This is a genomic window from Bacillus sp. GW821-FHT11D08, from assembly GCF_058808515.1.
The window spans coordinates 171,479-286,821 of the sequence record NZ_JBXARS010000001.1 but is presented as its reverse complement, the minus strand read 5'-3'; the positions used below and the strand labels follow the sequence as shown (position 1 = coordinate 286,821).

The window sequence follows — 115,343 nt, the reverse complement described above, 5'->3', positions numbered from 1 at the left end:
TTGCCCCGATCATCACCTCGTCACCGATTGTGACAAAACCGGTCCGGTACTCATGTATTAAATATTCATGAGCCAAAATCGTCGTATTGTAGCCGATGATACTGTTTTTTCCGACAGTGATTTTTTCGGGAAACATAATATCCGGCATCACCATCAGCGCGAATGAGGTCTGTTTTCCGACATTCATTTTCAAAAAGGTTCGGTACAGCCAGTTCTTCACGCTTAGAAACGGCGTATACCTTGCGATCTGAATGATGATGAAATTTTTCATCACCTTCAGAAAGGGGACCGTCTGATAAACATGCCACAATGAATTTGCACCTGAAACCGGATGGCGGTCTGTTTTTCTCACCGATTACTTCACTCCGGTGATGTGCAATAAATCACTCATTTTTTCGAGCATATAATCGGGTTCATAGGCGGAAAGCGTCTGTGCGCCTTTAATCGTCCACGCGACGCCGGCTGTTTTCGTGCCGGCGTTTTTTCCCGCCATGACATCGTGATAATTGTCACCGATCATTATGGCTTCCGACGAACCGCACCCAAGCCGGCTGAGAGCAAGCCGCACAGGCTCGGGGTCAGGCTTCGGATGCTTTACATCATCAAGCGTGACGACAGTATCGAAAAACGCCCCGATGCCTGTCAGCTTCAATCCCATATTGACTGTATCCCTCAGCTTCGTGGTGACAATCCCGAGCTGATAGCCCGCTTTTTTCAATTCATCCAGCGTTTCATAAACCGTTTCGTACTCCGTGACGAGCTCATCGTGCTTTTCATGGTTGAATGCTCTGTACATGCTGATCATCTCATCGCACTTTTCAGCATTAATGCCTGAAAACGTTTCATACAGAGGCGGGCCGATAAACGGAAGCACATCTTCCCTTTTGAACTGCCCCGGGCAATAATGATCAAGCGTATGAAGGTAAGAAGCGATAATCAGTTCATTCGTGTCAATCAGCGTGCCGTCGAGATCGAATAAAATGGCGGTTACACGTTTATCAGTCATCTTATGTCCTTTCCGATTTCAGGCGTCAGTCCGTGTCGGCATACCGCTTATCGGCATACCCCTTCATGCGTCTGAAAATCATTAAAATAATCGCAAGTACAATCAGCACAATGGAAATGACCTGCGCGATCCGAAGCTGGCTCGTAAGCATCAGGCTGTCCGTCCGCATTCCCTCAATAAAGTATCTGCCGATCGAATACCAGATCACATACGTCAAAAACAGATTGCCCCTGCGCAGGTTCACGCGGCGGAGCAGAAGCAGAATCACGACGCCCGCAAAACTCCACAGCGATTCATACAAAAACGTCGGGTGATAATATTGTCCGTCTATGTACATCTGATTAATGATGAAATCCGGAAGATGCAGACTTTCCAAAAATGACCGGCTGACCGCTTCACCGTGAGCCTCCTGGTTGATAAAGTTCCCCCAGCGCCCGATGGCCTGGCCGAGCAGAATACTCGGCGCGGCAATATCCGCCAGCTTCCAGAATGAGATCCCTCTTACTTTTGAAAAGACGATTCCCGTTGCGATCGCGCCGATCAATCCGCCGTGAATCGCGATGCCGCCTTTCCAGGTTTTAATGATTTCCCCGGGGTGTTCCGAGTAATAGCTCCACTCGAAAAGCACATAGTATGCCCGTGCGCAAATGATTGCGATCGGGATGGCGAAAAGAACAAGATCAATAAAAATGTCCTTTTTCAGCCCCCGCTTTTCACTCTCCCTCATGGCCATCCAAAGCCCTAATAACGCACCCGCGCCGATAATGATCCCGTACCAGTGCACGGATAAAGGCCCGAGCTGCAAGGCAATCGGATTGATTGGTGTTCCTGCTTCGTTCATATTATTGCCAACTCCTATTCGTCTTGTTCGCCGTCTTCAATGACATCCGCCAGCTTATTCGTAAATTGCTCGGCAGCATTTAAGCCCATCCGCTTCAATCTGAAGTTCATCGCCGCAACTTCGATAATAACGGCGAGATTTCGCCCAGGGCGGACTGGAATGGTCAGTTTTGTAATTTCCGTATCAATGATTTTCATTTTTTCTTCTTCAAGTCCGAGACGGTCGTATTGCTTCCCTTGCTCCCAAAGCTCAAGGTCCATGACGATTGTAATTCTTTTATTGCTTCTGACGGCGCCCGCTCCGAACAGCGTCATGACATTTATAATGCCGAGACCCCTGATTTCAAGCAGATGCTCAATCAGATCAGGCGCATTCCCGACGAGCGTATCCTGATCCTCCTGCCGGATTTCGACGCAGTCATCCGCGACAAGACGATGGCCGCGTTTGACGAGCTCCAGGGCCGTTTCACTTTTACCGACGCCGCTTTTTCCCGTTATGAGCACACCGACGCCGTATATATCCACAAGCACGCCGTGAATGGCGGTTGTCGGCGCGAGACGGCTCTCAAGAAAATTCGTCAGCCGGCTTGACAGCCTTGTTGTTTTCAGAGGGGATCTGAGCACAGGCACGCCGTTTTTCTCGGATGCTTCTACAAGCTCCGGCGGGATCGGCATATCTCTGGAAAGTATGATAGCCGGCGTCACATCGGTGCACAGCGATTCCATCCGCTGTTTTTTATCCTCCTCAGGAAGCTGATCGAAAAATGACAGCTCCGTTTTTCCTAAAAGCTGCACCCGTTCTCTCGGGTAATATGTAAAATAGCCGGCGATTTCAATACCGGGCCGTGATAAATCACTCATCGTAATCGGGCGGTTAATCCCTTCTTCTCCGCTGATCAATTCTAAATGGAACTGCTCCATTACGTCTTTGGTCCGAACCTTTGCCAAGATATGTTCCTCCTGTTCTGGGATGTTCCGAGCTTTGAACAGTTATATTTTATCACTTTACCGTCTGAACCAAAACAGATTTATACAATTCCGGCATAACTGGTCTAGATAACTAGTCTGAAAAAGAGTAAAATAAAACTAACAACTAACCAGAAAGGCGTGTTTTAAAGTGGCTGAAAGCTTGTTAATCAGCGGTGCGGACATCGTAACAGAAGAAGAAATCATCCGAAACGGTTTTCTCGGTATAAAGGACGGCATCATTTCTTACGCGGGGAAAACAAGACCGCAAGAAACGTATGAGAAGGAATGGAAGGCGCCCGCGGGCTCGTATGCGCTTCCCGGAATGATTGATATTCATATTCACGGCGGATACGGCGCGGATACGATGGATGCTGATGTTGCAGCTCTTGATACAATGTCCGCCCGGCTGCCCGAAGAAGGAACAACCTCTTTTTTAGCGACAACGATCACACAGCAGCACGAAAACATTGAAAAAGCGCTCGTCAACGCCAAGGAATGGACGGACTCCTCACCGCAGGCCCAAAAAGGCGCTGAGTTGATCGGCATTCATTTAGAAGGACCGTTTGTCTCTCCGAAAAAGGCGGGAGCACAGCCGAAACAATGGATTACTCCTGCTGATGCCGGGCTCTTTCAGAAATGGGAGCGGCTCTCGGGAGGGCTGATCAAAATCGTGACGCTTGCGCCGGAAGAAGATCCTGATTTCAGCCTGATCCGTTATTTAAAAGACCAAAACATCATCCCGTCAATGGGACACACAGACGCGGGAGCCGAGCTTTTACAAAAAGCGGCGGATGCCGGGGCGGTGCATATGACGCACCTCTTCAACGCCATGAGCTCCTTTCATCACCGTGAGCCGGGGGGCATCGGTACGGCTCTCGCCTGCGGCCGCATCACGGCGGAGCTGATCACTGACGGCATTCATTCCCATCCTTTGGCCGTTAAGCTTGCCTATTTGGCGAAAGGAAGCAAAAACCTGATCATGATTACAGACTCCATGCGGGCAAAAGGGCTTAAGGACGGAGAATACGAATTCGGCGGACAAAAAGTCACCGTTCGCGGGGACACGGCGCTTCTCTCTGACGGGACGCTGGCCGGTTCCATTTTAAAAATGAATGAAGGCGCGGCGCTCATGCGCAGGTTTACAAACTGCTCATGGCTGGATATAGCAAATATGACATCGGCAAATGCGGCCCGCCGCCTCGGCATATTCGACCGCAAAGGAAGCATCGCCGAAGGAAAAGACGCCGACGTTGTTCTGACGGACGGACAGTGCGGCGTGCTGGCCACGATTTGCCGCGGAAACACCGCATATATCTCAAGGGAGGCTGATTGGACATGAACGTTATCACATGCAGACATTATGAAGAATTAAGTGAAAAAGCCGCAGCGATTATTGCTGAAACAGTGAAACAAAAGCCGGATGCCGTTCTCGGCCTTGCGACGGGAGGCACTCCTGAAGGCGTATACAAAGAACTTGTGCGGATGCACCGCTCAGAGGGCTTGTCATTCCGAAATGTCACGACGATCAACCTTGATGAATACGCCGGGCTTTCTCCCGAGGACAAAAACAGCTATCATTATTATATGAATACACATTTTTTTGCACATATCGACAGCCGAAAGGACCGCCGCTTTCTCCCTGACGGACGGGCAGACGATCTTGATGCCGAATGCGGACGCTATGACCGATTGATTCAAACACTCGGCGGAGCGGATGTACAGCTTTTAGGCATCGGACACAACGGCCATATCGGCTTTAATGAACCCGGGACGCCATTTGAATCCCGAACCCATGTCGTTGAGCTGAATGAAGAGACAAGACAGGCGAATGCGCGGTACTTTCCGTCAATTAATCAAGTCCCTGTAAAAGCCCTGACAATGGGGATCGGGACGATTTTGTCCGGCAAACGGATTTTGATCATGGCATCCGGAAAAAGCAAGGCCCAAGCGGTGAAGCAGCTTCTGGACGGGCGCATCAGCGAAGCATTCCCCGCCTCCGCCCTGCACGCGCATCCGGATGTGACGGTCTTGATTGATGAAAAGGCTGCGGGCGGCGATTGAAAGGATTTGACCTATGCAGATTGATAAACAATCTCCGATTCCGATTTACTTTCAGATTATGGAACAATTAAAAACACAAATCAAAAACGGCGAGCTGGAAGCGGATGCGCTGCTTCCGTCGGAGCGGGAATACGCCGAACAATTCGGCATCAGCCGAATGACGGTGCGCCAGGCGCTTTCCAATCTGGTGAATGAAGGATTTTTATACAGGCAGAAAGGCCGGGGAACGTTCGTCAGCAAACTGAAGATGGAACAGCCGCTTCAAGGGCTGACAAGCTTTACGGAAGATATGAGAAGCCGGGGCATGAAGCCGGGGAGCAGACTTGCCGAATACCAGCTGATTCAGGCGACGGAAGAATTATCTTCTATCCTGGGATGCGGCTATCCGGCAACGCTTCATAAAATCATCCGCGTCCGGCTGGCAAATGATATCCCGATGGCGATTGAGGCATCGTACATCCCGTTTGACAAGGCGGGAAAACTGGACGCCTCCCATTTTCAATCATCCATGTATGAGCATATTGAAGCGTACAATCAGATGCCGATCTCACGGGCAAAACAAGAGCTTGAACCGGGAGCCGCTTCCGAGGAAGAAGCTGAGCTGCTCGGTATCCAGCCCGGCGCCCCCGTCCTCTATATCAAGCGGACCACTTATCTGCAGGACGGCACTGCCTTTGAGCACGTCAAATCCGCCTACAGAGGCGACCGCTACACATTCGTGCATTATATGGACAGGGTGAAATGAAACATCTCCAACCGTTACGGGTTGGAGATGTTTTTTTGATCTGCCATTTTCAAATCAAGCCGGTGAATGTTCTCTATGACTCTGTCAAAACGGAGAGGCTGGGGTTCTGATATCTATTTTTATAAAGAAAAGAGTAATAAAATGCTACCCTCTGTTTTGGACAATATACGGAACCTGCTTTGAAATCAGCAGCAGCGGTTCTTTGTTTTTATGAGCCAGTGAAAACATGATTGCGCCTTCAATCATCGAGTTGATTGTCACCCCGAGCTTCTCCGCTTCCTCTTGTTCAAACCCATGCTCAAGAAATTTTGCCGCAAACACATCCGTCCACTTCTTGAACACCTCAACACATGTGCATCTTAACGTTTCATTGATCAGAGCGGTCTCACCCGCCAGCAATCCAACCGGCACGCCCTCAATATTCTGCGGATCATTAAACTGTTCAGCCGTTACATGAATAAAGTGCTGAATCGCTTCTATAGGGTCCGCGAATTGAGACATACTATTCTGTATTTGCTTTTCAACGCATCTTCCCGTATATTTGATCGCCGCAATGGCGAGTTCTGCTTTTCCGTTTGGAAAGTGATGATACACAGACCCTCTGGGTGCTCCGCTCTCTTTTATAATTTGATTCAAACCAGTCGCATGATATCCCTGAATCTGAAAAAGATATGCAGAGGTTTGAATAATTCTTTCTTTTGTCCCGGTTTTACTGTTCATTATGTTTCCTCCTGCATATTACGAAAACCAATCGATTTTAGTATAGAAAAGGGACATAAAAAAGTCAAAAGCACTTATCACAGCAGGGCGCCGCCATTTACGCACAGAAAAAATCCTGCTGACCGTCAGATTTTCTTCTGAGCGATCAGCAGGCTGTATGTTTTCGTTATGGGTTTGAGGCATGCCTGAAATCAAACTGATCCGGAGCCGGGCGATACGGCGTATTTCCCGTTCTGAACATCCACAACGGTGATATTGTTTTGCCGTTGTACGGGTCCTTAACGACGGTGTACCAGTAATAAACGGAATCAGGCTGCAGGCCGTCCCAGACCCAATTTGCGGTTTTTCCGCTTTTTACGTGTTTTTTATGACCGAGCAGTTCGTTCGTATAGATGTTGCATTCAAAATAATCGGTCGCTACCCTTTTCCTCTTCGGCTGTAAATCCATTTCTGCTGAGAATTCGTCTTTATCAGCGAACAGATCGGTGTCATAGTAATTGATGTCATCCGTGTACGGCGAGTAGGAGAACATGTGAACCTGATTGGCGGCCTGATCGAATTGCATCATGCGCATAAAGCCCTGCCCCCCTTCCGGACCGTCCTGGTAGTCGGTCAGAATTTGGTGGACGAGGCGGTCCGGTTTTCCGTCCCCGTCATCGTCAAGCGCATCGGTTTTTTTCATGGCGTTATGGTAATGGCCGCTTAATACCATCGCCACATTGCGATTCGGCTTGACGACTTTTCGATAGATCGTTTCCCCGATCGGGCTTCGATTTCCGCTCACAAGCAAGTACTCATGAAAGCATAAGATGGCGGTTCGGTCCGGATACCTCTTTAGCACTTGATTGATCCAGTCAATCTCTTGTTCCGCAATGCCCCAGCCCATATAAATCATAATAAAATCGTTCCCGCTTGCCGACAGCAGGTCATAATGCCCGCGGTTATTTTTATATGATCCGCCGTAATGCATGTTCTGTTCAAACCGGCGGCTCCCGAAGAAATCCCCGAAGGTTCGGTATGTGCCGTCTTTATGGCCGACGTCGTGATTGCCGGCAAGCACTCCGTACGGAATCCCCGCCTTGTCAAGCGTCCGCATGGAGTGATCGGCGTTTTTCCACTGTTTCATCACCATTGAATCATCGACGATATCGCCGGTATGAAAGACATATTTAATATTGTGCTTTTCCTTATTTTCTTTGATCCACTCTGTCATTTTGTCAAAAATGTGCGGGTGTCCTTGTGCGTAATACTGTGTATCCGACATCCAGACAAACGTGTAATTGCCTTTCGCCGGTATTTGATCCTGCACGATGACATTCATTTTTGAGTTCTTCACCACATCCGCTGCGGAAACGGCGGCTTTTAGTGTAAACGGCTTTTTATCTTTGGCAAGGACGCTGTCCGCCTCCTGCCAGCGGCTTGTCCGGTAATTCCAAATATACATGGTTACCTTTCGGCCGGGCAGAGAGCTTCCTTTCCAGACCGCCTCAGCCAGATCCGTTTCGTCGATAGACGGGTCAACGGAGACTTCGAACCGGTGATAAGGAAAACGCTCCATACTTTCCGCCGATACGGTTTTTCCGTCATTTGCCGAAATGCGGTTCATTTCCGGCAGGGTAAACGGCATTTCATTTTCTTTTATGCCCCTCGGCGGTTCCGTTAATGAGGCGTGTTTATACACTTTCACGCTGCCCGGATTCCGCGCGGTATAACGGAAGCCGCGATAAAATGATACATTCATGTCATCCTTCGTCGGGTCTTTTACCCGGACGGACAGCTTTGCTTTGTGGGCGCCGATTTTTTGATCCGCAAGCTCCGGCTGGTTCGGCTCCTCCCGTTTGATATGGAAGGTGCGGACGGACGTTGTTTCATTTCCGGCAAGGTCTGCCGCAATGATGGTAAGGGTATGTTTTCCGGGCTTGAGATCGGCTGATGACGTGTGATGCGGGAGCGTAATGCTTTCTCCGTCCAAAAACGCTTTGACCTCTTCCACTTTGCTCCATTTGTCACGGATGTCCGCATTCAGCTCAACATTACCTTTCAGCGCCGCGCCTTCTTTGATACTCGGGACAATCTTCGGCCCCGTATTGTCCACCCGCACAGATTGGCTCAGCTGCTCCTCACCGTCGCTAACAAAAATATGGTGATAGCCTTCAGAAAGCTTCGCCGTGTTCCACGGCAGCAGCCGTGACGTAAACAAATGATCCGGCAGGCTGAATGAGAAGGTCTTCTGCTGATTCGCCCGCCTGCCGTCACCGATAAACAGCTGCTCAGCCGGATCCGTCTTCCCGTCTTTGATCACCGTTCCGTCCGAAAGCACCAGACGGGCATGTTTCACGACAAAATCATCCCGATTCTCTCCCGTGTCATACGGAGAAACCTTTGAGCCCGAACGGATGGATACTTTCTGTGTTTTGCCCCCTTTTTGCAGCAGACGTTCCGGAAGGAGAACCGAGTGCGTTCTGTAACGGTGAGACGGATCGTCAAAAATGTGCAGCACCTCTTTTTCCATTATGACGGTGTTTTGAAAATAAAGATTCGTTTTCCGGGCATCGAAGGCGAAATAGACCTCTTTTTCCAGCGCCGGCCGGGTCTCCTGCCGCTTGCCGTCAATCCACAACTTGATCTTATCGGCGCTGACGTCGGAAGTCGCTTTGAGCAGATAGGTGCCGGATATCGTATCTTCGGGTTCAACATTCATTCTGAGTCCGTGTGATTTGCTCGTCTGTTCAATGTCAATCATCTTGACGGGCGTTTTTGCTTCATTTTCTCCATCACTGGCTGCGATATAATACTCAAGCTGATCCTGGCCGAGCAGCTCCGGGGAATAAAGAATGTGATGGTATAAGCTGTCGTTGCGGTCTTTTTCGGCCAGAATTCGTTTGAATGGTTTTTTCTCATTGGTCCGGTAATAAAACGCGGCTGTTTTGACAAGGTTTTTGTCTTTTATGTCAGCCTTTAATTCAATGCTTTCAGCGGGCCGGACGGGCTTTCTGTCTGTAAGGTCTTCGATGACCGGTTTTTCCTTGTCGGGTTTTATCACCCTTTTCTGCTGCGGGATCTGCGCCTGAAAAACAGAGCCCGGTGACGGCTTATGCTCGCTCGTGGAGATCCTCAGCAATTCTCCCGTTCCGTTCAGCGGATATTTGTACAGCAAAGAAGTCAGCCGGCGGAAAGCGTGTTTCCGGTAATGCGCTGAGGCGATACCCTTGCCGGTATTTGCCGACAGCACCACCGTACGCGGGCGGCCGTTGGACATTCCGTCCGTCCCTTCGATGACGGCGAGATGTTCTCCCTCCTTCAGGCGTGTCCTGTAATAGCGATTGAAATCATCTATCGTCAGTTCTGATGCGGCGCGTCTCAGCCAAAACACGTAAGTCCCGCCTGACGGAATGACGGTATCTTCTTTCGGCCTCCATATCATATCTGATTCCGGCCCTTCCTTCGGATAGCGGTAGCGGATGTGATAGTCTTTAAAATGAATGGGTCTGTCCGTCGTGTTATACACCTCGATAAATTCATAGGCATCAGCGCCGTCTTCATTTTTCGTATCAACCGCAAGCTCCGTAATCATCAGCTCGGGAATATGATTCAAATCGGCTTGATAGCCGTCCAGCTTCAGCCGCTTTTTCTCCGATTCCGCCCGCTGTCTGCCGTTGGTGAAAACGAGGTAATATTCCAATTCTCCATTCCAGATATCCCGCTTTGAAACCTGGGCCGTAAACAGCCGGATTGCGCCTGGCGCGGGCTCCATCGGCACCATTTTAAACCCAAGCTCATTGCTTTGTTTATAAAAAAGAAACGCCGAAAACGCTTGATAGTCAGCATTCCGTACATGAGCCTGTATGAACAGGTTTCTTTTCATTTCCGCCTTTACTTCGATTTGGGGAGGATTCTCCAGAAGCGGTATGTAATGAGGCGGCTGTCCGAATTCCTGCTGATTCACGGGGATTGCCGATTCTTTGCGCGCCGCATCCGCAGAAGGACTCACACAAAGCAAACCAATCAGAAAAAAGAGCGTCATCACAAGTTTCATCTCATTACCTCCCTATACATTATGTTGCGTCAGGAGGCTGCCGCTTATGTAAATCACACATAAAAAAGCTGCCCTCTCGGGACAGCTCGTTTTTTACCTTTTTCTAAGCGGCTCCAATATGCCTTTTTGGATCAGCAAGTGGAAAACGGACAGCACGACAGACGCCCAAATGGCGGTGCCGAACCCATCAATCTGAAAGCTGTCTCCCATCAAGGCTGCGGTCATCATTAACGTAATGGCGTTGATGACAAACAGAAAGAGGCCGAGGGTCACAACCGTGACGGGCAATGTCAATATGACGATGATCGGCTTGATCAGCACATTTAACACAGAAAGAATCACACTGGCGATGACAGCCGCTCCGATACTGCTGATATGGACGGAATCAAAATATCCCGCGATAACGATTAATAATAAAGCATTTACTAAAATGCTGACTGCCCATTTGATCATTTATTTCAAATCTCCTTCTAAAGGTACAACAAAACACCAGATAATATATACAATCGGCACGATTCCGCTCGTGACAAGCGCTAATACAACGGTGATAATGCGCAAAAGCGACGCATCCATATTGACGTACTCCGCCAAACCGCCGACGACGCCGGCGATTTTACGGTTTTTTTCTGAACGGTAAAGTCTTTTCATCCAATCACCTCTGAGTATGCTTGAGCTTAATGGCTCCTGTTAACGATTCTGAGAAAATCGAGAGATGCTGATCATGGCCTTGATTTGATGCCAGCATCAGTTCTTTTTGAATGGTATCATTCTTTTCCTTTAAAATTTCGGCATCAATCAGCTCATGGCTGAGAGAGCCGAGATTGCTTTTCAGCTCCGCTTTCACCGCCGAATCATCAGGCAGAGCGATATCCACGTTTCCGGTCGTCGTTTTCGTGTAGATGGAGCGGCAGTGCGGCGCTGTCACGGTAAGCATGATATTGCCGTTAAAGCTTTGAACGTCAATGGATTCACTCGATCCGCGCAAATCAATCAAGCCGTTGATCGTTTCCGCTTCAATCGCGCCGCATTGATGTCCGGCCAGCTTGATTTGTCCGTTAGCCGTTTCCGCCGACGCTTTATCAGCCGTCAAATGAGAGAATGACAGAACGCCGTTTGTCGTTTTCGCCGAGAATTCTTTTACATGTAAATGTTCCCCTCTGATCGGTCCGTTAAACAGCTTCACTCTTATCTTATCGTACTCTTTCTGGGGAACATAAAGCGTGACATTGGTTTTCATCGTTTTCTTTTCCGTGCGGACAAAAAACTTATTGCCCTTCACTTCACACTCAATGTGCTGAAGAAATGCGGTGCGCGCCGCCTCCTGACTGTCCGCCCGGTACACTTTCGCCTGGCACTCCGCTCTGATATCTTCATCCGCCCACGGCACGATATTGACGCTGCCGTTTGCGATCTGCATATCAATGGCCGAGAATTCACTGTCTTTAAATTGAAAAATATGCTGCACTTCATGTGCGTGGCCGAAATTCAGATCAAGATCCGCTTCCTTCACTTTTTTGACGGCAGAATCAATCCAGTCGAACAGCTTCGCCCCGAGCGACGGCTTTTGGCTTCCTTTTGCCCCGCTTTCGAAATCTTCCGCAGGTTCCTGGACCTCCGCAGATAATGCGGTGATCTGCTCTTCTTTTTCTTTATATTCATGATCCAGTTTTTCAATGAGCGTCAGTGCTTCCTGCGCCGTCAGCATGCCGTCTTCCACAAGCTTTAAAATCCGTTCTTTCTCCTGTTTCATACAAAACGCCTCCCCCGACTTTTCTTACACCTGGCGTAACACCTTAATTCCCTGCACGATATTCCAAATGACCATTCCGATGAGGATCAGAAAATAAACAGCTGCTCCTGTTATCATAACAAAAACGGGCACCATACTCTCCCCCTGAGCCGTAATCAACCCGCCGACAACACCCGCGGTCACAATCAGCAATCCCGCAAACGGAATGATATGGGAAATCAGAGCTCGCATGGCATGCCGCTTCGTCTCTTTTTCATCGACGACAAAATAAGCCACAATCGGAAGAATGAGCGGCGCGAGAAACACGCTGAAATAACAGATTGATGCGATAATCGCTTGATTTCGGTTCAATAAAAACACTCCCTGTGCCGTGATGTAAAAACCCTTCCTTATACATACGTATGACGAATGGGCGGGTTTCATTTTCATGCTAAGGACATGCTTCGTTATACGTAATTTTTGATTTCAGAGATTTCACTATAGAATCTTTTCCCCGAACCGATTACAATATGTAACAAAGCCTGACCGTATGCAAGGAGGACATACAAATGGAGAAAGATCCCGAAAACGCCCAAGTAACGGAAGAGAGTCTGCGAAATTTAATTCGCGAACAGAAAAGAATGAACAGCGAAATGCTGGCTGAATTGGAACAGATCAAAGCAGCCCCTCTTCCCATTTCCCATGATATCCAATATATAAAAGTGCTGCTGGACAGCAGCAGCACCCATATTCTGCAGGACTTAATGCATTTAAGCAAACAGCTTCCCCAACAGAAAAAAGCCTGTAACACAACAGCCCAAAACCGGTGAGTTTTGGGCTGTTTTTATTGATCTATTATGTGGCTGCCGTTTCTTTTTCAGCCAGCAATGTTTTCATCCGTTTTTTATCACGTTCCATTACCGGTTTCAGATAGCGGCCCGTATATGATTCTTTCACTTCGACAACTTCTTCAGGCGTCCCGGAGGCTACGATCGTGCCGCCGCCCGCTCCGCCTTCAGGTCCCAGATCGACGATGTAGTCCGCCGTTTTAATGATATCGAGATTGTGTTCAATGACTAAAACGGTATCACCGTTATCGACGAGTCTTTGAAGCACAACCAAAAGCCTTGCGATATCATCAACGTGGAGGCCTGTCGTCGGTTCGTCCAAAATATACAGCGTCCGGCCGGTGGAACGCTTATGCAGTTCGGAAGCGAGCTTGACGCGCTGCGCTTCTCCGCCTGACAGCGTCGTCGCCGGCTGGCCGAGCGTCACATACCCGAGTCCGACATCGGCAAGCGTTTGAAGCTTGCGTTTGATTTTCGGGATATTTTCAAAGAAAGACAGAGCATCTTCCACCGTCATATCCAGAACGTCAGAAATGCTTTTTCCTTTGTATGTGACCTCCAGCGTCTCCCGGTTGTAACGTTTGCCGTGGCACACTTCACACGGGACGTACACGTCAGGAAGGAAATGCATCTCAATTTTGATGATGCCGTCGCCGCGGCAGGCCTCACAGCGCCCGCCTTTTACATTAAAACTGAACCGGCCTTTTTTATAGCCGCGCACCTTTGCTTCATTTGTCTGCGCGAATACATCGCGGATATCATCAAACACGCCCGTATAAGTTGCCGGATTTGATCTCGGTGTCCGGCCGATCGGCGCCTGGTCGATGTCGATCACCTTATCAAGGTGGTCGAGGCCTTTGATTTCTTTATGGCTTCCCGGTTTCGCTTTGGCTTTATGAAGCTTTTGCGCAAGCGCCTTATGCAGAATTTCATTCACAAGCGTGCTTTTTCCGGAACCGGACACACCTGTCACCGCCGTAAAAGTGCCGAGCGGGAATTTGGCGTTCGCTTTTTTCAGGTTGTTTTCTGAAGCGCCTTTGATTTCAATGAACCGGCCGTCAGGCTTTCTTCTCTCCGGAGGCATCGGGATGAATTGAGCCCCTGACAAATAGCGTCCGGTCAGAGAGTCCGCATCATTCATCACTTCTTCAGGCGTCCCCGCCGATATGACGCGGCCGCCGTGAATGCCGGCGCCCGGACCGATATCTATCAAATAATCGGCAGCCATCATCGTATCCTCATCATGCTCAACGACAATCAGTGTGTTGCCGAGATCCCTCATGTTTTTCAGCGCGCTGATCAGACGGTCATTGTCACGCTGGTGAAGGCCGATGGACGGCTCATCAAGAATATACAGGACGCCTGACAAACGGGAGCCGATCTGCGTCGCAAGCCTGATGCGCTGGGCTTCTCCGCCTGACAGCGTGCCCGCCGCCCGGCTCAGCGTCAGGTAATCAAGACCGACTTTATCTAAGAAGCTGAGCCGCTCCACAATCTCTCTTAAAATTAAATCGGCAATCTGCATATCTTTCTCAGACAGCGTCAGGTTTTTGAAAAATTCAAGCGCGTCGCCGACAGAAAGTTCGGTAATGGTTCCGATATGACGCCCGTTGACCAAAACGGCAAGCGCTTCTTTCTTCAGCCGGTAGCCTTTGCACGTCGGGCACGATTTCTGTGACATGTACTGCTCCATCTGTTCACGGATATAATCGGAGCTTGTCTCTTTATACCGTCTCTCAATATTGCGCAGCACACCTTCAAATTCAATTTCATTTTCGCGCACTTGTCCGAAATCATTCTCGTATTTAAAGTAGATCCGTTCATTGCCGCTGCCGTACAGCACTTTATCAAGCTGATGCTTCGGCAGGTCTTTGACCGGAGTCTCCATATCAATGCCGTAATGGCGGCAGACCGCCTGAAGCAGCTGCGGATAATATTGTGAACTGATCGGCGTCCACGGCGCGATGGCGTGTTCCTTTAATGACAGCTCGGGATTGGGGATGACGAGCTCAGGGTCCACTTCCAGCTTCAAGCCGAGACCGTCGCAAGTCGGACAGGCGCCGAACGGACTGTTAAATGAAAACAGCCGGGGTTCAAGCTCCCCGATAGAAAAACCGCACAGCGGACAGGCGTGATGCTCGCTGAACATCAGCTCCTCCTGACCGATGACATCTATCATGACACGGCCTTCCCCTAAACGGAGCGCGGTTTCCAGCGAGTCGGAAAGCCGGGCGGCAACGCCTTCCTTGACAACGATCCGGTCAATGACTACTTCAATGGAATGCTTTTTGTTTTTTTCAAGTTCAATATCGTCGGAAAGCTCGGCCATTTCTCCGTCAATCCGCACCCTTACGTAACCTTGCTTTCTGATTTGGTCAAGCACTTTGACATGGGCGCCTTTTCTGCCTGAGATGATCGGCGCAAGCACTTGAAGCTTCGTCCGCTCCGGATATTCAAGAATCCGGTCAACCATCTGTTCAATCGTTTGCGACGTAATTTCAATGCCGTGCTCCGGGCAGTGCGGTTTCCCGACTCTCGCGTACAGCAGCCGGAGATAATCATAAATCTCCGTTACCGTTCCGACGGTTGACCGCGGATTGCGGCTTGTCGTTTTCTGGTCAATGCTGATCGCCGGGGAAAGCCCTTCGATCGCATCAACGTCCGGCTTATCCATCTGCCCTAAAAATTGGCGCGCATAGGCAGAAAGCGATTCAACATACCGCCTCTGTCCTTCCGCGTAAATGGTGTCAAAGGCAAGGGATGATTTTCCCGATCCGGACAGCCCCGTCACGACGACGAGCTGATCCCGCGGAATCGTTACATCAATGTTTTTTAAATTGTGCGCCCTTGCGCCTTTCACCTCGATCCGGTCAATTGCCATGTGTTCATCATCCTTCCGCTTTAAGCTCTAACAGTAAATCACGAAGCTCTGCCGCCCGCTCGAAATCAAGCGCTCTGGCCGCTTCTTTCATTTCGTGCTCCATTTGCTCAACGACTTTCTGGCGTTCTTTCTTCGTCATCTTCGCCAGTTTAGGCGCGGCTTTTGTTTTATATTCTTCTTTATCCTCAGCGGCCTGCGTCGCGCGGATCACATCGCGGATTTCCTTATTGATCGTTTGCGGCGTAATGCCGTGAATTTCGTTAAAGCGCTCCTGCTGTTCCCGGCGGCGCTTCGTTTCATTAATCGCGATTTCCATCGAATTCGTGATTTTATCGGCATACATGATGACGCGGCCTTCCGCGTTTCGTGCCGCCCGTCCGATCGTCTGAATCAGCGAACGTTCAGAACGGAGGAAGCCTTCTTTATCCGCATCGAGAATGGCGACAAGTGACACTTCCGGAATATCAAGCCCTTCCCTCAGCAGGTTGATGCCGATTAACACATCATGTTTTCCGAGGCGGAGGTCACGGATGATTTCAATCCGTTCAAGCGTCTTAATCTCGGAATGCAGATAATTGACCTTGATGCCGATTTCCTTGAGATAATCGGTCAGATCCTCTGACATTTTTTTCGTTAAAGTCGTCACGAGAACGCGTTCATTCCGTTCTATCCTCGCCTGAATCTCGCCGATCAGATCATCAATCTGTCCTTCGATCGGCCGGACGTCAATGAGGGGATCGAGGAGTCCCGTCGGTCTGATGATCTGCTCGATCATTTCCGGCGTATGCTCAATTTCATACGGTCCCGGAGTCGCCGACACGTACACGATATTGTGCATGTGTTTCTCAAATTCCTCGAATCGGAGCGGACGGTTGTCAAGCGCTGACGGCAGGCGGAACCCGTGATCGACAAGCACCTGTTTTCTCGCCTGGTCACCGTTGAACATGCCGCGCACCTGCGGAATCGTCACATGTGATTCATCAACGACAATCATAAAATCGTCCGGAAAATAATCAAGCAGCGTATATGGCGTAGAGCCCGGCGGACGGAGTGTCAAATGTCTTGAATAGTTCTCGATCCCTGAGCAAAAACCCATTTCCCGCATCATTTCAAGATCGTATCTCGTCCGCTGCTCAAGCCGCTGCGCTTCAAGGAGCTTGCCGTTTTCGTGCATCACTTTCAAGCGCTCCTCAAGCTCCTGTTCAATATTCAGAATCGCTTTTTCCATCTTTTCCGCCCGGGTGACGAAGTGGGAAGCCGGGAAAATCGCCACATGGTCACGGTCGCCGAGAATTTCTCCGGTCAAAGCGTCGACCTCTCTGATCCGCTCAATTTCATCTCCGAAAAATTCCACTCTGATACAATGTTCGTCACGGGAAGCCGGGAAGATTTCCACAACGTCTCCGCGCACGCGGAACGTCCCGCGCTGAAAGTCGATATCATTGCGGGCATACTGGATATCCACAAGCTTTCTCAGCAGCTCGTTCCGCTCAATCTCCATTTCCGGTCTGAGCGACACGACCATTTCCCGGTATTCTTCAGGCGAACCGAGACCGTATATGCATGACACACTCGCAATAATAATGACATCTCTCCGTTCAAACAGAGAGGATGTCGCGGAGTGTCTCAGTTTATCAATTTCATCATTAATGCTTGCGTCTTTCTCTATAAAAGTATCCGTTTGAGGCACGTACGCCTCCGGCTGATAGTAATCGTAATAGCTGACAAAATATTCGACAGCGTTGTTCGGGAAAAACTCCTTAAACTCGCTGTACAGCTGTCCGGCAAGGGTTTTGTTATGGGCAATGACCAGTGTCGGTTTATTCACTTCTTTAATCAGATTGGACACGGTAAAGGTTTTGCCCGTCCCTGTCGCACCCAGGAGAGTCTGGTGTTTTCTGCCTTCCTGTATGCCTTTGACAAGCTTCTCAATCGCTTGCGGCTGATCTCCCTGGGGCTGATATTTCGAGACTAACTCAAAACGATCTTTCACAAAAAAGCCTCCGTTTCTTTACGAAATCTTCCTATTGATATAGTAACACAATGACGGGCAAAATCACTAAAAATACGAACTAAAGTTCGATGGTTTATTTTTACCAAGTCAATTTTTGTATAAAAAACCTGCTTTTATGGCGTAAAAGCAGGCATTCTATTTCATATTCACCATGTCAGGCATTGTCTTTCTTTTTGTCTGCTTCTTTTTTGGCCATGTACAGCCCTCCGGCCACCAGCGATACGACATCCAATCCAACGATAAAATACGTTTCGGTGTAACCCTTTAAATAGGATGCGAAAAGCAGTGCGGCTGTGAGAGCGATCGCCACATAGTGGTTAAACGTGACGCGCGTAAAAAGGACGACCAGCATAAAAGGGAAACATAATGCAAAAACGGCTTTTGTAATCACAAAAACCCTCCTCGGGAATTCTTCATCTCATCTGATTATAGTAAAAAATGAAGAATCGGACAATCGTTCCCCTGCTATCACAATACCCTTTTTCAGCAGTCTTCAATCATCTGTCAAAAAAAATGTGAATATAAATCCATTGAACCATTAACCAGATGAACCGAATTACCTTTCTTCAGCCGAAAGGATGAGAAGGTTTAGGTCTTTGTATCTTTGACAGTTTCTTCCTCCCTCTTTACAATGTAATGATAGTGTTTACTATCATTTTTCTTGGATGAAGAAAAAAAGGGGGTCATACCGCATGTATTCAGTGCGATTTCAAAAAGCGGAAGAATCGAGCCGCTCTGCAGGAGCAAAAGGAATGAACCTGATTAAACTGACGAAAAACGGGCTGCCCGTTCCCGGCGGTTTCATCATTCAGACGAATGCCCTGACACGTTTTATGGAAGACAACGGGCTTCAAGCAGATCAGGAACAGATGGAGCGCGCCATTATGAACGGCACGTTTTCAAAAGAGCTTCGGGAGGAACTGACCGCGTCGTTTTATGAATTGAGAGAATCATACGCCTCTGTCGCCGTACGTTCCTCCTCCGCGTCCGAAGATCTTGAAGGGGCTTCTTTCGCGGGCCAGTACGAAACCTATTTAAATATCAAAACAGAAGAAGAGTTTCTCGGAAAAGTGAAAGAATGCTGGGCTTCCTTCTTCTCGGCGCGGGTCAGCGGTTATAAAGAGAAAATGAACAATGACACCGCAGAACCGTTAATGGGCGTTGTCGTGCAAGGGCTTATCAATTCCGAGGTTTCAGGGGTCATTTTCAGCCGCAACCCCGTCACACATGATGACGGAGAGCTGATGATCAGCGCGAGCTACGGTCTCGGAGAAGCAATCGTCTCCGGCAGCGTGACGCCCGACACATTTATCGTCAATAAAGACACATTTCAGATTGAAAAAGAAATCGGCTTAAAAGAAATGTATATCGTTTCTAAAGACGAAGGCGTGACGGAAAAAGAGACGACCGCTGACATGAGAAACCGCTTCTGCCTTGATGACGAGAGCATCAAAGAGCTTGCCATGCTGACGATAAAGACGGAAGAACTGTACGGTTATCCCGTGGATCTCGAATTCGGATTTGCCGAAAATAAGCTGTATCTGCTTCAGGCCAGGCCGATTACAACGATCGTGCAGGATCAGAAAGCGGCAGACGAAGAACGGGAATTTATCATGACGCCCCAGGATCAGAAAGATTTTTGGCTCAATATGGAGGCCAATATAGAAGGCCCCGTCAGCCCGTTATTCGCCTCACTCATTGTGCCGGCTTTGGAATACGGCCTCAAAGAGAGCACGAAGGCATTCCCTGTAATGGGCATCGAAATCGAGCGTGTCAAACTTCATCAGGGCCGTGTTTTTTCCAGACAGCATAAGACGGACGACAAGCTGCCCGCAGAACAGTTAGAAGCGCTTTTCCCCGTCTTGGCTGACCGCATGTACGATATTATTCAGGAAACCTTTCTGCCTTTTTATCAAAAGCTGGACGAACTGGCGCATACAGACCATACGCCGGAGACTGCCCTTAATGCGTTCCGAAACCTGCAAGACTTCTATTTAAAAGGATACGCAGAACATTTCAATATTGTCTTTCCGCAGGTTGCGTTAAACATGATACTGGAATCCATGTACGGACAGGTTGAGAAAGAAAACACCTCCCTTCTGTACGAAATGCTGGCTGGCGTCATGAATAAGTCATTGGAGACCGACAGACAGCTGTGGCTGCTTTCCGGACAAGTAAAAGACAGCCCTGAGCTGCGGCGCGTCTTTACGGTTTCTCATGCCGATGAGCTGCATCAGACGCTTCTGCAATCAAATGAGGGAAAACGCTTTCTCGAACAAGTCGGTGAATTTTTACAGGAATACGGCTGGAGATCCGTGAAAAGTCATGATCTCATTGAAGAAACTTGGGCGGAAAACCCTTATTTCGCTTTGGCCAACATTCAGAACTATGTCCGGAACGGATACGATTTTGACAGTGAGTTTCATAAAACGATAGAAAAACGAAAACAGCTCTACGCCGACTTTATGGATAGAATTGAAGATGACGGCTTCCGGGAGACGTTTGACCGCTATTATCAGTGGACATTGTCTTCATCCGTCATCAAAGATGATCACCATTTTTATATTGATGCGATGCTGGACGCCAAAGCGCGCCTTTGCCTTCTGAAAATCGGCGGGCTGCTTCAAAAACAAGGCGTAATCGATGATCGGGAGGATATGTGGTACTTATACAGCGATGAAGTCGAGAAAGCGTTGGTGTCGCCGGTTCCGATGCAGGAAAAAGCCGCTGAACGAAAACAGCTCTTCCAGCAATATCAATTGCTTGAAGCCCCCGCTTATCTCGGGACTCCGACTTCGGAACAGCTGAAAATGGCTGAACAGATTACCGGCTCCATCACAGAAGATGAAAAAAACACTGAACATCAAATTTACGGACTTGCGGCGTCAAGCGGAATCGCAAGCGGCCCTGTGAAAGTCATTCGTGACGCAAGTGAATTTTCCCGTTTTTCAACAGGAGACGTGCTTGTCTGCAAAATGACGACACCGCTGTGGACCAGTCTGTTCCAGGATGCAAAGGCCGTCATTACGGACACGGGCGGCATCCTGTCACATGCGGCGATCATCGCGAGGGAATACGGGCTCCCGGCCGTTCTCGGCACACGTGCCGCGACTGACAGGCTCAACGACGGAGATATCGTCACGGTGGACGGGACAAACGGCAAGATTACGATTGTCAAACGCGCTTCATGCTAGGTTTCCCTCTTTATTGACGGGCAGGGCGGGTGTATACTTGTCCTGCCAGTATTTACGCGAGGTGAAACATGTTGAGAACGACGAACAAGAGAATTATTGACGCCGCGATGAATCTGATCATCCAAAAAGGATACCGCGCAGCGACAACAAAAGAAATCGCAGAAAAAGCAAAAGTAAGCGAAGCAACGATTTTCCGTAATTTTAAAAACAAACAAGGATTAATGAAAGCCATGATTGAACAGCAGACGCCGGTTCCGGAAAGCATGATCACCAAGGCGGAAGGCGATTTGTATGAGGATCTTCTTCATTTCGCCGCGACCCTTCTTCAGCAATTGGAACAAAAAAAAGAAGTGTTCCGCATCTGCCTGCGCGAACCGGAACTATTCGAAGACGTCCTGCAGGATATTGTCGTATATCCGCAATCCGTGAAAAAGCATTTAATCGTTTACTTTAAGGAGCTGACAAAGAAAAATATGATAAGCCCCGGCAGCGAAGAAGCTAATGCAGACGTCTTTATGACGATGATTTTCGGTTATTTTATACACCGGCTGCAGCTGGGAAAAAGAGTCATTACTCTCTCTGAGGAAACGATGCTGAAACACAGCACTGAGATTTTCATGAAAGGCATTACCGGCCGGTCATTTTCCGGCTCCAAGGAGGATGAAGGATGGGTTCAAAGAAAGAATGGGCGCTGATCGTTTCGCTTTTGCTGGGAGCCATACTCGTTCCCATCAATTCTACGATGATCGCAGTCGCCCTTTCATCCATTTCCCGCTCATTCAGCGAATCAATTGCCAGCATCACATGGGTAGTGACCGTGTATTTAATCGTGATGGCCGTGACACAGCCCATTGCCGGCAAACTCGGTGATATGTACGGAAACAAAAAAATGTATTTATGGGGCGTCGGCCTTTTTCTCATCGCATCATTGGGGTGCGCCCTCTCGCCAAGTCTTTTCTTATTGATTTTCTTCCGGGCGCTTCAGGCTGCCGGCGGCGCTTTGCTTACGCCAAACAGCATCGCCATCATCCGCCATGTCGTGTCTGAAAAACGGCTTCCGAAAGTATTCGGCTTTTTCGGCCTCGGTGCCGGGCTTGGTGCGGCTCTCGGTCCGTTTATCGGCTCTCTTTTAATTGAGAGCTTCAGCTGGCATTCGATCTTTTGGGTCAACATTCCGTTTCTTGCAATCGCACTTGTGACGGCATTAGTGATGTTTCCTAAATATAAAGAAGAAACGTCTGACGCTCCGCTTGATATCATCGGGTCCGTTTTGCTTGCCGGAAGCATAGTATCTATTATTCTTCTGACGAAAAATGAAAGCTCTTTGGGCTATTGGGTGTACGCACTGCTCATTCTCGTATTTGTTCCGCTATTTTTCAGGCGGGAGCTGCGCACGAAACATCCGATTATTGATTTTGACCTGTTTAAAAACACGACCTTTACGAGCGCCAATCTGTCGGTTCTGTTAAGCAATTTAATGATGTACGCCGTGTTATTGATTATGCCGCTCTTTATGACCGGCCACTTCAGCATGAATACATCGCACAGCGGCATGGCGCTGTCAGTCTTTTCTGTTTTCATGTCCGCCAGCAACTGGGGCGGAGCTCAGCTGCATCAGAAATGGGGCGCGCGAAGAATGATTTTTCTGTCCTTCGGGCTGATGGCCGTAGCCAATCTCTTATTTCTGCTTTTGGTTTATTCCCATTCCGTTCCGTTTCTTATGGCATCGCTTATTGTCGGAGGCATCGCGTCAGGTGCGGGGCTGACGAGCATGCAGGTATCTTCTCTTGCGACGGTAGAACCGGGCATGTCCGGCATCGCATCCGGGATTTTCTCCACCTTCCGTTATTTCGGAAGCATTATTTCTTCAGCGCTGATCGGTTTAATCTCCGGGTTTCATATTCTGTTTATCATATTGATCGGAGTTTCTGTGATCGGCTTGTTCGTATCGCTTGGTATCAAGTCCGGGGAAACCGTTCAGACGAAAAAAAGCCATTCGGCATAAACGAAAAAGGTTCCGTAAGCATCTGCTTTCCGGAACCTTTTCCAGTTTTCCTTCTTCATTTTCTCTTTCAAAGTGTCATCGCAATGCCGTTTGCTTTATGAGAATCTTTTTATTTACAAGAGAAAAGGGGAATGTAAATGGCTGAGAGTTCCGATCAAGTTCGGCGCTGACATCGTAATCCGGCCGTAAAAAAAGCCCGGCCGCTGTGTTGTTAGCGGCACCAGGCTTTTTATATGTGATTTTTCATAATTAATAAAACTGAAAGCTTATTATTTCCAATGTTTTTTCTTAATTTTTTTCATAATTCTCCTTACTAAAACCTACCTAAAACAATTATTGAATATTACTTTTATAATTAAGCAAAATTAAGTAACAATCATTGAAGGATTCTCAGACTGATAAAATTTATTTTAAATATAATATTTCAAAACACATTGATCCTCCTTCTAAAGTTGAGTCGCGTCACTTTAGTAGAATCATACCGTGGCTTCCCTTGTCAAAAGGCACAGTTCTTTTTTACACCACTACTTGAGACTTTAACGTTTCTCTCATTTGAATTAATTCAAAATAGAATTAATGGGGGAGATTACCCCCGTATTTCCAGGCGATCCAGGTGGGTGGCCTGGTAAATATTTTGAGTCTCTGTATCTTTAACAATAGTATTTACAATATCATTAGGATACCGATTCAAAAAAAAATGTTCTCCTTTAAACTTATGAAATTTCACGTTTCCTTCAACAACTTCACTCCATTTATGCATTTCATTGATATGAGTCGAAAAATCGCTATCCGCATAAAAAACGCTTACTCCACAACTTATTTTTTCTGCTTTGGGCTGAAACTTATAATTGTCCAAAATTATAAAATCTGCTCGCAAAATCGGAAGAAACATATCCATAATCTCTTTTGTATAAAACTCCTCTGGTATTCCCCCATATTGTTCCACCTTTGTCAAGAAAGTTTCATTAGTCATATTTTCAATGTCTTCTCTCTTTTCAAAAATATGTGGAGCATCTCGCCCAGAAAAAAACAGATGCCTTGGTTCCTTAGTTCCCATTTGCTTAAGTTTATAATATATCTCATAAGTCAATAAGGCTCCCATGCTGTGTCCAAATATAACATATTCATCGTCATATTCTAATTGTTCACTTATTCTTTTGGCGATATCTTCACTTGCTTCACCAACAGACTGGTAACAAGGCTCTGTGAATCGAGTTCCTCTTCCAGCCAATTCACATATACACAATTCATATCTATCCGGCAGTAGTTTTTTCCATTCATAATATGCATTTACCGACGCTCCAGCATATGGAATAGGAAATACTTTTATTTTATTTATTTCACTCACTCCTATGTTCAACTTGAGCCCACTATCATTACTATATAAACCTATAAGTATTCAAGATACATTTAATTGTACTTCTCTATCTCTCGCTGCTCTGCCAGCAACAAATTCACCATATCACTATAGCTATTCAAACCGTCTGTCTGATTATTTGCCTTCAGATATACATCATTTACATTTCTTGAAATACTTGAAATAACACCCTCATACTTATCCCGGTACTGCTCATTTTGTTCTATATCATGCTGCACCGCCTTGGACAGACTGGACATTATATCAGACGCCTGATCTGGATCCACTTTCTTTAGCTCAGATATAGAATAATCAAATGCTAGAAAAAAACCACTGTAAAGTATCATTGGATCATCCTGCTGCTTACATGCCAGATATGCTATAAAATTTGCCTCATCCTCATGCATGAAACCACTCTGATGTGCCAATTCATGTGCCATAGTAGCAGGCACCAAGAAAACGGGCACATTAACATTGATATTGGATTCATAAGTAAAAGGGACAAAGATACCATTTATCCCTGCATGCGACATTAGCTTTGACATCACAACTGGTTTTGGTGTTGAGTATAAAGAATGCTCCAAAATAGGATATTCCTTTGATAACATTTGCATCGAGAACACTGCGTGTTGTGCATAATAATCAAAAACCTCTGGTACTTGAGCCAAAAGATCAGTGTCCGCTAACTTTTCCCTTGCCAATTCCATTTCAACGGCAAGCGACTTACTCAATTTGACCAGTTCCTCCTTGCTGTAGTTCTCTTCTTTATATTCGGTATAAGACAAAAAAGAATATCTGTAATAGTTTATTCCACCCAAAATAGTATAACAAAAATATATCACGCTACAGATCGTAACTATTCCTAGAGCACCACGATAAACTACCATCCTACGTGCACCTTTACTCATGATGACCTTGCGCACATAATAAACGATATAAAATAGAAATAGTAACACAACCAACACGACGAGCCATTCACTAACAGAAAACTTGACCCAAGAAGGTACAAGTCCTACTGTTTTTGAAAATAACGGATATACAGACCTACTGTATTTCTCCGCCCAATCCTGATGGTTCTGCGCGTATTTTGTCAGTATATAAGCTATAACTCCAAGTGAGATCAACGGCAATCTCTTAAGTAAAAGCTTTTTTATAATGTACTCCCCCTATCCAACATAACCATTATAATCAGTTATTCTTAATATATATCCTGCTAAAGATTCATCTTCTAAAGGTTTTGGAGTTAGCAATAACCTTTCCAATAAGCCATACCTCTCCTTCATTTATTTTTTTATTATTTCAAAATAAAACAGCTAAGAAAATATAATTTTCTTAGCTGTTTTATTTTGAAATCTAGTTTAGGAGTTCTTGAAACTATTCCGAATAATTATGAAAAATCACATTATAATGCTGTCATTTCTTCGTGCTCGTGTTCATCCTGCACGAATAAAATACCTAATTCATGATGTTCGCCTTCATAGGACGCGCGCTGATCAAACCGGATCTCACCGTTCAGGCCGATGATCTCCATTTTTACAAATGTGCGGTTTTTTTGAAGTGCTTCATAAAAATCCGACACATGCTTCACGGGGATGCCGTTTACTTTCGTAATAATCTCACCGATCTTCAGCTCAAGATCGTCCGCGGGTGTATTCGGAATGATGCCGAGCACCATTAAGCCCTGATCCCGCTTAGAGAAATAAAACGGAGCCGCGTTATCGTTCAGCCGCTGTCTCAATGATAAAAACAGGCGTCCGAGCACCGCAATACAAGCGGCAGCTCCGGCAAGCGGAGTCCACCAAAGGGCAGCTGCCCCGAATGCGGTCACGATACCCCCGAGAATCATGACACGTTTCGCCGTTATCCTTATGCTGACTTCCGGAAGTGACCCCTGCACACGCTGTCCGAAGCCGGCGATATAAGGAATCCAGATCAAATGGAAAGAGCCGCCCGGCACGGTAAAGACAGGCCACCAAGAAAGGTGTGACTCAAGCCCGCTGCCCGGCACCAATAAGAAAAGCGGAAGCAGCCATGCGCGATTCGCCAATTGTCGGCCGATGGGCAGGCCTCTGCTGCTGACGACAAGCGCCGGAGATGTTTTCAGATGCGCTGAACGGCAGGCAGCCGCTCCCTCCGTGATAATCAAAAGGCCCATAAACACGGCCGCCGATGCCCAATTCACGCCGAATGCCTGCGGAAACCGATCCGCAAACGGCACTGTGTGGGTATACTGAAGGAGAAACGCAATGAACATGCCGGCGCTGACAATATAAGCTGATGACAGCCAATTCATACGGAACGTCAGCGAAGCCAAAGCCGTCACGGCCGCGATTATGCCGAGAAAACCGAATGGAATCGAAATTCCCAGTCCAAAAAATAATATGGAGAGAAGAATACCCGGTATAAGTCCTTTTATGTATGTAAAGATAAGCTCGTCATACATATCCGCGATTTTTGTATGAAACGTATGGCGTTCACGTTTGATCCGCAAATATCCGCATGCGAGACTTATGATGATAAAAAACCAGAACATCGGGTGCAAAAAAAACAGACCGATACTTTTCAGAAGTTCAATTCCCCATTGAACAGACACTGCTTTCACCGCCTCAAGCCAAACATTTTAATTCTATTCTACCAAATAATCATTGGCTTGAATATCTCAAACGTTTATCTCTCTTCCGTCATCCACAGCGTTACATTTGAGAGAGAGAAATCTTTCAGATAGTGGTCAACCTCTACCTCGATCACGCCGCTGATCAGAAGCATGGACCGCTTAATATCCGTCAGATTGATTCCTAAACGTTTATGGTTTTTCATTAAGTAAGTGAAATAATGCTTCGCACACTCTTCATTGATTTCGTGAACGCATTCAACATTTGTGTAATTGACCAGGTATCTGCTGAACAGCATAAGAAGACTTAGTGCTTTGGTTGATGAAAATGTGACGTCTTTTGTTCTGTCTTTTAGTTGTTCCACTAATTCATAATATTTTTTTTCACGCACAATACTTGCCCTCTTCAATTGTGAACCCCCATTTTTTTATCCAGATAAGCACGGGTGATTACAGCTGCCGTGCTGAAGCGCCGCAAACACTTCTGCTTTCGATACTGAAATGCAGCTGCCAAACTAAAACTGTTCTCTATTAGAACCTTCTTTTATTGTAAGAACTAAAACTGACTGAGGCAACTTTCAAAAGTTTCATTTTGAATACATATTAACTCGGCATAAAGTCTCTCTTCTCTATAAATATCGGGTAATGTTTGTCCTTTATAAATGTTTAAATGTGAAAATTTTTTTAATATCTTGTCAAAACCGACATAATTATATGCCTTTTAGTTCATTTTTAAGGCATGACAAAAGAAACAGGAGACGAAAAAAACGCCTCCTTTTCATTTATTTTACAAATAATGATTTTAACGCCATTTGCAGCTGTAAATCATTTTTTTCGTCAGATTTCTTTTCATTCATCAGCTGATTCATTTTTTCCACTGTCTTTTTATCAATGACCGCTGTTTTATCAAGCTTGTACCGGTCTTGAAACGCCAGAACGGCTTTTTTCATTGTTTTGCTGAAATAGCCGTCCGCTCTGCCCGGGTCGAAGCCTAGGCCTTTCAGCAGGATTTGGGCGTGTTTGACATCCGCGCTGTTCATATCAGGCTGAAGCGGCTGTTTCAGCTGAAGCGGTCCCGCCGCAAAATAATCCGGCTGGCTCACGGCGATTGTCGGAGCAATGCCTTTTTTGTGAATCCAATTGCCTTTCGGTGTCAGCCATTTGTAAAGCGTCAATTTAATGTTGCTCCCGTCTCCCATAGGCACGGCCTGCTGAACCGTTCCTTTACCGAAAGAAGTGTCGCCGACAACGTCATAATGTCCCGCTTCTTTTAACGCGCCCGCAAGAATTTCTGAAGCGGAGGCGCTTCCTTTATCCGTGATGACATTGACGGGATACGGCTTCTTATGTTTTAAGGTTGAGAAATATTGTTTTTTATCGCCGTTACGCTCCGCAATTTGGATATACGGCATGTCTTTTGTGATGAAATGCTTTAAAATTTGTTCGACGCTTTGAAGGTAGCCGCCGGGATTCCCTCTTACATCAAGGACGAGACCGTCAATCCCTTGTTTTTCAAGCTTTTTCAGCGCCGCGGCGAAGTCCTGGGCGGTATGCTCGGAAAATGTCGATATTCCGATGTAGCCGACATGATGACCGCCTGATTCTTTGCGGGAAGCAAATACGGTTTCAAGCGGGATTTCCGCTCTTTTAATCCGGAATGACAGCTGTTTATCAGTACCCGGACGCTGTATTTTAATAGAAACCTTCGATCCTTTTTTTCCTCTGATTTTCAGCACGGCTTCGTTTAAACCTTTCCCGCTCATTGACTCGCCGTTTATGCTGATGATTTCATCATTCGGCTTGAGTCCCGCTTTTTCCGCCGGAGATTGCTTAAACGGTGATACGATAATGATTTTATTGTCTTTCATACCGACTTCAGCGCCGATCCCTTCGAAAGAAGAATCAAGAGAATCGGAAAACTGCTTAGCTGTCTGCTTGTCCATATAAACGGAATAAGGGTCGTTTAATGTAGACAGCATCCCCTGAATCGCTCCTTCAAGAAGCTTTTCGTTATCTACATTTTCCACGTATTCGTTCGAGATCAGCTCATATGCTTTTTCGATTTTTTCCATTGCCCGGCTTCTTTCTGCGTCTGATGAATTCGGCTGTGCCGCCCCGGCAATATGGGCTCCGCCGCACATAATGCTGACGGCCGCTATCACTGCGATCATTTTCTGCTTCATCGTTTACCTCCTCTTAGTCCTTTTACGAAAACCTGGAGATAGTATGTGTAAATTGCAAAGAATTCATGTAACGGCAACAAAAAAATGAAAACGCGAGATTGTTTCATATATATGGGTAACGTATAATATTTTGTATGCAATTCATTAAATATACAGGAGAATGCGATATGAAAATAAAATTATCGATTTTATCCGCGGCGGTTCTGGCCGCAGGAATTACCGCCTTTGTCTGGCCAAAAACAGAGGCCAATGAAAAAACGCAGACGGACGCCTTGTATGTTTCTCCGGCAGGCAGCGACCAAAATGAAGGAACGAAAGAAAAGCCGTTCCGCACATTAAAACATGCGGCTGAAAAGGCAGAGGCCGGGACAACCGTATTGATTCGGGAAGGGACGTACGATGAAACGTTTGAAGTAAAGCACAGCGGCACGGCCGAAAAGCCGATTACATTTCGGAACTATCAGAATGAGCATGTCTCAATCAGCGGCAAATCTGCGCCAAAAAGCGATTCTGAAACTCCGTTAATTCAAATCCGCAATAAACAGTACATTACCATTCACGGCGTTACGCTTGAGAATCTCTCCGTATCATCAGAAGATGCAACGGCCATGGGAATCTTCGTCACCGGATCAAGCAGTTATATCAACATTGACGGCAACCATATCCGAAACATTAAAACCACGGCTGATGAGGGAAATGCACACGGCATTGCGTTTTACGGCACAGGCGCCATGAAGGATGTCAGCATCACAAATAATACGGTTGAAAAACTGACGCTCGGCGCAAGCGAAGCGGTCGTGCTGAACGGGAATGTTGACGGATTTAAGATTGCCGGCAATACCATTCGGGACAATAACAATATCGGGATTGACGTGATCGGATACGAAGGAACGTCCAAGCAAAACGACTATGCGCGAAACGGCGTCATTGAAAACAATACGGTGAGCCATAACTCTTCTTACGGAAATCCCGCTTACGGAGATGAATATTCAGCGGGCGGTATTTACGTTGACGGCGCAGAACATGTGGACATTAAGAAGAACACCGTTTACAACAATGACCTCGGCATTGAAGCCACTTCCGAACATAGAGGGAAATACGCACGAGATATCCGGATTACGGATAACAAGGTGTACGGCAATGCTTACACCGGTATTTCAATCGGAGGCTATGACACGAAACGCGGCGGCACCATCAATTCGGTGATCGCTCATAACATTATGTATCGAAATGACACGAAGGACCTTGACGGCGGCCAGCTGCTGCTGCAGTACGGCACAAAAGGGAACACGATCGAAAAAAACATCATGACGGCAAGCGGTTCACGGATTTTTATCGCAAATGATTATACAAAAAACGAAGGCAATACCGTTAATCATAACGTCTATCACAAAGAAGCCGGAAAAGACGGCATTTGGAATTGGAAGAACAGAGAATATGATTCATTCACAGCGTACCAAAAAGGAACGGCAAACGATTCGGATTCCATTTATGCGGACCCGCTGTACCGTGACGAATCGTCTTATGACTTTACATTAAAGCCCGGATCACCGGCCCTTCCCGTCATTCAGTAACGAAACCATTAAAAAAAGCCAGTCTATATCAGACTGGCTTTTGTATTTATACACGAAGGAATTTCCGGATGGAAGTCAGACTTCCCCATACTCCGATAACCGCGCCGATCAGAATGAGCACAAGTGATACTTGGAACACAAACGGACTGTACGGCAGAAGTGAAACAAATGATCCCTGAACTTTCGGGGCCACCCAAGCGACCATCGACTGGTACGTACTCAGCACGAGAGCGATCGGTATGATAGAACCGAATACCCCCAGCAGCAGCCCTTCCAGGAAGAACGGCCAGCGGATAAACCAGTTTGTCGCGCCGACAAGCTTCATGATTTCAATCTCTTTTCTTCTGGCGAAAATCGTGATTTTAATCGTATTTGAAATTAAGAACATCGCCGTGAACAGAAGGCCGATGATTAACGCAATCCCGATGTTGCGTGACACCCCGACGATCTTAAACAGACGGCTGACTTCTTCTTTCCCGTATGTCACTTTATACACATGATCCAGCTTCTCAATTTTTTTCGCGACTTTCGGCGTATCATGCGGATCTGTCGTTTTGACGATAAACGCGTTGTTCAGCGGGTTTTCCTGATCTTGCATTTTCATGGCCTTTCCGCTGTCGCCGAAGCTTTTGACCAATTGATCAAGCTCTTTATCTTTAGATGAAAACTCTACGCTTTGGATTCCCGAGATGTCTTTAATCTCATTCTGCAGCGTATCCTGCGTTTTCTTATTGGACGTCAGATCGATTAATACTTTAATTTCCACTTCTTTTTCAGCATTTTTAGCCATGTTGTTTAAATTCAGCATAATGACTAAAAACACGCCGACCAAAATCAATGTAACGGTAACGGCACTGATGGATGCAAATGTCATCCATGTGTTTCTTCCGAGAGATTTAAAACTCTCACGCAAATGGCGCCCGAGAATTTTAATCATAAGAACCATACTCCCCTCTTGACTCATCACGCACAATAATTCCGTCTTCGATCGCGATGACCCGTTTCTTCATGGTGTTTACTATTTCTTTATTGTGTGTCGCCATCACGACGGTCGTTCCGCGGTTATTAATCTCTTCCAGCGTCTTCATGACTTCCCATGATGTTACCGGATCAAGGTTGCCCGTCGGTTCGTCAGCTATCACGACGTCAGGATTGTTGACGATGGATCTTGCGATGGAAACACGCTGCTGTTCTCCTCCGGAAAGCTGGTCGGGAAACTGCCGCGCTTTATGCTTCAGCTGCACAAGATCGAGCACTTCGAGCACGCGTTTTTTAATAACGGACTGCTGCTCTCCGATCACCTCAAGCGCGAACGCGACGTTTTCAAATACCGTCAGTTTCGGAAGAAGTTTAAAATCTTGGAAAACAACACCTATTTTACGCCGCACGAAAGGAATCTCTTTTTCTTTTACAGACGCGAGATCTTTATGATTAATCAATATTTGTCCTTTTGTCGGCTTTTCTTCTCTGTAAATCATTTTAATAAAAGTAGATTTACCGGCTCCGCTCGGTCCCACGACATATACAAATTCTCCGGGATGAATCATGACTGACAGCCCGTTAATCGCTTTTACACCGTTCGGATAGGATTTATATACTTCTTTCATCTCTATCATGAAATCACCTAATCTTTTAATTATGTCTTGCAGCCATAGAGTTCGTAAAAATACTGCGGTTTATGGCCGGTTTACCAGGAAACAGATGAAAAATCTGAAAGTTCCTTTTCCTCAGTACACTTCATTATACGTCAAATTTAGACATATTACTATTACAGTTTCTTTTCATTCCCAGACCGTGAAAAAACCTTGCCCCTATAACAGGCAAGGTTTTTCTGTTATTTTTTCTGTGACAGCCATTTTGCGATCTCAGCGGCTTCCTTATCATTTACAAGATGGCTCGGCATATTGCCGCGTCCGTTTTTAATGATGCTTTCAATTTTAGCTTCATCATACTTCCCGCCGACTTCCTGTAAATTCGGACCTCCGCCGCCTTCTAAGTCTTTTCCGTGGCAGCCGATACAGCTTTGCTGATAAAGCTCTTCTCCTGCTGACGCAGATGCTTTTGACCCGCCTGAACTGTCAGAGCTTTCTTTTTTCGATTCATTGGAACCGCCGCATGCCGCCAGCAGGACGGACATGGTCAGAACCAGCGCCAGCAGCGCCCATTTTGATTTCATATGTAAGATGCACCCCTTCGCTATTATAACCCCGTTTACGCGCGTTTGAAACCCTCGCCGAGCACCTCGCTTGCGTCTGCGACAATGACAAAGGCTGACTCATCAATCTGTTTGACGATTTGTTTCAGTTTTGTGAATTCGGTCTGGCCAACGACACACATTAAGATCGGACGGTCATGTTCCGTATACCCGCCGACTGCGGAAATCTTCGTCACACCCCTGTCGATTTCTTTAAACACAGCCGATCTGACGGCTTCTTCATGCTGCGTAATGATTAAAGCCATTTTGGAGCGGTTGAACCCGACCTGCACGACATCAATCGTTTTGCTTGAAATAAATACCCCGAGCATCGCATACAGTCCCTGCTCCACTCCGAAAACGAGCATCGCGCTCAGCACAATTAATCCGTCCATGATGGCGAGGCACGTTCCCAGCGACAGCCCCGTGTATTTGTGAATGATCTGGCCCGCCAGAGCCGTTCCCCCCGTGGAGCCTTTGCCGAGATACACGATGCCGATTCCCGTTCCGATCCCGACGCCTCCGAAAATCGCCGCCAGCAGTTCATGGGTCGTCGCGGCAGGCAGATCTCTTGTTAAATAGACGGCGAGCGGCAGAACGATGGAACCGACCAGTGTCTTCATTCCGAACTTCCCGCCGAGAATGATCACTCCGGCGATAAACAAAGGGATGTTAATAATCCACTGCACGTAAGCCGGTTCAAAACCAAACGTTTCTAAAATGGTGCTGATCCCGCTTACTCCCCCCGCTGCTATACGGTTCGGCAGCAAAAATACGTTAAACACGATCCCCGTAATCGCCGCGCCGATCATGATGTATATATAATCTTTGATCAGACGGAGCGGCTTATTGTGATTCACATCCATGCAAAATCCTCCGTTCTCCGATTTTCTCTCGATAGCATTTTAAGTCTTCCCGGCTTAGAAGTAAATAACAGCCAAATACCGTATTAATTTGCTAAAGCGCTGTTGTGAAAAATGGAAAAAGAGAACGGATAAAAAAACACACCTTGCCAAAGGCAGGTGTGTTCCCGGATTACGACAGTTTAGAACGTAAATAGGCGTCAATGAAAATATCGATATCTCCGTCCATAACCGCCTGCACGTTCCCCATTTCCGTATTGGTGCGGTGATCTTTCACCATGGAGTACGGATGGAAGACGTACGAGCGGATTTGGCTGCCCCAGCCGATTTCTTTCTGTTCGCCGCGGATTTCGTCAAGCTCCGCCTGCTGTTCTTCAATTCTGCGCTGATACAGCTTCGCTTTGAGCATTTTCATCGCCCGGTCGCGGTTTTTGATTTGTGAACGTTCCGTCTGGCACGTGACGACTACATTTGTCGGCAGGTGGGTGATCCGAACGGCTGAATCAGTCGTATTGACGTGCTGTCCGCCGGCACCGCTCGCCCGGTACGTATCAACTTTAATATCTTCGGTACGAATATCAATGTCGATTTCTTCATTGAATTCAGGCATGACTTCACATGACACGAATGACGTGTGGCGGCGGCCTGATGAATCAAATGGAGAAATCCGCACGAGGCGGTGTACGCCTTTTTCCGCTTTTAAATAGCCGTATGCATTGTGGCCTTTAATGAGCAGTGTGACAGACTTAATACCTGCTTCATCTCCCGGGAGATAATCAAGCGTTTCAACTTTGAAACCGCGTCTTTCCGCCCAGCGGGTATACATTCTGAGCAGCATGGAACCCCAATCCTGAGATTCCGTACCGCCGGCCCCCGGATGAAGTTCTAAAATCGCGTTGTTTTTGTCATATGGTTCACTGAGCAGCAGCTGAAGCTCAAATTCATTCAATTCCTTCGTTAATGACTTCAGCTCTTTTTCAAGCTCTTGCTGAAGGTCCTGGTCAGGTTCTTCTTTTAAAAGATCATGTGTCATTTGCAGCTCTTCGTGAGACTCGCTCAGCTGATGATAGGAGTTCACGTATTCTTTCAGACCGTTCGCTTCATTGATGACGGTTTGGGCCTTCTGCTGGTCATTCCAGAATTCCGGTTCCGCCATCTTTTCATCTAATTCTGCAATGCGGGCTTCCTTTGATTCGAGGTCAAAGAGACCCCCTGAAGTCCGCTAAACGAGAAGCCATATTTTCGAGCTCTGCCCTGATTTCTGATAATTCCATTCCATTCACCTCATTAAAAGATCCGGGGCGCCATAAGACGCAGACCCGGTCATGTTCGCTTCATACAGTCGAGACTATTCTGTCCGGCCGCAGCAATTTTTATATTTTTTTCCGCTTCCGCAATGGCAAGGCGCGTTACGTCCGATATCCACAACTTTGCGGACCGGCGCTTTTTTCGCTTGTTTGGCCTCATCGCCGTCCTGAGGCTGATGAGCCGTCGTTTGGCCCTGAACAACTTCTTCGCGTTCCAGATTGCTTTCAATCTCGGCCTTCATGACGAATTTCGCAACCTCGTCCTCAATGGACTCAATCATGTGCTCAAACATAGCGAAACCTTCCATTTGGTATTCACGCAGCGGATTTGTCTGCGCATAGGCGCGAAGGTGAATCCCTTGACGCAGCTGATCCATCGCATCAATATGATCCATCCATTTTGAATCGACGGCACGCAATACGATGACTTTTTCGAATTCACGCATCTGCTCTGTGCCGAAATTCTCTTCTTTTTCATTATATTTTGTCATGATGCGATCCATGATCATCTCATGCATTTCATCCGGTTCTTTTCCGAAGATATCACTCTTTTCAAGCGCGCCTTCATCAAGATACGTTGTATTCACAAGCTCCACGAGGCCGTCAAGATTCCATTCTTCCGGAAGCTCCTCTTTCGGCGTATAAGCGGCAATTGCACGCTCCAGTGAAGACTTGATCATGCCTTCCACAATGTCACGCAGGTTTTCAGAGTCAATGACTTCAAAACGCTGCTTGTAAATGACTTCGCGCTGCTGACGGAGCACGTCGTCATATTGAAGAAGCTGTTTACGTGAATCGAAGTTGTTTCCTTCGACACGTTTTTGAGATGATTCCACGGCGCGTGACACCATTTTGCTCTGAATCGGCGTGGAGTCATCCATACCGAACCGGTCAAGCATCGCCATCGTCCGTTCAGCTCCGAAACGGCGCATCAATTCATCTTCCATTGAAAGATAAAATTGTGTGATGCCCGGGTCTCCCTGACGTCCTGAACGTCCGCGGAGCTGATTGTCAATCCGACGGGATTCGTGGCGTTCCGTACCGACGACTGCAAGGCCGCCAAGCTCTTTTACGCCTTCGCCGAGTTTAATGTCGGTTCCGCGTCCCGCCATGTTGGTCGCAATCGTGACAGCGCCTTTTTGTCCCGCTTCCTCAATAATCTGAGCTTCGCGCTCATGGTTTTTGGCATTCAGCACCTGATGCGGAATCCCTTTGTTTTTCAGAAGTTTAGAAATCAATTCAGACGTTTCAACGGCAACCGTACCGACAAGAACCGGCTGTCCGGTCATGTAGCGCTGGGCGACATCCTCCGCCACCGCCTTGAATTTCCCTTCCATTGAGCGGTAGATCAAGTCCGGACGGTCGTCACGGATGACCGGCTGGTTGGTCGGGATGGATACAACCTGCATGTTATAAATATTGCGGAATTCTTCCTCTTCCGTTTTTGCGGTACCGGTCATACCGGCCAGCTTTTCGTACATACGGAAATAGTTTTGGAACGTAATCGTCGCCAATGTCATGCTTTCATTTTGAATCTCCAGGCCTTCTTTCGCCTCAATTGCCTGGTGAAGACCTTCGCTGTAGCGGCGTCCTTTCATCAGACGGCCGGTGAAGGAATCAACGATGACGACCTGGCCGTCCTCAACAACATAATCCACGTCTTTCTGCATCGCCGCATGGGCTTTTAAAGCCTGGTTGATATGGTGGTTCAAGGCCACGTTTTTGACATCAAACAGGTTGTCGATGCCGAACGTTTTTTCAGCCTTCGTCATTCCTTCTTCCGTCAGCTGAACGCCCTTCGTTTTGACGTCATACGTATAATCCTGATCTTTCTTGAGTGTGCGGACAAACGCATTTGCCTGCACGTACAGTTTTGTGGACTTCTGAGCTTGTCCGGAAATAATCAATGGCGTTCTCGCTTCATCGACTAAAATTGAATCGACTTCATCAATAACGGCAAAATGAAGCGGGCGCTGCACCATTTGTTCTTTATAGAGCACCATGTTGTCACGCAAATAATCAAAGCCGAGTTCATTGTTCGTTGAATACGTGATATCGGCTGCGTAAGCTTCGCGTTTTTCGTCTTTTGACATCGAATTCAGGTTCAGGCCGACTGTAAGCCCGAGAAACGCAAAAATCTCTCCCATTTGCTGGGCATCACGGCTCGCCAGATATTCGTTGACCGTTACGACGTGAACGCCTTTTCCCGTCAACGCATTTAAATACACGGGAAGCGTGGACGTCAGCGTTTTCCCTTCCCCTGTTTTCATTTCGGAAATGTTCCCCTCATGAAGGGCGATGCCCCCCATCAGCTGCACTTTAAACGGGAACATGCCGGTTACGCGGCGGGAAGCTTCACGAACGACGGCAAACGCTTCGACAAGAAGGTCATCCGTCGTTTCTCCTTTTTCAAGCCGCTCTTTAAATTCTGCCGTTTTATGTTTAAGCGCCTCGTCAGAGAGATTTTCATAATCTCCTCTTACGGCATCAATGTCATTTGCTATTTTTTCGTATTTGTTCAGCGCACGTTTGGTCGGATCAAACATTTTATTTAAAATCCCAAGCATCTATAACGCTCCTCTATGTTCACATGCAGATTTTGCATGGAATAAATGATAATTTTCTGTCCATGTATACCTCTCATTATCATAACATACCTTTTGCTATTTCCAAAGAATTTGCAGATAAAGATAGAGAAAAACCTTCCGCGCGTTCACGGAAGGCTGGATGGGTTTATTCAGTCGGTTCAATTAATCCGTATTTGCCGTCATTTCTGCGGTAAACGACGTTTGTGAGATTCGTCTCCGCGTTGGTGAATACGAAGAAATTATGTCCGAGCATATTCATTTGGAGAATCGCTTCTTCATTATCCATCGGTTTTAAATTAAAACGCTTTTGACGGACAATTTCCGGGCTGTCATCTTCAATTTCGTCCTGAACCGCTACGCCCGTATCAGCAGCGCTGCCGTTCTCGAAATAATGTTTCGGAAGACCCTGCTCGCGGAATTTTCGGTTGACTTTTGTTTTGTGCTTTCGGATTTGACGTTCCAGCTTGTTTGTTGCGAGATCAATTGCATTGTACATATCCTCGTTATGCACTTCAGAACGAAGCGCCAGATCAGTCATCGGAATGGTGACTTCAACTTTAGATTCCTTATCATTATAGAATTTTAAGTTGACGTTCACATCGGCATTGACGCTCTGCTCGAAATATCGCTCCAGCTTGCCGATTTTTCTCTCCACATGATCCTTTAACGCAGGTGTAACCTCAATGTTTTCTCCTCTGATATTGTAGTTCATCAAAGAACGCCTCCCTTTATCTAAGGATATGTAACTATTTCTCTTTTACCCCTTCTGATCCCTGCTGAAACGTTAAAATAATGTGTAAATTCGGTGAACGATGACGAATGGTGTCGGTTTTATCCGGCAGCTTCCGCCAGGATTATAAGTATATGCGGAGGACGCAGGCAAAAGACCTGCCGCTTGCAGCAGGTCTAGTGAAGAACATACGGTTTGATGCAGTCGTGCGTCTGCTCCATCCATAGCTTATAATGCGGCAGAAAGATGGTTTTTAAAAACTCCTGAAAAGGGGCGGACGGGAAATCATAATCATTTAACATGCTGAAATCCTGAAAGATCTCGTCAAATGAGCGGATCGCCGTCTCCACGCATCGGCACTCAATGATAGACAGCAGAAGCGCATGAGAGGAATCGAGATGAAAAAAAGCCTGAATCAAATCGTTGTAAATCCGCTCGCCCTCCGTCTTAAAAAAATCATCCTGCGTGTCCAACAGGTAGCAAAGCCCCTCATCAATCGTAAAAAGAAGCTGGTAGTAGGCTGACACCAAATGGTAATCGTTCAAACTTCTCAAAACACTCACCTATTTGCGTTTGTCGTAAAAACGGCCGTCACTTGTCGTTTGATGATACGGATTGAAATACGTATTATGGTAGATTCGTTTTTTCTTAAGCGTTTTTATTTCATTTCGGATACCATCCTGAATCCGTTTCACTTCGCCGGTAATCAGACGGTCCATCGCGGCCACCTGCTGAAGCAGCGTTTTTTCTTCTTCGGAAAAAGGCGGCTTTATGCCCGCAAGCATCTCCTCCCTTTTCTCCGTAAATGCCGTAACGCTGCTGATAAGACCGTCGCTTTCCGGGGCGTCCTTCAGTGCGGCGTACATGTTCTTCGTTTCGTTATACAAAGAAAAGACATTGCTGTTCATCAGGCAAGGCCGCCCGCGCCGTGGCTGTTTTTCCGTTCACTCTGCATGGCCTGCTTCCACGTGTCGCGAAATTCAGTAACGAGTTTTTCCGCTTCATCTAAAAATTCTCCGTTATTCTGCACGTTCGCGTCGATCAGCCGGCGGCGGATGTAATCATAAATGGATGACATCTGTTCAGAAATCTCAATCTCCCGGTTTAACGTGATGCTGAGCTCTTGAATGATGTTTTGCGCCTTTACGATATTTTCATTTTTGGCTTCAAGGTTGTTTTGCTTCATCGCCTGCCTGGCCAGCTTAATGAATCGCAGGCAGCCGTTATAAAGCATAAGGGTCAGCTCTTCCGGAGCGGCTGTAAAGACGGATGTCTGCTGATAAGCAGCAAAAGGATTATTTATTGCCATTTTTATAAAACCTCCAAGGTTATGATGTTGAAGATCCTAACATTGACGTGAGATATGAAGATTGGCTGTTCAATTTCTCCAATGCCGTATCCAGTGCGCTGAACTTTTTATAATATCTCGTCTCGATGTCATCCAGCTTCGTTTTCATATTGGAAATATTTGTTTCTATTTCATCCAGGCTTTTTCCGATGGCAAAGCTGGTTGATACCGAGCTTTCCGTACCCGCCTGTTTTGAAATTTGAATCTGCATTTTGTTTAATGTGTCTTTTAATCTCCGGGCAATCCCCTGTTCCTCCGGGTTTTTGGTTTTCGCTGTATCAGGGCTGTCTGCATTAAACAGTTTAGCCACGAGAGCAGGATTCTCGGTAATTTTCTGTTTCAGTTTCGCTTCGTCTTTAATGACAAGCTTTCCTTGATCCGTATAACTATCAGACGTCTCAATTCCGAAATCTGCAAGCTGATATTTTTTCCCGTCAATCGTAACCGTTGAGTACAGATCAAGCCGCATCTCCGCCAAACCGTTCTGCAGCGTGCTGTCGCTCCGTAATAAACCGCTTTTGGCCTTTGCTTCCCACTGCTCAATCTGCTTATCGGTCATCGCTTCTCTTTGTTCATCGGTTAGCGGCTTATAATCACGGTATTTTGATTCCGACGCCTTCTCGTTTACACTTTTAATTAACGTATTGTATTTATCAACGAAATCTTTAATGTTGTCAAAAATGCCGTCCGTATCAGTCGTGCTGTTAATCGTAACCGTTTTATTGCTGTCCGTCACGCTGTTCAGCGTGTATTTGATGCCGTTGATCGTAAAGTTATTGGACGTTTTTGTCATTTCAAGCCCGTTGAACGTAAACTTCGCGTTTTTCCCTTCGGCATTGGCCGTCAGTTCATTTGTTGCATCATCAACGGCAAAACCGAGCTGATCTTTCAGAAAGCTTTTGGTTGCGTCATCACCTGCTGAAAGGGTAAATCCTTCCCCCGTTTTATTGGAAGTGAACGCAATCGTATCCACATAATCCGTGCCGTTGGAAATTTTCTCTTTTAAAGCCGTCACCCCAAGGCCTGAGCTGTTCAGTTTAGAAATGACATCGTCAATCGTATCGGTTGCGGCGATCGTGACGTTTACCTCAGTCGGCTTCGTTTCACCCGGATTTGTGACATTGAATTTCAATGTTTGGCTCTGACCTGAAGTGAAATTGATGGCCCCTGATGATTTATAAGTCGTCGGTGTGGCCAGCTGTTGTACAGACATGCTCGTTGAAATATTCTGTTCAGCACTGACAGCCACCGCGCTGACACTAGAATCCGAACTTGTTACTGTTTTTTTATTCCAGTTTGTGGACATCAGCATATTATTAAATGTCGTAGAATACATGTCGGCAATCTGGGTATTCACTTCCCGATAAGCATCGCGCTTCCATTCAAGCGTCTGCTTTTGCTGGTTTAATTTATTAAGCGGCTGCTTTTCGGCATCCATTAGTTTTTTCACCAGAGAATCTACATCAAGACCGGAATTAAGGCCTGTGATTCTTGTGACCATATGTACCCTCTCCTTTTCAGCGTTTAGTCGTAGACGGCTCTATGACAACAGTGAGTTTCCGACTGTTTATCATATCACAGCTCCATAAATGTATGATCTTATTCTTATATCGGTCATATTAAAAGGTTTTCAATAATTTAACTGCAAAATATAATGTTTCATTTTGTCAATAGGGTTCTTTGGCATGATGGAGGGGGAAATAGCTGAAGAAATAAAAAAAGACCCTGGAGAACCAGGATCTTTCCGTCATTAACCTTTAAGCAATTGAAGAACTTGCTGAGGCTGTTGGTTAGCTTGCGCAAGCATTGCTTGAGAAGCCTGAGTAAGGATGTTGTTTTTCGTGTACTCCATCATCTCAGAAGCCATGTCTACGTCACGGATACGTGATTCAGCAGAAGTCAGGTTCTCAGAAGAAGTACCAAGGTTGTTAATTGTGTGCTCTAAACGGTTTTGAACCGCACCAAGTTTAGCGCGCTCGCTAGATACTGTGTCGATAGCTGTTTTGATTGTTGTAAGAGCTGAAGACGCAGCTTTAGCTGAAGATGAGATGTCGATACCTTTTGTTACTTTTGTATCTTTAGCTAATGCACTGTCAGCTTGATAAACTAATTTATCAGCATCATCATAGTAGCCATTCGGCCCTTTAGAACCGTCAGTGACAAGGGTTGCTTCTTTTCCATCTGCAGTTACAAGCTTAGAACCGTCATCATTTGCTGTGTAAGTCGTACCAACTTTCAGGCTTTCAGAGTCCATTTTATTGATAGACAGGCTCATTGTTTGGCCTTCGTTAGCTCCGATTTGGAACGTAAGGTTTTGCGCAGTTCCGTCAAGAAGTTTCTTCGTGTTGAACTCAGTGTCAGTAGAGATTCTTGTTACTTCAGACGCTAATTGGTCCATCTCTTTTTGAAGCTCAGAACGGTCAGAATCAGTGTTTGTATCGTTCGCCGCTTGTGTAGCAAGCTCGCTCATACGCTGAAGAATGCTGTGAGTTTCGTTCAATGCACCCTCAGATGTTTGGATAAGAGAGATTCCGTCTTGAGCGTTTTTAGACGCCATGTCTAAACCGCGGATTTGAGAACGCATTTTTTCAGAGATCGCAAGACCCGCAGCGTCATCACCAGCGCGGTTGATGCGAAGACCTGAAGATAATTTTTCCATGTTTTTAGAAGCAGCGTTTGAACCTGCATTCAGCTGACGGCTTGTGTTAAGAGCCGCGATATTGTGGTTGATTCTCATTTTGTATTTCCTCCCTGAATTGTTTTTCGCACGTCCTTGTGCATTTGCGCAGCGTCATTCTGAAGAAAATTTTTCCTCTCATTGGCTACACTATATATATCGGATGGCCGTTTCTATTGTTTATATTGAAAATAAAAAAATCCTCACTTTTTTTGTGAGGATAGGTTAAGTAATAAATCAGTATTAAAAGATACAGCTCTGTTGTTCTCTTCCAGGATCGACAAGTAGATTTCTTTCCTGTGAATATCTACGTGCTGAGGCGCTTCAATTCCCAGCTTCACTTGTTCTCCTTCGATGGCGATCACCTTTATTTCAATATCCGGCCCGATCTGAATGGACTCATTCACTTTTCTTGAGAGAACTAGCATGATCCTCCTCCTATCAGATGTTTTGTTTCATAGGAAGCATCATGTAAAATGATTTGTTTCGCCTTCATTTCCTTTTTATTGACGATAATCGGCGCTTTTAAATTGGCGGTCGTGTTTTCAAAAGGCTCTTCCAGCGTTAAAATCGCCATCACTTCGACTTCCTCTATATCTTCAATATGCAAAAGTTCAAGCGTCGCATGGTCAATGTCAAATTCGTACCCTTTAAAGAAAATAAACGGACTGGCGACAATAAAGGCGATGTGCTCCTGTTTGACAGACTGCAGCGCCAAAAACGGTGAATCTTCCGACAAAGGAAGAACAACAAATTGAGTCTCGTCATTAAATCCCGGCAGGCCGTTTTCAAATGAGATAATCTGCCCTTCGTCTATTCTGATTTCTCCGTGATATTTTGTTTTAATTATCATGCTTCACAATCCTTTACCACTTTCATCTTTTATTCTGCGTTGCCATCGTCAACCGAAATCGTCACCTTAGGGTCTTGCATCATATCAATCTGAACTTTCCCCGGCGTATAATTCCATACAGGTTTATTGACGGCTGCTTCAATTGAAGGTTTGCGGGCTTCAATATCAATCGTAAGCTTTGAAGGAATGCAGTCAATGTCGACGAGAAACTGCGCAGGCAGAAAGTCGCTGAATTCGCCGAATGGATCGGGCGGTCTGACATCTGCTGCCTGCCGGGCCATCACATTGCCCGTTTTCTTTTCGATAGCCGCCATTTCCTTCCCTTCCCTGACTGTTTTTGCGATAAACTCGCTGCAGGCTTCCGCACCTTTCTGGGCGGCTTCAGCGTTCAGCTTTTCAAATGATTTGAGATTCAAGTTCTCCCACGCCCTCGTCTGGTCAATCGTCAGTTTGGCCGGCGTGCTTTCAATGTTCAGCTCTGCCGGCGGCTGCTCGATTTCCAAGTCAGCGGGCGGCTGTTCCATCTCGATTTCTTCCTTTTGAAAGGTTATACCGATTTTAGCAGGCACACTGTCAATAATCAATCTCGGCATCTGCACAGAGATCCCTCCTGTTTATAGTATTTTAGTAAAAAAAGCGATCTCCCTGTTGTGAGTCGCTTTTTTTATATATTGAAGACGATCAGTTATATTATTTCAGGAAGTCAATCAGTGACGGCTGAATGATGTTCGCATTCACTGACAGCGCTGCTCTATGAACCGTCTGTTGAGATAAATAATCAACAATTACATCTTCCATTTCTACATCTTCATTATCGGACAATACTTTTTCAGCGGTTGCCGCTTGTGATTCCAATCTTGTCTGAATGAGTTCCAACCGGTTTGTGCGTGCGCCGATATTGGATTTTTCAGCATTCATTTTATCAGTAAAACCGTCAATATCTGACAGAATTTGATCTGAATCTGCTTCGGACAGCGTGCCTTTGCTTAAAGAAGCTTCTAAGGAGTTAAGAAATTCAAAAACATTATCTCCATTTTGTGCGACGCCTCCGAAAGCTGAGTTCGGATCAGAATTCACTTTCAACACTGCTCCGTTCGAGATGTTGATGTTAACATCCGAAGCACCTGTATAATTCTCATAGTTGTACGTATATGTGCCGTCGGCATTTTCAGTGATCGGCGGGACGTCTGAATTTGTTCCGTTAAACAGATAACGTCCGTTTACCTGAGTATTCGCGACAGAAACGAGCTGCTTTTTCAGCTGGCCGATTTCTGTACCGATTGCTTTCAATTCTGTTTCACCATTCGAATCACTTTTCGCCTGAACCATCAAGTCCCGGATTTTTCCCATAATATCCGTTTCCGAGTTTACGCTTGATTCCGAGTTTTCCAGCCATGTAAAGCCTTGCGAAACATTCCGCTGATACTGGTTTACCTGCGCAAGCTGAGTACGGTACTGCATTCCCTTCATTGCAACGACCGGATCATCAGAAGCTTTCGTGATTTTTTTCCCCGTAGACACTTGCTGCTGAAGCCGATCGAGCTTGTCATAACTTGAGCCGATAAATCGAAGAGAATTTTTTGCGATCATCCCTTGAGTTACTCTCATTTACTTATCTCCTATCTTCCTCCGGTGCCCATACCGTTAATAATTTTATCGAATATTTCATCCTGCATCGTTATGATCCGCGCAGCCGCATTATAAGCGTGCTGAAACTGAATCATATTTGTCATTTCTTCATCTAAAGACACTGCACTGACAGATTGTCTCCGTTCATCGGCTGAAAGGGTGTTGCTTTCAGAGTTGTTCATAAGATTGGCCGCTTTTTGTGAATTAACGCCCAGCTTTCCGATAAGGGATTCATAAAAGTCATTAATTGTAGTGGTTTCACCGTTAATAGTCAGCTTGCTGTTCTGTACGGCTGCAAGATTTGTCGCGTTTGTGCCGTCACTTTTTTCTCCGTTTAACGACGCTGCGATATTATCAGTAGACGCAAGGATTTTGTCACTGACTTTTATTTTCGCTGCCGCACCTTTTGCCGGCACCGCTTCACCACCGCTGAAATCAAAAAATGCTGCACCCTGTTCGCCTGTATAGGTCTTCCCTTTTTCATGAACTGCATTAAACGCGTCAGCAAAGGACAGCGCCATATTGTCAAGAGCCGTCAGCATTTCAGGATAAAGACCTTTTTCTTCTCCATTTGACATATAGCCGTATGATTCAATAAGACCTAAGAGTGAGCCTTTTCCGGTAAATGCATCCGCATTGACCGTATTGCTGCCGACTGACACACTCGACACGAGGCCGCTGTCCTTATCGTAGTTGATTTTCATTTCTGAAACTGTTTTTGTGTTACCGTCGAGCAGCGTACCGAGAGAATTGTTGTTTCCGTTCAGCAATTCGACGTTAACCGTGCCCTCAGCAGTCGCCAAGGCATGTCCGCCCGACTTATTATATGAAACTTTAATGTTTGCCATAGAAGATAATTGATCAATCAATCTGTCTCTTTGGTCATACAAATCATTAGGGAGCATACCGCTCGGCTCAACTGCCGCTATTTGATTGTTAAGGTCATTCAGCTGATTGAGAACGGAATTGACCTGATCCGCTGTGTTATCCAGGTTCTTTTTAATATCACCCTGAATGTTAGTCAAAGAGGTAGATATATAGTTAAAACTTTCGGCAAGAGATTTCCCCTGCTCCTGCAAAACTGAGCGCGCTCCCGTATTTTCCGGATTCGTCGCCAGATCCTGAAGGGCATTCCAAAACGAACTGAGCGATCCGTTTAATCCGTTATCGTCAAGCTCTTTCATGACGCCTTCCATTTGCGACAATGAATTGGAACGGGCTGTATAGTACCCTAATTTTGTATTTTCAGTTCTGTACTGATAGTCTAAAAAACTGTCTCTGACGCGCTCAACTGAACCGGCTTTTACTCCTGTTCCGATTTGGCCGGCCGTCAGATCACTGTTTTTTGATACTGCGGGATAAGGGCTCGTCGATTGTAATGTGACGCGTTGCCTCGTGTATCCTTCTGTATTTGCATTTGCAACGTTATTTGAAACTGTGCTCAATGCAGTCTGCTGCGCACTCAATGCACGCCTTGCTGTTTCCAGCCCCATAAAAGTCGATGGCATTGAAAATCCTCCGTTCTAAGCTTTTGAATCGAATAATGTCAAACGGCTGACAGGCTTGCGCGCCGCTTGCGGCTCTTTATAATTCATATTCTCTTTTTCACCCGGCATGATCATATCGAATGCCCCGGAGATGAATTGTAAAGCCTGAATCGTGAGCTGTTTGTTCATCTCATTCACTTCTTTCAGACGGTCAAGAAGCGCAGACAAAGAGTGAAATAACCCTTCAAGCTCCTGTTTTTCACTGCCTGAAGTTCTGGAGATGCATGCAGCAATTGTATTGTCCTCACCGCGGCTGAGAAACTGAGAAGTTAACCTGATTCGTTCTTCCTCAGTCTGCCCGATTGCCTGAATATACTTTTGCTCTTTGGTCAATATGTTGGAGAGCTCTTTTGTTTTACCTGCTTTCAGCGCTTCCGTTTTCTCCTCAGACAGCGTGAGCAGATGTTCATGCAGTGCGCAAAGTCGCTTCAGTTGATCAATAATTGGCTTTGCTGACATTGGCTTTCTCCTTTTTATTGCTTTTTATAGAAATTTACTATATTTTCAGCGATGCTGTTTGAATCTATTTTATATGTTCCGCTCTCTATATCCGCTTTAAGCTGAGCGATTTTTTCCTGTCGTGTTTTAGTGACCGCATCTGACGCATTTTGAAGCTCTTTTGCATGAGAAGAAATTTCCACTTTGTCCTTCGGCTTTGCAGCCTCTTTTTGTACGGCTTGCTTTTCGTAATTTTTTTGGTATGGATTAACGGATTGTGTTCCGTACTGATTGATTTTCATAGGATTCCTCTCGCTTTCTGTTCGCAGTCTAATTCTTTTATCGACTGCGTTATCAGTTAGTTTAGGGAATCAGGTGTTTTTGGTATTATAGGCATAGTATGTGTCTTTTGTACTGTTTTTATCTTCGAATTCAGCGGCTGTTTTTTGGTTCATATGGTCTAATTGCGACTCAATATCTGTCTGACAGGACTTGCAAAATTTCCCCGTCCTGATTGGATTTCCGCACCTTTCGCAAGGATATGCCAAATTCGGAAGCTGGCTGATCTGAATCCTTTTTTGTTTGATAAACTTGAGGATCAGCTCTTCATCCACACCTGTTTCCTCAGTGATCTGCTGCATCGTCGACTGTCTGTTGATCTGCTTTCTCAAAAATTTATAGACGGTTTCAAATGCTTTTTCTTCTTCTTTAATACATGCCTGGCACACGGTCTGCAGGTTCGTTTTAAAAAATAAAGCATTGCATTTTGGACAATTCGCCAATTCACCCATCGTATTAACTCCTATTCCTTCTTTAATCTGCCTTATATTTCTATCAATTATATCGGCAGAAAAAAAGAATGATTTAGCTCCTGATTAAAGTAAAAGAGGAGACCGATGACGCTTTGCCCGCTGTCAGCAGGACTTCGGCGGCTTGGTGAAGTGTGGCGCCCGTCGTATAAATATCATCTATTAAAATGACGTTCATACCTTCGGCGGAGTTTTCGGCTGCTGAAAACTTTTTTTCTGCAGACAGCCTATCTGTTTTGCTCTTTTTGGATTGTTTTTCGTTGTTCAGTCGGATGAGGGGGGAAATGACAGGCATTCCGAGCAGAGAGGCCAGCAGCTCGGATTGATTGAATCCGCGTTCCGCCAGCCGTTCGCCGCTCAGCGGAATAGGGATGAGAGTATGTGTATTTGATGGATATGCCGCTTTAAAGCCGGCAGCAAAGTCACGTTCAAATGCTTGAATGATTTTTGCATCACCCCTGAATTTAAAACGGGCCAATGAGTCCTTCATCGCATCATTATATAAATATACCGAACGGTTTTGCCGCAGCAAAAAGCGCTTTTCCGTTTTTGATTCCCGGGCCGCACAATCAGCGCATTTTTCATTTGACTCCTGAGGCCTCCCGCATATACTGCATACGGGGCCTTCAATTTTTTCGAATTGGCTGCTGCATATGCTGCATACCTCTTGCTCGGGCGCCAGAGAAAATAGAGATCTCCAAGTCAATGAACTTGAAATTGGTGAGTCACACAATAAACAATTCAGAGATATTACGCTCCTTCCCGAGTTTCACAGAACTCGCTTGGATTAACCGAAACAATCGCCGCTGATTCAGCCAGAATGACAAGCAGCGCCGTATTTTTCTGTTTATCAACTATCTCTGCTTTTGCATAAGCAACTTTCTTTTTATCTGTAACATATGCCGGTTCAGCCCGGTTAAGTGAAAGTGCCAGTACATCATTTTTGCATACCCGGCATGTGCATTTCATATGAAGCTGAGACATATGGCGGTCGAGAAGTTCCTTTAATACGATTTCTTTTGAATTGACAAGCATGCTGACAGCTCCTCATAGGAAAGTATGAGTATACTGTATCATGTTTTCTGAAATTAACTAGTCCAACAATTTACTTTTTTGTGCCAATTTGTTCATATGTTCTATATGTTTTTTTGCTTTTTTCATTCCGTTTGTCATTCCGAAATGAAACATGACGACATCACCGCTGAAATGTTTATAATGCCTTCCCGTTCTGCCTGCGATCTGTACGAGCGCGCTCTCAGTAAAGATAGGTGCTTCTGCGCCGAGGACACATGTCTGAACTTTGGGCACGGTAACCCCTCTTTCTAAAATCGTAGTCGTTACCAGCAGGTCAAGCCGGCCGTTTCTGAACCGTTTCACTTTATCCTTTCTGAATGTGTCTTCCGCATGTACGCCTTCTGCCCGTATGTTTAATTTCTGAAAATAATCCGTTGTCTTTTTCAATACATGTACAGACGGAACGAATAAGAAAACCGGCAGCTGTGATTGAAGTTTTTGGCGGACCCAATCCGTTACAGAGCGCGGCAGTTTTCCTTTCTGAAGCTTCTTCTTCCAATTGCCGCACCACAAAAAACGCGGCTCCGGGAGGGGTTTCCGATGATATCTGGCCGGTATGCGGACGCTTTTCAGCAAACCGGCTTCAGCCTTCTTTTTTAATGTGTCTGAAGGAGTTGCCGTTACATAAACAAGGGCGCTGTTTTTCTTCCTCGCTTTATCAACAGCGAATCTTAATGTCTCATCGGCTGAAAAAGGAAACGCATCTACTTCATCTATTATCATGACATCAAAAATGTCTCGGTAGCGCATCAGCTGGTGAGCGGTTGAAATCATTAACGGAGTCAGACGGCCTTTGTCCTCGCTGCCGCCGTACCAAGCAGAAACTTCGACTTTCTCAAATGCTTTTTTCAGTCTCGGCAGCAGTTCAAGTACGACATCTGTACGCGGAGTCGCGACACAGACGCGCAAACCGTGATTCAGCGCAAACTCGATACCCGGAAACAGCATCTCTGTTTTCCCCGATCCGCAAACCGCCCATACTAACAGCTCTTGTCTCTCTTTTATCGCATCTGTAAGCGCGGCGGCCGCCCGCTTCTGTCCGTCTGTCAGTGTTCCTTCCCAAGAAAGCTTTACAGGCTCCCAGCTGTTTTCAGGGGTTTGATTCCAAGAATATAATGATGTCAGTTCATCAGCCCTTCCCATCATGACACAGGCACGGCAATAGGTAATCTGCCTTTTGGCAGAGGGCGCCCAAAATGCCGCAAAGCAGGCTTGATCAGACTGACCGCATCGTTGGCAGACGTAACGATTTTTCCGGCGGATGATTGACGGCTCGGCCGTTATATATTCTTTTTCTGTAAAACGCTTAATGCGCTGGTCTGAAAACGGTATCTCAGATCTCAATAAATGCCGGCCGTAAAAGAAATCCCGCACCTCTGAAAATTCTGAAGCACCTTCGGACATCTCCCTGCCTCCTTTCTGCTCAAAGTATGCCTTGTCGGGAACCCACTTGTCGAATTGCGAAAATTAAAAAATAAAAAAATCTCCGCCCTTGAAAACGGAGATTTTCACTTAGTTTTTAAAGCACCAGCCGATTCCGATGGCGCCTTCGCCCAAATGGGTTCCGATCACGGCACCGAAATAGCTGTTATAGAATTCGACATGAGGATATTTACCGCTTAACTCCTGTATAATAGCCGCCGCTTCTTCTTCCCTGTTTGCATGGATGACAGCGGCCCGCATCGGGATTCCTTTACTTGCATCCTCCCCAAACAGCTCAAAAATTCTCGAAATCGCTTTTTTGCGTGTCCGAATCTTCTCAAAAGGAACAATTACCTTATTGTCAAAATGAAGAATAGGCTTTACCTTTAACAGACCGCCGATAAAAGCCTGAGCACTGCTTAGACGCCCGCCCCGCTGGAGGTGTGATAAATCGTCCACCATAAAATACGCACGGACTGTTTTTTTCATTTCTTCCAGCTCTTTTATAATCTCTTCCGGTGAGTCAACACCGTCTTTAATGAGCTGTGCTGCCTTTAACGCATAAAACCCTTGTGCCAAACAGCTGATCTCTGAATCAAAGGGATAAACTTTAATATGATCAACCATAGTGTTTGCCGAGGCGGCGCTGTTATATGTTCCGCTGATTCCGCTGGACAAATGTATGCTTATGACTGCATCATATGTTTTGCCCAGTTCTTCGTACAATGCGATTAATTCACCGAAAGAAGGCTGAGACGTAGTCGGCAGCTCATCATGATTTTTTACTTCTTTATAAAAACTTCTCCAGTCGAGTTCTGTTTCTTCGCGGAATGTTTTTTCACCGAAAACCACTTGGAGAGGGATCATATGAATATGATGTTCTTCTCTCATCTCTTTCGGAATATATGCTGTACTGTCTGTTACAACTGCAATCTTCATCACTTTACCTGCCTTATTAAGTACTTAATAAGTATTTTAATAGATATGCAGCTGTAAAAAAAGACTTGCCATAACAGGCAAGTCTTCTCACACATGGCTAACGCATCTCTACCCAGCCGTTTTTAATGGCCACGACAACGGCTTGTGTCCGGTCATTAACGTTCATTTTCTGCAAAATATTACTCACGTGGTTTTTCACTGTTTTCTCACTGATAAACAATGATTCACCGATTCCGCGGTTGCTTTTTCCGTCTGCAAGCATTTGCAGCACTTCACATTCCCGTCTCGTTAATATATGTAATGGTCTCCGGATTTCCGGGTAAACCTCATGCTGAGGATGAGCAGAAACTCCACTTGTCGCAAGACGGCGGAATTCGTTGACAAGATTGTGGGTTACTTTCGGGTGAAGGTAAGAACCGCCCTCGGCTACCACTTTCACTGCTTCGATTAAAGTATCTGCGTCCATCTCTTTCAGGAGATAGCCTCTTGCACCTGTTTTTAAAGCATGAGTCACATAGTTTTCATCATCATGGATGGAGAGGATAATCACCTTAGATTCAGGGTACAGCTCAACAAGCTGTTTAGTAGCCTCTACTCCATTTACATTCGGCATATTGATGTCCATTATGACAACATCGGGATGATAATGCTCGACGATTCGAGCCGCCTCATCTCCATCGTCACCTTCTGCTACCACTTCAAAGGTAGGTTCAAAATCCAATATTCTTTTTACACCCTCACGGAATAGTTGATGGTCGTCGATAATAACAATATTTACTTTAGTCACACGCTACGCCTCCTTATCCTATTGTTCTATATACGCCGCTGTTCGGTCAATATGTCTTTTGGCTCTATTTAACAAATTATAGGCCGAGAGATAACGGAACCTTAATCATGATAAATGTCCCAAGACCTATTTTAGAGTCTATCGTTATCGTTCCTTCAAGCAGATCTACTCTTTCTTTCATTCCCAGCAAGCCGAATGATTTGTTTTTCTTTTGTTTAGCATCCTTAATATCAAAGCCTTTTCCGTTGTCCTTAATGATGAGAACGACAAAATCAGCGGTTACTTCCACTTTTACTGTAATTTCCTCTGATTCTGAATGCTTGAGTGCATTTGTGACGGCTTCCTGAGCGAGACGGAAAAGCGCCACTTCAAATTGCGGGGCAAGCCTTTGGTTCTCTGTGTCTCCGATACACTGAAAATGTATTTTCACCTTTCCGTTGTATTCTTCAGTTGTATAAAGATATTTTCTCAGTGTCGGAATCAGCCCGAGATCGTCCAATGCCATCGGTCTTAAATCATATATAATCCTTCTGACTTCGTAAAGGGCATTCCGCACATTCTGCCGCAGATTTCTGATTTCCTGAAATCCGTCCTCCGTGCCGCGGTCGCGGAAGATCCGTTCAATTAATTCCGATCTCATCATGACATTTGCCAGCATTTGCGCGGGACCGTCATGAATTTCTCTGGAAACTCTTTTTCTTTCTTCCTCTTGGGCTTCAATGATTCTTAAACCGAAATCTTGTTTAGCCTGCGCATCGGCAAGAAGAAGCCCTACTTGGCGAAGGTCTTGATTCAGGTAATTCAGAACGACGGTTATTTGGCTGACCAAAGATTCTGACCGTTCAATGATTTCCTGAAGCCCCAAAAGCCGGCGTTCTAAATCATCTCTGCGCTCCCGCAGCTGCTTTTCACGCTGTTGGATCATCGTCAGTTCCACTTGAAGTTTGTGCGCCTTTTCATAGGCGTTGCGAATTTCTTCTTCGCTGAACTTATGGAAATTTCTGCTTACTTCAGACAAGCGGTTTCGTGCGTGCCGCGTATGAACTTCAAGTTTGTCGCCCAGCTCAATGACTTCGTAGACCTGCTGTTTGATCTGTTTGAGTTCTTCAACCAGCTGCTCATATTGCTGGCGCGACTGCTCTCCGATTTGAAAAACCTCGTCCTTGCTCCCGTCCACGGTTTTCAGCATTTTCATAAGTATAGAATCCAAAACTTTGGAGTCCATCTTCGATTTATTCATCTGTCTCCCTCCGTAACGGTGTTGTTATGTATTTTTATTATAAATGTAATTGAACTGCAATTTATGTCGAATTATAATGAAAGAATGCGTATATTCTAGAAAAAAACATTTTTATATAGTATCTTACTCTTTCATGATACCAAAATATGCGCAAAAATTCTAAAGTCTGTTCGAATTTGTAGAAACAAGTCTTTTAATGCTTGTCAGGAGGGTCCAGCAATCATGCTGCACAGCTATTTAACAGTTAAAGAAACGGGTGAACATGAGATTGTGATTGAAAAATCGCGTTTTATCTGTCACCTGAGCCGTGCTGCTTCTGAAGAGGAAGCGCAGGAATTTATACAAAAGATAAAAAAACAGCACTGGAATGCGACTCATAACTGCTCAGCTTATCTGATCGGCGAAACCGACCATATACAAAAGGCGAATGATGACGGAGAACCAAGCGGCACAGCCGGCGTCCCCATGCTGGAAGTGCTGAAAAAACGCGGTCTGAAAGATACCTGCGCGGTGGTTACCCGGTATTTCGGCGGAATAAAGCTCGGTGCAGGCGGATTGATTCGTGCATATGGGAAGTCAGTGTCTGAAGGCTTAAATCATATAGGAGTTACGGAGCGGAAGCTGATGCGGATTATGCATACATCAGCGGATTATACGTGGCTCGGCAAGATAGAGAACGAACTGAGAGAATCAGTTTTTTTACTGAAAGATATCCATTATGCGGATCATGTCGAATTTGAAACGTACGTTGAAGAAAAAGACAAAGACGAGTTTATAAAATGGATGACAGAGCTGACGAACGGCAAGAGTAAGAATACAGAGGGAGAACTGACGTATTTAGAAACAGACGTCAGCCCTAAAGGAGACTAATGTAATGGCTGAACGTGTAAGAGTGCGTGTTCGAAAGAAAAAGAAAAGCAAACGAAAGATCATATTCAAACGGATTTTGCTGCTGCTTACCCTCGTTTTGTTAGTCGCTGCCGGGTTTGGCGGATACAAAGTATACAAAACGATCAATGCGGCAGATAATGCATATGATGCCCTTTCCCGCGGAGACAAATCAAAACTTCGGGATAAAGTCATCGATATGAAGAAAAAACCGTTCTCCATTTTGTTTATGGGGATCGAAAATTATGCCACAAGCGGAAAAGGCGGACGATCAGACTCTCTTATTGTCGTTACCCTTGATCCGAGAAATAAAACAATGAAAATGCTGAGTATTCCGCGTGATACGCGGGTGACGCTTGCCGGCGATACAACCGGTAAAAAATCAAAAATCAATGCGGCTTTTGCTAAAGGCGGGGCGGATGAAACCGTCTCAACCGTCGAAGACTTATTAGGCATACCGATTGATAAGTATGTCACTGTCGATTTTAACGGCTTTAAGGATGTTATTGATGAAGTCGGCGGAGTCAATGTAAAAGTGCCTTTTGACTTCGACGAGATGAGTGACGTCAGTAAAAAGAAACGGATCTACTTCAAGAAAGGAAACATGCATTTGAACGGTGAGCAGGCTCTGGCTTACGCACGCATGAGAAAGCAGGATAAACGCGGAGACTTCGGCCGTAATGACCGCCAAAAGCAAATCCTAAATGCACTGATCGACCAAATGTCTAAGGCTGGAAATATTGCTAAAATCGATAAAATCGCTGAAACAGCAAGCAAAAATGTACAAACGAATATCCGAATCACTGAAGGACTCGCCCTTCAGCAGATTTATAACGGCTTTACCAGCAAAAAGATTGATACACTGACCATAACAGGATCAGATTTATATTTAGGCGGCGGCGGAACCGCGTCTACGGGCGGAACGTATTATTTCCAGCCCGATCCGACCAATCTCGAAAAAGTACGGCAGGAATTGCAGAAACACCTGGACTACCCGTCCGGAAGCAGCACGGCGTCCGATCCTGCTTCTGACAGCACCGGAACGGACAGTACGACTGATTCGACTTCCGACAGCACAGGAACAGGCGGTACGGCTGATTCAACTTCCGGCAGCACAGGAACAAGCGGCACAACCGATTCAACCAACGGTACTGCTGGTGCAAACGGTACGGACAGCACACAGTCCGGCGGCACAACAGGCTATTAAGAGTAAACCCGATCCTTTGAGCAGGATCGGGTTTTTTTATATAATAAGAGAATAGCAGAATAGCAGAATCCACAAAAAAGCAGACCATTCGCATGATCTGCTCTTTTTAATTTTTCTTTACCAATCTCTTGTAAAACTTGGTAAATGGTTTAAATTGTTCATTTACTAACCCTGTGACCTCTGCTATGATTTGCATAAATACAATCAATACAAAAATAATAAACAGCGAAAGCCATATGGTCGCGCTTTTCAGCAGGATGGCACTGACGCTGAAAATAAAGCCGATTAAATAAATGATAATGACAGCCGTGCGGTGTGACAGCCCGAAGGCCATCAGCCGGTGGTGTATATGTGACTTATCAGGCGCTGAGATCGGCTGTTTGTTTAAAATCCGCCTGATGACGGCGAATGTCGTATCAAAAATCGGCACGCCCAAAATGATGATCGGAATGATGATACTGAATAATGTAACACTTTTATAAAGACCTAATAATGAGAGTACTGAGATGACGTATCCGAGAAAGAGCGATCCGGTATCTCCCATAAATATCTTTGCCGGATGAAAATTATAAAATAAAAATCCGAGTGTGCTTCCTATCACGACAAGTGAAAGTGACAGAATAAGGATTTTCCCTCCGGATAACGCCATAACGGCGATAGTGGAGAGTCCGATGACCGACAGGCCGGCAGCGAGTCCGTCCAAACCGTCAATCAGGTTCATCGCGTTCGTAATACCGACGATCCATAACACAGTCAGCGGGTAAGCGACCCATCCCAATTCTAAACGTTCCGTTAAAAACGGTACGGAGAAAAAGTCCATTTTCAGTCCCGTGCTCACAATCATAATGGCCACGGCCAGCTGGACGAAAAACTTTACCTTTGCGCTTAATTGGTATTTATCATCAAGGATTCCTAAAATAACAATAATAAACGCACCCACTGTAATGGCGGTCATTTTCGTTTCATTATATATGCCGGCCGCGAGAACACCCGCCGCTACGCCGATAAAGATGGCCAGGCCGCCCATACGGGGCATTATTTTATCATGTACTTTTCGGTTGCTGGGCTGGTCAACTGCACCTATTTTGATCGCAATTTTTTTTACGATAGGAGTTAGGATTAAAACCGTTAGCAGAGAGACAAAAAACGCAACAACTATGCGAAACATGCGTTCGTCAAGCATAAAGAAGTCTCCTTTGGAATTATATGAAGTCTTTTCTGATATTGAACCGTTCCTTCCATTATAATTCTTACTAGTTATTATAACAAGCATCATCAAAAAGAAACACGCAAATCAAAAAATGCGCTTTCCCTTTTAATGGGATTGCGCATTTTTCAATATACCCGTGCATTCGAGCATTCGGCCGAATAAAACATTCCAATCCCGTCTCCGGGCCAATTCACGGCGCAAAGCCTCATATGATCCGCTGCGGTCCGCTGCCAGAAGCGCGTCGCAGGCCGCGATGAAATCTGCGGGGTCACTGCCTTCAACGTATTCATAGACGAAAGGCCTTTTGATTTTTGACGTAGAAGAAAGGTTGCAGCCGACAACCGGTTTGCCGGCGGCTAAAAATTCAAAAAGCTTAAGCGGAAATACCGCGTCATTATAAGGTGAATTTTTATACGGCATGATGCCGATGTCGACAAGCTGCATATAGGACGGCACTTCATTCGGCGCGGCAGGTCCCGTCCAGATGACATTCGGACGCTCCAGAAGCGACTTGAAATCCGGATCGTCCTGAGCCGTGTTCGGGCCTACCAATAAAATCGTCCAGTCAGGCCTCACATCTGCCGTTTCCGCCATAAGCGCAAAATCGAGCTTCGGTTTGATTCCGCCGATAAAACCGAGAACCGTTCCGTTCCGTCCCCGTAAAATGTCTTCATCCGGCTGTTTATTTTCCCGTGAAAACAGGTCATATTCCACTCCGTTTTCAATGGTGAACACTTTCTGGTGCGGATTCTCCAGCTTTTTTCCGACCTCCCGGTGCAGACAGTCAGATGTACACGTAATGGAATCGGCACGCTGAATGATTCTCATTTCCGCCTGTTTAATGATGTTTCTTCTAACATTTGACAGCACCCCGGATCGGCCGCTGATCGGAGCGGCCCATAGATCACTGCAATCATAAATCACTTCATCCCAAGGAAACAGATCTGCCAGAAGCGGAAAACCGGGGAAGGTGTACCATAAGCAGCAGCGGGCCCCTTCTCCTTCTTCCTTCAGCATGTTCACCAATGGTGAAAGCTTATGCCTGTAGCACATGTCTGTATACCTGCCGAAGCGGAAAGCTTTTTGCCGCATGAGATCCTTTACAGTGAACTGCCGGATTCCCTCGGCGATCCCGGCCATCTGACCATCATTGGCTCGCGGAGACGGGCATACCCAAATGACGCTTTTCGTTTCTTTTTGCCGGGCGAGAAATTCAGCCAGCCGGTGCCGTCTGTATCTCAGCCGGTCATGCCCCCATTCCGCCGCTCCGACGATTACGTGAATAATCGGTTCCACCTTCATCACCCAGCTCCTCTGACGCCTACAGTCTTTTCAAGACCGCGTTTTTTGCATATTGCATAAAACACCACGAAGCCTTGATAAAATGCAGGCGCTCAATTTCTCTATAAACAAACCACGTTTTTTTTGCGGCTTTCCACTTGTTACTTGAAATCGAATTCTGCACAAGCCTGTATTCTGAAAGGCACTCATTCAGGCCGTAAGCCGTAAATCCCCTTTTCAGCAGGGAAAGCCATGTCGCTAAATCCTGCCGCGTTCTGATATCAGGCATTTGAATCTGCCCCGTCTGCTCTCTGTCAATCATGACCGTTAAACATCCGATAATCGTGTTTTTTAAAGCTTCATCATATGACAGGCTTTCAGGGGCTTGAATCGTTTTGTCCGTCGGCGTTCCGTCCTGCTCCATGACGCTGTAGCCCGTAAATGAAAAAGCGCAGGACCGCTCTGCCATAAACGCAAGCTGTTTTTGAAGCTTTTCCTTTTTCCATCTGTCATCGCTGTCCAGAAATGCGACATAACGGCCCTTGGCATGTTTAAGGGCTGTATTTCTGGCAGCCGCGGCTCCCCCGTTTTTATCTAAATAAACGACGCGGATCCGCTCATCCTTTTGTTCATATTGCCGTAAAATATCTCTCGTTCCGTCCGTTGAACAATCATCCGCGATAATCATTTCCCAATGCGGGTGGCTTTGATGTAAAACGGACTGAATCGTGTCTTCGATATATTCACTTGCATTATAAGACGGTGTAATGACAGATACGAAAGGTTTCCAGTTTGTCATGGTCACATCTCCATCGCAGATTTTTACAAGGACTCTCTAAAAAACTCAGGAATGACAATGAACATAAATGCAACTGCAATGCCGATTAAAACGCCCAGAACCGCTTTCTTTTTCGGCGGCATGCCTTGTCCCGCCGTTTCATTCATCGGCTCTGAATTGATGATGCCGGCCGCTTTCAGGTTCAGCTGCGTATTTTTCAATTCGTATAAAAATCGTTCCTTATCCACTTTGGCGTCCGCGCTGACGGTTTCTCCTTCAAGCGCAGCAATACTCTGCCGCACTACTTTTGCCCGTTTTTCAAACAGGTCCTGATCATTCTTCAGAAAAGTTTTTATGACGGCTTGAAACACCGATTCGGTCTCCTGTTTGTTTTGGCCGCTGTAGCTGACCGTGATCAATGAATCTGATTGTGTTTCGACAGTCAGTTTACTTTTCACGGCCGCTCTTTCTTCGTCTGTTTTATCAGGCAAAGCCTGCTTTAAAAAGGCATCGCTCGTCAAAAGGAGCGGGATTTCTTTTGTATTGTTATAAAGCGGATGATCATAATTTCCCGCGGCGATCGCGGCTTCTGATGTAAAACTGCTGCCCCCGCTGATTTTTGACGGCAATACATATCCCGCTGCCCCTAACACAACGGGCAGCGCAATGATCCAAATGATATTCTTTTTGATACGCCGGGTTATTCTTGTCAACATATCCTTCATCTCGCATCTCCCTGTTTTTCATAGTACGCCGTGACGGCAGGCTCCTTTTGTAAACGCCTCAATATATTGACCGCCGCGATCACGAGCGAGAGAAATACCCAGTGGAAAAATAAATTTGATACGGAGCTTGGGCTGATGCTGCTTACCAAAAAACCGGCCATCGCCGTGATAAGTCCTTCTGTGATCAGTCTTGACTGATTTTCCGATTTTCTTTCATGACATTTATAAAGTGTCCAAAAAAGGAACAAATAGACTGTCAGGTAACCGAGCATCGTAAGAACGCCGAAGTTCGCCATAATCTCGACGAGCCAGTTGTGCACCTCAACTACGCCGCCCGTATCATAAACGGGCTCCGCTTTTAAATAGTAAGAGACGTTTCCGGCACCCACTCCGAACCCCCAGGAATCAATCACATAGTGAAAGGCGTTTTTTAAAAGATTCGCCCTCGCAAGGTTGGAAGGAAGCGGTTGCTGTCCCGGCATCGCCTGCGGAGCTGAAAACAGATTCAAGACGGCATTGGTGATACGGCCCGCAAATAAAACCGCAAACAGCGCCGCACCCGCTCCCGCTGCGTACAGCGCGAGTTTTTTCAACAGGGAAGGCAGCAGGATGAAGACGTATACAGCCGCCCCCGCGCATATGCCCAGCAGACTCGCGCGCGAACCGGTCAAAATGATTAAATACAAAGCGCAGATCGCAAAGAGCAGGCTGACGGCCTTCACATAGCCGTTTTTCATATTTTTCACCGCCGCCGCATACAGAAAGAAACTGATGCACAAAAACGTTGCGAAATCATTTTGATTAAAGAAAACGGACGTCGGATAATGCTGTTTGTACTGCGGGCCGTTATAAAGCGTGGAGCTCGGCAGATGGTGGTGTGTAAAATGGTTGTAAAAGCCGATCGCCATCACAAAAATGGTCATCACAAGCCATATGCCGTAAAAAACCATCAGCTGATCAAAGCGCTGAATGAACATGACAATAAGATAAATCAAAAACATGCCCATTCCCATTAAAGCTAAATATTTAATCCCGTACGTCACGGATTTTGCCCACAATAACGATAGGAGACCGTATGTAAACCATAAGGCGAAAAACATCAGAACCCCTTTTACATTCACCCGATTCCATCTGTCAATATGATGGCGGTTTGTCAGGATGCCGGCGACGTGAAGGGCGCCCGCTCCGATTAATAACAGCCGGTATATAAATAAGCTGAAAAATCCGAGATGGATCGCAAAGAAGGCCTGGTTTAAAAATGTACACGCGATCAGTATATAAATGAGCCCCATAAACATCTGACCGTTTGTTGTAAAGGCGGATAGCAAAGCAAGTCCGGCAAAGCCGATCATGGCGGCAAACAGCAGCACGGTGATTTTTCCGAAGCCGGCATCCGCCCTGACCGCCTCCAGCATGATGAATCCTCCTGTAATGAGAGCGGCAAGCAGCACAAGAACATGTGCCGCTGAACGTTTGATACTCACATGGCAAACCCCTTTCCAAAACCGGCAGCCGAGCCGGGCTGCCGAGAGCCTGAAGACAATCTTTTTCTATCTTGCCAGTTCTTTTATTTGCCGATCGGCATGAACCGCCGGACGTCCGACGGAATGATAAGTGAATCCTGAAACCCTCATATACTCCAACGGAAACATATTTCTGCCGTCAATGATGACCGGCTGTTTGAGCAGCTGCTTCACTCTCTGAAGATCCATCTCCTTGACTTCCGGCCAATCTGTTGTAATCAGGCATGCGTCCGCGTTTTTGATGGCACTGTACAGCTCTGTGTGATATTCAATGCCGCCGTCTCCTAATATCGCTGACGCTTCGGGAATCGCGATCGGATCATACGCTTTCACGTGAGCGCCCTGCTCTTTAAGACTTGTGATGATATCAAGAGCCGGGGCGGAGCGGACGTCATTTGTGTGCGGTTTAAAGGCCAGCCCCAGTACGGCCGCGGTTTTCCCTTTTAAGGGACCGATGGCGCGGTTCAATTTTTCCGTAATACGGACCCGCTGCTTCTGATTGGTTTCAATGACGGCTTCCATCATTTGAAACGGATAGCCGGCGGCGTTTGCGATATGCAATAAAGCCGTTGTATCCTTCGGAAAGCAGGATCCGCCGAATCCGATGCCCGCCTGGAGAAATTTATTCCCGATCCGACTGTCAAGACCGACGCCTTCTGACACGTGGGAAATGTCCGCCCCGACACGTTCGCAAATATTGGCGATATCGTTAATAAAAGATATTTTGGCGGCTAAAAAAGCATTTGCGGCATACTTAATCATTTCCGCGCTTTCAAGATTGGTCTTTACGATCTTCGTACGGAACGGCTTATGAAGCTCTTCAATGACCGAAGCGGCATGTTCGCTTGTGGCGCCGATGACCGCCCGCTCCATCTGCATCGTATCCCGCACCGCCGAACCTTCGCGGAGGAATTCAGGATTTGACGCGACATCAAACGGATATTTTCCCTTTGACGCTTCGCTGACGATTTGGTAAACGAGCTTTCCCGTCCCGACCGGAACAGTGCTTTTGGTGACAATGATTTTGTATCCGTTCAGCTGTTCTCCGATTGTTTGCGCCGCTGCCTTAATGTAGGTCAGATCGGCTTCACCCGTCTTTGACATCGGCGTACCGACGGCGATATAGATGATATCAGCGGCTTTCACAGCCGGCTCAATGCCGGCCGTAAAGGATAAGCGCCCGGCACTGACATTTTTTTCGGCTAATTCCTCAAGCCCCGGTTCATATATCGGGATGACTCCGTTTTGCAAGCTTCTGATTTTCGCTTCATTGATGTCACAGCAAGTCACATGATGGCCGATTTCCGCAAAACAAGTTCCAGATACAAGACCTACATACCCTGTTCCTAATACAGCGATTTTTTTCACAGCTTCATCCCTCTTTCGAAAGGTTCTCCTCTTGCCCGGCCCGGTTCATTACGGATCGGTATTTCTCTTTCAGCGCTTTCGCGTTTTGGCTTGCGTCAAAATACGTGCGGACGGTTTGATAAAGTTCCTCGGCTGTTTGCGGCGTCCAAGCCTCTCCTTCGTCATATTGCAGAATCGATTCTGCCAGCGTCTCAGGTGAACCCGGCTTGATCAGCAACCCCCGGTGTTTCCCGAATAAAGAAGCCAATCCTCCGACATCGGTGCAGATCACCGGCACCTTCAGAGCGAGCGCCTCAATGACCACAGTCGGCATGCCTTCGCTGTAGGACGGCAGCGCCATTACATCCGAAGCCAGCAGATAGTCCTGTACCTTGTCGTTCGGCACTTGCCCCGTGACGATATGAGCGGCTTCACGCAATGAAGATGCGGCGGGACCGTCACCGACAAAGACGGCTTCATATCTTTCATCCAATGACTGAGCGGCTTTTGATAAGTCGAAAACACCTTTCTCTTTGACAAGCCTGCCGATGAACACGATCAGTTTTTTATCCGGAGGAAGGCCGAGCCGTTTTCTGACGGCTTCTTTCGTCTCGTTCCTTTTTCGGAAGGCGTCAAGCGTGATGCCGATCGGAAGCACGGTGCACTCCGCTTCGATAAGCTTTTTCATTTGTTCCCGCAGACTGCCGCTCACAGCGTAAATATCGGCTGCTTCCCGCACCGCAAATGTAAATGCGCGATGAGCGCTTTTGCTGTAATGCGGATAGACATTGACATCACTGCCATGCAAGGTCAGCACATACGGAATGCCTAAAGCCTTTGACACAATGGCGGCCGCTCCGCCTGACGGCATGGCGAAATGCGCGTGAATCAGATCGGGCTTCAGGCCATGATTTTTAATTTCGGAAAGAATGGATTCCGCCATTCTTTTATGCGGCTGCGCCCATTTCAGCTGCCCGGGAACCGCCTGATAAAACGGCCGGTGGACGGACACGCCTTTCCGCCATTCATGCGCCGGCCTGATATCCTTTTGCCGATACGTCTTTTTCAGCACCCGGAATGGCGCGGCGAGTTTCGGCCGCGGACAAATGACGGTCATCTCCGCGCCAAGCCTTCTCAGTTCTTGGGCCTGCGTCTCATGAAAAACGCCTTCTCCCGGCTTCTCACTGCTCGGATAGACACTTGTCATCCACAATACCTTCATAGCAAACGTCCTTTTCTTAATTTACTTTTCATATGCGGATAAGCTTTTCCTAACAGGAATAAATAACACAACGCGCCGCAGGCTACGGAGATCGCCAGCCGCAGCTTGACATCAAGGCTGATCCGCTCCGTTCCGAAGCTGGCTGTAAAGGCGATGACACCCATTGCCGCCGTAAGCAGAAACGGTTTGGCCACGGCTTTGAAGTAAGCCGACAGCCGCAGCTTAATGACATATGCCAACAGCCAGCGCCCGATCAGGAAATTCAGGATGCTGATGAAAGCGTACGTCCAGGCTACCGTCAAGAGATTTCCGGACAGCACGGCGGCGTACAAAGATGCGCCATACAGCAGCATCACCCCGGCGTCCCAATAAAACGCCAGATCGGCCCGCCCTTTTGCGAGCAGCACAGATCCGTTCGGATTCATCAGAACCCTTAATATCCCGACGATGGCGAGAACGTTTAAAACCGGGACAGCCGCCAGCCATTTTTCTCCGAATACCGAAGCCACGAATGCATCCGACACTGAAACCAAACCGAGCAAAAGCGGAAAGGATATCAGCGCGAGTATTTTGGTCATATTGAGAAATCCTTCTCTGATAACGCTGTTTTCATGCTTGTTTTTCGCAAAGACGGGAAACGCAACTCTCGTAATGATCGGATTAATTTTTAATACCGGAAGCGTGACAATCTGGTAGGCCAGATTGTAAATGCCGAGCGCCTCAGCGCCGATAAAACTGCCGATCAGAATCATATCAATATTCGCTCCGAGCCGGTTCACAAGCCGGGAAGACAGCTGAAAGGCCCCGAAAGAAAAGAAACCTTTCATTCCTTTCAGATCAAAAACCAACGCCGGTCTCCATGTTTTTCTGCAGGCCATCCAGTACAGAATCCCTTTCGACGATTGCAGCAGCACCTGAGAAATCACATAGGCGAGAATCGGGTCCGTATAAAAAACCGCGGCCGCCAAATACACGAAGGACAGCACATTTGAAAAGATTTCAATCTTGCTTAACGTGTTAAATGCCAGCGCTTTTTGCAGCATATACTGGTATTGCTGACCGATCGGCGCGATTAAAAACATAACGGCCAGCACGCGGATTAAATAGACAAGCTCCTCCCGCCGATAAAAATCGGCGATGAGCGGACTGCTGAAAAACAGCAGCGCAAACAGCGCAAGCCCCGTTATGATATTCAGCCAGTACAAGGAAGACATCTGTTTATCAGTCACATGATCTTTTTGAATGAGCGCGGCGCCAAAACCCATATCAAGCGCAATTTGGGCAAACACCACTACCGTTGTGATCATGCCGACAAGGCCGAATTCAGCCAGTGACATGACCCGCCCGAGCAGGGCGAATTGGATGATTTGAATGACCGTAATACACGCTGTCGAAATACTTGTCCATTTGGCGCCGCTCAAGATTTGATTTGTAATACTAGGCATCGTTTTCCCTACTTTTTTGTCTGCTGACCAGAATTTTTATCGCGCCCCGTCACCGGTCCAGATCACTTTGCACGTTTTGAGCATAATCTTCAGTTCCAATGAAAAGGTCAGGTTGCGGATATAATATAAGTCAAACATCAGTTTTTCCCTCGGTGTCATGTCATATCCCCCGTTGACCTGCGCCCAGCCGCTTAATCCCGGCTTAACGGCCAGCCGCTCCGTAAACCCCGGAATCTCAGCCTGAAACTGTTCCGTAAACACGGGCCGCTCGGGACGCGGGCCGATCAGGCTCATTTCTCCCCGAAGCACATTTACCAGCTGCGGCAGCTCATCAATACGGGTCCTTCTGATAAAAGCGCCGACCTTTGTCACGCGGGGATCCTTTTTCAGCGCCCAGACCGCCCCCGATTTTTCAGCATCTATTTTCATAGAGCGGAGCTTATACAAATAAAATGGCTTCCCGTCTTTGCCTACCCGCTCCTGCTTATAAAAAGCCGGGCCGGGCGACTCCAAACGAATCAGTATGGAGAACAGGCCCATCACCGGGAGCGCCGCCAAGAGCCCCGCAAGCGCAAACACAATGTCCATGAATCGCTTAAAAGCCAAATAACGGGCCGTTCTTTCCGTAACGGCAGCGGAAGTCCCCTGCCGCACTGCATAGTTATTATTTACATTCATGCTTTTCTCTGCTCCCACTGACACACACCTCACGATTTGTTGGGATGTTTGATGACCTATGCCGTGAGTTTAGCAGATGGATGTTAATTGGAAGTAAAGGAAGCGTTAATGTTTATTAGAATGTTTCGATTATTGTTTTTTTATTGTAAATCTATTCATATCCATATTTGAGACAAAGCATAATGAAAAATAAAAAAACAGACCGGTATGAACCGGTCTGTTTCCATGAAAAAATTATCGGAAATAGGAGGAAACGCCTTGGGTGATCCCCGCCGCGAGTCTGTCCTTTTTCGTTGATTGTTTTAAAATATTGGCATCAATCGGGCTTGTGACAAAACCGGTTTCTAACAAGACACTCGGCATTTTAGAATACTTAATGACGTAAAATCCGGCAGTTTTCACACTGCGGTCACGCGTGCCGAGAGCAGAAACCATTCTCGGCTGAATATTTTGGGCAAGCCTCAGACTGTTTGCGGATTGGTACGTTTTATCATAATACGTCTCCGTACCGTTTGCACTGCTGTTATCATTTGCGTTCGCATGGACGCTGATGAAAATATCGGCGTTCGCCTTCGCCCCTTTGTTCACTCTCTCCTCAAGCGAGTCAAAGGTGTCGCCCTTCCTCGACATTACAGTAAGCGCGCCCGCGCCGTATAATTGATTGTTAAGACGCGTAGCGATATCAAGATTTACATTTTTCTCAAGCAAGCCGTTTCCGGTTGCACCTGAATCCTGATAGCCATGCCCCGGATCAATAAAGACCGTTTTGCCGACAACCGGATTTTTAAGCTGTGACGCGGCATTGTTGCTTAAAGATGAAGCACTTCCTATGACAGTGAAGCTGGTGATGTTTTTACTTCCGATATACGTCCGGACGTCTTTTGACAGACTGTCTCCATTCGTCAGCAGGTGAACTCTTCCCTGTTTGGCGCTCAGCACGCCTCCGACGATGGTATCCGCCTCTTTAAAGCCATTGGTAACAAACGTATAGCCTGTGCTTAAGCCTGTCTTTTTTGCAAGATTCACAGACAGGTTATAGCGGTTTTTGCCGCTGATTCTTGAAGGGTTCGGCAGTTTATTGTAAAGTGAGCTGCTGATGCTGCTTGTCCCGCCGATGACAATCGTGTTTTTAATCCCCAAGCTTTTGATCGCATTGGACGTAGAACCATTTAATGTCGAATCATTAGTGAATAAAACCGGATATTTTTTAGCGGACGCATAAGAAATCGCAGCCATTCCATCTGCATCAACAAACCCGTTGACCACAAGGGCTGTAGAAGATCTTGTCATTTCACCCGCCACTTTTGCGGCTGTGGCATATCTCGTGCTCCCTGATAATCGTTTGACACTGATGCCTAATTTAGCAATTTGATTTTCAGTATTTTTCGAAACGGCAGGTGTGCCGCCTACGATAATCACATTTTTCGTTTTTAAATCAATTAATCCCTTTTTTGTGCCGGCAGACAGCTGATCTTTATTTGTAAACAGCAGCGGCGCATTTTTTTGATATGAAAGCGGCGCAGCGGCAATTGCATCGGCATATGAAGTTCCGCCGGTGATAATGACCGTTTTCGCTTCACCCCATGATTGTTTTGCCGCCAGTACAGCCGTATCATACCGGGTGCTTCCGCCGATCCTTTTAACCGTGTTGTCAGCCAAAGCGGAAGGGACAAATAGAATGACCCCGAGAATAAAGACGGGGAGACATTTTATGATGAATTTCAATCCGATCTCCTCCACAGAAGTTTAGTAGTTTGTAAGTGCTGTATTAGGATAATAGAACGCAAGAATAGAAGTATACGGCTCTCCGGCCTCCGCTCTTTCTTTTGCTCCGTATTGACTCATTCCTACGCCGTGACCGTATCCCTTTCCTGATATCGTGATTTGCGAAGAATTACCGGACGCACTGGCGTATGTGCTTTTAAAAGATGAAGCTCCGATCATCGTCCTGAGTTCAGACGCTTTCACCTCAACAGATGCAGTCTTGTTCATGACATAGCCCTTCGACTTGTCATTCACATGGTACGTGACCTTCACCGCGGCGTCTTCCGCGCGCTGGCCTTTTGTTTTTCCGGTGAGCGAGAGATCAGAGATGCTTGCAATTTTTATGGAACTTGCATTGGTTTCTTTATTTTTCATCAGCCAATTTTTTATTCCGTTGAGCTGCGCAGCATTTGCTTCGTTTGTTTTAGACCACCAGGATGCGGGATTTTTCATATCCAGACCCGCTGGCAGCTGCTGCTTCTGCAATGTTAAAGACCAGCTGATTTCCGGATCTTTTGTATCCTTTTTGGCTACTAAATACGGCACTTTCGATCCCCACACTTCATCGCCGGATTCCATGTAACCGCCATTGCTTGATGAGTAAGTGGCATCTATCAATCTGCCGGAATAAGTGAGCACTTTCCCTTTTGTTCCGTTAACGGCTGCGGTGGCGTTTGGATACCAGCTGTATCCCCCGTAAACCTGAAAGGCCGTTGTATCCGCGACTGTTTGTCCCATCTTGCCGATAGAGTAGGTGCGGGCAGCAACAGCCTGGGCTTTCAGCGCTTCTGTCGGCCAGCTTCCCGGCATTTCATTCGGCAGGACACCTTTCAGATAATCCTCAAAAGGAATGTTTTCATTAACAGGTCTTACATATTTGCCGGATTCCGCAGTGAAACTCATATTCCCCAGATATGGCTTCCCGTCAATGCTGATTGTGTTTGCTGTTGAATATTTTTCAGGAACCGCCTTGAAAGACGTTTTTCCGCTGTTAATGCCTGCAACGCCTAATTTGCCGCCGGACGTTTCAATACGGTACGTCTTTCCGTTTACGAGATAAAACTCTTTTGCGTAAGCAGCCTTAACTGAATCGGCAATTGAATTTGCGCTGCCTATTAATGTATAAGAATAGGTGCCTTTCGTTTTAAAAAGGCTGGCCTCGTCGGCGGGTGTTTCGCTTTTTTTGATGTATACAAGCGGCATGTGATTTGCGGCGGCAATATTTGATCCGACAACGATGTCCGCTAATTTAGTCCCGTTGGCAGCCACCGTTTTGCTTGCATCCATGCCGAGCGAAGTGACTGCGTTTGCTGATATTTGATATCTGTTTGATCCGGTAATTCTTTTGGTGACCGAGGCCTTCTTTTTAATTTGATTCTCCACATCTTTGCTGACGCTTGAAGTGCCTCCCATGATGATCACTTTTTTAGGCAGATTGTAGCTCGGAAGGGAGTCTTTTTTCGTCAGGAGAATCGGATAGCCGTTTTGCGCAGCATAAGGCGCGATTGCCAGCGCATCCGTATATACATCCCCCGTTACTACGACCGCCTGGTCATAGCTGCCCATTTCGGCCGCAATATTTTTGGACAGATCATATCTGTTTTTTCCGCTGATCCGTTTCGTACGGCCGTATTTCTTCAATGTCTTTTCCGCGGCTGACGAAATACTGTTCGTCCCGCCGATGATTAAAATATTATCCGGACTGAATTTCTTGATTTGCGCTTCTGTGCTGCTGCTCAGTTTTTTCGCTTCAGTCAGCAGAACAGGCGCTTTCAGTTTATTCGCTAAAGGAATGACGGAAAGCGTGTCCGCAAAATAAGCATCCGTATTAACGACGACTACGTTGGATGGGTTTTTCCAATACTTGGATGTCGCAGCGTTAGCCGTATCATATTTGGACGCGCCTCCCAATCTGGCAACGGAGGAGACATCGCTTCCCGTCAGTTTATAAGTTCCTGAAGGTTCGATATTCAGAGTCGATTTATTACCAATATAATTCGTCAGTTTTACTGAGATATCAGAACTGGACGCAAAAGTGCTTTCCGGTAATAAAGCCAGGCTGAATATCACAGAAAAACAGACAGCCCATATTGTTTTCTTCAATTTTTATCCCGCCTTTTGCTGATCATGGTGTATTATTTTGCTTTCTCGATTTCCTTGATCTCTTTTTGGCCTTTATCATTTGTGAAATACGTAATGCTGACTTTGTCATTTTCGCTGAATTTATTCAGAACATCAGAGAAGTCATCAGAAAATTCAAAGCTGACGGGCTGATCATCCACTTTTACTTCAATTGTGTGCGTATCCGCCATACCGACATAATATGCCGTTTCTTTTTGAGCCTGGTTCTCCGAAGAACCGCTTCCCTTCTTTGATTGATCCGCCGTTCCGCACGCTGCCAATACAACAGAAAAAAGCAGTATTAAGAACGAAGCTGCAATAGTTTTTTTCATTTTTTTCACCTCATCTTTATGTATCGTCTTATACTAACTTTTTTTTAAGGTAATTTTAAGGTCTTTTTGTAACCTTTTTTTAAGAATTTCGTCTATTACATGGTTATAAGTAAAAATATGACTGGGTTTATAAAGATTAGTAAATTGTATCAGGAAAGTTAATAGAAAAGGTGATGACAAATGAGAGCTGAACGAAAAAGAAAGAAGAAAAAAGTTCTTCTGACAATCGTAACAATCATCGGGCTGTTAGTTTTATCATCAGGAGGCTACGTCTACTACTTGTGGCACAAAGCGGCTTCAACGGTGGCAAGCATTCAGGAAGACTTGAAAAAATCGGACAAACGTGACACGGATATAGATCTCGGAAAGAAGGATCCGATTTCTGTTTTAATCATGGGCGTCGATGAGCGGAAAAATGACAAAGGGCGAGCGGATACGATGATTTATATGACCGTCAATCCTAAAACGAATACAACAGAAATGGTCAGCATTCCGCGTGATACGTATACGAAAATCTCCGGCAAAGGTACGATGGATAAAATCAACCACTCCTATGCTTTCGGCGGAACGCAGATGGCCGCGGATACCGTCGAAGACCTGCTTGACGTGCCGGTAGATTATTTTGTGAAAGTAAACATGGAGAGCTTCAAAGATACCGTGGATACACTCGGCGGGATTACGGTGAACAGCACGTTTGCCTTCAACTACGACGGGCACTCTTTCGGAACGGGGAACATCAGCCTGAACGGCGAAGAAGCACTTGCCTACACGCGTATGAGAAAAGAAGATCCCCGGGGGGATTTCGGCAGGCAGCAGCGCCAGCGCCAAGTGATAGAAGGGATTATTTCTAAAGGGGCAAACATCTCGTCTGTCACGAAATTCGGAGATATGTTTAAGGTCATTGAAAACAATATGAAAACAAACATGTCATTCGATGATATGTGGACGGTTATGACTGACTATAAAAACGCCCGCAGCAAAGTCACTCAGCATGAACTGAAGGGAACGGGAACGAGAATCAACAATATCTATTATTACAAATTAGATGAAGCAAGCCTCGCTTCAGTCAAAAAAGAATTAAAAGAAAGCCTGAAATAATAAAAAACTCTGCATATGATGCAGAGTTTTTTTATTCTGTAAAAGGCTGCGGACGGGTTTTTCTATAGCCGTACCGATAAAGCAGTTCTTCCACAATCCGTTTTGAAGCCGATCCGTCACCATAAGGGTTTGACGCCTTTGACATCCGTTCATATTCAGCCTGATCGGTTAAGAGCTGTTTTGTCAGCTGATACACCGTTTCTTCATCTGTACCCGCCAGCTTTAATGTCCCGGCTTTCACTCCTTCGGGGCGCTCGGTTGTGTCCCTAAGCACCAAGACCGGCTTTCCGAGAGAAGGCGCTTCCTCCTGAACCCCGCCTGAGTCGGTCAAAATGAAGTTTGCTTTCGCAGCGAAGTTATGGAAATCCACGACCTCCAGAGGTTCTATTAAGTGCACCCTGTCCGAATCAGCAAAATGGGCTTCTGCAGCCTCACGAACTGCGGGATTCAAATGAACGGGATAAACGACTTGTACGTCCTCAAACTCTTCAACGACTCTTCTGACGGCCTTAAACATCTGTTCCATCGGCCTGCCTAAATTTTCACGTCTGTGCGCTGTTAAAAGAATCATCCTGCTTCCTTCCAGCTTGTCAAAAATCGGATGAAAATAATCTTCCCGCACTGTCGTTTGAAGCGCGTCTATCGCTGTATTTCCCGTGACAAATATAGAATCCGGCTTTTTATTTTCAGAAAGCAGATTCTGCTCGGCCTGGCTTGTCGGCGCAAAATTCACATCAGCCATCACGCCCGTCATCTGCCGATTGATTTCCTCGGGGAAAGGAGAGTATTTATTATGCGTACGCAGACCGGCTTCCACATGGCCTACGGCGATTTGATGATAAAAGGCGGCAAGGCTTCCGGCGAACGTTGTCGTCGTATCTCCGTGGACCAAAACGATATCTGGTTTTACTTCTTGGAACAGCTTGTCCAGTTTCAGCAAAGCATGAGATGTAATTTCTGAAAGCGTTTGACGCTCTTTCATAATATTCAAATCAAAATCAGGCGTAATGCTGAATGCTTCAAGCACTTGATCCAGCATCTGTCTGTGCTGTGCGGTTACAGTCACCAGCGAATCAATTTCCTGATATTTTTCAAGCTCTAATACGAGCGGAGCCATTTTAATTGCTTCAGGTCTTGTACCGAATACGGTCATTACTTTTAGTTTTTTCAACGGTTTGTCTGCACCTCGTTTTATATGTCGGATATCCCTTCATGTTAACATATTTATGCCGTTTCTTAGATATTGTAAAGCTTAATGGCAAACAAAGCAAAAACCGTTACAAGACTCTTTGAAAGCGGATTAAAAGGTGTGAATTTTAATCAATTGTGGTAAAGTGGAAAAAGACTAGGTTATAGTTCTGAAAAAAAGATTTTGCAGAAACAAGGATGGTGTTATTCAGTGAAGAAAGTACGCAAAGCCATTATTCCGGCAGCAGGTTTAGGCACTCGTTTTTTGCCGGCCACAAAAGCAATGCCTAAAGAAATGCTTCCAATCGTTGATAAGCCGACAATTCAGTATATTATCGAAGAAGCTGTCGAATCCGGCATCGAAGATATTATTATCGTAACCGGAAAAGGAAAAAGAGCAATAGAAGACCATTTCGACAATGCCCCTGAACTGGAACGAAATTTAGAAGAAAAAGGGAAAATCGAACTGCTTCAAAAAGTGAAAAAATCGTCAAATATTGCGGATATCCACTATATTCGCCAAAAAGAGCCAAAAGGACTCGGTCATGCCGTTTGGTGCGCACGCAACTTCATCGGCGATGAACCTTTCGCCGTTCTTCTCGGCGATGATATTGTCCAGGCTGAAAAACCGGGACTTCGTCAGCTGATGGATGAATACGAAAAAACATTGTCTTCAATCATCGGTGTTCAGCAAGTTCCTGAAAACGACACACACCGCTACGGAATTATCGATCCGTTAACAAATGAAGGCCGCCGTTACCAGGTCAAAAATTTTGTAGAGAAGCCTGAACCGGGCACAGCTCCTTCCAACTTGGCTATTTTAGGAAGATACGTTTTCACTCCTGAAATTTTCATGTACCTGGAACAGCAGGAAGTCGGTGCAGGAGGAGAAATTCAATTAACGGACGCCATCCAAAAGCTCAATGACATTCAGCGTGTCTTCGCTTATGATTTCGAAGGAAAACGTTACGATGTCGGTGAAAAACTCGGATTTATCGAGACGACGCTTGAATTTGCCTTACAGGATCAGGATATCCGCCATAAATTAATTCCGTTCATGAAGGATCTTCTTGAAAAAGAAGAAGCTGACGAATAGAAAAAGCTGCCGAATCCGGCAGCTTTTTTTATGTGATCTTTACTTTTTAGACGTTACGGTCAGTGTTTTATCAGCATTGTTCACAGAAAAAGTATATTCCTGGTTTTTAAGCATGAGCAAATTCTGATTGATTTTGCTGCCGCCTTTTTCACTTAAAGCTGAGATGTCTGCGGGACGCGATAAATGAAAAACCACTTCGGAGACTGTATCCTTGTCAATCACTACATCCGTTTTTGCATCGGATGTTTTTAATACGTTCCGTCCGTCAGCCGTTTGTCCGGCAGCTGGATTTTTCAATTTACTCTGTACATCGTCCCGGCTTTTATTGAGATATGAGAGAAACTCTTCTGCTGTTTGGCTTGATAAACTGCCGCTGAAATCATTAAGCTGAACATCCGTCTTTTTTAAAGCGTTCACTTTATACAGATCAGTCTTTTTCATAAAGTACTCTTTATCGTTTAATTTCACTTTGGCCGCCTGGTTATTTTCGGCTTCTACCTGCACCTTCGTGCCGAAATTTACACTTGCGGAGGCTTTTCCTTTTATATCTTTTTCAGTATAAAGGTCCGCCTTTTCAGCTTTTACCAAAGCAGGTTTATTCACAGACTCATAAAGGCCGGCATCGCTCTGTTTGACGTCACCGAAAGATGTAATCGCACGCAGAGGCTTGTCTGAAAACATCGAAGCGCCTGCGCCGACAGCCAGCAATGCAAGCAGCGTAATCTGTATCGTATTGGCAATGAATTTGGGCTTCGCTTTCTTTTGCTGCGCCTGACTGATTTTCTGTTCCTCGGCTGCCCGCGTTCTGCCTTCAATCTGCTCGTTTTGATATTTCTTCTTTTCTTTCTTTGAAAGCTTGTTGAACCAATCCACAAAAGCTTTATATTCTTTCACAACGGCTTTCGTTTCGTCGAACATGCGCATTTCGCCGTAATGCATCCAAGCCACCCGATCACACATTTTCTCAATCTGTCCGATGGAATGACTGACGAAAAAGATCGTTTTGCCGCGTTCTTTAAACTCCGTAATGCGGTCCACACATTTCTGATAGAAAGTCTGGTCCCCTACTGAGAGCGCCTCATCAATAATAAGGATGTCAGGGTCCATATGCGCCGATATGGCAAAACCGAGACGGGATTTCATACCGCTTGAATAGCTTTTAACAGGCTGATCTATAAAGTCGCCGATATCCGCGAATTCAACGATTTTTTCATAAAGCTCGTCTATCTGCCGATTGTTGAGACCCATCATCAAGCATTTTAAACGAATGTTGTCTTTACCGCTTAATTGATTGTTTAATCCGGCAGAAATCGCGATTAAAGACGGCTGCCCGTTCATGTCAATCTCCCCGCTTGTCGGCGGAATGATCTTTGCAAGCAAATTGGACATCGTTGATTTTCCAGACCCGTTGATCCCTACGAATCCGATCGTTTCCCCTTCATAGACGTCAAAAGAAACATTTCGGACAGCGAAAAAACCTTTTTGATTTCTGTTTGGGAAAAACAGTCCTTTAATTTTGTCAGACTGTTTTTTATATAGAAAATACTGTTTTGAAACATTTCTGAACGAAACTTTTAGTTTCATCGTATAATCTCCTTACTATATTAAAGAAAGTCAACAAACTTATCTCTGAATTTCATATGAAGAAGTGAACCGACTGTTAATAACAGCAGTGTGACGAACCAGAAATACAGCGTGTATTTCACATCGTGGAAAAACCACTGCCCTTCCATAAAGCTGTCTCTAAAGCCCTCGATAATATAGAAAAGAGGGTTTAACTTCAAGATGGTCAAAACTTCAGGTCTGTTTCCAAATTTCTCCGCAATGTCCCAGAAAATCGGCAGAAGAAAAAAGAGCAGCCTTGTGACGGCCTGAAGCAAAAACTGATAGTCCCTGATTAAAACGCTGATGGTTGAATTAAACAGGCCGAAAGCAAACATAAAACTGATCATGCAAAACAAGTAATAAATATATTGCAGCCAGTGAAGCGTCGGAAACAGTCCGTTGCTCAGCAGCACAATAATATAAATCGCCATCATCACAAAGTAACTGAATAAATTCGATGCTATCACTACAGAAGGCAGTGAACTGATCGGAAAGTTCATTTTCGACACTAAATTTATCCGTTTAAAAACGCTGTTAGATGCATCCAGTATCGTCGGACTGATAAAGAACCAAGGAATTAAGCCGGCCAGCATCCAGACGATGAACGGTACGCTGTCTCCATTTCCAAGCACCATATCATGTCCGCCGCGAATCCCGAGACCAAATACGAACCAGTAAGCCAGCATTTGAATCATAGGGTTGAGAAACTGCCACAATATACCCAAATAGTTCACTTGATACTTTGATTTCGTTTCGTACACTGCAAGCCGCATAATCAGCGGAAATGAGTTGAATTGCTCTTTCAGAATTTTTACCAATGCATTCATTCTAATCTTCCTTAGTCGTAAGTTTTAGGTAATAGCTTTGACTTACAAAAGCACCGCTCATAATTGTAACAGATTACGATGTATTTTTCACTTCATAACAAGCCTGAGTCCCATGAGCGCAACATGCCGTCACTTAAGCAAAAAAGCATAATTAACGTGGTTAAATTATGCTTTTTTGCACTTATTTACTTGTCCCCGAAAATCACTTTTACGGCTTTTTCAGACGATTCCCCGGTTTCTAAATAACAGAACTTCTCGTAAAAAGGCCCGAATGAATCCGGAAGCCTATAATCATCTGATTCCGTTTCATTGACCCATTTGATAACGTCACCTGTTTCTTTGACAAGCGGGCCGGGCGCTTCTTTTTCAAAGTCAAAGTAAAACCCTCTCAGTTTATCCCGGTACGTTTCGATATCAGGCACATAAAACAGCATCGGTCTTTTCAGATTTGCATAGTCAAAAAAGACAGAGGAATAGTCCGTTATGAGTAAATCAGAGACCATATACAGCTCACGGATATCTTCGTAGCTGGAGAAATCATACGCAAATCCTTCATACGGTCCGAGATCAAAGTTTTCCGCCACGAGATAATGCATTCTTAAAATAATGACATAACGATCGCCGATCGCTTCTCTCAATTGATGAAGGTCTAAATCAAGGTCAAACTTGTATTTTCCCTTCTTATAAAATTGGTCATCCCGCCATGTCGGTGCGTAGATAATCACTTTTTTATCTTGCGGAAGATTCATTTTTTCTTTCAGCGCTTTGATGACAGAAGGGCTGTTATCCGTTTGAAGGAAGTCATTCCGCGGATATCCCGATTCAATCATGGTTTTATTAAACTGAAACGCCCGGGCGAATATTTCGGTTGAATATGCGTTCGGTGAAATCAGGTAATCCCACTTTGAAGCCTCTGTCGTAAAGTTGCGCTTGTATTTTTCAGTGTTTGTTCCCGGCATATGCACTTCATCCATATCTACGGCAAGGCGCTTTAAAGGCGTGCCATGCCATGTCTGGACATATGTCGTATGCTCAGGTTTCGGAATCCACAGCGGCATACGGCTGTTGACAACCCAGTACTCGGCTCTTGCCATGGCAAACAGCCATTTGAACGTAAAGCGTTCGATATAAGGAATTCCTTTATCTTTAAATGTCTGTGAGTAAGCGGGGTTTACACTCCAGCAGAGACGGTATTCCGGCATCTCTTTGCTCATGTATTCATAAATCGCCCGCGGGTTGCAGCTGTACTGTTTTCCGGCAAAGCTTTCAAACATGACAAATTTCTGTTTGACAGGCAGTTTCCCCGCAACCCTGAATCCCGCTTTATAAGTGTTTTGTATTCTTTTCTCAATGAACTTTTTCAGCTTATTCTTTCTCTTGCGTACAAAGGAAACGCCCCGTTTCAGCTTTCCTTTCACAAAATACTCCACGCGGGTGCTGAAGCTGTAATCGTTCATTCTCAGGTGGAGATTTTTCGTTTTCTTTTTCGTGAAAACGTGAAATCTGGCAGGCCCTTTCTCCGTTTTCAGGATCGTGAATTGGTTAGGGTTTACTTGTTCAGATTTCAGAACCTTTAACGGTTTGCTGTTGGTGATAATCTCTTCACCCGTCCCGGCATCTTCAAAAATGAATTGAATATGGAATTGAAAGGTTAGCTGCTGATTCAATTCTTTATAAACAGCATTCAAATCAATTTTTGTATCAAAGCCTATCGTGTCAAGCATCGTTGTGTCCTGAACATATTCATCAAGGTCGTGTCTCGGCACGTCGTGAAGCGGATACTTCAGAATGAGAGGCTCCTCTTCTTTTCCTTTTTTCATTTTAAGAATCAGGTTTTTTTCTTTTATCTTTAAGGTTTCTGCCGCATTCAGCCGGAATGCAAAACCTTTCAGATGTAAGCTGCCGTCAGATTCGAGCTCCATTTCATCAATCCGCGTGACAAACTTTTTCTGCAGCAGCTTTAAGGAGAAATTCCCTTTCTTCGTCGTGTAAGGGAAAAAGAACATATGATGAGCCTCATCTTTATAAGAAGACAGTTCAATAGGTTCAAGGCTGGATTTTAACCGTTTTTTACTGATATCACTGTCATCATTGATAAAGGAGACATAGAAATCCAGACATCCTTTGCCGTCCGTATGGTCAGAAAGCAGATCCGTGCTCATGACAGCATGGTACTCCCCGCCTTCTCCGGCCAACCGTTTCAGAGGGACGGAAAGTTCCGCTTTTGTCTTACGATTTATAATCTGAAGAGAAGGCTCTTCCCCTGCAGTGACATTTTCACAGGATATCGTAATGCTGAATGTCTCTTCCTTTATGTTAAGATGTTTTAACTTGTATCTGACAGGATTTTCTATACCCATAAAATAAGTCTACTCCTCTGTTTCAATTAAACATATCCAATCACAATCATCATTTTGTTACTTTCAGTGAAAGGTTCTCCTTCACCGTCCGGTAGAATTGATATTGCAGTCCGTTCGCTTCTGCCGTCACCTTTTCACCGTCGTCTCTGTTTAACATGACACGTTCATAATCGTTATAAATGACATACATAATATAACCGCCAAGTCCGACTTTTTCAATGTCACGTAACGGGATTTCAAGGACGTACCGCCCGTCTCCCAGTGACTGAACCGGAAACTGGTGGAATACTTTCATGTTATCTCTGTGCTGAAACTGAATATATTGGGCATTATTTCTGTCCTGTCCGAACAAGCGGAACGTAACGGTGAATTTATGATCGGCGAACACCGCGCTTTCCGTTTCTCCGTGCATGCGAAGTTCGACCAGTTTATTTTCTTCATCCGTCAGCGGGCTTTCTAAATAAGCCAGTCCGCCTTGCGTCACGATGTTTTTATCGGGCTCTTTTTTGGACCAGCGGAACAGCTTTTCGACCTCATCATACCGTTTTTGAGTCAGCAGACGGTAGGCTGTTTTATGAATCGGATGAAAAAATGTCTCGGAAATATCGTATTTCGTCTTCTTTAACACATTCAGAATTTCATTGAATTTATTGTAGTAGGCTTCTTTGTTTTCGCTTTTCAGGAAGTGCATCCGATCGAAAAGACGCGTAATGGAATCGAATTCGATCAGGCGGTTCATTGCCATCTTCTCTTTTTCAGTATCTAATTTTTTGTTCAGAATATACTTCATTACGGCTATGTTCGTGTCGGTTTTTTCCATTATATTAGTCTGCTTTGTCAGCGACTCATTATTGTCCATTCTGTTCAGATAATAGACCGGCTCGGTTGACGTTGAAATATCTCCGCACGCCAAAAGAACATCCATAAAAAATTGCTTATCTTCAGCAAATTTCATTTCCGGATATCTGATATCATTATCTTTTAGAAATTGTAAGTTCATCATTCTTGCCCGCGGGCCGAGATGATAGAAAATATGCCGGATTGAAAAAGGCGATACCTTCGCTCTGTTCAGAGAAGACTCATGTTTCCCGATCGTTTTTTGACCGTTCACCTGCATTTCGATCGTTTTTCCGACCGCATAATTTACCTGATCTCTTTCAAGCATGTCGAATAAGATTTTAACTCCGTTCGGCGCAAACCAATCATCCGCATCCAAAAATGTAATGTACTTTGCATTTGCCAGCTCAATCCCCAAGTTTCTCGGATAAGCCGGGGTTCCCGTGTTGTCTTTCAAAAAGACGACTGTAATATTTTCATACAACTCGGCGTACTCAGTCAGGATGTTTCTGGAATCATCAGTAGAGCAATCATCGACAAGAATTAAAGAAATATGCTGAAAGCCGATGTTTTGAAGGATCACTGAATCAACTGTTTTCCTTACATATTCTTCTGCATTATAAACAGGAACGACTACCGCTACCTTCTTCTCTTCCGCCAATGCTTCTTTGTTTAAAATGGTATATTCGCGTTCTTCTACGGACGGCTTGGACTCTTTTTTATTCAACTTAAAAAAGTTACTAAGATTCATCTTTAAATTCTCCTCTTATTGTCTAGCTTTTTTTCAAAAGCGCATAACAAATATAGCGAAAATAACCTTATATTACAAGAAGTACTCCCTATCCGGAGGGAGTACTTCTTTATCATCTGTATATCCGAATGTTTCAATTACACCCCGGCAATTTCTTTTTTAATCTGTGTGGTGGAAATGCCTTCGGTTCTAGGGAGGTAGATGACTTCGCATTGATCTTTAAGGAAATCGAATTTGCCTTCCCAATCGTCTCCCATTACGAACACGTCGATGTTGTGATCCGCTACGTCACGTACTTTTTGATCCCAGCTGTTTTCCGGAATGACTTCGTCGACATAACGGATCGTTTCCAGAATCAGCTTTCTGTGTTCATAGCTGTGGTAGGCCTTTTTTTGTTTTTGCAGGTTGAACTCGTCTGTTGAGATGGCAACAACAAGGTAATCTCCAAGCTGCTTTGCGCGCTCAAGCAGTTTAATATGACCCCAATGCAGTAAATCAAACGTTCCGTAAGTAATGACCTTCTTCATGAAACAAAAGCTCCTTTCTATCATCATACGTATAACAAGCAACTGCTCTGAAATGCTGCGCAGCTGTATCCTTAATCACTAAAGTGCCAATTTCGTACTCATGGAACCTCATTATATCACATAGCCCTGAAAAGGTTAAGCCAATGTAAAATGAAGTTACATTCCACTTATTAACAAATGTTATTACAATAGGAGTTTAGCAGGGTTTTTGCGCGTATGATTAAAGAAATTGTTATCTTATTTATATTTTTGTAAAACTATTGTTAAGTTTATCTGAAGGTATTATGTTAAAATAAAGCTTAGCCTAATTCACGAAAAAGTGAAAGAAAATCCCGTACAAAAAGGAGGACGGCAGATGCAGACTGAAATGGTGCACAACCTTTCTTACGTTAATGGAAATTTACAGGAGTTTATTTCATATTTAGACACTTATTATATCGCACAAAAGCAAGGAGCCGTCATTGCGACGGTCAATCCTGAGATCGGATACGCTGCGGCGAAAGACAAAGGTTATCATCAAGTCATTTCTTCCGCGGATTTCGTCCTGCCGGATGGTATCGGCGTCGTGTTAATGTCACGTTTGACGCAGCACCCGCTGAAATCAAGAATTGCGGGATTCGATGTGTTTCTTGCGCTGCTCGGCCTCGCAAACCGGCAGTCTAAAAAAATATTTTTATACGGAGCTAAACAAGACGTGCTTGACGCCGTTTTGAACCGGATCAGCAAAGAGTATCCGAATATTGAGGTTGTCGGAGCCAGCAACGGTTATGAAGCGGATAAACGCTTCGTCGCCAAACAGATTTCCCGGGCGAAACCCGATCTCGTGTTTGTCGCCTTAGGATATCCCCATCAGGAACAATTTATTTATGAATACAAACATCTTTTCCCTCAAGCTGTATCGATCGGTTTGGGCGGAAGCTTTGATGTGTTCAGCGGAACGGTGAAACGCGCCCCTGAATGGATGATCAAAACGAATCTGGAATGGCTGTACAGACTGGTGACGAATCCGTGGAGATGGAAAAGGATGCTGAACATTCCGAAGTATGCTTTTACCGTTTTGAGAAATAATAAATCAAATAAAAGCCTGTATTCCAAGCAGGAAGAAGATCAAACGAAACAGCTTTAAACAAATAAAACAGCAAAAGAGATTGGTAATCTATGAACTTGCGATCTTTATTCGCCGCTTTTTATTCTATATATCTGTCTGTTCTCGGCGTTTTGTTCAAGCCTGTAAAGCCCAAGAACCATCTGACCCTGCTGGTATCTTTTGAAGAGAATGCGCAGGCTCTCATCCGTTCTTACAAAGCGCACGCTGAATCGCTTTCTTATGAAATGACGGTTTTGTATACGAGACATGCCGTCAGTCTGAAAAAAGAGCTGGAAGGTATCGGCTCTTTTTATCTGAACGAAAAACATCCGCTGCATCTTTTGAAGGCTGTTTTGATCCTTTTTAAGAGCAAAGCGGTGATAACGGATAACTATTTCCTCATGACAAGCGTCTTAAACCGCCGGCCGCAAACGACATGCATTCAGGTGTGGCATGCGAACGGCTCTTTGAAAAAGTTCGGCCTTGAGGATGTGACGAATCAAAACCGTCCGGCATCAGATATCAGCCGGTTTAAAAAAGTGTACCGCTCGTTTGACTTTGTCACCGTCGGTTCAGACGCGATGGCTGACGTTTTTAAAAAGTCGTTCGGCATACGGGACGGCCAGCTGTTAAAAACGGGTGTCCCCCTGACTGACGTCTATTATGAAGAACACAAGCCCGAACTGAAGCACAAATGGCCGAAAAAAATCATCCTGTACGCACCGACATTCAGGGATTATGATATGCAATCCTTTCGGCTGCCATTCACCGAAGAACAGCTCACAAACGCGTTAAACGGAGAGTATATGCTGCTTGTAAAGCTTCACCCTGCCGTTTTGCATCAGATTTCGGCTTCGTTTGAAAGCGAACTGATCAAGAACGTGTCTGACATGCGTCTTCATGATCTCTTGAAAGCGGCTGATATTTTAATTACGGATTACTCTTCCGTGCCTTTTGAATTCGCGCTCTTAAATAAACCGATTTTCTTTTTCACATATGATCTGGAGGAATATGATCGAAAACGCGGTTTAATCGACAATTATACTTCCGTCATTCCCGGAAAGGCTTGTCATGACAGCGAAGCCCTTCTGGAGGAAATGACGAAAAAGCCATTTCGTGCAGAAGAAATGAAGCGGTTCTCAGACAAATGGAATATGTATTCAGATGGGAATTCGAGTGAAGCGTTATTGAAATTTGCGGAAACAAAAATGAAGAATTGTGCTGAAGCACCTGCCTGAATCCGACGGCGGGTGTTTTTTGCATGAAGAAAGGGCTGAAGCATACACTTCAGCCCTTTTTTTATACTTTCATATACACGGGAACATCATAGTAAAGCGTATAGTCATCCAGCAGTGAGTATAAGCTGTACATGCGGTTTACCTGCTTATACGCCCAGCCGATGTCTGTCGCATATTGATGGGCCGCGGCTGGAGACCATCTCATTTTATACAGCGTATCCTGCTCGTATGAAGGATTGTGAATATAAGACGCACCGATAAATTGGGCTCCGCCGATAATCGCGGCTTCCGGTGTAAACCAGCCTTGATTATACGCGTATTGTGCGCCGTAGTAATTCGGGTTGCTGTCATAAGCCCCGATGCCGTACATGTTGTAAACCTTTTTACCATTATACATAATGCCGTTCGCAAGCTCTGACGTGCCATTGCCCGTTTCAAGCAAAGCATGCGAAATCAAATACACTTCATTGATGCTGTATTTGCCGGCGGCTGTAATAAAGGCCTGGCCTTTCCCTGTCAGTATTCCTTTATTGACCAGCACTTTTTGATTCAGTTCCGATGCGTTCAGTCCGGCTGTCTGAGAGAGCTTCAGAAATTGAAAGTAATACTTGCTGTCTTGTGCGAAGTGAGCCGGATTGACATACTGCCCGACTTCGTCACTGCTGGCGTTTCTCCAGCCCATGCTGAGTTTGGCCCAGCCGTTTGTCTGGCCTGTGATGCTGACTTTATCGCCTTTTTTCAACTGCCCGATAATATTGCCGGAGCTGACTTCCGGGGTTGACCGGACGTTCAGGACGTCGGCTGTGACCGTTCCGGAGGCCGTATTGATGTACGTAAGTGATGCATAAGCCGCGGCATCAGTCTGCGGGCTGACTGTCATTTGTTTTTTGACCATATCTGCCAGCGAGATGTTGTAATTGGTATTCATGATTTGCGGTCCGTTTTTTATTTTCAAAATAGCCATCGTCCATCCGTACAGCTTTTTCAGCTTTTGGGAGGCGGCGTCCGCTGACTGCGCTCCCGTGAATTGATCGCGAATGCGGAGTTCATAAACCGGATGGCTTTCACTCGTATAGCCGGCCTGTAATTGTTTGGCGCTGAAAAAGCTCATGCTTTTATTTAAAACGGTTTTACTGCTGAATGTATCGGTTTTGATGACGTACTGTGCAGAGCCGGTTTTCCCCGTCTCCTTCACAGTGCCGGCCGCTTTGTTTTGCTTGAAAAAAGCAGTCACGCGGTCAATGTCTTCCCTTTTAAGCAGCGGTGCCGTTTCAATTCTGAATTGTGTATACGCTGCTTCACCTGTTTTCTGTGCGGAGGCGGATACTTTTTTCCCTTTGAAAAAGTCCAGCGAACGATTGATCTTTGCCGTATCAAGCAGTGATTCGGTTGTGACTTGGTACGTTGTGTCCGTCTGCTTGGATATCGTTTTTGAAATGGCAGTCAGTTTATATCCCGCCAGCAGATTCAATCCTTTTTTTATCCTCGACTGGTCTGCCGTCTGCTGAGAAAGCAGCTGATATTCGTTTTCTGCTGTTTTTCCCGCCGCGGTTCTTGCCGTCTTTACACGCTGCTGGCGGAAAAACGCCTCCGTTTGATCTGCCTTTGCAGCGGTAAGCTGCCCTGCCGTGATCCGATAAACGGACACTGATGCTGTCTTTTTGACAGGCGATGCGTCGCAATGCCATTTTTTCTTTTTAAAGAAAGCTTGAACACTTTGCAGCTGCTTAGCCGTCAGTCCGCTCATCGCGACCGTGTAATTATTTTTCTTGCCGGCTTTTTGATAGCTTCCGCTCACACCCGTATTCTTCTTGATTTGGGTGATAGCATTTTGTACGGCGCTTACTCCGTTAAAATATCCTGACTGCACGTTGTACACGGTTGCTGTTTTGCTATGGGCATACTTTTGAACATTCCCTTTGACGCCCGTTTTCTGCTGCAGCTGTTTCGCTAAACCTGCCGCATCATTTGCATTTGAAATGTCAGAGGCTGTCACGGTGATATTCGGACTGGCCTTTGCCGTGACTTTCAGCGACGCCTGCAATCCTGTTTCCTTTTGAAAATCAGTTTGGATTTGAGCGGCTTTTTGATCGCCGGAGATTGTTCCTGATTGGATCTGAAACCGGGCTGTTTCCCGTTTGATCTGACGGTATGACGCTTTCACGCCCGTCTGCTTCGTCAACGCTTGCGAGAGCGCTTTTGCGTCCGCTTCGGCCGCCATCTCAGCAGTCACGACCTGCATGTACGGCTGTTTTGTCCCCGCCGGCTTGACGGCGCCGGTCACGCCCGTTTTTTTCGTCAGTTCGGCAAGAAGATTTTTCGTCTGCCGCTCGTCTGATAGAACGCCTGATGTGACGGTCACGTACGGCTGTTTGCTTCCGCTTGCGCTGTAAGTGCCGGACACGCCCGTCTGCTTCGTAAAATCTTTCAGCACGGTTTTCGCATCCGTTTCATCTTGTAATCCTGAAGCTGAGATTTGATAAGTGAGCGGCGTATTTCCGGCTTTCTTTGCGTCAGCCTGCCACCCCGTATCCTTTTTCAATTTCGCTGCCGCTTGAAGCGCCTCGTTCTCAGAAGCAAATTGCTGCTTCGTTTCCAGCTCGTAAACGGAGTAGTCGCTGTATGCGGCCTCAGCGGGCTGTGCAATGGTGCAAAAGACAAGGAAAACGGCGGACAATAACATAGGTGCAACGAATCTCTTTTTCATTCCTTCTCCTCTTTCTGATTCAATTGGTTTCTATCAAACTAGTTTATTTATCGGCCGGCCTTCTTCATTTTTACAGAGAGAAATCACCCAATTTTCCAAATAAAAAAAACTTAATCCCAGAGCTGGGATTAAGTTTGGTTTTATATATGAGAAACGATGAGCGTGCAATCTCCGTTTATCGTAAAGTCAGGCATCTGATCCGGCAGTATGAAATGCGCGCCTTTTTCAAGCTTGGCGGACTTGCCTTCACAGATGATGGAGCCGCTTCCTTCTGTGACGCTGCACAGCATAAACGGAGCGTCCTGGGTCATTTCCGCCGTCCCGCTGATATCCCATTTGTATACAGAAAAATATTCTCCCTGCACAAAGGTTTTGATGGTGACGCCTTTTCTCGTTTCAGTTGATTCATCTAAAAATCCGTCCACATGAGGAACGGTGGCGGCGTTGACGGCATCGCGGATATGCAGCTCACGCGCCTGGCCGTTTTGATCTGTACGCCCGTAATCATATATCCGGTAGGCGGCCTCTGAATTCTGCTGTGTTTCAAGCACGAGCGCCCCCGCGCAAATGGCATGGATGGTTCCGCTCGGCACATAATAAAAATCGCCGGGTTTGATTTTCACACGGCGCAGCAGGCCTTCCCAGTCACCGCTGTTAATCATGGTGACAAGTTCCGCTTTCGAACGGGCCGTGTGACCGTATATGATTTCCGCATTTTCTTTACAGTCAATAATGTACCAGCACTCAGACTTCCCCGTTTCACCCTGTCCATGCTCCTCGGCGTCATAATCGTCAGGATGGACTTTAACGGACTGATGATGTTTGACGTCCAGTATTTTCGTCAGCAGCGGAAACCGGTCCCCTTCCGTTCCGCCGAATAATTCTCTATGCTGATCCCACAGTTCCATCAAGGTTTTCCCTTGATACGGACCGCTTTTGACCGTGCTCATTCCGTGCGGATGGGCTGATATCGCCCAGCATTCGCCGGTTGTTTCTGAAGGTATGTCATATCCGAATCGTTCGCGTAATAACGTGCCGCCCCATAGTTTTTCTTTACATACAGGCTGTAAAAAAATCGGCTCTTGCGTCATGTTCGTTCCCCTCCCCTTAAAAAGCGGCTCATATCCCATTCCCCCTGTGTCTTTTTTAAAACACGGAGGGAGCCGCGGTTAAAAACAATATGTATAAAATGGCTGACCTGCTCATTATACCATTCGGATGGGGCGGAATGCTCAGTCATTTCCTATTCCAGAATAAAATGCCTTGTTTGTCGCAAATTAAAATAACTGATGGAAAAAGGGGGGGAACATTGTGACGATACATGCGGAGCTCGGCAAAAACCTTGAAGTGCTGAAAAAACGGTTCGGCCAAAGCGATGACATGATGTTTTATTCGTTTACGTACGGAAACGGCAAATGTGACGCCTGTCTTATCTATATAGACGGACTGACCGACAATCAATTGCTTGCGGAATATATTATTTCACCCGTGCAGGCGGCCGCCCGGCATCAAGAGGAACCGGCTGAAACACCGCCGTCATCCATCTCTTTCGGCTATCGTCATACCCGGCTTTCTTCACTTAAGGACGCGGAGGCAGACATTTTCTCCGGCAAATCGGTTTTGCTGGCGGAGGGGTGGGAGGAAGCTCTTTCGTTTGAGACGGAAACATTTAAAATGCGTGATATTGAAGAACCGTCTTCAGAAGTGCTTGAACGGGGGCCGAGGATAGGTTTTGTCGAAAAGCTTCGGACGAACACGGCGCTTTTGCGCGAGCAGTCCGGTGATCCCAACCTCCAGATCAAAGAGATCACACTCGGCGAACGGACAAAAAAGCGGATCGCCGTTGCCTACATTCGGGATATTGCCCCTGATGATGTTGTAAAAGAAGTGATGAAAAGACTGGAGTCCATCACCATTGACGACATTCCCGAATCAGGAGCGATCGAGCAGCTTATTGAAGATAACACGTATTCTATTTTCCCGACCGTCTTGACGACCGAACGGCCCGACCGGGTTATGGGCGCTCTTTTGGAAGGAAGGGTTTCCATTCTTGTAGATGGAACGCCTTTTACCCTTTTGGTGCCGGCTACCGTTGATGAATTTATCCACTCCCCTGACGATTATAATCAGCGGTGGGTTCCGGTTACCTTTCTCAGGCTGCTTCGGTATACATGCATTTTAATCACGATTTATTTACCCGGCCTTTACATATCGCTCGTTACGTTTCACACGGGGCTCTTACCGACGAGAATGGCGGTTACGATTGCCGGAAGCAGATTGAATGTCCCGTTCCCTCCTTTTGTTGAAGCGTTCATCATGATTTTTACGATCGAGATGATCAGAGAAGCCGGACTCAGGCTGCCGAAGCCGATCGGACAGACGATCGGCCTGATCGGGGGCGTGGTGATCGGACAGGCCGCCGTTCAGGCGAATATTGTCAGCGCGATGATGGTCATTGTCGTATCCGTTACGGCGTTGGCTTCTTTTACGGCGCCCTCCTATGCGTTCAATTTTCCGCTGAGGCTCATCCGTATTTTTTCAATGATTCTGTCGGCGATATTAGGTTTATACGGACTGATCATGTGCTATCTGCTTGTCATCGGCCATCTGATGCGCCTGAAAAGCTTCGGTCAGGACTATCTTATTCCGATCATGGCGCAGCCTGGCCAAGACTTAAAAGATACGATCGTCAGACTGCCGACGCCTCTTTTGAAAAAACGGCCGACCAGAAAAGAGACGAAAGATAAAATCAAGCAAAGGTGATCCCCATGAAAAAACCGGAAGACAAGCTGTCGTTTATGCAGACACTTCTCATGGTAAGCGGAACAATGATCGGAGCGGGCGTGTTAACACTGCCGCGCTCCGCCGCAACAGCGGACAGTCCGAGCGGATGGATCATTATTCTTGTGCAGAGTGTCGTGTTTATCGGCATCGTCCTGCTCTTTATGCCGTTTTTGCAGAAAAACAGCGGGGAAACCATTTATGAGCTGAATCAAAGCATCATGGGCCGCGCTATCGGTTCTCTTCTGAATTTATTCATCAGCTGTTATTTTGTCGTCACCGTCTGTTTTCAAGCCCGTTTTCTCGGTGAAGTCATCAATTACTTTTTACTGAAAAATACGCCGATGGGTGTCGTCATATTCATCTTTCTGGCGGTCGGCATTTACCATGTGACCGGCGGGGTCTATCCCATTTCAAAGCTTTATGCCTATCTGTTTCCGATTGCGATCGTCATTCTGATTACGCTGCTCATATTCAGTTTGAGACTTTTTAAGCTGGATTTCGTCCGCCCGGTCATGGAAGGAGGCTACAAAAGCTTTTTTGAGCTGTTTCCGCGGACCCTTCTGTATTTTTCGGGACTTGAGGTGATTCTTTATCTGGTGCCGTTTATGAAAAACCCGAAGCAGGCGAAAAAGGCGGCTGTCTTCGGCATCGCAGGCGCGAGCATTTTTTACAGCTTTACGCTGCTTGTCGTCATCGGCTGTATGTCGGTCGCTGAAGCCAAAACGGTGACGTATCCGACCATTTCCCTGATTCATGCCTTGGAAATCCGGGGCATTTTCATAGAGCGGTTTGATATCTTTCTTTTAATTACGTGGACATGCCAGCAGTTCACCTGTATGCTCGGTTCTTTTAAAGGAGCGCATCTCGGATTAAACACCATTTTCAAACTGAAAAATAAAAACAATGCCTGGCTGCTGGGAGGCTTATTGGCAGTGACATTCGGCCTTTCAATGTACCCCGATGATATCAACAGTGTGTTTGCATTCGCGAATATTCTCGGATATGCGTTTTTTGCCGTCATTATGATTCCTTTTCTCATCTGGTTTGTCAGCTGGATGAAAAAAATAGCCGGGAGGAAAAAGACGTCATGACACTTTTCATAAAATGGGCGGCGGCGCTTTTCATACTGATGACGCTTTCAGGATGCTGGGACGCGAAGGAAGTCGAAAAGCTGTCTTTCGCCCGGGGGCTGGCGATAGACGAGACGAGTGACCGCCGATATAAATTAACCTATCAAAACCTGCTGCCCCAAAGCGAAAACAGCCAGGCTTCCGGCCGGCCCGTGTTTGTCAATGTGACGACGCGGGGGGATACCATTCTTGAAGCCGTCAGTGAAGTCGCTTTAAAAGATCCGCCTGTTTACAGCGATCACTTAAAAGTGCTGATATTCAGCGACAAATTGCTGGCCGACCAAAATATACTGCAGATGATGAATCATTTTATCCGCGATGATGAATTACGGCGGAGCAGCTATCTCTTCGCGGCAAGAGGAAAAGCGTCCGATATTCTGACGGAGCCGACGCCGAATCAGCAGCAGCCCATGGCCGCGGAAAAGCTGATCGACCTTACGAACAACGGCGGCTACAACGGGAAGATTTTAAAACCGCTCCGAATCGGGAGAGCTTCGATTTACTGCCATAATAAACTCAGTTTTCTCATTCAGGCCGTCAGCAATCAAAAAGGAAAAACGGTGTATGACGGAGCGGCCATTATCAAAAACGCAAAACAAAACAGATTGGCGGGCTTTCTGTCATCATACGAAATACAGAGCCTGAATTGGCTGATGGGGACGATACGGGGCGGCGTGCTGCCCGCTTTGGATAAAGGGGGGCACCCGATTACCTTCGAGATCAAAAAATCAACATCCGCCATCACTCCCAGGCTGAAAAACGGGAAGCTGTCATTTCATGTAGCGGTAAAAACAAAAGGACTTTTGTCAGAGGACCAATATGCCGGAGAAGATTCATTCGATCAGCACTATTTAAACGGGCTGGAAAAGATTTTCGAAAAAAAACTGAAAAGCGATGTGAAAGAAGTCATCGATAAGCTGCAGAATCAATATGAAACGGACCCTGTATTCTTTTCTGACAGAGTCCGCATTCAATATCCCGACTATTGGAAGAAAGTAAAGCATCATTGGGATGAGACCTTCTCCGAAGCGGCCTTTGACTATGATGTTTCCATTCAGATTACCAACTTCGGAACGATGGGACGGTAGCCTTCAGCCTGTTTTTTCGACACGGAGGAGAATCTGATAAATCCGGCTTTGTTCGGGCAGCTGTATCACCGGAAATTGCATCGATTGCGCCATTCGTGTGATTTCCTGTAAAAACAGCTGCACCCGCTCATCCACGTGAACATACGTATAGGACTGCTTTTTCACAGCAAATGTCTCTTCCGGAAAGAGCGTGCGCACCGTCTGCGGCGTAAAAAACCGTAAGTGGGTGCGGTCGAGAATGCCGGCGTCTCTGTATGTCCAGTCACCGAGCAGAAGCGGAAACAGCGCTTCGGCGTGGGAAATATTCGGAATGCTGCAAACGATTGATCCGGCAGGCGACAAATAGGATGAGTACGTTTCAATGACGCGCCACGGGTCTTTTAAGTGCTCAAGGATGTCGGCGAAAATGATGCAATCAAAAAAACCCTCCGGATAAGGCAGCTTCACTTCTTCGACATCTTCCTGCAGAACCGCTTCATAGTGTCCTTTTGCCGCTTGCGCCGCCAGCGGGTGCAGTTCTATTCCGTACAGTTCGCAAGGCTGTCTGTTTTGAAGTTCCAGCCCCGTAGCCCCCGCGCCGCAGCCGACATCAAGTATCCGTTTCGCCTCCCGGGGAACGAGCTCCGCAATTTCCGGTCTCGGATGAGTAAAGTACGTAAAATCAGTGCCCCATTTTTCCGTAAAACGCTGGCGGTTCTCCGAATATAACTGATTGATATTGATATCCTGATTAGCCGTAAACGTCGCGTGCCCGTGGTGATGCACAAAGGCATCGAGGGCGATGTGCAGGCTGTAGCCTTTTTGCAGGGCGCGCAGACATAGGTCATCATCTTCAAAAGAACCGTATCCGAATTGTTCATCGAACGGGCCGATGTCTTCAATGACGCTTCTTTTCACCAGAAGACAGAAACCGACAAGGCGCAGCACCCGCTTTGTATGATGCTTTTCCCGTGCGCAATATGCCTCCGCGAATGGCTCCAGCTCATCAAGCGATTGATACGCGTCGTGGATCATTTGCGCGCCGCTGACATAGTTGCTGACGGGCCCGACCATACCGGTTTTTTCAGATTGATACAGCACCCTCAGCATGGAGGTGAGCCAATTTTTCGTGACCATCGTATCGTTGTTCAGAAACAGCAGATTTTCTCCCCCTGCCGCTTCGATTCCCTGGTTGCACCCCTTGGCGAACCCGAGGTTTTTTTCATTTAGGATGACTTTGACGTCAGGCAGATTTGATATGTATTCTCTCGTTCCGTCTGAGGAACCGTTGTCAACTATAATCAGTTCAATCTTATCTTTGTCGGTGTATCGTTCAATGCTGGCCAGACATTTTTTCGTCAGCTCAAGTTCATTATATGTAAGGATAATAATACTCGTTTTCACCGGCATCCCCGCCTTTATCGTGACTTTATACAACGTATGACATATCCCCGTCATTTATGTGACCGGGCGCCCGCACGGCATCCGTTTTTAGGGGCCGGTGAATAACCGCCCCCTAAAACTGAATATTACGGATGAACTGTCCGCCGATTTGATTCTGATCCCGAGCCTCCGTTACGGCTTTTCAGATCCTGCTCAATTTCTTCAAGGCTTTTCCCCTTCGTCTCGGTCACTTTAAACCGGACGAACAGGAATGCCAGTATCCCGATCGCGGCATAAATGAGAAATAAATAGCTGATGCCGACTGCTTCCATTAACATCGGATAGGTTAATGAGACAATCAATGTTCCGGCATGCAGCATTAAAGTGGAGACACCCGTCCCGATACCCCGGACATGCAGCGGGAATAATTCAGGAAGCATGACCCACACAGCAGGCCCCCAGCTGACCGCAAATACAATGATAAACAGGCCTAAACAAATCACCGTTGTCCATGATGCGGCTGCTGAATGTTCAAAGAAAAGATTGACCGCGGCCAATACGAGCAGACTGATGACCATGCCCGCATTTCCGGCCAGCAGCAGCGGCTTCCGGCCAATTTTATCAATGACTTTAATAGCCGCAAGCGTCATGATGACATTGACGGCGCCGATTCCGACCGTTCCCAATATAGACGCGGAATTGCCGAACCCCACACTGGTAAATGTTTTAGGGGCGTAATAAATAATTGTATTTGTCCCGATGAATTGCTGCAAAAAGGCAAGTCCGAGGCCGGCAATCAGCGCGGGTCTCACCCACGGCTCAAACAATTCTTTCAAGCCGCCTTCGTTTTCCTTTTCCGCTTCTTTCATCTGATCAATCTCATCATCAATATTCTTCGTTCCCCGCAATGATGAAAGGATTTCTCTTGCTTTCTTTTCTTTGCCGATCGTAAACAGCCAGCGCGGGCTTTCCGGCATAAATAAGATTCCGATCAGCAGAATGACTGACGGCACAACCGCAAGTCCAAGCATCCAGCGCCAAGCGCCTGCATCGGCAAATATATAGTTCACGATATAAGAAACGAGGATTCCGACCGTAATCATCAGCTGATTCAGCGAAGAAAGCGCCCCTCGTTTATGCTTCGGAGCCAGCTCCGATAAATAGAGCGGAACGATCGTTGTAGATGTTCCGACAGCCAGTCCGAGAATGATCCGGAAAAGAACCATCACCTCTGTATTCGGGGCAAAAGCGACTCCTAAACCGCCTATACAAAACAGCAGCGCCGCTCCCATGATGGCCTTCCGCCTGCCGAACCGGTCGGTCAGTTTGCCGGCGAATCCCGATCCGAGAATCGCCCCCGCCAATAACGAACTGACGACGAGGCCTTCTGTAAAGGCGTTCAGTCCCAGTTCTTTTTTCATAAATAAAATAGCTCCGGAAATGACTCCGGTATCATATCCGTATAACGCGCCGCCGAGTGCGCCGAAAAAATAGAGCCATTTATTCGAGTGTATGCTTTTCATGTTATAGACTCCCTTCATCCAACGCTGTATCCGCGCGGAATTGTTCTACTGCTTCTTTTGCCTGTTTCCGTCCGTTTCAAACCTTCCGCACCGTTAATATCCATTATTTTACTAATTATTTTTTACAAAGCGACGAAACATTTCCCGCTTCCTGCCGTCCAATATAATGTGAACCTGATGCAAAAATAACAGTAGATGTTGTCGAAATAGAGAGAAAGATTTGGAATTTTCTCATTTGCAGAGTTGCTCCAAGTCAACAATTATGGTACGCTTCACAAAGAATAGAAACGAGAGGTAATGATATGGAAGAACGATCTCAACGCAGAAAAAAGAAAAGACGCCTCAGAAAATGGGTGAAATTTGTACTGGTATTCGCCGCTTTCTTATTGGTGATCGCCGGTTCCGTCGGCACCTACGCATTTGTGAAATTGAATAATGCGACCAAAGAAGCGCACGTCAGCCTTGACCGCGGCGACCAGTCCGTAAAACGGATCAAAGAATTTGACCCGAAGAAGGATTCTTTCACCGTATTGCTTTTAGGAATAGACGCCCGTGACAATAAGGGCGAATCAGTAGATGACGCAAGAAGTGACGCCAACGTGCTCGTCACCTTCAACCGGAAAAAGAAAACAGCGACGATGCTCAGCATTCCGCGGGATTCCTATGTCAACATCCCGGGACACGGCTATGATAAATTCGCGCACGCACATGCTTACGGCGGTTATAATTTAACTTATAAAACAGTAGAAAACATGCTTGATATTCCGGTAGATTATGTGGTTGAGAGCAACTTCGACGCGTTCCGCGATGTCGTCAATGAGTTGAACGGCGTTACGGTAAATGTGAAAAGCCAGAAAATTGCCGATCGTATTAAAGTCGATACAAAAGGAAAAGTCGTGCTGAAGCCGGGCGTCCAGACGCTTGACGGTGAGCAGGCACTGGCTTATGTAAGAACACGCAAAGCGGACACCGATCTGATGCGCGGACAAAGACAGATGGAAGTGCTGAGCGCCATTATTAAAAAATCTAAATCGTTAAGCTCGATCCCATCTTATGACGATATCGTCGACAGCTTAGGGAAAAACTTAAAAATGAACTTATCTCTTAATGACGCCATCGGTCTGTTTCCGTTTATCACATCGCTGAAATCGGTGGATTCTTTGCAGCTGACAGGTTCAGACAGCTATATTTACACTCCTCAGTACGGCAAAAATATTTATTACTTCAAGCTGAATGAGGAAAACCTTCAAGAAGTAAAAACAAAATTAAAAAATGATTTAGACGCGTAAGACGTCACGGCGGGGTTTTAGAAACCCCGCCGTTTTTCTGTTGAAAAAAAGGACATGAAGGTATAGCCTTTTAACTGAAGGCTTTCTGCTGATTTCGCACAAAGCTGAACATACTACATGAAGCAGCTTTATTTTTAAGGAGGGCATCCATACATATGAAATTGATAGCCATTGACTTAGACGGCACATTACTGAACTCGGACAGTGTGATTTCTCCGGAAAACAGAGCGGCTTTACAAAGAGCGGATGAAGCGGGCATTCTCGTGGCCATCTGCACGGGCAGAGCCACGTTTGATGTAAAAGCGCTCTTGAAGGATTTAGATATTCCGATCATTGCGGCAAACGGCGGGACAGTCCATGACAAAGGATACCGCTCCGTCAGCCGGCTCTTAATGGATCAGCAGGCCGGGAAGGATATCGCCGCTTATTTAACGGACAAAGACATTTACTTTGAGGTCTATACAGATGATCATCTGCTGTCCCCATTTGACGGCGAGTCCAAACTGCAGGCAGAACTGGATATTCTGAAAAGCGCCAATCCCAAGGAAGATATTCAGACATTATGGGAGGGCGCAAAGACGCAGTTCAAACAATTCGGCATTAAACCCGTACAGGATATACAGGCGATTTTTAACGGAGACGAACATGTTTACAAGCTTCTTTGTTTCTCTTTTGATATGGAAAAACTGAGAAACGCCAAAGAAGAAATTACACATCATCCGAAATTATCCCAGACATCTTCCGGAAAACACATTATCGAAATCCTCCCTGCCGGTTCCGGAAAGGGACGTGCTCTGACGGAGCTTGCCTCACTGTACGGAATTGAAAAACAGGATATTTACGCCATCGGCGACAGCCCGAATGATTTCTCCATGTTTGAAGCGGCGGGAAACCGCATCGCCATGGGCAATGCGATTGATGAACTGAAGGAAAAAAGCACGTATATTACAAAAAGCAACGATGAAAACGGCGTCGCATATTTCATCAACCGGCTTCTCGACAACGATCAATAAAAGGAAAAAGCCAGGTCTTTCACGGCCTGGCTTTTCACGTTTTCCAAAAAAGAAATTCCCAAAAATGAAAATAAATTGTAAGATAAAGAAAAAAGGAGTTTCATGATGTCGAATGCAATCGCTATTATAGGATGTTTAGCTTTTCTCTGCGCAGTCGGATACGGAATATTCCACCTCATATGCAAAGCTGCCAAAAAAGAAAAACGTTTTTCAAAAAAGCTGTTTTGGCCCCTTCTCATCGGCGGATTTATCCTGCTTCTGACCGGCGCCTCCCTCGCAGAGCCGGACGCCTCGGCCGTGAAGGCAGAGGAGAAATACAGCACCCTTGATACCGCTTATCAAAAATTGACGAAGGAACACCAGGCGCTTGAGAAAAAATATGAAAGCATCAGTGCCGCGGCCGAAAAGGAGAAATCCGAAGCCGAAGCCGGCAATGAAGAAAAACTCAGCAAACTCAGCCAAGAGATAAGTGAGCTGAAAAAAACAAACAAATCACTCAAACAAGACAATGAGAAATTAAAAAATTCACAAAAGAAGCTCGAAAAGACCGCGGAAACGCTTCAGTCAGAAAATAAAACTTTAAAGCGGCAGAAAGCAGAAACAAAAACATCCGAAAACGCGGAAACGGCGCAAAACAACGCCCCTTCCTCCGGCGGACATGCCGAAACGAAAGCAGCCGACACCTCACAGGGATGCGACATTAAAGGCAGCCGGAACGGCATTTATCACACGCCGGGAAGTACATACTACGACCGGACGACAGATCCCGCGGAAATGTTCTGTTCCGTAGAGGATGCGGTAGCAGCCGGATACAGAGCGCCGAAACGGTAAAAGAAAAAGACGTCAGAGACACTCTCTGACGTCTATTTTTACGGAAGCCGGATGCCGCCCGCATATTTGTCCTTCCAATAAGCGCTTGTGTTCATATTTGTTATGGTAACGCCTGCGGACACGGTGACATGAATCACTTGTCCGCTCCCGATATAAATGGCCGGATTCAGGCTTTCCGCTTTAAAGAAGACCAGATCGCCGGGCTTCAGATCTTGTTTATCGACCGGAACGCCCGCCTGCATCTGCTTGTCCGCATAACGCGGCAGGCTGATTCCTTTCGCTTTTTGATAGATGTATTGAACAAATCCCGCCGTATCAAAGCCGGTTTCCGGTGAAACGCCGCCTTTCAGATAAGAAATTCCGATATGATCGGCCGCTGTGGACACAACGGGATTTTCTTTAGAAATGGCTAAATTGCTGAATCGGCGCACACCTGTAAAATGTTTTTTCCAGTAATCTTCCGACAAGTAAGAAATGGTGACTTTTTCGGAGCGGCTTGCTTGGATGAACCTTCCCTCTCCCGCATAAATGCCCGCATGGGAAATTCCTTTTTTATACGTGTCGCTGAAATAAATCACGTCCCCGGGCTTTATGCCGCTCAGTTTAATTTTCTCACCGACCAGCCACTGCTGTTCCGCTGATCTAGGCAGGTAAATGTGAAGCTTGTTTTCAAAAACATATTGGACCAGCCCCGAACAGTCGAATCCCTCCTCAGGCGTGCTTCCGCCGAATACATACGGAATGTCGAGGTAACGGGCTGCCTCCTGAACGATCGGGTCATCAGCCAGTTCCGGATCTTTTGTAATCCGCTTTGCGCCAAGATATAAATTCATCCAATAACTGCTTTTTTGAAACCGTGTGACGGTTACGCCTTCTGACGGAGAACTGTGTATCATCTCTCCGTTTCCGATATAAAGACCGTCATGGACGGGTGCGTTTTGTGTTGAATCTGACTTTTTGAAAAACACAAGATCTCCCGGTAAAAGGTCATTTTCTTTGACGGCGGTTCCAACCTTCCATTGATCACTGACCGTTCTCGGCAGATGGATGTTCTGTCTGCTGAAAAGATAATGAATCAATCCGGACGGATCAAAACCGTCCTCAGGCTCTTCGCCTCCGTAAACATATTTATTTCCGACAAGTTTTTGCGCGTCTGAAACCATCAGGACAGAAACTTGAGAATCCGCTTCAGCAATTTCCGTTCTCGTTACTGCGGGTGCCACAAGACAAATCATAAGGCCGGCAAGGATGTACTTCCTCCAGCTTGTGAGCATGTTTTCTATTCACTCTCCTCATTTTTAGTAGTTTTTACATCGGTAACTTTTAACAAATGTTTAGGAGAGCACACAAAAAAAGAATGCCCGATATGGGCATTCTTTACTGGAATCGGAACAAACAATATGCCGGCAAGCGGAATCATGCGCTTATTTTGCGCCCGCTGTGTCCTCTTGCTGAATCTTTTGCATTTCCGTGTCAATTTTTTGTTTTTCCTGATCTGTGAGCTGATCATTGTATTTAAACGCTGACATAAACATAAATACCATAATGATCGCGGCAAACGGCCATCCCGCTTTAATGATTTTCATTTGTTTTTCACTCCGCTTTCTTTTTTAAGATATCGCTGTGATCCACATCAAACGTTAATTTTCCATCCTTGACGCTCCAATCGAAATTCGATTCTTTCGTCAGTTCACGTACGATCGTTTTATGATTGATGCTGCCTTTTTTAACCGGTGCAGGTGTTGCTTCATGAATATTCATCGGCGTGACTTCAAAGCGTCCCGTGCCGTTTTTCTGCAGATGATATTGAACAAGCGCCGTGTCTCTCGTTCTTGTCCACCCCTGGTCGAATACGAAGTTGCCCAGGCTGTAGAAAATAACAGTGCCGTGGTACATTTCGATCGGTTCTAGCACGTGCGGATGGTGTCCGACGATAATATCCGCTCCGGCATCTGACATTGCTCTTGCCAATTGGCGCTGTCTGTCATTCGGATCATTATCGTATTCCTGTCCCCAGTGTGTTTGAACAATGACAAGATCGGCTTTCTTTTTGGCTTTAGAAATCATCGGAATAAACAGCTCTGGATCGGCCGGAAGCACACCCGGCGCATTTCGTTTAGCTGCAAAGCCTTTTCCGGAAACATCAGTGAAACCCAGTGTTGCGATTTTGATTCCGTTTACATCTTGATAAGAAATGTTCTGCTCGGCTTCCTTCAGCGTGAGGCCCGCGCCGACAAGTTCAAGATTTTGCTTTGAAAACTCTTCAACCGTATCCCGCATTCCTTGAGGGCCGTAATCCATCGCATGGTTGTTGGCTGCCGTGAGAACGGTGAAATTCATGTCCTTCAATACTTTTACGGCATCTTTGTTTGACTGAAGGTGGATATTTTTTTCTGCTTCTTTGTAGTTCTTTTTATATGTAACCGGGTTTTCAAAGTTCCCCGACACATAGTCGGATGCTTCGAAGAATGGCTTTGCGTAACGGAAGACACTCTCCGTGCCTTTATGCTTTGTCACTTTCTCGACATTCCGGCCCATCATAATATCTCCGACGAATGAGGCTGATACAAGGTCATCGGCATTTCTTTTCACACTCGGCGTTTCCGCCTTCCCTGTCAGGATGCAGACGAACATCAGGCAAAAGACGATCGGCAGCGCGATAAAAACGTGAAGATTGGTCTTCTTTTTCTGCTGTTTGGTCAGCTTCAGCAGTTTTTCTTGAAAGCTTAATTGTTTTTTCATCGTTTGACACACCTTACATTAGATTAAGTAGTAAGCAAACATAATGGCAAAAGTTGCGCCGCTTAAGAACAGCGTGCTGGCAAATGTAATCGTTAATCCCTGTTTCTGAATGGTATTGGCGATCAGACCCGGTACGATGATACCGATTCCTCGGAATTCTGATATCTCAAACGGTACGATCGGGTAAAGGAAATCAAGGGCGATTTTTAAGCAGATTCCCGTTATCAGCATAGCTGCGAATTTTCTGCGTCCGTACAAAATCATAAATCTGGATAAACCGTATTTGACGATCACGTATGTAAGAAGACTCACTAACAATACGAGTAAAATAAAGACCGGCTGGTTAAAAACGAGCCCTAAATAACCCGGCACGACTAAACCGGCAGGTACGATACCTGTTTTTTCCGCGAAAATTAAACTGATTAACACGCCTAAAATAAGTGAGATGTATAAATCTGATCCGAACATTTATCCTTTTCCTCCTAGCTAACGAGCTGTTTCACCTTATACTCTTGAATTTTTTCAATTAATGGTTCCGCTGAACCGTGGATATTGCCCACGCCATATATGACACGGTTTTGCATTCTTGTTTTCAGCACGTCCATGATTTCGTCTGTTGATTTATATTCCAGATCGTGCAATGTATCGGCAGGAATCTTGCCTTCTTCATAAGCTCTGACGATCGGTTCTGTCGTCTCGCCGATGAGTATGAGTTCCTTCGTTTTAATGTACGGAAGCACGTCGTTTGCGAACTGAATCGTTCTGTCCACACGGTCGGCGCGGCAGTTCATGATAACGATCGGTTCATCTGTCGGGTAGCCGATTTCCTTTACACGTTTCCATATATTTAAAGTAGAAGATGCATCATTTGCGGCAAAGCCGTTTACGAAATGACCGGGCTCCTTCGTGCTGAGCAGCGGCAGGATTCTCATGGCGCCAGGATCAGGCGGCGCATTCAGCATTCCTTTAAACGCCGTTTCTTCATCTATCCCAAGAGCCTGGGCAACGCCGAGCGCAAGGGAAGCGTTATCAGGAAAGACCATATATTCAAATTTTCGAAGGTATTCATCTGTAATTTTAGAGTTATCCGCAATAATGACCTCGGTATTCCGCTCTGCGGCTTTTTCTTTAAAGAAGTCTGTGTATTCACTGTCTGTAATGACAAGGTGACCGTTATACGGTATCGTCGCGGTAAATGCTTCAGCGATTTCATCAAGCGTCGGCCCCATGACGTCCATATGGTCTTCAAGCACATTCACGATGACGCCGATGTTGGCTTGAAGGAGTTCTTCCTGAAAGATAATCTGATAATCCGGGTTTACCGCCATACATTCACTGACAATGGCATTGGCGCCCCGTTCTACGGTTTCCTTCATTACTTCTTTTTGCTCGCCGATATTCGGACCCTGCGGTTTCCGTTTGATCGGTTTCTCCTCAGGTGTATCCCAATAGATCATCCTTGCATCTGTTCCCGTCGTTTTTCCGACTGTTTTGTAGCCCGCCTCCATCAGTATTCCGGTCGTCAGCCTCGTTACGGTTGACTTTCCGCGGATACCATTAATATTGACGCGTACTGGCAGAGCATCGATATTCTTCTGATGCCGCCTTTTTTCAATGATTCCGATGATTAGTACGGCAGCACAGGCTATAATGAGTAACCACATTGATTTTTGACATCTCCTTCTGTATTGATAAATTCATTCATCAGTATATAGCTTCACTATGAATTCTCAATCGGCATTATGTAACATAATCTTCCCGCTTTCACTGAGCCAAACTTCTCTATTAGTGACGCTATTCTTCCTATTATCGAATTGCTTTTTTTGGGAATAGGCAGGACTTCAACCTTACTTCAATTTTTCAAAAGAAAAATGAATGCGTTTACATTTTCACACAGAAATTCATTTGGACCAATGGAACTATTCGCGTTCCGGAAGAAAAAGATGTAATGATAATCCATCTTTTCCAGCCCGTTTGTATCAGCGTTTTTCGCACTGCGCATACGTTTCGGGACTCTCTGTCCGCTGTGTGCAGACTGCCTGTTTTGTTAAGGATAAGGTCTTAAAGTCATTCATTTTTCCCCCGTATCCTGCTTTCAGTCCCATTCCAAAATAACTAGCGGAATGACTGGTACATGACAGAAAAAGACGGGTCCGGAGTGTTTACAAGAAATACACATTTTATATGCGGAAAGCCTTTCTCCTTTTAAACCATTTACAGGACGTTTATCACTCTTTTGAAATAATTTTAATAAATCTTTATATTCGTTCAAGAAATATTCATCCATAATTGTGAAGTTCTTGGTAAAACATCGAGGAACTCCTCTATTTTATAAAATGCATAAAAAAGGAATACCCGCTGAAAACTACAGATAACCGGGGAAGGAGGCGGTCTGATGTCTGCGGATAAACAAAACAAACGGATTCCCGGCGATTTTGAATCGGCTGTACGGGAAATGCAGGAGCTGATGTGTGTTTGCGGTGATTTTAAAATACGAAGGATCAAACTGCAGGACCGTCATACCGCTTTCTTTTATATTGAACAAATGATAGAAGAACAGAAGCTGAATGAGTTTCTGTTAAGCGACACCCTGCAGAACGGCCCGCTTGAGGAAACGATGAATGCCGTCAGCAGTGCGGAAACGGATGAAACCAGAAAACTCATTGACGGGATTTTGGCCGGCCAGGTTGTTTTTCTCAGCGATGCATCAAGGAAAGCGAAGCTGTTTTCTGTCGGGCAGAATCCGCTGCGTTCCATTATGGAACCCGAATCTGAAAGTATCGTCCGCGGCGCCCATGACGGGTTTGTGGAAAGTTTGGAAACGAACATTCATCAGCTGCGGTTTCACATACAGGACCGCCATCTCTCCGTTCATTATATGGATATCGGGGAAAGAGCCAAATCAAAGGTTGCGGTTATCTTTGTTGAGAATATCGCCAATCCGGAGATTGTCGAGGAAGTGAAGCGGCGCCTGTCATACTTGCGTATAGACAGCGTGCTTGCGCCCGGGATTATCGAGGAATCAATAGAAGATAATTCGTTTTCCATTTTTCCGCAGATCATTCATACGGAACGGCCGGATAAAGCAAAAGCATGCGTGATGGAAGGCTGTGTACTGATCATGATGGACGGGAGTCCGTCGGCTTTGATTGCGCCGATCACATTCTTTTCCTTTTTTCAATCTCCGGACGACTACAGCACGAGATGGATTTCCGCCAGTTTTTTAAGAGTGCTGAGATTTTTCGCCTTTATGATCGCGATTACGCTGCCCGCTTTTTATATCGCGCTGATTGCGTTTCATTTTGAAGTCATTCCCAACGATCTGATTATCACCATGAAAAATTCGATTGTTGATATTCCCTTTCCCCCGCTGATAGAAGCCATGATTATGGAAATTACGATTGAACTGATCCGCGAAGCCGGTATCAGGCTGCCGAGACCGATCAGTCAGACGATCGGCATTGTCGGCGGTCTCGTGATCGGTGACGCAGTCGTTCAGGCGGGACTCATTTCTAATATGATGATTATCGTCGTAGCCGTTACGGCTGTTTCTTCTTTTGTGCTTCCTTCATATGAAATGAGCACGTCCATCCGAACGCTCAGATTTCCGCTTATGTTTCTGGCATCCTCGTTCGGTTTTATCGGCATCGCACTCGGCTTCGGGCTTATTCTGATGAACCTGTGCAAGCTTGAATCACTCGGCGTTCCTTATTTATCATCGTTGACGCCGTTTCATTTCAGTGACTTGAAGGATGCATTTATCCGGCTGCCGGCTTGGTTTATTAAAAGAAGGCCTTTTTATTTGAGACCGCAAGACTCAAAGCAGATGAAACATGTTCGGGGGTGGAGAAAAGATGAAGCCTAAAAAAATCAGCCGGCTTCAAGGCGTGTTTTTCATTAATCAGACGCAGATCAGCATCGGCATTTTGGCGCTGCCCCATTTACTGATGATGAAATCGGGAAGCAGCGGATGGATTTCCATTCTGCTTACCGGATTGCTCGTCCAGCTTACATTCAGCCTGTATATGATATTATTTCACCGGTTTCCGAAGCTGAACCTGTACGAAATGCTGGAGGAGGTGTTCGGAACACTTGCCGGTAAAGGGGTGCAGGTGCTGTATATTTTATATTTCGCGTTTCTCTGCACGCTCATTCTTTCTGTATTTACACGGATATTGGATATCTGGGTGCTCCCTCAGACTCCGAATTGGGTGATCAGCTTAATGCTGATCCTCGGTTCTGTCTATATCGCCCAGGCTCCGCTGAATGCGATCGCCAGGTTCAGCTTTATTTTAACGCCGTTTTTGCTGCTGATCTCTCTGCCGCTTTTATACACGCTGGGAAAAGCCGATATCACATACATTATGCCGATTTTTCACGGAACCGCAAAAGACATGCTTACCGGGGTGCAGCAAACACTTGTCAGCATTACCGGCTTTCAGGCGGCGCTCGTGATCGGGCCCCTAATCAACTGCACCGTCAGCCAGCGCTACAAAATACTGACGATTTCAAACATCTTGATTATCCTTTATTACCTGTATATCACCCTTACTTGCTTTGTCACAATCAGCCCCGAAGAAATAAAAATGATCCCGGAGCCTGTGCTGTACCTGTTAAAAACCGTTTCATTCAGAATTATCGAACGGACGGATCTGCTCTTTTTGACGTTTTGGTTCGTGACCGTCTTTTCAACGCTGGCCAACGTGTTTTACTTGGCAAGCACCGGCATTGCCAAGCTGTTCAATCAAAAAGATCACAGCCGGTTTGTTTATCCGCTGGCCCTGCTCGTCTTCCTTCTGTCTATTTGGGCCACAAGCACAGATAAAACGATACAGCAGCTGGATCAGTTTTTCCGCATTTCCGATATTGTGTTTGTGTATTTGTTTCCGCTGTTTATGGTATTGATTGTCCTTGTACGCAAAAAGGGTGTCCGCCATGCGCATTAAAAAAGCGGTTCTTATCAGTCTCATGTGCGCAAGTCTGACACTTGCGGGCTGCTGGGATCAAAATTTGCTGAAAGATATTTCTCTCGTGCTGACCGCAAGCCTTGATGTTGATCAAGACGGTAAAAATAAAATCGCCATCACCTATCGGAAGGTTCAGTCCTCCCAGGCGGAACAGGAAACGGGCGGCTCATTCATTACGACGGTGCTCAGCGCTTCCGGGCACACCATCCGTGAAGCGCGGTTTCAATTGGATAAGCTTGTCGATCAGCGCATTGACACGTCCAAGCAAAGAGTCTTGTTAATCGGTGAGAAAATGGCGGAAAAACCGCTTTTTCCTTATCTCGATGTCTTTTACAGAGATCCGAAAAGCCCGCTTCTCGCTCATCCGGCGGTTGTAAAAGACGGCGAGGCGATTGAAGTGCTGAAGCTGATCGTCCGGCAGAAATTGATCGTCAGCAAGTATTTAACGAATTTATTAACAAGCGCTAATGCGGAATCAAATATCAGCATGGAAAATTTGCAATCCATCCGTTCAAGCATGCTGACGGCTGATAAGGATTTCGCCCTTCCTTATTTATCGATTAACGGACAGACGATAAAGGTAGAGGGTTCTGCCCTGTTCAGCGGCCAGCGGAAAGTGACTGAGGTGCTCGGTCAGGATTCGACCCTCCTGACCCTTTTAAGCGGGCAATTTAATAAATCGGCTAATATTAATCTGAAGCTGTGGGACAAATACAAAATGGATATTGAAAATTATCTTTCTCTCGGCATCACGGATGCCACGCGAAAGATTGTATTTATAGATACAGATCCGCAGCATATAAAAGTGAAAATCCGTTTAAAACTGAATGCACGCGTCTTGGAATATCCAAAGGACAAGCTGAATTCTTATACGGCAATCGACCAAATGAACAAACAAGCCTCAGCAAATTTGAACAGCCAGGCCAGATCGGTGATCAGCCATATTCAGGAGCACAACTCGGATATCCTCGGCATCGGCCGGAAATATCAAACCCATTATTATGAGCGGGGCAAGCGGCTCAATTGGCGTGAGGTCTATCCTTCCATCGAGATCGTCCCTGATATCAAAGTGAATATCTCACAAATCGGCATCGTGAACTAAAAGAGACCCCGGTCTCTTTTTTTGTTGCCAACCGAAATGATTCGTGTTACTCTTTTTATGTAAACGGTTACATAGTTGAAGGAGGAGTGTTTGTTGGCAACGATTAAAGATGTCGCAGGCGCTGCCGGCGTCTCTGTTGCCACGGTTTCACGTGTCCTCAATGACAACGGCTACGTGCATGAAGATACACGAACGAAGGTCATGCTTGCCATGGAGAAGCTGAATTATTATCCGAATGAAGTTGCCCGCTCTCTTTATAAAAGAGAATCCAGACTGGTCGGGCTCTTGCTTCCGGATATTACGAATCCCTTTTTCCCTCAGCTTGCCCGCGGCGCTGAAGACGAGTTGCAGCGGGAAGGATACCGGCTGATCATCGGCAACAGCGATGAAGAATTGGAAAAAGAACTCGACTACCTGCAAACATTTAAACAAAATCAAGTTGCCGGTATTTTGGCGGCCACCCATTACCCCGACCTTCCCGAATACAGCGGCAGCCTTTACCCGGTCGTATTTCTGGACCGGACAAAAGAAGGCGCCCCATCCGTATTCAGTGACGGGCGGGCAGGCGGAAAACGGGCGGCTGAGGAAATGCTTCGCGGCAAAAGCACAAGCATCACGCTTGTCAAAGGCCCAGCCCACCTTCCGACCGCTCAGGAACGTTTTAACGGCGCACTTAACGTGCTGCAAAAAGCGGGCGTTCAGTTCAATGTCATCTCCGCCGCTTCATTTTCCATCAAGGATGCTGCCGTTTTAGCAGAAGAATTGTTTGCAGTATACCCGGAAACCGACGGAGTCATTGCCAGCAACGATATTGCGGCGGCTGCCGTCCTCCATGAGGCGCTGCGGCTCGGCAAAAAAGTTCCGGAGGAGATTCAGATTATCGGATACGACGATATTCCGCAAAGCAGGCTTTTGTTTCCGCCGCTTTCAACCATCCGCCAGCCTGCATATGAGATGGGAAAACAAGCGGCAAACCTGCTGCTGCAATTGATAAAGAAAGAGCCGCCGAAAGAGACGGCCATTCAACTGCCCGTGACTTACATACGAAGACAAACGACGAGAAAGGATGATCACCATGAGTGAAATTTGTGTTATCGGAAGCTGTTCTATGGATCTGGTCGTCACATCCGAACGGCGTCCGAAAGCCGGAGAAACCGTACTGGGCACAGACTTTCAAACCGTGCCCGGAGGAAAAGGCGCAAATCAGGCCGTAGCCGCTTCCCGCCTGGGCGCAAACGTATATATGGTAGGAAAAGCAGGCAATGACAGCTACGGAAAAGCGATTATTGAAAACCTGAAGGCAAACGGTGTCAATACGGACTATATGGAAACGGTTACACATAAAAAAAGCGGAACGGCTCATATTGTGCTCGCAGAAGGAGACAACAGCATCGTCGTCGTAAAAGGCGCAAACGATGACATCTCCCCCGATTATGCCAAAAGTGCGCTGGCAAAACTTCCCGGCATTGATATCGTGCTGATCCAGCAGGAGATTCCTGAAGAAACCGTTGAAGAAGTGTGCAGCTACTGCCGCGCGCAGCAAATTCCGGTTATCCTGAATCCCGCGCCGGCCCGGCCGCTGAAACAATCGACGATTGAGGATGCCGCATATCTTACGCCGAACGAACATGAAGCATCCATTTTATTTCCTGACCGGACGAAAGAAGAAGCACTCGCCGGCTATCCCGGCAAACTGTTCATTACCGAAGGAAAACAAGGCGTGCGCTACTCAGACGGCACCGCGGAACGGCTTGTTCCCGCCTTCCCTGCAGAAGCGGTCGACACGACGGGAGCCGGCGATACCTTTAATGCGGCACTTGCCGTCGCACTCGCGGAAGGACGGGACATTGAGCAAGCGCTCCTGTTTGCCAACCGCGCCGCCTCCCTGTCCGTGCAGCACTTCGGCGCCCAAGGCGGCATGCCGGCCAGAAAAGAAGTTGAGGAGCTGCTGTCATGAAAAAACACGGAATGTTAAACAGCCACATTGCCAAAGTATTAGCTGATCTCGGGCATACAGACCTCATCGCAATCGCCGATGCGGGTCTCCCCGTCCCTGACGGCGTCCCTAAAATTGATTTGTCCTTAACGGCGGGCGTTCCCGCCTTTCGGGACGTGACCAGCCTGGTAGCCGGGGAGATGGCAGTCGAAAAGGTGATCGCCGCTTCCGAGATCAAAGACGCAAATCCTGAGAATGCAAGTTTCATAGAAAGCCATTTCTCAGCGCAGACGATCGAGTACATGTCCCATGAGGAATTCAAACGGCTCACACAGAAAGCAAAAGCCGTCATCCGAACGGGTGAAATGACACCATACGCCAACTGCATCCTGCAGGCGGGTGTGATTTTCTAGAAAGAAGGGATCCACATGCACATCGGCATGACAGACATTCATAAAGCATTCGGCAAAAACCAAGTGCTCTCCGGCGTCTCATTTGAGCTTCTGCCGGGAGAAATCCACGCTTTAATGGGAGAAAACGGAGCGGGCAAATCGACGTTAATGAATCTGCTCACCGGGCTCTACCGGCTCGACAAGGGAAACATTACGATAAACGGAACAAATATGAGCTTCTCCAATCCAAAGGAAGCCGAAAAGCACGGAATTGCCTTTATCCATCAGGAACTGAATATATGGCCGGACATGACGGTGCTTGAAAACCTTTTTATCGGCAAAGAGCTGACGACGGCGTTCGGCGTTTTGGAAACGAAGAAAATGAAAGCGCTAGCAAAATCACAGCTTGAAAAACTGGGAGTCTCTCTTCCTCTTGACCGGGAAGCCGGACAATGTTCCGTCGGACAGCAGCAGATGATTGAGATTGCCAAAGCGCTGATGACAAACGCCGAAGTCATTATTATGGACGAACCGACCGCGGCGCTGACCGAACGGGAAATCAGCAAACTATTTGACGTGATGACGGCGTTAAAGCGGGACGGCGTATCCATCGTCTATATTTCGCACCGAATGGAAGAGATATTTTCGATTTGCGACCGGATCACCATTATGCGGGACGGCCTCACTGTCGATACGGCGCATATTAAAGACACTAATTTTGATGAAGTGGTCAAAAAAATGGTCGGGCGGGAGCTGACCGATCGGTATCCGACTCGCACGCCGTCACTCGGCGATAAGGTGCTCGAAGTGAAAAACGCCTCAAAAAAAGGAAGCTTTTCACAGATCAGTTTCCATGTGAGCGCCGGAGAAATCCTCGGCGTTTCCGGCTTAATGGGTGCCGGACGGACAGAAATCATGAGGGCGCTGTTCGGAATTGACAGGCTCGATTCCGGAGAGATCTGGATTTCCGGCCGAAAAACCGGCATTCGGGGTCCGTACGATGCCATCCGTAAGGGACTCGGCCTGATTACGGAGAACCGCAAAGATGAAGGGCTGCTGCTGGATACGTCCATTCGTGAAAATATCTCATTGCCGAACCTGACCAGCTTCTCTCCGAAAGGCATCATTGACCGAAAACGCGAGGCGGAGTTCGTTGAGCTGCTCATCAAGCGTCTGACCATTAAGACCGCATCTCCGGAAACCGCCGCCCGGCATTTATCAGGAGGAAATCAGCAAAAAGTCGTCATCGCCAAATGGATCGGAATCGGCCCGAAAGTTCTCATCCTTGATGAACCGACAAGAGGCGTCGACGTAGGCGCGAAAAGGGAAATCTATTCATTAATGAATGAACTGACCGATCGCGGAGTCGCCATCATCATGGTGTCTTCCGAGCTGCCGGAAGTTCTCGGCATGAGTGACAGAATCATCGTCGTCCACGAAGGGCGCATCAGCGGAGAAATCAATGCGGCCGGCGCAACACAAGAACACATCATGACACTTGCCACGGGAGGGCAGCAGTATGAAAACTGAACCAATGACATCAACTGAACAAAAGCGATTTTCCATTCACACCTTCACACAAAAACTCGGTCCGTTTCTCGGCTTACTGATTCTTGTGCTGATCGTTTCCGTTTTAAACCCGAGTTTTCTTGAACCCCTCAATATTCTCAACCTTCTTCGGCAGGTTGCGATTAACGCTCTGATTGCATTCGGAATGACGTTTGTCATTTTAACGGGAGGCATTGATCTCTCTGTCGGAGCCATCCTCGCCTTATCGAGCGCATTGGTCGCAGGTATGATGGTCTCAGGCATCGATCCGATCTTAGCCGTCATCATCGGCTGCGTAATCGGCGCCGTACTCGGCATGATAAACGGATTATTAATCACAAAAGGAAAAATGGCGCCGTTCATCGCCACTTTGGCGACAATGACCGTCTTTCGCGGACTGACCCTCGTCTATACGGACGGAAATCCGATTACGGGACTCGGTTCAAGTTACGCATTTCAATTATTCGGGCGCGGTTATTTTCTCGGCATTCCCGTACCTGCCATTACGATGCTGATTGCATTTGCAACCCTGTGGGTTCTTCTGCACAAAACACCGTTCGGCCGCCGGACATACGCCATCGGCGGCAATGAGAAAGCGGCGCTGATATCGGGAATCAAAGTGCCCCGCATCAAGATCATGATCTATTCTCTGACAGGTTTATTATCGGCGCTGGCGGGAGCGATTCTGACATCACGCTTAAATTCCGCACAGCCGACGGCCGGGGAATCATACGAGCTGGACGCCATCGCAGCGGTCGTTCTCGGCGGAACGAGCCTGTCCGGCGGTCGAGGGCGCATCATCGGTACACTGATCGGGGTTTTGATTATCGGTACGCTGAACAACGGCTTGAACCTTCTCGGCGTATCATCTTTTTATCAGCTCGTCGTCAAAGGAATCGTCATTTTAATCGCGGTGCTGCTGGACCGCAAAAAATCGGCATAGTAGGAGGACCATTATGAAGAAAGCCATCATCACGATCGCGGCATTATCACTGTTTTTGCTGTCCGCCTGTTCACTTGAACCGCCACAATGGGCAAAACCGTCAAACACAAAACATAAAAAAGAATTCACTATCGGGCTCTCCGTCTCCACATTGAACAATCCGTTCTTCGTTTCATTAAAAGAAGGCGTTGTAAAGGAAGCCAAAAAACGGGGCATGCAGGTCATTATTGTCGATGCTCAAAATGATTCATCTAAACAGTCAAATGACGTAGAAGATTTGATCCAGCAGGGAGTCGATGCGCTGCTGATCAACCCGACCGATTCATCAGCGATTTCAACAGCCGTCGAATCGGCAAATTCCCTCGGCATTCCCGTCATTGCGCTTGATCGTTCAGCCGAACACGGCAAAGTCGAAACGCTTGTCGCCTCTGACAATGTCAAAGGAGGAGAAATGGCGGCTGACTACCTCGCCGATCAGCTCGGAAAAGGCGCCAAAGTGGCGGAATTGCAAGGGGTGCCGGGCGCATCCGCGACACGGGAACGCGGAACGGGCTTTCATCATATTGCCGACAAAAAGCTGGATGTCGTAACAAAGCAAGCGGCGGATTTTGACCGTACAAAAGGATTGACCGTCATGGAAAACCTGCTGCAGGGACATCCGGATATTAAAGCCGTGTTCGCCCATAATGATGAAATGGCACTCGGCGCGCTCGAAGCGATTAACAGCTCAGGCAAACACATTCTGGTCGTCGGTTTCGACGGAAATAAAGATGCGATTTCTTCCATTAAAAACGGAAAGCTGACAGCCACGGTCGCCCAGCAGCCGGAGCTGATCGGAAAACTGGCGGCCGAAGCGGCGGAGCAGGTGCTCAAAGGAGAAAAAGTCAAAAAAACCATTTCCGCTCCATTGAAACTTCAAACACAAAAATAACCGGCCGATGTTTAGACTTCCGGTAAAACGTGAAAGGATGAAGTAAAAGGAGAGATACAGATGAAGAAAACAGCCAAAGCGGCATCCATTCTGACCCTTGCAGCGGGAATAACAGCGGCTTCAGCTGCCGGAATAACGCCTCTTCCCGAGACACACGCGCAAGAAGCGGTCAAAATTGACGATCTGTACAGCTACCCGCTTGACTCTTATCTCGTTTCCGCGGAAGCATTGAACGTCAGAACAAAAGCATCAGCAGCCAGTCCGAGAGCTGATACCCTTCATTTAGGCGACAGCTTAAAGATCGTTTCATTCCAGAACGCTGACTGGGCAAAAGTACATTATAAAAACGGAAAAACAGGATTTGTATCTACTCATTATATTGTTAAAGAAGCAACAACCGTAAAAACAACGGCAAAAACAAAAGTATATACAGACAAACAAGCGGTCAAAGCTTCCCTTGCTAAAAACACGAGCGTTTCTTTCCTCGGATGGAAAAAGACAGCCGGCGGCGGCATTGACTTCGGCTGGGCGCTTGTCGATTACGGGGGCGCAACGGGATATATCAGCACAAAAGATCTGCAAAAACTGACATAATATCAAAACGGATTTCGCAAATTCAGCGCGAAATCCGTTTTTTCTTTCTTGAGCAGTCAGAAACGTCTAAGGTTCGAAATATTTCTCAGGAAATATTGTCGGATGAAGATGAATGCATACGACTCTAAAATGGCTTCTTTATGTAATCCGCCAGGCGTTTGGCATTGTCACGGATAGCCGCAGCATCGGCGCTGCTAACCCCGTACATCGCGAAAGCCGGCAAATAGGTCATACCCGTAAAATTAGCCATTGCCTGAAACGGCCTTAAGAGCTCGCTCAGTGAAAAATGGTTAGACCCGCCTGCCTGATATGCATCCTCTCCGGCACCTACGGAAACAGCCAGCAGCAATTCTTTGCCGTGCAGCGCCTTTCCTTTGGAGCCGTAAGCCCAGCCATACGCCAGCACATGATCCATCCATGTTTTTAAAAGCGGAGGCGCACTGTACCAGTACAGCGGGAATTGAAATACGATCCGGTCATACTGTTCACACAGCTGCCGTTCCTTTTCCGCATCTATTTTCCCGTCCGGATATTCTTTATAAAGCTCACGGACCGTGATTTCATCATGATTTTTTAATTCTTCTGTCCACGCCTTATTGACCGCTGAGTTGTTCATGTCAGGATGAACCGCTAATACCAATACTTTCACAGCTACCACACCTTTCCCTTTTGACTGTATTTTACCTAATCTTTGCCGGTTCAGCCAAATAAAAAGAAAGCCCCCGAGAAAAATGGGGCTTTCTTTTTTAATTTATTCCGGGCTTCCTTCGGTTGTTTCGATATCCTTCGCAAAATTCGGATTATCTAAATTTGCGTTGAAAAAGTCCGCCGTATTCGGAAGCTTGAGGTTCATATTCATTTTTTGAGAAATGGTCACTTTACAATCTTTAATGACATAGTCAAATACGTGTCCGCCGGAATTGCGTCCTTCATCAATGAAGTGCAGGTGATATCCGGAAACAGCGATGCCGTTTGCGTACCCCGGCGTCCAGAAGCCGGCGATTGTACCCTGAATGTCGTCAAAGTTGAACACAGGCTGTGTTTTCACCGCTTCGATCATCGGAACGTACGGTTTCTCCTGGCGTTCTACCGTTCTTGTCTGCACCTTTTTAAATACGCCGTCTAAACGGATCGCATAAAATAAGTTTTTACTAGGCAGAAGGCTGGCGATTTCCTGCTCGAATTCTTCACGGGTCATTTCGCCGTCGATCGTATGCGTCATATCAGGCGTGAAAAATGTGAATGAGCAGAATGGTGACAGGTCTCCGCCTTTAACAGGCGTAGCCGTTCCGTCGCCGCGCAGACGGTAAAATTCTCCGTCAAATCCGATTAATTCGCCGTCCAATTTGTTGAACGTGCCGATTCCGAAATCACCGAACTTCGGAATGTCAGCCATATCAAAATCTCCGTCATATACTCCGTCCAGCAGAGATGTCATTGTTGATACTTGATAGATCTGATCCTCAGGTGAGCCTTTTTCTCCGCGGCTCATCATATGGATGTCGCTTGCGTTTTTCATATTCCCTTCACTCCTTTTAAATTGGGCTGTTTTAGAAAACAGGTCATGGTGCGCAGAGTGCTAGAGAGCTTTTGCTTTCATTTTTTCTTTGAATTGCTTCGGAAGCATGTCGCTTGATAAATGGACATTGTCACTGTAATCGACAGGAATGTCAATGATGACAGGACCTTCTGTGTTCAAGCCTTTTTGCAGCACGTCTGCCAGCTGTTCCGGTGACTCAACGCGCAAGCCGGTGGCGCCGAAGCTTTCTGCATATTTTACGATGTCAATGTTTCCGAAATCTACGCATGATGTACGGTTATATTTTTTCATTTGCTGGAATGCGACCATATCATATGTGCTGTCATTCCATACAAGGTGAACGATCGGCGCTTTTAAGCGGACTGCCGTTTCCAATTCCATTGCAGAGAACAGGAATCCTCCGTCTCCTGAAACGGATACGACTTTTTCACCCGGATTCACCAATGTGGCAGCAATCGCCCAAGGAAGCGCTACGCCCAATGTCTGCATGCCGTTGCTGATCAACAGTTTCAGCGGCTCATAAGCGCGGAAGTAGCGGGACATCCAGATCGCGTGAGAACCGATATCGCAAGTGACGGTTACGTCGTCATCAATTGCATTGCGCAGTTCTTGGACGATTTGCAGAGGATGCACTCTGTCGGATTTATGGTCGCTTGGCGCCTTCTCGCTGTCTGTGAGCATCTGTTTTAATTCGCTCAGCACTTCTTGTTCACGGCTGCCCATATCAAATGTCACAGCGTCGTGTTCAATTTGTTTAACCGTAGCGGCGATATCGCCTAATAATTCTAATTCCGGCTGATAGGCATGATCGATATCAGCCTGGATTTCGTCAAGATGGATAATAGCACGGTCACCGTTTACGTTCCAGAACTTCGGATCGTATTCAATCGGATCATAACCGATCGTTAATACGACATCCGCCTGTTCAAGCAGAAGATCGCCCGGCTGGTTGCGGAACAGTCCGATCCGGCCGAAATATTGGTCTTCCAGCTCTCTGGACAATGTGCCGGCCCCTTGGTACGTTTCTACGAAAGGCAGTTTTGTTTTGGCAAGCAGTTTGCGGATTTGTTTTACCGCCTCCGGTCTTCCGCCTTTCATGCCGACTAACAGAACGGGAAGTTTCGCCGTCTGGATTTTCGCGATAGCCGCGCTGACCGCTTCTTCCGGTGCAGGGCCTTGTTTCGGCGCCGGCACGCTGCGTACGTTTTTCACATTTGTGATTTCATTCACAACATCCTGCGGAAAGCTCACGAAAGCCGCGCCTGCCTGACCTGCTGACGCTGCCCTGAAGGCGTTTGTTACCGCTTCTGGTATATTCCCTGTTTCCTGTACTTCTACACTGTATTTTGTAATCGGCTGAAATAGCGCCGCATTGTCCAATGATTGGTGTGTCCGTTTTAACCGGTCTGCGCGAATTACGTTACCCGCCAGCGCCACTACCGGATCACCTTCTGTATTAGCCGTTAACAAGCCGGTCGCCAAGTTGGATGCCCCCGGGCCTGAAGTAACGAGACAAACGCCTGGTTTTCCAGTCAGTCTTCCGACAGCCGCAGCCATAAATGCAGCGTTCTGTTCGTGACGGCATAAAACCAGTTCAGGTCCTTTATCTTTTAACGCATCAAATACTGCATCAATTTTTGCACCCGGAATGCCAAAAACATGTGTGACACCTTGCTCCACTAAGCAATCAACAACAAGCTCCGCCCCCCGATTTTTTCCAGAGGTTTTTAGTTCATTTGTTGCTTTTGCCAACACCCTCACTCCTTATTATGCATATTAAATATAAAATTTTAAGTAATTTGTGATATTATTCACTATACACTCTTTGGAAATTGACCTCCAATATCAATTCGCCGTATGATTAATATGTTTCACGAATAATTAACAAAGAGAAAGGAATGGATAAGGATGGAGCTTCGCCATCTTCAATACTTTATTGCCGTTGCCGAAGAACTTCATTTCGGCAAAGCTGCGCTTCGGTTAAATATGACACAGCCGCCTCTCAGCCAGCAGATCAAACAGCTTGAGAAGGAAGTCGGCGTGACCTTATTAAAGCGCACGAAACGGGTTGTAGAGCTTTCAGCTGCCGGAGAAAGTTTTTTAAAACACAGCAGAAACGCGATCGAAGAAATAGACAAAGCGATTGAAATGGCGCAGAGAACGGCGCGGGGAGAGCTCGGCCGCCTTGTCGTCGGTTTTGTCGGCTCGGCCACATATGAATTTCTGCCGCCGATCATTCGGGAATTCCGCGAAAAATTCCCCTCCGTCAAGCTTGATCTGCGTGAAATTTCTTCTTTCAGACAGCAGGAAGAACTTCTGAAGGGGAACATTGATATCGGCATCCTTCATCCGCCTTTACAGCATTCCGCGTTACATATGGAAAAGGTGCAGAGCAGTCCGTGCATTCTGGCCTTGCCGAAGCAGCACCCGCTTACCGCTAAACAGACAATCGACATTCAGGATTTAAAAAATGAACCGATTATCACACTGTCGAAAGAAACATGGCCGACTTTATACCTAGAGTTTGTAAACTACTGCGAGCAGGCGGGCTTCAAACCGAAAATCGTT

At 46.3% G+C, this 115,343-nt stretch carries 105 protein-coding genes (2 of these 105 running past the window's edge); 31 read left to right on the top strand and 74 right to left on the bottom strand.

Translation table 11 applies throughout. The features are described 5' to 3' along the window. The 4 genes in view from AC1RRX_RS01455 to hprK are tightly spaced (at most 25 nt apart) and all read right to left on the bottom strand, a layout consistent with a single transcriptional unit that may run on beyond the window. Positions 1-352 carry the 5' portion of an acyltransferase gene (locus tag AC1RRX_RS01455; RefSeq protein ID WP_012118549.1) on the bottom strand. 164 nt of this gene lie to the left of the window's left edge, so the window shows 352 of its 516 coding nt (coding positions 1-352); the start codon lies at positions 350-352; the stop codon falls past the left edge of the window. A 3-nt stretch (positions 353-355) separates the two neighbouring features. Then, complete coding sequence (ppaX, locus tag AC1RRX_RS01450) at positions 356-1,006, bottom strand: pyrophosphatase PpaX (protein WP_144463877.1); 651 nt, start codon at positions 1,004-1,006, stop codon at positions 356-358. Positions 1,007-1,031: 25 nt separating this feature from the next. Next, a complete protein-coding gene (gene lgt, locus AC1RRX_RS01445) occupies positions 1,032-1,847 on the bottom strand; it encodes a prolipoprotein diacylglyceryl transferase (protein WP_007407440.1) in 816 nt (271 codons plus the stop codon). Positions 1,848-1,861: 14 nt separating this feature from the next. After that, positions 1,862-2,794, bottom strand: coding sequence for an HPr(Ser) kinase/phosphatase (gene hprK / locus AC1RRX_RS01440; RefSeq protein WP_013353746.1), 933 nt, complete (start codon positions 2,792-2,794; stop codon positions 1,862-1,864). Between the two features lie 169 nt (positions 2,795-2,963). Here hprK and nagA point away from each other — a divergent pair, with 169 nt between their 5' ends. From nagA to AC1RRX_RS01425, 3 genes are read left to right on the top strand one after another with little or no spacing between them, the layout of a single operon-like run. After that, on the top strand, positions 2,964-4,154 hold the full coding sequence (gene nagA, locus AC1RRX_RS01435) for an N-acetylglucosamine-6-phosphate deacetylase (RefSeq protein ID WP_144463876.1): 1,191 nt from the start codon (positions 2,964-2,966) through the stop codon (positions 4,152-4,154). Continuing rightward, positions 4,151-4,876, top strand: a complete 726-nt coding sequence (gene nagB / locus AC1RRX_RS01430; RefSeq protein WP_144463875.1) for a glucosamine-6-phosphate deaminase — start codon at positions 4,151-4,153, stop codon at positions 4,874-4,876. Before nagA ends, nagB begins: the two co-directional genes overlap by 4 nt. A 13-nt stretch (positions 4,877-4,889) precedes the next feature. After that, positions 4,890-5,621 (top strand): GntR family transcriptional regulator, encoded by a 732-nt coding sequence (locus AC1RRX_RS01425; RefSeq protein ID WP_007407443.1) that lies wholly within the window; start codon positions 4,890-4,892, stop codon positions 5,619-5,621. A 144-nt stretch (positions 5,622-5,765) separates the two neighbouring features. On the opposite strand, the gene AC1RRX_RS01420 is transcribed toward AC1RRX_RS01425, so the two are convergent. From AC1RRX_RS01420 to AC1RRX_RS01395, 6 genes are all read right to left on the bottom strand, one after another. After that, positions 5,766-6,341 carry a TetR/AcrR family transcriptional regulator gene (locus AC1RRX_RS01420; protein ID WP_007614041.1) on the bottom strand — a complete coding sequence of 192 codons (576 nt, stop codon included), beginning with the start codon at positions 6,339-6,341 and terminating at the stop codon, positions 5,766-5,768. A gap of 166 nt (positions 6,342-6,507) precedes the next feature. Beyond that, positions 6,508-10,377 (bottom strand): metallophosphoesterase, encoded by a 3,870-nt coding sequence (locus tag AC1RRX_RS01415; RefSeq protein ID WP_144463874.1) that lies wholly within the window; start codon positions 10,375-10,377, stop codon positions 6,508-6,510. Positions 10,378-10,470: 93 nt separating this feature from the next. Beyond that, positions 10,471-10,830, bottom strand: a complete 360-nt coding sequence (locus AC1RRX_RS01410; protein WP_007407446.1) for a phage holin family protein — start codon at positions 10,828-10,830, stop codon at positions 10,471-10,473. Next, a complete protein-coding gene (locus AC1RRX_RS01405; protein WP_007407447.1) occupies positions 10,831-11,025 on the bottom strand; it encodes a PspC domain-containing protein in 195 nt (64 codons plus the stop codon). 4 nt (positions 11,026-11,029) lie between these two features. Then, positions 11,030-12,127: a DUF4097 family beta strand repeat-containing protein gene (locus tag AC1RRX_RS01400; RefSeq protein WP_007614045.1), complete on the bottom strand. Its 1,098-nt coding sequence runs from the start codon at positions 12,125-12,127 to the stop codon at positions 11,030-11,032. Between the two features lie 24 nt (positions 12,128-12,151). Beyond that, on the bottom strand, positions 12,152-12,478 hold the full coding sequence (locus AC1RRX_RS01395; RefSeq protein ID WP_003151444.1) for a hypothetical protein: 327 nt from the start codon (positions 12,476-12,478) through the stop codon (positions 12,152-12,154). Between the two features lie 197 nt (positions 12,479-12,675). Here AC1RRX_RS01395 and AC1RRX_RS01390 point away from each other — a divergent pair, with 197 nt between their 5' ends. Continuing rightward, a complete protein-coding gene (locus AC1RRX_RS01390; protein WP_012118557.1) occupies positions 12,676-12,936 on the top strand; it encodes a hypothetical protein in 261 nt (86 codons plus the stop codon). A gap of 25 nt (positions 12,937-12,961) precedes the next feature. Here the strand turns inward: AC1RRX_RS01390 and uvrA are convergent, their stop codons facing one another. From uvrA to AC1RRX_RS01375, 3 genes are all read right to left on the bottom strand, one after another. Beyond that, on the bottom strand, positions 12,962-15,835 hold the full coding sequence (uvrA, locus tag AC1RRX_RS01385) for an excinuclease ABC subunit UvrA (protein WP_020954334.1): 2,874 nt from the start codon (positions 15,833-15,835) through the stop codon (positions 12,962-12,964). Between the two features lie 7 nt (positions 15,836-15,842). After that, a complete protein-coding gene (gene uvrB / locus AC1RRX_RS01380; RefSeq protein ID WP_003151439.1) occupies positions 15,843-17,828 on the bottom strand; it encodes an excinuclease ABC subunit UvrB in 1,986 nt (661 codons plus the stop codon). A gap of 175 nt (positions 17,829-18,003) precedes the next feature. Further along, on the bottom strand, positions 18,004-18,240 hold the full coding sequence (locus AC1RRX_RS01375; protein WP_003151438.1) for a CsbA family protein: 237 nt from the start codon (positions 18,238-18,240) through the stop codon (positions 18,004-18,006). Positions 18,241-18,541: 301 nt separating this feature from the next. On the opposite strand from AC1RRX_RS01375, the gene AC1RRX_RS01370 reads away from it, so the two are divergent. The 3 genes from AC1RRX_RS01370 to AC1RRX_RS01360 all read left to right on the top strand — a co-directional run bounded on the left by AC1RRX_RS01370 (position 18,542) and on the right by AC1RRX_RS01360 (position 23,048). Continuing rightward, entirely contained in the window at positions 18,542-21,043 is a 2,502-nt protein-coding gene (locus AC1RRX_RS01370; RefSeq protein WP_144463873.1) for a PEP/pyruvate-binding domain-containing protein, read from the top strand. A 71-nt stretch (positions 21,044-21,114) separates the two neighbouring features. Beyond that, positions 21,115-21,738 carry a TetR/AcrR family transcriptional regulator gene (locus AC1RRX_RS01365; RefSeq protein WP_015240677.1) on the top strand — a complete coding sequence of 208 codons (624 nt, stop codon included), beginning with the start codon at positions 21,115-21,117 and terminating at the stop codon, positions 21,736-21,738. Beyond that, positions 21,711-23,048: an MFS transporter gene (locus AC1RRX_RS01360; RefSeq protein WP_007407455.1), complete on the top strand. Its 1,338-nt coding sequence runs from the start codon at positions 21,711-21,713 to the stop codon at positions 23,046-23,048. The genes AC1RRX_RS01365 and AC1RRX_RS01360 overlap by 28 nt, the downstream gene beginning before the upstream one ends. A 586-nt stretch (positions 23,049-23,634) precedes the next feature. Here AC1RRX_RS01360 and AC1RRX_RS01355 read toward each other — a convergent pair. The 5 genes from AC1RRX_RS01355 to ctpB form a co-directional block, all read right to left on the bottom strand. Next, positions 23,635-24,408 (bottom strand): thioesterase II family protein, encoded by a 774-nt coding sequence (locus AC1RRX_RS01355; RefSeq protein WP_042635520.1) that lies wholly within the window; start codon positions 24,406-24,408, stop codon positions 23,635-23,637. Positions 24,409-24,458: 50 nt separating this feature from the next. Continuing rightward, the gene (locus AC1RRX_RS01350) at positions 24,459-25,529 is read right to left on the bottom strand and encodes a DUF3810 domain-containing protein (RefSeq protein WP_144463872.1); all 1,071 of its coding nucleotides are present in this window, start codon (positions 25,527-25,529) and stop codon (positions 24,459-24,461) included. A gap of 278 nt (positions 25,530-25,807) precedes the next feature. After that, a complete protein-coding gene (gene minJ / locus AC1RRX_RS01345; RefSeq protein WP_144463871.1) occupies positions 25,808-26,998 on the bottom strand; it encodes a cell division topological determinant MinJ in 1,191 nt (396 codons plus the stop codon). Positions 26,999-27,072: 74 nt separating this feature from the next. Next, positions 27,073-27,426: a swarming motility protein SwrAA gene (gene swrA, locus AC1RRX_RS01340; protein WP_014305920.1), complete on the bottom strand. Its 354-nt coding sequence runs from the start codon at positions 27,424-27,426 to the stop codon at positions 27,073-27,075. A 372-nt stretch (positions 27,427-27,798) separates the two neighbouring features. Continuing rightward, the gene (gene ctpB, locus AC1RRX_RS01335) at positions 27,799-29,157 is read right to left on the bottom strand and encodes a carboxy-terminal processing protease CtpB (RefSeq protein ID WP_372386219.1); all 1,359 of its coding nucleotides are present in this window, start codon (positions 29,155-29,157) and stop codon (positions 27,799-27,801) included. A gap of 209 nt (positions 29,158-29,366) precedes the next feature. Between ctpB and AC1RRX_RS01330 the strand changes: the two genes are divergently transcribed. Then, entirely contained in the window at positions 29,367-30,773 is a 1,407-nt protein-coding gene (locus AC1RRX_RS01330; protein ID WP_144463870.1) for a right-handed parallel beta-helix repeat-containing protein, read from the top strand. 46 nt (positions 30,774-30,819) lie between these two features. On the opposite strand, the gene ftsX is transcribed toward AC1RRX_RS01330, so the two are convergent. The 26 genes from ftsX to degS all read right to left on the bottom strand — a co-directional run bounded on the left by ftsX (position 30,820) and on the right by degS (position 53,218). Further along, the gene (gene ftsX / locus AC1RRX_RS01325) at positions 30,820-31,710 is read right to left on the bottom strand and encodes a permease-like cell division protein FtsX (protein ID WP_007407464.1); all 891 of its coding nucleotides are present in this window, start codon (positions 31,708-31,710) and stop codon (positions 30,820-30,822) included. Continuing rightward, positions 31,703-32,389 carry a cell division ATP-binding protein FtsE gene (gene ftsE, locus AC1RRX_RS01320; RefSeq protein WP_007407465.1) on the bottom strand — a complete coding sequence of 229 codons (687 nt, stop codon included), beginning with the start codon at positions 32,387-32,389 and terminating at the stop codon, positions 31,703-31,705. The genes ftsX and ftsE overlap by 8 nt, the downstream gene beginning before the upstream one ends. A 218-nt stretch (positions 32,390-32,607) precedes the next feature. Further along, on the bottom strand, positions 32,608-32,949 hold the full coding sequence (cccB, locus tag AC1RRX_RS01315) for a cytochrome c551 (RefSeq protein ID WP_007614074.1): 342 nt from the start codon (positions 32,947-32,949) through the stop codon (positions 32,608-32,610). 35 nt (positions 32,950-32,984) lie between these two features. Then, on the bottom strand, positions 32,985-33,833 hold the full coding sequence (locus tag AC1RRX_RS01310; RefSeq protein ID WP_012118565.1) for a YitT family protein: 849 nt from the start codon (positions 33,831-33,833) through the stop codon (positions 32,985-32,987). Positions 33,834-34,002: 169 nt separating this feature from the next. Beyond that, positions 34,003-35,104 (bottom strand): peptide chain release factor 2 gene (gene prfB / locus AC1RRX_RS01305; protein ID WP_096034905.1). Its coding sequence is split into 2 segments (ribosomal slippage): positions 34,003-35,031 and positions 35,033-35,104, totalling 1,101 coding nucleotides; the frame shifts between segments, so codons are not numbered across the junction. Positions 35,105-35,178: 74 nt separating this feature from the next. Further along, positions 35,179-37,704 carry a preprotein translocase subunit SecA gene (secA, locus tag AC1RRX_RS01300; RefSeq protein ID WP_020956414.1) on the bottom strand — a complete coding sequence of 842 codons (2,526 nt, stop codon included), beginning with the start codon at positions 37,702-37,704 and terminating at the stop codon, positions 35,179-35,181. Between the two features lie 166 nt (positions 37,705-37,870). Next, the gene (gene hpf / locus AC1RRX_RS01295) at positions 37,871-38,437 is read right to left on the bottom strand and encodes a ribosome hibernation-promoting factor, HPF/YfiA family (protein WP_003151413.1); all 567 of its coding nucleotides are present in this window, start codon (positions 38,435-38,437) and stop codon (positions 37,871-37,873) included. Between the two features lie 194 nt (positions 38,438-38,631). Then, a complete protein-coding gene (locus tag AC1RRX_RS01290; RefSeq protein ID WP_003151412.1) occupies positions 38,632-39,009 on the bottom strand; it encodes a DUF8042 domain-containing protein in 378 nt (125 codons plus the stop codon). A gap of 9 nt (positions 39,010-39,018) precedes the next feature. After that, positions 39,019-39,363: a flagella biosynthesis regulatory protein FliT gene (gene fliT, locus AC1RRX_RS01285; protein ID WP_007614086.1), complete on the bottom strand. Its 345-nt coding sequence runs from the start codon at positions 39,361-39,363 to the stop codon at positions 39,019-39,021. After that, positions 39,363-39,764 carry a flagellar export chaperone FliS gene (gene fliS / locus AC1RRX_RS01280; RefSeq protein ID WP_003151407.1) on the bottom strand — a complete coding sequence of 134 codons (402 nt, stop codon included), beginning with the start codon at positions 39,762-39,764 and terminating at the stop codon, positions 39,363-39,365. The genes fliT and fliS overlap by 1 nt, the downstream gene beginning before the upstream one ends. 19 nt (positions 39,765-39,783) lie before the next feature. Then, positions 39,784-41,304: a flagellar hook-associated protein 2 gene (locus tag AC1RRX_RS01275; protein WP_007407473.1), complete on the bottom strand. Its 1,521-nt coding sequence runs from the start codon at positions 41,302-41,304 to the stop codon at positions 39,784-39,786. Positions 41,305-41,553: 249 nt separating this feature from the next. Then, positions 41,554-42,540 carry a flagellin N-terminal helical domain-containing protein gene (locus AC1RRX_RS01270; protein WP_015387631.1) on the bottom strand — a complete coding sequence of 329 codons (987 nt, stop codon included), beginning with the start codon at positions 42,538-42,540 and terminating at the stop codon, positions 41,554-41,556. A gap of 143 nt (positions 42,541-42,683) precedes the next feature. Continuing rightward, positions 42,684-42,908 carry a carbon storage regulator CsrA gene (csrA, locus tag AC1RRX_RS01265; protein ID WP_003151402.1) on the bottom strand — a complete coding sequence of 75 codons (225 nt, stop codon included), beginning with the start codon at positions 42,906-42,908 and terminating at the stop codon, positions 42,684-42,686. Beyond that, positions 42,902-43,333 carry a flagellar assembly protein FliW gene (gene fliW, locus AC1RRX_RS01260; RefSeq protein WP_144463869.1) on the bottom strand — a complete coding sequence of 144 codons (432 nt, stop codon included), beginning with the start codon at positions 43,331-43,333 and terminating at the stop codon, positions 42,902-42,904. Before fliW ends, csrA begins: the two co-directional genes overlap by 7 nt. A gap of 29 nt (positions 43,334-43,362) precedes the next feature. Next, entirely contained in the window at positions 43,363-43,932 is a 570-nt protein-coding gene (locus AC1RRX_RS01255; protein WP_007407476.1) for a DUF6470 family protein, read from the bottom strand. 91 nt (positions 43,933-44,023) lie between these two features. Next, positions 44,024-44,941, bottom strand: coding sequence for a flagellar hook-associated protein FlgL (flgL, locus tag AC1RRX_RS01250; protein ID WP_007407477.1), 918 nt, complete (start codon positions 44,939-44,941; stop codon positions 44,024-44,026). An 11-nt stretch (positions 44,942-44,952) separates the two neighbouring features. Further along, positions 44,953-46,470, bottom strand: a complete 1,518-nt coding sequence (gene flgK / locus AC1RRX_RS01245) for a flagellar hook-associated protein FlgK (protein ID WP_039063717.1) — start codon at positions 46,468-46,470, stop codon at positions 44,953-44,955. Positions 46,471-46,485: 15 nt separating this feature from the next. Then, positions 46,486-46,968: a flagellar protein FlgN gene (locus AC1RRX_RS01240; protein WP_003151394.1), complete on the bottom strand. Its 483-nt coding sequence runs from the start codon at positions 46,966-46,968 to the stop codon at positions 46,486-46,488. 14 nt (positions 46,969-46,982) lie between these two features. Further along, positions 46,983-47,249 carry a flagellar biosynthesis anti-sigma factor FlgM gene (gene flgM / locus AC1RRX_RS01235; protein ID WP_003151393.1) on the bottom strand — a complete coding sequence of 89 codons (267 nt, stop codon included), beginning with the start codon at positions 47,247-47,249 and terminating at the stop codon, positions 46,983-46,985. Between the two features lie 69 nt (positions 47,250-47,318). Further along, positions 47,319-47,738, bottom strand: a complete 420-nt coding sequence (locus tag AC1RRX_RS01230; protein WP_025285352.1) for a TIGR03826 family flagellar region protein — start codon at positions 47,736-47,738, stop codon at positions 47,319-47,321. Between the two features lie 73 nt (positions 47,739-47,811). Beyond that, positions 47,812-48,501, bottom strand: coding sequence for a phosphoribosyltransferase family protein (locus AC1RRX_RS01225; RefSeq protein ID WP_198161198.1), 690 nt, complete (start codon positions 48,499-48,501; stop codon positions 47,812-47,814). A gap of 5 nt (positions 48,502-48,506) precedes the next feature. Continuing rightward, entirely contained in the window at positions 48,507-48,791 is a 285-nt protein-coding gene (gene comFB, locus AC1RRX_RS01220; protein WP_007407481.1) for a late competence protein ComFB, read from the bottom strand. Positions 48,792-48,848: 57 nt separating this feature from the next. Beyond that, entirely contained in the window at positions 48,849-50,234 is a 1,386-nt protein-coding gene (locus AC1RRX_RS01215) for an ATP-dependent helicase ComFA (protein ID WP_136803264.1), read from the bottom strand. A gap of 108 nt (positions 50,235-50,342) precedes the next feature. Then, on the bottom strand, positions 50,343-51,191 hold the full coding sequence (locus AC1RRX_RS01210; protein ID WP_007407483.1) for a DegV family protein: 849 nt from the start codon (positions 51,189-51,191) through the stop codon (positions 50,343-50,345). A gap of 97 nt (positions 51,192-51,288) precedes the next feature. Continuing rightward, positions 51,289-51,978, bottom strand: a complete 690-nt coding sequence (gene degU, locus AC1RRX_RS01205) for a two-component system response regulator DegU (RefSeq protein WP_003219701.1) — start codon at positions 51,976-51,978, stop codon at positions 51,289-51,291. 76 nt (positions 51,979-52,054) lie between these two features. After that, positions 52,055-53,218 carry a two-component sensor histidine kinase DegS gene (gene degS, locus AC1RRX_RS01200; protein WP_007407484.1) on the bottom strand — a complete coding sequence of 388 codons (1,164 nt, stop codon included), beginning with the start codon at positions 53,216-53,218 and terminating at the stop codon, positions 52,055-52,057. Positions 53,219-53,440: 222 nt separating this feature from the next. Between degS and AC1RRX_RS01195 the strand changes: the two genes are divergently transcribed. Together AC1RRX_RS01195 and AC1RRX_RS01190 are read left to right on the top strand one after the other, a co-directional pair. Then, complete coding sequence (locus tag AC1RRX_RS01195; RefSeq protein ID WP_007614107.1) at positions 53,441-54,088, top strand: YigZ family protein; 648 nt, start codon at positions 53,441-53,443, stop codon at positions 54,086-54,088. 4 nt (positions 54,089-54,092) lie between these two features. After that, positions 54,093-55,313, top strand: coding sequence for an LCP family protein (locus tag AC1RRX_RS01190; protein ID WP_020956419.1), 1,221 nt, complete (start codon positions 54,093-54,095; stop codon positions 55,311-55,313). A 106-nt stretch (positions 55,314-55,419) separates the two neighbouring features. Here AC1RRX_RS01190 and AC1RRX_RS01185 read toward each other — a convergent pair whose 3' ends face one another. From AC1RRX_RS01185 to lytA, 12 genes are all read right to left on the bottom strand, one after another. Continuing rightward, positions 55,420-56,496 (bottom strand): glycosyltransferase family 4 protein, encoded by a 1,077-nt coding sequence (locus tag AC1RRX_RS01185; RefSeq protein ID WP_003151382.1) that lies wholly within the window; start codon positions 56,494-56,496, stop codon positions 55,420-55,422. Positions 56,497-56,628: 132 nt separating this feature from the next. Beyond that, complete coding sequence (tuaH, locus tag AC1RRX_RS01180) at positions 56,629-57,825, bottom strand: teichuronic acid biosynthesis protein TuaH (protein ID WP_042635532.1); 1,197 nt, start codon at positions 57,823-57,825, stop codon at positions 56,629-56,631. A gap of 19 nt (positions 57,826-57,844) precedes the next feature. Beyond that, complete coding sequence (gene tuaG / locus AC1RRX_RS01175) at positions 57,845-58,603, bottom strand: teichuronic acid biosynthesis protein TuaG (protein WP_003151380.1); 759 nt, start codon at positions 58,601-58,603, stop codon at positions 57,845-57,847. Between the two features lie 23 nt (positions 58,604-58,626). Continuing rightward, positions 58,627-59,307: a teichuronic acid biosynthesis protein TuaF gene (gene tuaF, locus AC1RRX_RS01170; RefSeq protein WP_007407488.1), complete on the bottom strand. Its 681-nt coding sequence runs from the start codon at positions 59,305-59,307 to the stop codon at positions 58,627-58,629. After that, on the bottom strand, positions 59,304-60,791 hold the full coding sequence (tuaE, locus tag AC1RRX_RS01165) for a teichuronic acid biosynthesis protein TuaE (protein WP_144463868.1): 1,488 nt from the start codon (positions 60,789-60,791) through the stop codon (positions 59,304-59,306). The genes tuaF and tuaE overlap by 4 nt, the downstream gene beginning before the upstream one ends. A gap of 66 nt (positions 60,792-60,857) precedes the next feature. Further along, positions 60,858-62,198, bottom strand: coding sequence for a UDP-glucose 6-dehydrogenase TuaD (gene tuaD / locus AC1RRX_RS01160; protein WP_032867088.1), 1,341 nt, complete (start codon positions 62,196-62,198; stop codon positions 60,858-60,860). Between the two features lie 4 nt (positions 62,199-62,202). After that, positions 62,203-63,399 carry a teichuronic acid biosynthesis protein TuaC gene (gene tuaC / locus AC1RRX_RS01155; RefSeq protein ID WP_032869542.1) on the bottom strand — a complete coding sequence of 399 codons (1,197 nt, stop codon included), beginning with the start codon at positions 63,397-63,399 and terminating at the stop codon, positions 62,203-62,205. Then, a complete protein-coding gene (tuaB, locus tag AC1RRX_RS01150; protein WP_042635535.1) occupies positions 63,396-64,844 on the bottom strand; it encodes a teichuronic acid biosynthesis protein TuaB in 1,449 nt (482 codons plus the stop codon). Before tuaB ends, tuaC begins: the two co-directional genes overlap by 4 nt. Before the next feature lie 36 nt (positions 64,845-64,880). Next, positions 64,881-65,540 carry an exopolysaccharide biosynthesis polyprenyl glycosylphosphotransferase gene (locus AC1RRX_RS01145; protein WP_003151373.1) on the bottom strand — a complete coding sequence of 220 codons (660 nt, stop codon included), beginning with the start codon at positions 65,538-65,540 and terminating at the stop codon, positions 64,881-64,883. A gap of 216 nt (positions 65,541-65,756) precedes the next feature. Beyond that, positions 65,757-67,247 (bottom strand): N-acetylmuramoyl-L-alanine amidase, encoded by a 1,491-nt coding sequence (locus tag AC1RRX_RS01140; protein WP_007407494.1) that lies wholly within the window; start codon positions 67,245-67,247, stop codon positions 65,757-65,759. Positions 67,248-67,268: 21 nt separating this feature from the next. Continuing rightward, complete coding sequence (locus AC1RRX_RS01135; protein ID WP_047936256.1) at positions 67,269-69,389, bottom strand: SpoIID/LytB domain-containing protein; 2,121 nt, start codon at positions 69,387-69,389, stop codon at positions 67,269-67,271. Between the two features lie 32 nt (positions 69,390-69,421). Beyond that, a complete protein-coding gene (gene lytA, locus AC1RRX_RS01130; RefSeq protein WP_007407496.1) occupies positions 69,422-69,739 on the bottom strand; it encodes an acidic lipoprotein LytA in 318 nt (105 codons plus the stop codon). A gap of 180 nt (positions 69,740-69,919) precedes the next feature. Here lytA and tagU point away from each other — a divergent pair, with 180 nt between their 5' ends. Beyond that, entirely contained in the window at positions 69,920-70,837 is a 918-nt protein-coding gene (gene tagU, locus AC1RRX_RS01125) for a polyisoprenyl-teichoic acid--peptidoglycan teichoic acid transferase TagU (protein WP_003151369.1), read from the top strand. A gap of 31 nt (positions 70,838-70,868) precedes the next feature. On the opposite strand, the gene wecB is transcribed toward tagU, so the two are convergent. Beyond that, entirely contained in the window at positions 70,869-72,008 is a 1,140-nt protein-coding gene (gene wecB, locus AC1RRX_RS01120; protein ID WP_032867494.1) for a non-hydrolyzing UDP-N-acetylglucosamine 2-epimerase, read from the bottom strand. A gap of 228 nt (positions 72,009-72,236) precedes the next feature. On the opposite strand from wecB, the gene galU reads away from it, so the two are divergent. Continuing rightward, complete coding sequence (gene galU / locus AC1RRX_RS01115) at positions 72,237-73,121, top strand: UTP--glucose-1-phosphate uridylyltransferase GalU (RefSeq protein WP_020956427.1); 885 nt, start codon at positions 72,237-72,239, stop codon at positions 73,119-73,121. A gap of 39 nt (positions 73,122-73,160) precedes the next feature. Here galU and tagH read toward each other — a convergent pair whose 3' ends face one another. From tagH to tagD, 5 genes are all read right to left on the bottom strand, one after another. Continuing rightward, positions 73,161-74,705, bottom strand: coding sequence for a teichoic acids export ABC transporter ATP-binding subunit TagH (tagH, locus tag AC1RRX_RS01110; protein ID WP_020956428.1), 1,545 nt, complete (start codon positions 74,703-74,705; stop codon positions 73,161-73,163). A 20-nt stretch (positions 74,706-74,725) separates the two neighbouring features. After that, complete coding sequence (locus tag AC1RRX_RS01105; RefSeq protein WP_003151365.1) at positions 74,726-75,553, bottom strand: ABC transporter permease; 828 nt, start codon at positions 75,551-75,553, stop codon at positions 74,726-74,728. Between the two features lie 185 nt (positions 75,554-75,738). Then, positions 75,739-77,913 carry a CDP-glycerol glycerophosphotransferase family protein gene (locus tag AC1RRX_RS01100; RefSeq protein ID WP_144463867.1) on the bottom strand — a complete coding sequence of 725 codons (2,175 nt, stop codon included), beginning with the start codon at positions 77,911-77,913 and terminating at the stop codon, positions 75,739-75,741. Between the two features lie 49 nt (positions 77,914-77,962). After that, positions 77,963-79,501, bottom strand: a complete 1,539-nt coding sequence (locus tag AC1RRX_RS01095; RefSeq protein WP_007407500.1) for a glycosyltransferase family 2 protein — start codon at positions 79,499-79,501, stop codon at positions 77,963-77,965. 137 nt (positions 79,502-79,638) lie between these two features. Next, positions 79,639-80,028: a glycerol-3-phosphate cytidylyltransferase gene (gene tagD / locus AC1RRX_RS01090; RefSeq protein WP_003151361.1), complete on the bottom strand. Its 390-nt coding sequence runs from the start codon at positions 80,026-80,028 to the stop codon at positions 79,639-79,641. Between the two features lie 355 nt (positions 80,029-80,383). Here tagD and AC1RRX_RS01085 point away from each other — a divergent pair, with 355 nt between their 5' ends. Further along, positions 80,384-81,154, top strand: coding sequence for a WecB/TagA/CpsF family glycosyltransferase (locus AC1RRX_RS01085; protein ID WP_144463866.1), 771 nt, complete (start codon positions 80,384-80,386; stop codon positions 81,152-81,154). 32 nt (positions 81,155-81,186) lie between these two features. Continuing rightward, positions 81,187-82,353 carry a CDP-glycerol--glycerophosphate glycerophosphotransferase gene (locus AC1RRX_RS01080; protein ID WP_007407502.1) on the top strand — a complete coding sequence of 389 codons (1,167 nt, stop codon included), beginning with the start codon at positions 81,187-81,189 and terminating at the stop codon, positions 82,351-82,353. Positions 82,354-82,414: 61 nt separating this feature from the next. Here AC1RRX_RS01080 and AC1RRX_RS01075 read toward each other — a convergent pair whose 3' ends face one another. Together AC1RRX_RS01075 and manA are read right to left on the bottom strand one after the other, a co-directional pair. After that, the gene (locus tag AC1RRX_RS01075) at positions 82,415-85,060 is read right to left on the bottom strand and encodes an N-acetylglucosaminidase (protein WP_108725271.1); all 2,646 of its coding nucleotides are present in this window, start codon (positions 85,058-85,060) and stop codon (positions 82,415-82,417) included. Positions 85,061-85,200: 140 nt separating this feature from the next. After that, positions 85,201-86,151, bottom strand: coding sequence for a mannose-6-phosphate isomerase, class I (manA, locus tag AC1RRX_RS01070; RefSeq protein WP_108725270.1), 951 nt, complete (start codon positions 86,149-86,151; stop codon positions 85,201-85,203). 220 nt (positions 86,152-86,371) lie between these two features. On the opposite strand from manA, the gene gerBA reads away from it, so the two are divergent. From gerBA to AC1RRX_RS01055, 3 genes are read left to right on the top strand one after another with little or no spacing between them, the layout of a single operon-like run. Continuing rightward, the gene (gerBA, locus tag AC1RRX_RS01065) at positions 86,372-87,823 is read left to right on the top strand and encodes a spore germination protein GerBA (protein ID WP_007407505.1); all 1,452 of its coding nucleotides are present in this window, start codon (positions 86,372-86,374) and stop codon (positions 87,821-87,823) included. A gap of 5 nt (positions 87,824-87,828) precedes the next feature. After that, positions 87,829-88,935, top strand: a complete 1,107-nt coding sequence (locus AC1RRX_RS01060; RefSeq protein WP_015240707.1) for a GerAB/ArcD/ProY family transporter — start codon at positions 87,829-87,831, stop codon at positions 88,933-88,935. Then, positions 88,932-90,062 (top strand): Ger(x)C family spore germination protein, encoded by a 1,131-nt coding sequence (locus AC1RRX_RS01055; RefSeq protein WP_032867485.1) that lies wholly within the window; start codon positions 88,932-88,934, stop codon positions 90,060-90,062. The genes AC1RRX_RS01060 and AC1RRX_RS01055 overlap by 4 nt, the downstream gene beginning before the upstream one ends. Positions 90,063-90,065: 3 nt before the next feature. Here AC1RRX_RS01055 and AC1RRX_RS01050 read toward each other — a convergent pair whose 3' ends face one another. Together AC1RRX_RS01050 and AC1RRX_RS01045 are read right to left on the bottom strand one after the other, a co-directional pair. After that, the gene (locus tag AC1RRX_RS01050; RefSeq protein WP_007407508.1) at positions 90,066-91,478 is read right to left on the bottom strand and encodes a bifunctional glycosyltransferase family 2 protein/class I SAM-dependent methyltransferase; all 1,413 of its coding nucleotides are present in this window, start codon (positions 91,476-91,478) and stop codon (positions 90,066-90,068) included. A 92-nt stretch (positions 91,479-91,570) separates the two neighbouring features. Continuing rightward, the gene (locus AC1RRX_RS01045) at positions 91,571-92,947 is read right to left on the bottom strand and encodes a sugar porter family MFS transporter (RefSeq protein ID WP_032867483.1); all 1,377 of its coding nucleotides are present in this window, start codon (positions 92,945-92,947) and stop codon (positions 91,571-91,573) included. Between the two features lie 302 nt (positions 92,948-93,249). Here AC1RRX_RS01045 and AC1RRX_RS01040 point away from each other — a divergent pair, with 302 nt between their 5' ends. From AC1RRX_RS01040 to AC1RRX_RS01030, 3 genes are all read left to right on the top strand, one after another. Beyond that, complete coding sequence (locus AC1RRX_RS01040; RefSeq protein ID WP_012118595.1) at positions 93,250-94,236, top strand: LCP family protein; 987 nt, start codon at positions 93,250-93,252, stop codon at positions 94,234-94,236. 155 nt (positions 94,237-94,391) lie between these two features. Continuing rightward, positions 94,392-95,249, top strand: coding sequence for a Cof-type HAD-IIB family hydrolase (locus tag AC1RRX_RS01035; protein ID WP_025285373.1), 858 nt, complete (start codon positions 94,392-94,394; stop codon positions 95,247-95,249). A 105-nt stretch (positions 95,250-95,354) separates the two neighbouring features. Beyond that, on the top strand, positions 95,355-96,080 hold the full coding sequence (locus tag AC1RRX_RS01030) for a sunset domain-containing protein (RefSeq protein WP_108725269.1): 726 nt from the start codon (positions 95,355-95,357) through the stop codon (positions 96,078-96,080). 38 nt (positions 96,081-96,118) lie between these two features. On the opposite strand, the gene AC1RRX_RS01025 is transcribed toward AC1RRX_RS01030, so the two are convergent. From AC1RRX_RS01025 to pgsB, 5 genes are all read right to left on the bottom strand, one after another. Then, on the bottom strand, positions 96,119-97,354 hold the full coding sequence (locus AC1RRX_RS01025) for a C40 family peptidase (RefSeq protein WP_108725268.1): 1,236 nt from the start codon (positions 97,352-97,354) through the stop codon (positions 96,119-96,121). Between the two features lie 150 nt (positions 97,355-97,504). Next, positions 97,505-97,666 (bottom strand): extrachromosomal elements maintenance protein EdmS, encoded by a 162-nt coding sequence (edmS, locus tag AC1RRX_RS01020; protein WP_003151344.1) that lies wholly within the window; start codon positions 97,664-97,666, stop codon positions 97,505-97,507. Between the two features lie 7 nt (positions 97,667-97,673). Then, a complete protein-coding gene (locus tag AC1RRX_RS01015; protein ID WP_007614174.1) occupies positions 97,674-98,822 on the bottom strand; it encodes a CapA family protein in 1,149 nt (382 codons plus the stop codon). 18 nt (positions 98,823-98,840) lie between these two features. Then, entirely contained in the window at positions 98,841-99,290 is a 450-nt protein-coding gene (gene pgsC / locus AC1RRX_RS01010) for a poly-gamma-glutamate biosynthesis protein PgsC (RefSeq protein WP_003151340.1), read from the bottom strand. A 14-nt stretch (positions 99,291-99,304) separates the two neighbouring features. Then, entirely contained in the window at positions 99,305-100,486 is a 1,182-nt protein-coding gene (gene pgsB / locus AC1RRX_RS01005) for a poly-gamma-glutamate synthase PgsB (RefSeq protein WP_003151337.1), read from the bottom strand. A gap of 731 nt (positions 100,487-101,217) precedes the next feature. Here pgsB and AC1RRX_RS01000 point away from each other — a divergent pair. The 10 genes from AC1RRX_RS01000 (at position 101,218) to AC1RRX_RS00955 (ending at position 111,235) form a co-directional block, all read left to right on the top strand. After that, positions 101,218-102,687 carry a spore germination protein gene (locus AC1RRX_RS01000; protein WP_023357161.1) on the top strand — a complete coding sequence of 490 codons (1,470 nt, stop codon included), beginning with the start codon at positions 101,218-101,220 and terminating at the stop codon, positions 102,685-102,687. Next, positions 102,677-103,768, top strand: a complete 1,092-nt coding sequence (locus AC1RRX_RS00995) for a GerAB/ArcD/ProY family transporter (RefSeq protein WP_031379309.1) — start codon at positions 102,677-102,679, stop codon at positions 103,766-103,768. The genes AC1RRX_RS01000 and AC1RRX_RS00995 overlap by 11 nt, the downstream gene beginning before the upstream one ends. Further along, positions 103,758-104,891 carry a Ger(x)C family spore germination protein gene (locus tag AC1RRX_RS00990; RefSeq protein ID WP_144463865.1) on the top strand — a complete coding sequence of 378 codons (1,134 nt, stop codon included), beginning with the start codon at positions 103,758-103,760 and terminating at the stop codon, positions 104,889-104,891. The genes AC1RRX_RS00995 and AC1RRX_RS00990 overlap by 11 nt, the downstream gene beginning before the upstream one ends. 93 nt (positions 104,892-104,984) lie before the next feature. Then, entirely contained in the window at positions 104,985-105,974 is a 990-nt protein-coding gene (locus tag AC1RRX_RS00985) for a LacI family DNA-binding transcriptional regulator (RefSeq protein WP_032867463.1), read from the top strand. Next, complete coding sequence (gene rbsK / locus AC1RRX_RS00980; RefSeq protein ID WP_007407520.1) at positions 105,967-106,848, top strand: ribokinase; 882 nt, start codon at positions 105,967-105,969, stop codon at positions 106,846-106,848. Before AC1RRX_RS00985 ends, rbsK begins: the two co-directional genes overlap by 8 nt. After that, a complete protein-coding gene (gene rbsD, locus AC1RRX_RS00975; protein WP_007407521.1) occupies positions 106,845-107,240 on the top strand; it encodes a D-ribose pyranase in 396 nt (131 codons plus the stop codon). The genes rbsK and rbsD overlap by 4 nt, the downstream gene beginning before the upstream one ends. A gap of 15 nt (positions 107,241-107,255) precedes the next feature. Then, on the top strand, positions 107,256-108,749 hold the full coding sequence (locus tag AC1RRX_RS00970; RefSeq protein ID WP_032867461.1) for a sugar ABC transporter ATP-binding protein: 1,494 nt from the start codon (positions 107,256-107,258) through the stop codon (positions 108,747-108,749). Continuing rightward, on the top strand, positions 108,739-109,710 hold the full coding sequence (gene rbsC, locus AC1RRX_RS00965; protein ID WP_007407523.1) for a ribose ABC transporter permease RbsC: 972 nt from the start codon (positions 108,739-108,741) through the stop codon (positions 109,708-109,710). Before AC1RRX_RS00970 ends, rbsC begins: the two co-directional genes overlap by 11 nt. Positions 109,711-109,723: 13 nt before the next feature. Then, positions 109,724-110,641 (top strand): ribose ABC transporter substrate-binding protein RbsB, encoded by a 918-nt coding sequence (rbsB, locus tag AC1RRX_RS00960; protein ID WP_032869513.1) that lies wholly within the window; start codon positions 109,724-109,726, stop codon positions 110,639-110,641. A gap of 60 nt (positions 110,642-110,701) precedes the next feature. Further along, positions 110,702-111,235, top strand: coding sequence for an SH3 domain-containing protein (locus tag AC1RRX_RS00955; protein WP_007407525.1), 534 nt, complete (start codon positions 110,702-110,704; stop codon positions 111,233-111,235). Between the two features lie 124 nt (positions 111,236-111,359). Here the strand turns inward: AC1RRX_RS00955 and AC1RRX_RS00950 are convergent, their stop codons facing one another. The 3 genes from AC1RRX_RS00950 to alsS all read right to left on the bottom strand — a co-directional run bounded on the left by AC1RRX_RS00950 (position 111,360) and on the right by alsS (position 114,527). Next, positions 111,360-111,884, bottom strand: coding sequence for an NAD(P)H-dependent oxidoreductase (locus tag AC1RRX_RS00950; RefSeq protein ID WP_020956445.1), 525 nt, complete (start codon positions 111,882-111,884; stop codon positions 111,360-111,362). A gap of 102 nt (positions 111,885-111,986) precedes the next feature. Next, positions 111,987-112,754: an acetolactate decarboxylase gene (budA, locus tag AC1RRX_RS00945; RefSeq protein ID WP_003151318.1), complete on the bottom strand. Its 768-nt coding sequence runs from the start codon at positions 112,752-112,754 to the stop codon at positions 111,987-111,989. A 60-nt stretch (positions 112,755-112,814) separates the two neighbouring features. Continuing rightward, positions 112,815-114,527: an acetolactate synthase AlsS gene (alsS, locus tag AC1RRX_RS00940; RefSeq protein WP_007407527.1), complete on the bottom strand. Its 1,713-nt coding sequence runs from the start codon at positions 114,525-114,527 to the stop codon at positions 112,815-112,817. A gap of 156 nt (positions 114,528-114,683) precedes the next feature. On the opposite strand from alsS, the gene alsR reads away from it, so the two are divergent. Further along, positions 114,684-115,343 carry the 5' portion of an acetoin biosynthesis transcriptional regulator AlsR gene (gene alsR / locus AC1RRX_RS00935; RefSeq protein WP_007407528.1) on the top strand. It continues 249 nt past the right edge of the window, so the window shows 660 of its 909 coding nt (coding positions 1-660); its start codon is at positions 114,684-114,686; the stop codon falls past the right edge of the window.

Coding starts and splice junctions, on each gene's coding strand:
- AC1RRX_RS01275 (WP_007407473.1), bottom strand. CDS start 41,304: ATGGTCACAAGAATCACAGGCCTTAATTCCGGTCTTGATGTAGATTCT.
- budA (WP_003151318.1), bottom strand. CDS start 112,754: ATGAAAAACGCAAGCGACATCCATATGATGAGCCGCGGAGAAAAAGGC.
- tuaC (WP_032869542.1), bottom strand. CDS start 63,399: ATGAAGGTATTGTGGATGACAAGTGTCTATCCGAGCAGTGAGAAGCCG.
- ftsX (WP_007407464.1), bottom strand. CDS start 31,710: ATGATTAAAATTCTCGGGCGCCATTTGCGTGAGAGTTTTAAATCTCTC.
- AC1RRX_RS01080 (WP_007407502.1), top strand. CDS start 81,187: ATGAACTTGCGATCTTTATTCGCCGCTTTTTATTCTATATATCTGTCT.
- comFB (WP_007407481.1), bottom strand. CDS start 48,791: ATGCTTGTCAATTCAAAAGAAATCGTATTAAAGGAACTTCTCGACCGC.
- AC1RRX_RS01045 (WP_032867483.1), bottom strand. CDS start 92,947: ATGAAAAGCATACACTCGAATAAATGGCTCTATTTTTTCGGCGCACTC.
- hpf (WP_003151413.1), bottom strand. CDS start 38,437: ATGAACTACAATATCAGAGGAGAAAACATTGAGGTTACACCTGCGTTA.
- AC1RRX_RS00990 (WP_144463865.1), top strand. CDS start 103,758: ATGCGCATTAAAAAAGCGGTTCTTATCAGTCTCATGTGCGCAAGTCTG.
- AC1RRX_RS01360 (WP_007407455.1), top strand. CDS start 21,711: ATGGGTTCAAAGAAAGAATGGGCGCTGATCGTTTCGCTTTTGCTGGGA.
- csrA (WP_003151402.1), bottom strand. CDS start 42,908: ATGCTAGTTCTCTCAAGAAAAGTGAATGAGTCCATTCAGATCGGGCCG.
- rbsC (WP_007407523.1), top strand. CDS start 108,739: ATGAAAACTGAACCAATGACATCAACTGAACAAAAGCGATTTTCCATT.
- AC1RRX_RS00955 (WP_007407525.1), top strand. CDS start 110,702: ATGAAGAAAACAGCCAAAGCGGCATCCATTCTGACCCTTGCAGCGGGA.
- ctpB (WP_372386219.1), bottom strand. CDS start 29,157: ATGTGCGGCGGAGCCCATATTGCCGGGGCGGCACAGCCGAATTCATCA.
- fliW (WP_144463869.1), bottom strand. CDS start 43,333: ATGATAATTAAAACAAAATATCACGGAGAAATCAGAATAGACGAAGGG.
- flgM (WP_003151393.1), bottom strand. CDS start 47,249: ATGAAAATCAATCAGTACGGAACACAATCCGTTAATCCATACCAAAAA.
- AC1RRX_RS01420 (WP_007614041.1), bottom strand. CDS start 6,341: ATGAACAGTAAAACCGGGACAAAAGAAAGAATTATTCAAACCTCTGCA.
- AC1RRX_RS01015 (WP_007614174.1), bottom strand. CDS start 98,822: ATGAAAAAACAATTAAGCTTTCAAGAAAAACTGCTGAAGCTGACCAAA.
- secA (WP_020956414.1), bottom strand. CDS start 37,704: ATGCTTGGGATTTTAAATAAAATGTTTGATCCGACCAAACGTGCGCTG.
- ftsE (WP_007407465.1), bottom strand. CDS start 32,389: ATGATAGAGATGAAAGAAGTATATAAATCCTATCCGAACGGTGTAAAA.
- uvrA (WP_020954334.1), bottom strand. CDS start 15,835: ATGGCAATTGACCGGATCGAGGTGAAAGGCGCAAGGGCGCACAATTTA.
- AC1RRX_RS01195 (WP_007614107.1), top strand. CDS start 53,441: ATGCTGCACAGCTATTTAACAGTTAAAGAAACGGGTGAACATGAGATT.
- fliT (WP_007614086.1), bottom strand. CDS start 39,363: ATGAACAGCAATGTCTTTTCTTTGTATAACGAAACGAAGAACATGTAC.
- AC1RRX_RS01410 (WP_007407446.1), bottom strand. CDS start 10,830: ATGATCAAATGGGCAGTCAGCATTTTAGTAAATGCTTTATTATTAATC.
- tagH (WP_020956428.1), bottom strand. CDS start 74,705: ATGAAACTAAAAGTTTCGTTCAGAAATGTTTCAAAACAGTATTTTCTA.
- ppaX (WP_144463877.1), bottom strand. CDS start 1,006: ATGACTGATAAACGTGTAACCGCCATTTTATTCGATCTCGACGGCACG.
- AC1RRX_RS01035 (WP_025285373.1), top strand. CDS start 94,392: ATGAAATTGATAGCCATTGACTTAGACGGCACATTACTGAACTCGGAC.
- lytA (WP_007407496.1), bottom strand. CDS start 69,739: ATGAAAAAAACTATTGCAGCTTCGTTCTTAATACTGCTTTTTTCTGTT.
- lgt (WP_007407440.1), bottom strand. CDS start 1,847: ATGAACGAAGCAGGAACACCAATCAATCCGATTGCCTTGCAGCTCGGG.
- AC1RRX_RS01240 (WP_003151394.1), bottom strand. CDS start 46,968: ATGTCAGCAAAGCCAATTATTGATCAACTGAAGCGACTTTGCGCACTG.
- AC1RRX_RS01025 (WP_108725268.1), bottom strand. CDS start 97,354: ATGCTCACAAGCTGGAGGAAGTACATCCTTGCCGGCCTTATGATTTGT.
- AC1RRX_RS01000 (WP_023357161.1), top strand. CDS start 101,218: ATGTCTGCGGATAAACAAAACAAACGGATTCCCGGCGATTTTGAATCG.
- AC1RRX_RS01390 (WP_012118557.1), top strand. CDS start 12,676: ATGGAGAAAGATCCCGAAAACGCCCAAGTAACGGAAGAGAGTCTGCGA.
- rbsK (WP_007407520.1), top strand. CDS start 105,967: ATGAGTGAAATTTGTGTTATCGGAAGCTGTTCTATGGATCTGGTCGTC.
- AC1RRX_RS01190 (WP_020956419.1), top strand. CDS start 54,093: ATGGCTGAACGTGTAAGAGTGCGTGTTCGAAAGAAAAAGAAAAGCAAA.
- AC1RRX_RS01370 (WP_144463873.1), top strand. CDS start 18,542: ATGTATTCAGTGCGATTTCAAAAAGCGGAAGAATCGAGCCGCTCTGCA.
- tagD (WP_003151361.1), bottom strand. CDS start 80,028: ATGAAGAAGGTCATTACTTACGGAACGTTTGATTTACTGCATTGGGGT.
- AC1RRX_RS00970 (WP_032867461.1), top strand. CDS start 107,256: ATGCACATCGGCATGACAGACATTCATAAAGCATTCGGCAAAAACCAA.
- flgL (WP_007407477.1), bottom strand. CDS start 44,941: ATGAGAGTAACTCAAGGGATGATCGCAAAAAATTCTCTTCGATTTATC.
- AC1RRX_RS01215 (WP_136803264.1), bottom strand. CDS start 50,234: ATGTCCGAAGGTGCTTCAGAATTTTCAGAGGTGCGGGATTTCTTTTAC.
- degS (WP_007407484.1), bottom strand. CDS start 53,218: ATGAATAAATCGAAGATGGACTCCAAAGTTTTGGATTCTATACTTATG.
- AC1RRX_RS01210 (WP_007407483.1), bottom strand. CDS start 51,191: ATGAAGATTGCAGTTGTAACAGACAGTACAGCATATATTCCGAAAGAG.
- AC1RRX_RS01040 (WP_012118595.1), top strand. CDS start 93,250: ATGGAAGAACGATCTCAACGCAGAAAAAAGAAAAGACGCCTCAGAAAA.
- fliS (WP_003151407.1), bottom strand. CDS start 39,764: ATGGCAATAAATAATCCTTTTGCTGCTTATCAGCAGACATCCGTCTTT.
- AC1RRX_RS01085 (WP_144463866.1), top strand. CDS start 80,384: ATGCAGACTGAAATGGTGCACAACCTTTCTTACGTTAATGGAAATTTA.
- AC1RRX_RS01330 (WP_144463870.1), top strand. CDS start 29,367: ATGAAAATAAAATTATCGATTTTATCCGCGGCGGTTCTGGCCGCAGGA.
- tuaF (WP_007407488.1), bottom strand. CDS start 59,307: ATGAAGGATATGTTGACAAGAATAACCCGGCGTATCAAAAAGAATATC.
- tuaG (WP_003151380.1), bottom strand. CDS start 58,603: ATGACAAACTGGAAACCTTTCGTATCTGTCATTACACCGTCTTATAAT.
- AC1RRX_RS01030 (WP_108725269.1), top strand. CDS start 95,355: ATGTCGAATGCAATCGCTATTATAGGATGTTTAGCTTTTCTCTGCGCA.
- cccB (WP_007614074.1), bottom strand. CDS start 32,949: ATGAAATCAAAATGGGCGCTGCTGGCGCTGGTTCTGACCATGTCCGTC.
- tuaB (WP_042635535.1), bottom strand. CDS start 64,844: ATGCCTAGTATTACAAATCAAATCTTGAGCGGCGCCAAATGGACAAGT.
- tagU (WP_003151369.1), top strand. CDS start 69,920: ATGAGAGCTGAACGAAAAAGAAAGAAGAAAAAAGTTCTTCTGACAATC.
- AC1RRX_RS01055 (WP_032867485.1), top strand. CDS start 88,932: ATGACACTTTTCATAAAATGGGCGGCGGCGCTTTTCATACTGATGACG.
- AC1RRX_RS01105 (WP_003151365.1), bottom strand. CDS start 75,553: ATGAATGCATTGGTAAAAATTCTGAAAGAGCAATTCAACTCATTTCCG.
- AC1RRX_RS01270 (WP_015387631.1), bottom strand. CDS start 42,540: ATGAGAATCAACCACAATATCGCGGCTCTTAACACAAGCCGTCAGCTG.
- AC1RRX_RS01425 (WP_007407443.1), top strand. CDS start 4,890: ATGCAGATTGATAAACAATCTCCGATTCCGATTTACTTTCAGATTATG.
- pgsB (WP_003151337.1), bottom strand. CDS start 100,486: ATGTGGTTACTCATTATAGCCTGTGCTGCCGTACTAATCATCGGAATC.
- nagB (WP_144463875.1), top strand. CDS start 4,151: ATGAACGTTATCACATGCAGACATTATGAAGAATTAAGTGAAAAAGCC.
- AC1RRX_RS01185 (WP_003151382.1), bottom strand. CDS start 56,496: ATGCTTGACGAACGCATGTTTCGCATAGTTGTTGCGTTTTTTGTCTCT.
- AC1RRX_RS01095 (WP_007407500.1), bottom strand. CDS start 79,501: ATGAATCTTAGTAACTTTTTTAAGTTGAATAAAAAAGAGTCCAAGCCG.
- AC1RRX_RS01075 (WP_108725271.1), bottom strand. CDS start 85,060: ATGAAAAAGAGATTCGTTGCACCTATGTTATTGTCCGCCGTTTTCCTT.
- rbsD (WP_007407521.1), top strand. CDS start 106,845: ATGAAAAAACACGGAATGTTAAACAGCCACATTGCCAAAGTATTAGCT.
- AC1RRX_RS00995 (WP_031379309.1), top strand. CDS start 102,677: ATGAAGCCTAAAAAAATCAGCCGGCTTCAAGGCGTGTTTTTCATTAAT.
- AC1RRX_RS01400 (WP_007614045.1), bottom strand. CDS start 12,127: ATGAAACAGGAGAAAGAACGGATTTTAAAGCTTGTGGAAGACGGCATG.
- AC1RRX_RS01415 (WP_144463874.1), bottom strand. CDS start 10,377: ATGAAACTTGTGATGACGCTCTTTTTTCTGATTGGTTTGCTTTGTGTG.
- rbsB (WP_032869513.1), top strand. CDS start 109,724: ATGAAGAAAGCCATCATCACGATCGCGGCATTATCACTGTTTTTGCTG.
- AC1RRX_RS01405 (WP_007407447.1), bottom strand. CDS start 11,025: ATGAAAAGACTTTACCGTTCAGAAAAAAACCGTAAAATCGCCGGCGTC.
- edmS (WP_003151344.1), bottom strand. CDS start 97,666: ATGAAAATCATTAAAGCGGGATGGCCGTTTGCCGCGATCATTATGGTA.
- flgK (WP_039063717.1), bottom strand. CDS start 46,470: ATGCCATCGACTTTTATGGGGCTGGAAACAGCAAGGCGTGCATTGAGT.
- AC1RRX_RS01100 (WP_144463867.1), bottom strand. CDS start 77,913: ATGGGTATAGAAAATCCTGTCAGATACAAGTTAAAACATCTTAACATA.
- AC1RRX_RS01310 (WP_012118565.1), bottom strand. CDS start 33,833: ATGGATGTGAATCACAATAAGCCGCTCCGTCTGATCAAAGATTATATA.
- tuaH (WP_042635532.1), bottom strand. CDS start 57,825: ATGAAGGTGGAACCGATTATTCACGTAATCGTCGGAGCGGCGGAATGG.
- AC1RRX_RS01230 (WP_025285352.1), bottom strand. CDS start 47,738: ATGGGTGAATTGGCGAATTGTCCAAAATGCAATGCTTTATTTTTTAAA.
- AC1RRX_RS01060 (WP_015240707.1), top strand. CDS start 87,829: ATGAAAAAACCGGAAGACAAGCTGTCGTTTATGCAGACACTTCTCATG.
- pgsC (WP_003151340.1), bottom strand. CDS start 99,290: ATGTTCGGATCAGATTTATACATCTCACTTATTTTAGGCGTGTTAATC.
- manA (WP_108725270.1), bottom strand. CDS start 86,151: ATGACGCAAGAGCCGATTTTTTTACAGCCTGTATGTAAAGAAAAACTA.